Raw genomic sequence first — 103644 nt, forward strand, 5'->3', positions numbered from 1 at the left:
GCTGCCCACGCGCCCGGGTACCGGCTTGAATACCCCCATGGCCCCCATACGTGACCCGTTCCCGACCGCTCTCCCCGAACTCCACGGCCTCGGCCTGCGCCTGCGCCCCTGGGACGCTTCGTCCGGCGCCGACGTCGATACGTGGATGCGCGGCATGCGGGACCCGGAGTTCCGGCGCTGGAACACCCCGTTGCGGCCGGTCACGGACCGGGCGAGCGCCCGGCAGTCGCTGCTCGCGCGGGAGCAGAGCGCCGTGGAGGGCACGTCGGTGTCGTTCCGCGTCGCGGACGCCGGCAGCGACACGGTCCTCGGCCACATCGGCGTCAACGAGATCAAGTACCACCTGAAGGTCGCCCGCGTCGGCTACTGGGTGCTCCCTGAGGCCCGAGGCCAGGGCGTCGCCACCCGGGCCCTGCTGCTCGCCACCCGCTGGGCCCTCGCCGAACTCAAGCTGCACCGGATTGAGTTGGACCACGCGCTCGGTCATGACGTGTCGTGCCGGATAGCCGAGCGCTGCGGATTCGCGTACGAGGGAACCCTGCGCGGGGCGATCTTCGAGGAGGACCGGCACGACGCGTTCCGGGACGCCCACCTGCACGCGCGGCTGGCGACGGACGCGGAACCCGAAGCGGGCGGAGGGGCCTGGGCGTAATTCGGAGGTGCCGGCGCAGCCCGGTTGCCACCATGGGGCATGAGCACCGACGACTGGCACCTCACCCAGGACCTCGACGAATTCCTCGACCGTGCGGGCCCCTTCCTGCGCTCCCAACCTGCTCTGCACACCGTCCCGTTGACCGTCACGGAGTCGCTGCGCACACGCGGGCGGCACGTCTACGGCGACGGGGTGCCGGAGTTCGGCGTACTGGAGCGGGACGGGGCCGTCCGGGCGTCGTTCTTCCGCACCCCTCCCCACTGGCTGAACCTCACCGCCCTCACCCCCGAGGAGGCCGACACCCTCGCGGCGCGGCTGGCCGCTCTCGGGCAGCGTCTGCCCGGCGTGAACGCCGACCGCGACACCGCCGCCGCCTTCACCGAGGCCTGGCAGCGGCACACGGGCGCCACGGCCACGCTCCGTCAGCGCCAGCGGCTCTACCGCCTCGGCACCCTCACCGTGCCCGACCCCGCACCGCCCGGCGGGCCCCGGACCGCCGTCGAGACCGACCGCGCCCATCTCATCCGCTGGCACCAGGAGTTCACCGAGGCCATGGGCATGGGCACCGTCCGGGACGACGGCGAGTGGGCGGACGCCCGCATCGAACAGGGCGGCATCACCTTCTGGGAGACCCCCGACGGCACGCCCGTCGCCATGGCCGGCAGGACCCCCTTGACCGCCGGCCAGATCCGCGTCGCCCCGGTCTACACCCCACCCCACCTCCGCGGCCGCGGCTACGCGGGCGCCGCCACAGCCGAGATCAGCCGCACCGCCCTCGCCTCCGGCGCGCAGGAGGTGCTGCTCTTCACCGACCTGGCGAACCCGACCAGCAACGGGCTGTACCAGCGGATCGGGTACCGGGCGGTGGCGGACTTCGCGGTGTACGACTTCGGATAGCGCGAGGGTCTCACCAGAACGTGAGCGTCAGCTTGAACCAGGCGGCGCCGTCCCGGTCGGTGTTCTCGGCGTGCAGCGTCTCGGTCGCCAGTGCGGCGAAGGCCCGTTCCTGGACTCCGAGGTACGCCCGTACGATCGCGCACTCCGGGGCGTCGTCCCTGAGCACGCGATCGGCGGTGGCCTCGTCGAGGCTGCCCAGATTCCAGAGCAGCTCGACGATCGGGGCGGCCCGCTCGCCGCCGCGCTCGGTGACGAAGCCGCCCACGAAGCTCTTGGCGATGTCCTTCGCGAACGGATTGAGGTTCGCCATCCACTCCCTGCGCAGCCACAGTTCCGCACGGGTCACCCGCTCACGCGGGTCCAGGACGAGCGTGAGATCCACGTGTTCCTGAAAGCCGCCGGTCTTGAGGTGCACCTTCGTTCTGTCCGCCTCGGTCGTACGGCCGTCCGCCGTCTCCTCCACGTGGAAGAAGTCGAAGAAGTCGCCGCCTCGCAGGTCCGCGTACGGCACGAGGGTGGGCTCCCCGGAGAGGTCGCCCCACTCCGACGGCCACAGGAAGGCCGAGAAGAGGACCTTGGCGAGATCGGCCCTGGTGATGATCCAGCCGTTCGCGTGCTCCACCGCGTCCACGCCCGCCGCGTTGTGCTCGCGGCACAGCAGGGAGCGGCCCGGCCAGGGATCGTGGAAGAGGACGGAATCGTCGTCGGCGGCCACCAGGTAGACGCAGTGTCCGGAACGGCCGTCGTAGACCTGGACGGCCGTTCCCTTGACCTTCCGCGTGATGAGAGCCCTGGCCAGGAGGTCGACCAGTGCGGTCGGGGGAAAGACGATGACGCGCTCGATCGCGGCGGTCGGCACTTCGGGTCGCCCGGCCGCGAGAAGGCAGACCGGACCCATGCCGGACAGCAGACCGAAGGTGCGCCAGTTCTGTTCCAGGGTGGCGCCCCGGTGCGGGTCGCCGTAGAGCTCCCGCCCCTCCGGGGTGCTGCTCAGTTGCGCGAACGCCGCTTCCAGGATCTCGACACCCAGCGACCGGGGCACGGCTCGGGCCCGCGTCTCGTCCCGGGAGTCCGATGGCTCTGCCGGATCCGCGACCTGCTGGAACAAGTCCCGCTGGCCAGGCTCTTGTTGGGCCGGGCCACCGACGCCTGAGAAGAGAATTTCCTCCATCGACATACGTTACCCAGCAGATAACATGAAAATGTGGCAGATCCGTCGATTCCCATGGCCCGCATTCAGCAGTACATCGTGGAGCGGTGCCCCCACTGCGCCGAGCGGCACCGGTTCACGCTGGGCTTCGGCCGACGTGCCGTTCTCACCTTCGGAGGCGCCGCGGCCGACGCCGGCCTGATCTGCCCGGCGACGGGCGGGCCGATCGTCGTGGAGCTGGAACTCCGCGAGAACGAGACCTACTTGGGCCCCGTCGACCCTGCGGCGGGCGCCGCCGTGACCGTCGCGCTCCCCGAGCCCGCGGCCGCGGGGGCCGCGGTGACCCAGGACGGTGGCGGCGGCGAACGTGCCGAGTGGCAGAAGGGATCACGCACCACGGCACTCGACTTCTGCCGGACCATGCTGACCACCAGCAGCGGCGCCATCCCCGTCTATACGGCGGTGCTCAACTACGTCGGGATGAAGCAGATCTCGGGTTCCCTCAGCGGTCGGCTGAGCGTGCTGCCCATGATCCTCTTCCTGCTCGCCAGCGTGGCGTTCATCCTCGCGCTGGTGCCCACCCTCGCCACCGTGACCGACGAGAGGGGCTTCCGTGAGTTCCGCGACCGGCGGCTGCGTCTCCTCGACCGGTACATCTGGACGGGCGTCACGCTGTTCGTGACGGCCATGGCGTTCTCCGTCTACGTCCTGTTCTCCGCCCTGAGCACGGTCTGACGAAGGCCCCGGCCGCCCCTCACGGCCAGAGCAGCTCCCGCACCCATCCCTCGTCCTCCCCGCGCCGGTACCGCAGCCGTACGTGCCGCCGCTCCCCGTCGCCCTGGAAGAACTCGACCTCCTCCGGGCGCAGCCGGTACAGGGTCCAGGACGGTACGGGAGCCTCCGGCTCGGTCCGGGCCCGTTGCCAGGCCGTCTCGGAGGCCCGGGTCAGCTCCTCCACCGAGTCGAGGAGCTCGCTCTGGCGGCCGGTCAGCGCGGCTGCCAGGGCGCCCGTCGAGCGGGCGTGGAGGTCGCCCTGGGCGTCGGCGGACGGGGCGGCCGTCACCGGGCCGCGTACCCGGACCTGGCGGCCCAGCACCGGCCAGTAGAAGCTGAGCGCGGCATACGGGCGGGCGGCGAGGTGCCGGCCCTTGCGGCTGCCGGCGTGGGACGCGAAGGACCAGCCGGTCTCGTCCGCCCCGTGCAGCATGACGATCCGTACGTCGGGCAGGCCCGACTCGTCGGAGGTCGCCAGGGACATGGTGTGCGGCTCGCTCTGCCCGGCCGCGACCGCCGCCGCGAACCACTCGGTGAAGAGCGGCAGCGGCGTGGCGGGGGCGGCGGTCGGGTCGAAGGGGGGCAGGTGGGTGGACTGCGGGTCCCAGACCCGCAGCGACCTCAGCAGCTCGTGAAGATCGGGTGCCATGGGCCGATTGTCACCCGGGGGTGCCCGTGGGCGTCGTCATACCTGCCCCAGGTCCGACGACACCCACCGCTCCGGCCGCATCCGCAGCACCAGCTGCTCTCCGTGGTTCTTCCAGGCGAAGTCGACATAGCCGTCGACCTTGTCCGCCGGGAGGTAGCGGGCCGAGAGCTCCCGGAGCAGGTCCAGGGTCGCGGGGGCCGTGTCGACGACCGGGCCCTCGACCGACACGTACCGGATGGTGGGTTCGAGCCGGTCGATCATCAGCGAGAACCGGCCCGCCGTGCTGATCAGCTCGTTCTTGCGGGAGTCGAGGCCGGTCATGATCCAGATGTCGCCGCCGGGCTCGTACTGGTACCAGATCGGCACCGTGAGCGGGGCGCGGCCCGCCCCCGCGTCGACCGCGAGCGCGGCGACATGGGGCTCGGCCAGGAACTGTTCGCGCTCTTCGCGGGTCAGGGCCATTCCGGTCTCCTCCAGCGGCTCGCTCAGATCCTTCTCACGAACGCCAACACCAGCCCCGGCATCGGTGTTCCCCTCACCTCACCCCGCCCCGAGCACCACCGTCCCCGACGAGCAGAACCAGCCCCCCGTCCCCGACGCCACCGTCAGTCGCGGCAGGGAGCCGTCGCCCCGCCGCACCTGCCGGTCGCCGCACTCGCCCCGCAGCTGCCGTACCGCCTCCACCAGCAGGAACAGACCCCGCATCCCCGGGTGCTGGGCCGAAAGACCGCCCCCGTCGGTGTTCACCGGCAGCTCGCCGCCCTCGACCCGCAGCCGGCCCTTCTCCACGAACGCCCCGCCCTCGCCCTTCGCGCAGAAACCGAGGTCCTCCAGGGTCACCAGGGTCATGTAGGTGAACGCGTCGTAGATCTCGGCGAAGTCGATCTCCGAGGGCCGTACGCCCGCCCGCTCGAAGGCCAGCCGCCCGCTCACCGCCGCCGGCGACACCGTGAAGTCCGGCCACTCGGACATCGCCGAGTGCGACACGGACTCCCCGCTCCCCAGCACCCACACCGGCGGCTTACGGCAGTCCCGTACGTACTCCTCCGCCGCCAGCAGCACCGCCGCCCCGCCGTCGGAACGGACACAGCAGTGCAGCTTGGTGAAGGGGTCCGCGATCATCGGGCCGGAGGCGACCTCGTCCGGAGTGATGGGCGTGCGGAACATCGCCTCCGGGTTCAGGGCCGCGTTGGCCCGGGCCTGGACCGCCACCTCCGCGAGCTGCTCGATCGTCGTGCCGTACTCGATCATGTGGCGGCGGGCCGCCATGGCGTACTTCGCGATCAGGGTGTGGCCGTAGGGCGCCTCGAACTGCAGGGGTCCGCGGGTGCCGAAGGACAGCGTCCCGGTGCGGAGGCCCGCCCTCACGTCCGCGCGGGCCGTCGAGCCGTAGGCGAGCAGCACCACGCGCGCGTGCCCGGCCGCGATCGCGTCCGCCGCGTGAGCCGCCATGACCTCCCAGGTGGAGCCGCCGACGGAGGTGGAGTCGACCCAGGTGGGCCGCAGCCCCAGATACTCGGCGACCTCGACGGGGGCCAGCGTGCCCAGGCCCGCCGAGGCGAAGCCGTCGACCAGCGAGCGGTCCAGGCCCGCTTCGGCCAGGGCGCGACGGGCCGCCTGGGCGTGCAGGGCGTACGGGGTCGCGTCGTCCACGCGGCCGCAGTCCGAGAGGGCCACGCCGACGACGGCCACTTTCCTCCGGGCAACCATGAATCTGACGGTACATCAGATAACCCGTGCGGGGGAGCGCCGGAACCCTGGGCATCCCCGCCCCGGCGCCCTAATATGACGCACCGTCAGATGCGGAGGTGGTGCCCCCATGGACGCCCGCTTCACTCCCGAACAGGACGAGATCCGCCGCACCCTGCGCGAACTCCTCCACAAGCGGTGCGGACCCGTGGAACTGCGGGCCGCCCTCGACACCCCGGCCGGACACGACCCGGCCCTGTGGACCGCCCTCGCCGACCAGCTCGGCCTGCCCGGTCTTGCCCTCCCCGAGGCCCACGGCGGTGTCGGCTGCTCGGTCACCGAGCTGGCCCTCGCCTGCGAGGAGACGGGACGGGCGCTCGCCCCCTCGCCCCTGCTCGCCACGGCCGTCCTCGCGGCCCCGCTGCTCTTCGCCCTCGGCACCGACGCCCAGCGGGCCGACCTCCTCCCGCGGATCGCCTCCGGCGCCCTCACCGCCGCCCTCGCCGTACCGGGCCCCGCCCTCACCACCGCCCTCGCGCTCACCGGCCACGACCCGCACGGGACGTGGGCCGGCGGCGGACGGGCCGGGGGAGTGCAGGCCCGGCGGACGGACGGCGGCTGGCGGCTGTACGGGGAGGCCGGGCAGGTCCTCGACGGGCACAGCGCGGGGCTCCTCCTGGTCGCCGCGCACGCCGGGGGGTTCGCCCGTTCCCGCGTCCTGCTCTTCCTCGTGCGGGCGGACGCCGACGGTCTCACCCGCGTACGGCAGACCGCACTGGACGCGACCCGTCCGCAGGCGCGCGTTCAACTCCGGCAAGTGGAAGCCCAGTTGCTGGGGAGCGAGGACGGCGATGTCCTCGCCGCTCTCGCCCGGCTCGGTGACACCGCCGCCGTCTGTCTCGCCGCCGAGGCCGTGGGGGCGGCCGACCGGGTGCTGGAGCGGACCGTGGAGTACGTGGGGCGGCGCGAGCAGTTCGGGCGGCCGGTCGGCTCCTTCCAGGCGGTCAAGCACCGGCTGGCCGACGCCTACGTCCAGGTGCAGGCGGCCCGCTCGGCGGCGTACTACGCGGCCTGGGCCGGTGCCGCCGCCGACGGCGAGAAGGCGGGCGGGCTCGCCCTCGCCCAGGCGCTCCAGGCCCTGCGCGGGGCCGCCGCCGAGGGGATCCAGTCACATGGCGGCATCGGGTTCACCTGGGAGCACGACACACATCTGTACTTCAAGCGTGCCGCGGGCGACGAGCTGCTGTTCGGGCCGGTGCACCGGCTGCGGGCGCGGGCCGCCGACGCGGCGCATGTCTTCGAGGAGGCCGGCCGATGAGAGGCGTGCGGTTCGTGCAGAAGGTGTCCTCCACCCCGGGCTTCGCGCGGGTGGCACCGCATGTGTTCCCGGCCCTGGACCGGGCCGTGCACCGGCTCACCCGGGGAAAGGTGCTGCTCAGCGCGCAGCTGCTGCCGGGTGTGGTGCTGACCTCGACGGGAGCGAGGAGCGGGCTGCCGCGCCGGACGCCGCTGGCCTGCATGCCCGAGGAGGGCGGCCGGGGCTGGATCCTGGTCGGGTCCAACTTCGGGCGCTCGGGGCACCCCGCCTGGAGCCACAATCTGCTGGCCCATCCGAGCGCCGAGGTGAGCTGGAAGGGCCAGGACATCCCGGTCACGGCCCGGCTGCTGGAGGGCGAGGAGAGGGCGGCGGCGTGGAAGGCGGTGCTGGAGTTCTGGCCGCCGTACGCCGCGTACCAGGCACGGGTGGAGCGGGAGATACGGGTCTTCAGGATCGTACGGAGCTAGAAGTCGCGCGAAGACAGAACGCGAAGACAGAAGCGGAAAGCGCGACAGGCGGCGGCCACCGGGGGTGGACCGCCGCCTGCCAGACAGGACTCGGTAAGGGAAAAGGGCCGAAGGCGCACGGGCGCCGGGCGGCTACTTCGTCGGCTTTCTGCCGGTGACGCCCAGGTGCACCAACAGCGCCAGGTTCGGTTTCAGTTCCGCCTGCTTCACGCCCCAGGAGGTGAAACCCTTCTGGTGCGAGGCGACGGCCGCGAGCATCGCGACCAGCGAGCCGGCGACGGCCGCGGGGTTCACGTCCTTGTCGACGCGGCCCTTGGCCTGGAGCTCGGCGACGGCGTCCGAGAGGGAGTTGTTCACCGAGTTGAGGATCTTCATCCGGAGCTTGTAGAAGCGCTTGTCGCCCTCGGCGGCGCCGAGATCGACGACCCGGAGGATCGCGTCGTTCTTGCGCCAGAACTCCAGGAACCCGTCGACGAGTTCCTGCGCCGTCTGCCAGCCGGCCTTGCCGGCCCAGGAGCGGCCCTCCAGGAGTTCGGTCAACGCGGCGCCCTCGGTCGCCATTTGCTCGGCGATCTCCAGGACGGCGCCCTCGACGTCCGGGAAGTACTGGTAGAAGGTCGCGGGCGAAGTGCCCGCCTTCCGGGCGACATCGATGACTTTGACATCCCGGTACGGGGAGGAGCTGAGCATCTCGCTCAGGCAGTCGAGCAGCTTCTGCCGGGTCGCCTGCCCACGCCGGCCGGCCACGCGGCCGTCGACGGTACGCACTTGTCCTGTCATGACGTCAGCTTACCGAGGCGGGATCGAGGCGCGATTCGGCCGACTGCAAATGGGGTGCAAGGGAGTGCGGAGCCTGGTGTGCCTGGTCTGCGGGCTGCGGCCGTCGCGGTTACGTTGGCGGCATGGCCGAAAACAGGGCATCGGTGTACGCAGAGGGCGTCCCCTGCTGGGTGGACGCGCAGCTTCGCGACCTCGAGGCGGGCAAGCGGTTCTACGGTGAACTTTTCGGGTGGACCTTCGAGGACGAGTGGTACGGCTCCTTCGCCGAGGCGCTGAAGGACGGCGAACCCGTGGCCGCCCTGGTCCGCAAGGTGGACGGCCGGCTGCCCACCGTCTGGACGGTGTACTTCGCGACCCCGGACGCCCCGGCGCTGGCCCGGCGCATCCGCTCGGCCGGCGGACAGGTCGTCTCGGCGCCGGTGCCGGCCGGTGACCTGGGCGTCACCGCCCTGGTCACCGACCCGGAGGGGGCCGTCTTCGCCCTGTGGCAGCCGGACGAGCACGTCGGCTTCGGCAAGCGGCACGAGCCGGGCACCTTCGCCTGGGCCGAGCTGTACGCGCGGGACACCGAGGCGGCCAACGCCTTCTACGGCGATCTCTTCCAGGAGGCCCTGTTCGGGCCGGACGCCGAGCCGGACTTCGGCCGGGCCGCCGTCTCCGACCGTTTCGCGGCCGAGATGCCGCCCCACTTCCTCGTCCACTTCGCCGTCGAGGACGTACCGGCCGCGCTGGAGGACGTCACCCGGCTCGGCGGCCGGGTCCAGGTCCCGCTGTTCGAGACCTCGTACGGCACGGTCGCCGTCGTCACGGACGACCAGGGGGCGTCCTTCGCGCTGCTGCACCGCCCGCAAGGCGCCTGACCAGGCGCCATATGGTCATCTATTGCCCCTGTATGTACGGAGACACCCCAATCGTCGCCGGGTTCGCCACCACGGCTCCGGCCAGGAAGAATCGGGGTGCGTGCCGCCATGGCGGTGCGGTGGTGAGACGCTGCACGGGGTCGCGTGGAACATGTGGCTTGGCGCGGCTCGTACGGGGAGGTGGCAGGCAGAGTGGTGGATCAGCTGACGCAGCACGATCCGCGGCGGATCGGGCCGTTCGAGGTGCTGGGACGGCTGGGTGCCGGCGGCATGGGGCTGGTCTATCTCGCGCGCTCGGCGTCGGGCCGGCGTGTGGCGATCAAGACCGTCCGCACGGAGCTGGCCGAGGACCAGCTGTTCCGGGTCCGCTTCACGCGTGAGGTGGAGGCGGCCCGCGCGGTCTCCGGCTTCTACACGGCCGCGGTCGTGGACGCCGATCCGCGTGCCGCCGTGCCCTGGCTGGCCACCGCCTACGTCCCCGCGCCCTCCCTCGAGGAGATAGTGAACGACTGCGGGCCGCTCCCGGCCCAGGCGGTGCGCTGGCTCGCGGCGGGCGTGGCCGAGGCGCTCCAGTCCATCCACGGCGCCGGGCTCGGCCACCGTGACCTCAAGCCCTCCAACGTCCTCGTCGTCGAGGACGGCCCCCGGGTGATCGACTTCGGTATCGCCTCCGGCGTGTCGAACACACGTTTGACGATGACGAACGTCGCCGTCGGTACGCCCGCCTACATGTCCCCCGAGCAGGCCAAGGACTCCCGCAGCGTCACGGGCGCGTCCGACGTCTTCTCCCTCGGCTCCATGCTGGTCTTCGCCGCCACCGGACACCCGCCCTTCCACGGCGCCAACCCGGTCGAGACGGTCTTCATGCTGCTGCGCGAGGGCCCGGACCTGGAGGGACTCCCGGACGAACTGCGTCCGCTCATCGAGTCCTGCATGCAGATGGAGGCGACGGGCCGGCCCAACCCGGCCGACCTCCAGGCCCAGCTCGCTCCCCACCTCTTCGGCTCCGGCTCCGACGACAGCGGCACCGCCTCCGCGTGGCTGCCCGAGCGGGCCGTGGGCCTGATCGAGTCCCGCCGCAACGGCCGCCCGGCCGGCAAGCCCGCCCCCGCCGGCCGCAGCGGCGGCGGACGCCCCGCCCCGGTCCCGGCCCCCGGCCCCGCGCCCATCCCGCCCCCGCCCTCGCACGACCCCGTCGTCCCGGCGCCCGTCTCCGTGGCCGCGTCCGTGGTGGCCCCCGTGGGCGGCGGCCCCGACACCGGCCCCGTCCGGCTGGCCGGCGCCCAGGTGCCCATCGGCCCGGGCCCGCGCGTCGCCGACGTCCGTGCCGCCGCCGTCAAGGCACCCCCTCCGGAGGCCGCCCTCACCGCCTCCTGGTCCAAGCCCCGCCCCGGCGTCAACGGCACGGACCCCGCCGTGGGCCCCGCAGTCGCCGCGCCCCCGGCCCCGGTCGCGCCGCCCGAGGCGAGCGGCTGGCGGCCCTGGCGCTTCCGCATGTCCAACGACGTCTGGGGCACCCCCTCCGTCGCCGACGACCTCGTCTACGTCACCTCCTTCGAGGTGCACGCCCTGGACGTGGGCACCGGCCGCCGCCGCTTCAAGACCCGGGACGTCGCCTGGTCCATGGCCGTCGCGGAGGGCCGTATCCACGCCTCCGACGGCCCCACGCTGTTCGCTCTGGACGCCCGGGAGGGCGCCGACCTGTGGCGCCTGCAGACGGACGCCTGGGTCTACGCGCTCCAGGCCGGCCGCGGCACCGTCGTCACCGGCACCCGAGGCGGCGGCGTCCAGGGCTGGGAGGCCTCGACCGGCCAGAAGCTCTGGGAGATCACCGGCTGCCAGACCGACTTCGAGTCCCCCGAGGCCGGACCCGCCCTGCACGACGGCACGGTCTACGTGTGGCAGGACGCCCGGCTGCGCGCCCTGGACGCCCGCACCGGCGACGAGCGCTGGTCGTACCCGATCGGCGACGCGGCCTCCTGCGGCGGCGTCCCGGTCCGGGTCACCCCGGCGGCCGACGGATACGTGTACGTCTGCGCCGGCACCCGCGTCCTGGCCCTCGACGTGGCCGCCGGCCATGTGAAGTGGCACTTCGAGGCCCCGGCCGCCTTCCTCTCCCCGCCCACCTTCGTCCCCGGCCCGGCCGTCACCGGCGGCGGCATCTACCTCGCCGACTACCTCGGCACGGTGTACGCCCTCGACGCCACCGACGGCCGCGACCGCTGGCGCATCGCCACCGAGTCCCGCGCCTCCGTCGAGCCCGTCCTGGTCGCCGCAGGCCATGTCCACGTGGGCAGCGGCAAGGGCCTCTACACCCTCGACGCCGTCACCGGCACGCCCAAGTGGCGCTTCCAGGCGGGCGGCGACATCGTGGGCGCCCCCTCGGTGGCCGAGGGCCGCATCCACTTCGGCTCCACCGACCATCTGCTCTACACCCTCAAGGCCGACGACGGCCGGCTGCGCTGGAAGCTCGCCACCGGCGGCGAGATCACCGGCTCCCCGGTCGTCCAGGACGGGGTGGTGTACGCGTGCAGCAAGGACCGCTGTGTGTACGCGCTGGACGCGGAGAAGGGCACGGGCACGGCACGCACCGCGTGACGCGTCGGGGACGGCCGTCGTACCGGCGCACGGAAGGGTTCCAGACGGCGGCCGTCGCTCCGGGGAGCGATCCGATCACCGCTCTCACCCAAGACGCTACGCCGGGTACGCACCGGTCGCCACGCGGTGACATGACCGTGACAGGAGATCACTAGGCTCCCCGCCATGCGGATACGGGGGCGCAGGCTCAAGTTCACAGCGGTGCTGGTCCTGGTGGTACTGGCACTGACCGGCTTCTCGACCGGCCGGGGCCGCGGCGGCAGCCACGGTCACGGCAGCGGCGGGGGCGGGTGCAGCAGCTCCGGCCAGGACCACGACAGCTCGAGGTCGTCGACCTCGGGCGGCGGGTACGGCGGCGGGTCCTACGACTCGGACGACGACTCCTACGGGAGCAGCGGTAGCGGCGGCAGCGGTGGCGGCAGTTCCTACACCCGCAGGCCGGACTACGGCTCCACGCCGACGTCCTCCGCCGGATCCGGCAGCCGCACGGCGCTGCGGGACGGCACGGCGAAGCTGGTGAGCTGCGCGACCCCGGCCCGGCCGTACGCGACCGTCGAGGTCAGCAACCCCAACGGCCGCGAGGCCGACTTCTCCGTCTCGGTCACCTTCGAGGACGCTCAGGGCATCACCGTCATCGACCGGTACGGGGATGTCACCGTCCCCGCGAAGGGCAAGGCCACCGTCGACGTCCAGGTGGGCGGCGGCACGGGCCTGGTGGACTCGGTCGACCACTGCGAGGCCGACCGCCAGGCCCTCGTCGACGACTGACGGGAACGACTGACGGGACCGGGGCTCAGTCCCGCAGTTCCGTCAGGAAATCGATCAGTACCTTGTTCACCTCGGCGGGCCGCTCCTGCTGCGTCCAGTGGCCGCAGCCCGGCAGCACGACCGGCTCGCGCCGTAGGTTCGGCATCAACCGGGGCAGGGCCTCGATCAGTTCGGGCGTGCCCGGGAAGGCCGGGACCAGGTCGCGGTCGCCGTACACGTACAGCGCGGGCGGGGACACGACAGCGCCCTGCCACGGGGCGGTCAGCTCCCAGTTGCGGTCCAGGTTGCGGTACCAGTTCAGCGCGCCCGTGAAGCCCGGCTCGAAGCTCTCGGTGAGGGTGTCGAGGTCCGCCTCGGTGAGCCAGTCGGGCAGCACCTCGGGGTTCGGGGCGTCCGCGAGCCAGCCGCGCCCCAGATCCTGGACCAGGGCCTGCTCGGGGCGCCCGGCGTCCGGCGCGTCACCGGAGGCGGAGTACAGCAGCTTGCGCAGGGCCGTGCGGGTGTCGGCGGCGAACTCGGCGTCCGCGACGCCGGGCTCCTCGAAGTAGTTCCAGTAGAAATGCCCGCCGAACCGCTCCCGCATGGTCTTGAGGGGCGGCTGCGCACCCCGGAAGGGCGGCGGCACGCTCAGCCCCGCCACCCCGCGCACCACGTCGGGCCGCAGCAGCGCGGTGTGCCAGGCCACCGGCGCCCCCCAGTCGTGCCCGACGACGAACGCCCGCTCCTCGCCCAGCGCGTGGATCAGCCCGACCACATCGCCCACCAGATGGAAGATGCTGTACGCGGACACGTCCTCGGGGCGGTCACTGCCGCCGTATCCGCGCTGGTCGGGCGCGACCACCCGGAAACCGGCCTCGGCCAGCGGACCGAACTGGTGCCGCCAGGAGTGCCAGGACTCCGGGAAACCGTGCAGCAGCACCACGAGCGGGCCCTCGCCCTGCTCCGCGATGTGCAGTTGTATGCCGTTCACGTCGATCATCCGATGCTCAACCACGGGTCGAGCATACGCGTGTATGAGTAAACGACTTTTACTACCGCAACCGGTACGCACGCCCCCGCTCCGCGAACAGCCGGGCCTGCCGCTCACCCGCCGCGTTCCCGAGCGCGATGAGATGCGGCGCCTGGGCGAACCCCTGCTCCCGCCCCGCCGCGCTCGCCGCCCACAACGCCCGTACCGTGCCCTGCACGGCCTCCGTCGGATGCCCGGCGATCACGGCCGCACACGCGATCGCCGCCGCCGGTGCCCCGCCCTCCGGCGCGAGTTCCGACACCAGCCCGACCTCGTACGCCCGCCGCGCCGAGATCCGCTCCGCCGCCCCCGTCAACGCCATCCGCGCGACCTCCCCGTACGGCATGCGCTGCGCCATCAGGACGGACTCGTAGGCGCTGACCATGCCGTAGGTGGTGTGCGGGTCGAAGAAGGAGGCGGTGGTGTCGGCGACGATGAACTCCGCCTCGCCGAGCAGATAGAAGGCGCCCCCGCAGGCCATCCCGCGCACCGCGGCGACGACCGGCTTCCACAGGTCGTTCGCCTTCGGCCCGATCCCGAGCAGCGGATCGTCCTGCGCGAACGGCGAGTTCGGCTGCGGCACGACGGCGTCCCGGTCGATGCCGGTGCAGAACGCACGCTCCCCGGCCCCCGTGAGCACGACGGCCCGTACCGTGTCGTCGAACCGCAACTCCCGCCAGACATCGACGAGCCGGTCCGCCATCTCCAGATCGATCGCGTTGAGCCGGCCGGGCCGGTTCAGTGTGACGACCGCGACTCCGCTGTCCTTGTCCGCGCTCACGAGCACACTGCTCATGACCGCTCCAGGACCCACGCGGGCAGGCCGTCACCGAAAACGACCCGCACCCGGGCACCGATGCGCAGCCGCTCCGCGGGCACGGAGTCGATCGCCGCGCCCGGCTCCGCGACCAGATTGCCGACGAGCCGGATGCGCGGCGCCTCGTCCAGCTCGACGACGACCACGTTGTACGGCGCCAGCTCCGCGTAGTCCGGCAGCAGCGGCGGATGCGGAACGACGTACGACCAGACCCGGCCGCCCCCCGAGACCAGGCGCCACTCCGACGCGAAGGACTGGCAGTGCGGGCAGCACGGCCGGGGCGGGAAGCGGAGTTCGCCGCAGCCGGAGCAGCCCTGGACGCGCAGCTCGCCTCGGGCGGCGTACTCCCAGAAGGGGGCACCGTCGGGGTCGGTGACGGGACGCAGCATCTCAACTCCTCAGCAGAAGGGCGGAGGTCGGCACCCCTTCACCCGCCGTGACCAGACAGGTGGACGCCCCCGGCACCTGCGCGGTACTGGTCCCGCGCAGCTGCTTCACCCCTTCGTTGATGAGGTTGAAGCCGTGCACATACGCCTCGGACAGCCCGCCCCCACCGGTGTTCACGGGCAGCAGCCCGCCCGTCTCCAGCGCCCCGCCCTCGGTGAACGCCCCGCCCTCACCGCGCCCGCAGAAGCCGTAGCCCTCCAGGGAGAGCAGCACCAGGGGCGTGAAGGCGTCGTAGATCTGGGCGACGTCCACGTCCTCGGGGGCCAGGTCGGAGTGCTTCCACAGATGCCGGGCGGCGCTCCAGGCGGGGCCGGTGAGGGGGTCGTCGTTCCAGTAGTTGACCATGCCGTGGTGCTGCGCGGGGAGCGACTGGGCGGCGGAGTGGACGTAGACGGGCTTGCGCCGGCAGTCCCGGGCCCGCTCGGCGGAGACGACCACACAGGCCAACGCCCCGTCCGTCTCCAGGCAGTTGTCGAAGAGGCAGAGCGGCTCGCTGACCCAGCGGGACGTCATGTACATCTCGCGGGTGAGGGGGCGCTCGTACATGATCGCGTCGGGGTTCTGGTTGGCGCGGTTGCGGCAGGCCAGGGCGACGTTGAAGAGGTGGTCGCGGGTGGCGCCGTACTCGTGCAGGTAGCGCCGGGTGAGCATGGCGATCTCGTCGACGGGCCTGAGCAGCCCGTACGGCCGGGTCCACTGGGCCGGAGTCGGGAGCTGGACGGTGGTGTTGGTCCAGGGCCGGGGTCCGCTGCCCCGCTTGCGCGACCGCCACGCGACCCCCACGCTCGCCTGCCCGGCCGCGATCGCGGCGGCGAGATGGGCGACGGTGGCACACGAACCGCCGCCTCCGTACCCCACCTTGCTGAAGAAGGTGAGGTCCCCGAAGCCGCAGGCCTTGGCCAGCTCGACCTCGTCCGTCTCCTCCATGGTGTAGGAGGCGAGGGCGTCGACCTCGCCGGGCGCGATCCCGGCGTCGTCGAGCGCGGCCAGCACGGCCCGGCAGGCCAGGGTGCGTTCGTCCTCGGGGAGGTGCTTGGCAAAGGGGGTCTGTCCGATGCCGACGATCGCCGTGGCGTCCTTGAGTCCGGCCATGCGCACACCTCCACGCTGCTGAAGGGCTGCTGACAGGCCGTCAGGGTACAGCTAATCTGACGGGTAGTCAGCTACGGGGATTCGGGAGGCGTGCTGTGCGAGCGGATTCGGCATGGGAGAGCGTTCCGGACCTGGTCCGGTCGGCGGCCGAGCGGTACGCGGACGTCGAGGCGGTCGTCGAGGGCCGCACCCGGATCACCTACGCGGAACTGGGCGCACGGGTGGAGCGCGCGGCAGCGGCCTGCCTGGCTGATGGGGTCCGCCCGGGCGACCGGGTCGGCATCTGGGCGCCCAACACCCTCGACTGGATCGTGGCGGCCCTGGGCGCGGTGTCGGCGGGCGGGGTCCTCGTCCCGCTCAACACCCGCTTCAAGGGCGCCGAGGCGGCGGACGTCCTGCGGCGCAGTGGAGCGCGGCTGCTGTTCGTGACGGGCACGTTCCTCGGCACCTCGTACGTGGCGTCACTGCGGCGAGCGGCGGGGGAGGGCCCGGGCACCGGCCCACTCCCCGGCCTGCCGGACCTGGAGCGCGTGGTCGTGCTCTCCGACGACGCCCCCGCCGACTTCCTCACCTGGAAGGACTTCCTGGCGAGCGGGGAGGGGGTCGGGCAGGCGGACGTACGGGACCGGGCGGGGTCGGTACGGGCGTCCTGGCCCTCGGACATCATCTTCACCTCGGGCACGACGGGCCGCCCCAAGGGCGCGGTCATCACCCACGCCCAGACGCTGCGGGCCTACGAAATCTGGAGCGAGCTGGCGGGCCTGACCGAGGGCGACCGGTACCTCATCGTCAACCCGTTCTTCCACACCTTCGGCTACAAGGCCGGGGTCATCGCCTGCCTGATGCGGGGCGCGACGATGATCCCCCAGCCGGTGTTCGGCGTGAACACGGTCCTGGCCAACATCGCCGCGGAACGGGTCTCCGTACTCCCCGGCCCCCCGACCCTCCTCCAGTCCCTCCTGGACCACCCGTCCCGTGACGCGCACGACCTCTCCGCCCTGCGCCTGGTGGTGACCGGGGCGGCGGTGGTGCCGCTGCGGCTCGTCGAGCGGCTGCGCGCGGAACTCGGCATCGGCACGGTCCTGACCGCGTACGGCCTCTCCGAGGCGGGCGGCGTCGTCACGATGTGCCGGCGCGGCGACGACCCGACGGTGATCGCGTCGACGTCGGGCCGGGCCATCCCCGGCACGGAGGTACGGGTCGTGGACCCCGAGGGCGGGTCGCTGGGCCCCGATGTCCCGGGCGAGGTCCTGGTCCGCGGCTTCAACGTCATGACCGGCTACTACGAGGACGCCCCGGCCACCGCCGAGGTGCTCTCGGCGGACGGCTGGCTGCGCACGGGCGACGTCGGCGTCCTGGACATCGAGGGCAACCTGCGCATCACCGACCGCCTCAAGGACATGTTCATCGTCGGCGGCTTCAACGCCTACCCCGCCGAGATCGAGCAGCTCCTCGGCCTCCACCCGGACGTGGCGGACGTGGCCGTGATCGGCGTCCCGGACGCCCGGCTCGGGGAGGTCGGCAGGGCGTATGTCGTCCGCCGGCCGGGCGCGTTGGTCACGGGCGACGACCTGATCGCCTGGTCACGCCGGGAGATGGCGAACTACAAGGTGCCGCGGACGGTGGAGTTCGTGACGGAACTGCCGAGGAACGCGAGCGGGAAGGTCGTGAAGGGGGCGCTGCGGGTTCAGGGTCCGGTGGGCGGCAGGGGCGGGGTCCCGGTGACGGACATGACGAGGGAGTAGAGGGTGGTGTCGGCGGCGATGAACATCCGGTTCCGCCGGGCGCCGCCGAAGCGGATGTTGGCGACGGTGCCGGGCACCAGGACCCGGCCGAGAAGGGTGCCGTCGGGGTCGTAGCAGTGCACCCCGCCGCGCATGGCGCCGGCCCAGAGCCGCCCCTCGTCGTCGAACCGGATGTTGTCGAAGCTGCCGTTGGCGCACTCGGCGAAGACCTCGCCACCGCTCAGGCCGGTCCCGTCGTCCTGGACGTCGAAGACACGGATGTGGTTGGCGAGGCTGTCCGACACGTACAGCCGGTGCTCGCCGGGGCCGAACACGAGCCCGTTGGGCCCCTGGAACCCCTCGGCCACCAGCCGCACCTCCCCACTGCCCGGGTCGACGCGGTAGACGTTCCGCGCGCCGATCTCGCTCTCGCCCCGATGCCCCTCGTAGTCGCTCGAGATCCCGAACTCGGGGTCGGAGAACCACACCGACCCGTCGGACTTCACGACGGCGTCGTTCGGGCTGTTGAGCCGCTTCCCCCGGAACCGCTCGGCGATCACGGTCACCGACCCGTCGTGCTCGGTCCGGGTCACCCGCCGATTCCCCTGCTCACAGGTGATGAGCCGGCCTTGCCCGTCGAGGGTGTTGCCGTTCGGGTACCCGGCCGGTGAGCGGAAGACCCCGACGGCCCCGGTCGTCTCGTCCCACCGCAGCAGCCGGTCGTTGGGGATGTCGCTCCAGAGCAGATACCGCCCCGCGGGCACATACACGGGCCCCTCGGCCCACCGACACCCCTCGTACAACGCCTCCAGCCGCGAGTCCCCGGCCTGACACCGGCCGGTCCGGAAGCGCTCGTCGAGGGTCTCGTACAGGTGGGGTTGCTCGCCGGGCATGCGGCCGCCTTCAGGTTCGAACCGACTGTTGATCCGCCGAACCCACTATCGCGCGACGTACGGGGGCGCGTCGCGCCGACACCACCGACTGGAGCATCCGGGCGCCCCGTCTCTTCCTGACCTGGGCACCCCGCCCCACCTGCGCGCCCGAACGCTCCAACTTCCCCTGCGGAAGCGGCCGCTGGTCAACCATGTGCGGAGAGACTGTGCGGACTTTGTGGACCCCCGTGCGTCGCCCTGTGATCGGTGTCCCCCGAAGCTGACGTATCCGCCGTGTACAAGGCAGACTGGCGTCGTTGCTCAGGATGTCTAGGGGGATGGCATGGACGGTGTACCGGACGGTGTGCCGCGCGTACCGGAGCAGCGGCGTCCCGACTCGTCACAGAAGGTGGCGGAACCGGTGGCCTCGACGACGCTGCGCTTCAGCGTGCTCGGACCGGTGCGCGCCTCGCGCGGTGACGAGCCGATCACCACCGGCTCCCCCCAGCAACGCGCCCTGCTCGCCGCCCTGCTGCTGCGTGAGGGCCGTACGGCCACCGCGGCGGAGCTGATCGACGCCCTGTGGGGCGAGGAACCGCCCTCGCAGGCCCTGGCGGCGCTGCGGACGTACGCGTCCCGCCTGCGCAAGGTGCTGGACCCGGGCGTCCTGGTCAGCGAGTCCGGCGGCTACGCGGTACGCGGCCTCGCCGAGGACGCCCTCGACCTGGCCGTCGCCCAGGATCTCGCGACCGAGGCGGACAAGGCCCGGTCGGCGGGCGACCTCTGCCACGCCCGCGACACCCTGCGGCGCTCCCTCGCCCTGTGGGACGGGGAGACCCTCGCGGGCGTACCGGGTCCGTACGCCGAGTCGCAGCGCGTCCGCCTGGAGGAATGGCGGCTCCAGCTCATCGAGTCCCGTCTGGACATGGACCTGGAGCAGGGCTGCCACGCGGAGGCCGTCTCGGAGCTCACGGCCCTCACCGCCGACCATCCCCTGCGCGAGCGGCTCCGCGAGCTGCTGATGCTGGCGCTGTACCGCAGCGGCCGTCAGGCGGAGGCCCTCGCGGTGTACGCCGACACCCGGCGCCTGCTCGCCGACGAACTGGGCGTGGACCCGCGCCCCGGCCTGAGCGAGCTGCAGCAGCGCATCCTCCAGGCCGACCCGGGCCTCGCCGAGCCCTCCTCCCCGGCCGCCGAGCCCGCCCCCGTCCCGGTGCGCCCGGCCCAGTTGCCGGCGACGGTGCCGGACTTCACCGGCCGCTCCGGCTTCGTCCGCGAGCTCGGCGACATCCTGACCGCCGCCGAGGGCCGGGTCATGGCGGTCTCGGCCCTGGCCGGGATCGGCGGCGTGGGCAAGACGACCCTCGCCGTGCATGTGGCCCACCTGGCGCGCACGGCGTTCCCGGACGGGCAGCTGTACGTCGACCTCCAGGGCGCGGGCGCCCGGTCGGCGGACCCGGAGACGGTCCTCGGCTCCTTCCTGCGCGCCCTCGGCACGGCCGACTCGGCGATCCCCGACTCCCTGGAGGAGCGCGCGGCGCTCTACCGCTCGGTCCTGGCCGGCCGCCGCGTCCTGGTGCTGCTGGACAACGCCCGCGACGCCGCCCAGGTCCGCCCCCTGCTGCCCGGCACGGACGGCTGCGCCGCGCTGGTCACCTCCCGGGTGCGGATGGTGGACCTGGCGGGCGCCCACCTGATCGACCTGGACGTGATGTCCCCGGACGAGGCGCTGGCGCTGTTCACGAAGATCGTGGGCGAGGAGCGGGTGGCGTCCGAGCGGAAGGCCGCCCTGGACGTGGTGGCGGCCTGCGGATTCCTGCCGCTGGCGATCCGTATCGCGGCGTCCCGTCTCGCGGCCCGCCGCACCTGGACGGTGTCGGTCCTCGCCGCGAAGCTCGCCGACGAACGCCGCCGCCTCGACGAACTCCAGGCCGGCGACCTGGCCGTGAAGGCCACCTTCGAGCTGGGCTACGGCCAGCTGGAGCCCGCCCAGGCCCGCGCCTTCCGCCTGCTGGGCCTCGCCGACGGCCCGGACATGTCCCTCCCGGCCGCGGCCGCCGTCCTCGACCTGCCCGTCGAGGACACGGAGGACCTCCTGGAGTCCCTCGTCGACACGTCCCTGCTGGAATCGGCGGCCCCCGGCCGCTACCGCTTCCACGATCTGGTTCGGCTCTACGCGCGTGCGTGCGCGGAACGCGACGAGTGGCCGCCGGGCGAGCGGACGGCCGCGGTGTCGCGGCTGCTGGACTTCTACCTCTCCTCCGCGGCCGGGGTGTACGCGATCGAGCGGCCCGGTGACCGGCTGGTGGACCATCTGGAGCCGACCGCCTATCCGGGCCTGCGGTTCGACAACCGGCACGCCGCGCAGGACTGGCTGTACGCGGAGGCCATCTGCGTCCTCGCGTGCGTACGGCAGTCCGCGGGGCAGCCGGAGACGCTCCCCCGGGCGATCGATCTGCTGTGGGCCGCGCACGACCTCTCCGAGTCGGGCGCCAACTCCAGGGAGTACGAGGCGACGGCCACGTCCCTCCTGGACGCGGCCCGGCTGCACGGCCTCGGGCGGGCGGAGGCCCGGGCGCTGACGACGCTCGTCACTGTCCACCACGTGAGCGGCCGCTTCGAGCAGGCGGACCAGGAGGCGGAACGGGTCATCCTCCTCGCCCGCGAGGCCGACGACCTGCTGCCCGTCTGCTGGGCCCGCAACGCGCGCGGCATCATCGCGCTGTACCAGAACCGGCACCAGGACGGAGAGGAACACCTCTCCCGGGCCATCGAGCACTTCCGGGCCCTGGGCGACCGGCCCGGCGAGGCCGCCGCGCTGTGCAACCTGTCCCGGATCCATCTCGCGACCGGGCGGACCCAGAGCGCGGTCGCGCTGGCCCAGGAGGGCATCGCCATCTACGACGGCATGGGCAACTCCATGCGCGGGGCCAACGCCCGCTACGCCCTCGGCCTCGCCCTCACCCAGAGCGGTGAGCTGGGCAACGCGGCCGACCGGCTCCAGGAAGCGCTGGAGGTGTTCCGCGACAGCAGGCAGCGCCTCTGGGAGGGCATGAGCCTGTTCCGGCTGGCCGAGCTGGACCTCGCCGCCCGACGCCCCGCGCAGGCCGCCTCGAACGCCGAGATGGCCCTCACCGTGCTCCGCGGCATCGGCGGGGAGTGGCGGCGGGGCAACGTCCTCACCGTCCTCGGCCGCGCGCTCAGCGGCATCGGGCAGACGGGCAGGGCCCAGGTCTGCTGGCAGGAAGCGGCCGGGATCTACGAGGAGTTGGGCTCGCCCGAGGCCGCCGAGGTGCGCGCGCTGCTGTCCCCGGTACAGGCGGCCTGACGGCAGCTCCCGGGGCCGGCCGGCCGCGTTCATCGTTCGTTTATCGCCCCACGCCATGATGGACGCAGTCGATCCGTCGCGTCGGGGGGCAGACGGGTCACCGCACTGGGCCTCGCACCTCAACACTAGGGTGAACGGCCCAGGCGGGCCCGCCCGGTCACCCTCGGGGGAGTGACCGGGCGGGCCGCGGACCTCAGTACTCGACCCACGCCAAGGAGAGTTGACGATCATGGGCGACGAGCTCAAGCCGCAGGACCTGCACGCGACGGACGCGAAGGCCGGCGAGCTGTCGACGGAGGACCTGCACGCCACGGACGAGGGTGCCGTGAAGAAGCAGGACCTGCACGCCACCGACGAGCCGCTCGAGACGAAGGACCTGCACGCCACGTCGGAGCCCTTCAAGCCGACGAAGTAAGCCACACCGACACGGGGTTCGGCCGCGGCGGCGCGGAGGGGGAGCCGTCGCGGCCGATGCATGTCCGGAACCGACCGCCAGGTCGGAAGTTGTCCACAGGCCGCCAAGGCGCGCCGGAATCCTGCGATCTTGGCGTCATGGAGGAACGAAGGGCGCTGCGGGAGCTGGCGCAGGGCGGTGTGCTGCTCACCTGTCGTGCGCTTGAGTCCGGCTGGCCTCGGCGCAGTCTCACCCGTGCTCTCCGGGCGGAGGGCTGGGGGCGGCTTCAGGCGGGGGCCTGGGTGGAGCCGGGGCGAGCCGCGGATCTGCCCACCCGGCTCAGGGCCGTCCAACTCCTCAACCAGCGGCTCGTCGTGAGTCACTCCTCCGCTGCCGCGCTCTGGAGGATCGAGACGCTCGCCGCGGCCGCGAAAGCGCCCTTGGAGTTCATCGACCCCGCCCTCAGCTTCCGGGGCAAGGCCCAGAACGTGCGCGTACGCCGGTTGCTCCTCGACCCCGGGGACGTGGTGCTGCGGTACGGCCTGCGGGTCACAGGCCCCGTACGGACCCTCACCGATCTGCTTCGCTCACTGGCGAGGGACGAGGCGGTCGTCGCCCTGGAGTCGGCGGTGACCTACCGCCGGGTCGGCGGGGCGCGCAGGGCGCCGCTCGCCAAACTGGACGCGGTGGCGGCGGCACTGTCCGCCCCTTCGCAGGGGTCGGCGAAGGCCCGCCGTTGGCTCGGACTGTGCGATCCCCGGGCCGGGTCACCGGCCGAGACCATCGCCCGCCTGCGCATGGCCGACTCCGGCCTCCGGCCCGAGAGCCAGGTCGAGCTTTTCACCCCGGCCGGTCGCCGGGTCGTCCTCGACTTCCTCTTCCGGCGTGAGGGGCTGGCGGTCGAGATCGAGGGCTACGCCTATCACGGCACCCGCGAGGCGCACCGGAGGGACGTCTCCCGCTTCAATCAGGTCCTCCAGTGCCCCGAGGTGCGCAGTGCGCTGCGCTTTACCGCCCAGGACGTGTTCCGGGAGCCCGACCGGATGATCTCGGAGATTCGGGCGGCCCTCGTCGCCCTGGGGCGGTGAGGGGGGGAGTCGGAGCACATGGGCCAACAGGGCGCCGGAATGCCCAGGTGGCTGGGGAGCGGCCGCGCCCGAACGCTCCAGTCACCCTCTCCCACATAGCTGACGGCCCGTCAGATCAGCGCTACCGTGAGCGCCATGGACACCCACGACAGCGCGTTTCCGCTGATCATCTCCGTGGACGACCACACCGTGGAGCCCGCGACCGTCTGGCAGGACCGGCTTCCGGAGAAGTACCGGGACGTCGGACCCCGTATCGTCCGTGCGCCCGTGAAGGAGATGACGTTCCTCGGCGGGCGCTTCAAGCCCGTGATGGGGCAGCCCGGCGACGACGGTCCGGTCGGTGACTGGTGGGTCTATGAAGACCTCCGCCGGCCGCTGACCCGCCTCGACACCGCCGTGGGGTACGACAGGGACGAGATACGCCTCGAAGTCATCACGTACGAGCAGATGAGGCCCGGTTCCTACGACGTCCCGGCCCGGCTCGCCGACATGGACGTCAACCACGTCCAGTCCGCCCTGTGCTTCCCGACCTTCCCGCGTTTCTGCGGCCAGACGTTCACCGAGGCCAAGGACCGCGAACTGGGCCTGCTGTGCGTCCGCGCCTACAACGACTGGATGGTGGAGGAGTGGTGCGGCCCGGACGCGCACGGGCGGCTCATCCCCCTGCCCCTCATCCCCCTGTGGGACGCCGAGCTCGCGGCGGCCGAGGTGCGGCGCAACGCCGCCCGCGGGGCCCGTGCCGTCGCGTTCTCCGAGATACCGCCGCACCTCGGGCTGCCCTCCATCCACACCGACGCCTGGGACCCCTTCCTCGCCGCGTGCGCCGAGACCGGCACGGTCATCGCCATGCACATCGGCTCCTCCAGCCGTATGCCGTCCACCTCCGCCGACGCCCCGCCCGCCGTCGGCTCCACCATCACCTACGCCAACTGCTGCTTCTCGATGGTCGACTGGCTGATGAGCGGCAAGTTCGAGCGGTTCCCCGGCCTCAAGGTCATGTACGCCGAGGGGCAGATCGGCTGGATCCCCTACATCCTGGAGCGGGCGGATGTGGTGTGGGAGGAGAACCGCGCCTGGGGCGGCGTCGCCGACAAGGTGCACCGGCCGCCGTCGGAGCTGTTCGCCGAGCACGTCTACGGATGCTTCTTCGACGACGCCTTCGGGCTGCGCAACCTCGACTCCATCGGCGTCGGCAACGTGCTCTACGAGACCGACTACCCGCACTCCGACAGCACCTGGCCCAAGTCCCGCGAGGTCGGCGAGGCGCAGATGGGGCATCTGGAGCCGGAGGTCGTGGAGCGGATCGTGCGGGGGAACGCCATCGAGCTGCTCGGACTCACCGACGAGGGGCTGTGGCCGGGCCCGGGCGGTGGCGGCGGTGGTGCGCGGTGAGTCTGCGGTACGGGATGCAGCTTCCCGTCCAGTCGCAGAGCACCCTCTACGCCGAGCCGTGGGAGGCGGAGGCCGGTCCCGAGGACCTGCTGCACATCGCCCGCGCCGCCGACCGGTCCGGCTTCGCCTACCTCGCGAGCTGTGACCACGTCGGCATCCCGCGCCGGCTGGCCGCCGCGATGAGCACCATCTGGTACGACCCCGTCGCCACGCTCTCCTTCCTGGCCGCCGCCACCGAACGCGTCCGACTGCTCAGCCATGTCGCGATCGTCGGGCTGCGCCACCCCCTGCTCACCGCCAAGCAGTACGCCACCCTCGACCACCTCAGTGGCGGGCGCCTGGTCCTCGGGGTAGGTGCCGGGCACGTGCAGGAGGAGTTCGAGGCCCTGGGCGTGGACTTCCGGCAGCGCGGGGCCGTGCTCGACGAGAGCCTCGACGCCCTGCGCGCCGCCCTCGGACCCGAGGAGTTCCCCGAACACCACGGCAAGCTGTACGACTTCGAGGGACTCGGCCAGCGGCCCCGCCCGGCGCAGGACCGCGTTCCCCTGTGGGTCGGCGGCTCCTCGCCCGCCGCCGTACGACGGGCCGCGCTCAAGGGCGACGGCTGGCTGCCGCAGGGGGATCCGAGGGACCGGCTGCCCGCGCAGATCGCCAGGATCCGCGAACTGCGTAAACGGGCGGGTGTGCAGGGTCCCTTCACCGTGGGCGCCATCACCGAGCCGTTGTACGTCGGCGAGCCCGGCTGGGACGTGGGTCGCAGGACCCTCACCGGGGGTTCGGAAGAACTCGCCGAGTCGCTCCGCGCCTATCGGGCGATGGGCGTGCACCAGATCCAGGTGCGGTTCCGCAGCCGGAGCCGGACCGAACTCACCGACCAGATCGCGGCGTTCGGCGCCGAGGTCGCCCCCCACCTGTGAGGAGAGCCATGGGCAAGCTCGACGGACGGGTCGTCATCGTCACCGGCGCCGCGCGCGGCCAGGGCGAGCAGGAGGCCCGGCTGTTCACGGCCGAGGGGGCGCGGGTGGTCGTCGCCGATGTACTGGACGACCAGGGCGAGGCCCTCGCGAAGGAGATCGGTGCCCGGTACGTCCATCTCGACGTGGGCCGGGAGGACGACTGGCAGGCCGCCGTCGCCGCCGCCAAGGAGGCGTACGGCCATGTCGACGGGCTCGTGAACAACGCCGGCATCCTGCGCTTCAACTCCCTCCTCGACACACCCCTCGACGAGTTCATGCAGGTCGTCCAGGTCAACCAGGTGGGCTGCTTCCTCGGCATCAGGGCGGTCGCCCCGGAGATGGCCGACGGGGGCACGATCGTCAACACCGCCTCCTACACCGGCCTGACCGGGATGGCCGCCGTGGGCTCCTACGCGGCGACCAAACATGCCGTGGTCGGGCTGACCCGGGTCGCCGCGCTGGAGCTGGCCGGGCGGGGGATACGCGTCAACGCCGTCTGCCCGGGCGCCATCGACACGGCGATGTCCAACCCGGCCCGGCTGGACGCGGGCGCCGATCTGCAGGAGACGGCGAAGGGCCTCGACCGGCTCTACCGCAAGCTCGTGCCGCTGGGGAGGGTCGGGCAGCCGGAGGAGGTGGCCAGGCTCGCCCTGTTCCTGACCTCGGAGGACTCGTCGTACATCACGGGGCAGCCGTTCGTGATCGACGGTGGGTGGCTGGCCGGGGTGACCGTTGTCTGACGTCATCATCTGACGCCACGTCAGCTATTGACGCTCCCGGGGGCCGGTGGAACAGTCGGAGGCACGCATCTGACGGATCGTCAGAATTAGTCCTGGGGCGGTGAACTCCTTGGAATTCGGCATCTTCGTACAGGGATACGTCGGCAAGCGGGCCGAGACCGACCCGCTCGCCGAGCACAAGGCGCTGATGGAGGAGACCGAGTACGTCATCCAGGCGGACCAGTCCGGCTTCAAGTACGCCTGGGCCTCCGAGCACCACTTCCTGGAGGAGTACTCGCACCTCTCCGCCAACGACGTCTTCCTCGGGTACCTGGCACACGCCACCGAGCGGATCCATCTCGGCTCCGGGATCTTCAACCCGCTCGCGCCGGTCAACCACCCGGTGAAGGTCGCCGAGAAGGTCGCCATGCTCGACCATCTCAGCGAGGGGCGGTTCGAGTTCGGCAGCGGGCGCGGGGCCGGGTCGCACGAGATCCTCGGGTTCCTGCCGGGGATCACCGACATGAACCACACCAAGGAACTCTGGGAAGAGACCATCGCCGAGTTCCCCAAGATGTGGCTCCAGGACGAGTACCCCGGCTTCCAGGGCAAGCACTGGTCGCTGCCGCCGAGGAAGATCCTGCCGAAGCCGTACGGGAAGTCCCACCCGGCGATGTGGTACGCGGCCGGGTCGCCGCCGTCGTACGCCATGGCCGCGAAGAAGGGGCTCGGTGTGCTCGGCTTCAGCGTGCAGAAGGTCTCCGACATGGAGTGGGTGCTGGAGCAGTACAAGTCGGCGATCGTGGACGCGGAGCCGGTGGGTGACTTCGTCAACGACAACGTCATGGTGACGACCACGGCGATCTGTGCGCCGACCCATGCGGAGGCTGTGCGGATCGCGGCGAGCGGGGGGCTGCACTATCTGCCCTCGCTGGTGTTCCGGTACCACGACACGTTTCCCCGGCCCGAGGGGTTCCCGGTGTGGCCCGAGACGCTGCCGGAGTACACCGAGGAGTTCGTGGAGGTGCTCATCGAGGAGGAGCTGCTGATCTGCGGGGATCCCGATGAGGTGCTGCGGCAGTGTGAGCGGTGGGAGCGGGCCGGGGCGGATCAGTTGAGTTTCGGGTTACCGGTGGGGGTGCCGAAGGAGGAGACGTTGCAGACGATTCGGTTGGTCGGGGAGTACGTGATTCCGAAGATCGATACGGATCCTGTGCATCGGACTTCGCGGTTCCGTCAAGGGGCCTGAGCGTCGTTGGCGAGTGCGGGTTCGTGGGGGCCGGTCGCGCAGTTCCCCGCGCCCCCAAGAAAAGGCAACGGACTCAGAGGAGTTGAGTGGTCATGCTCGATCACGTCATCAAGGGCGCGACTGTCGTGGACGGGACCGGTGCGCCCGCCTTTACCGCCGACGTGGGCATCCAGGACGGGCGTATCGCCGTCGTCGGGGCGGTCGGCGAGGAAGCCCGGTCGGCCGAAGACGCCGCCGGTCTCGTCCTCGCGCCCGGATTCGTCGATCCCCACACCCACTACGACGCCCAGCTCTTCTGGGACCCGTACGCCACGCCCTCGCTCAACCACGGCGTCACCACCGTCGCGGGTGGGAACTGCGGGTTCACGCTCGCGCCGCTGAACCCGGACCGCCCCGAGGACGCCGACTACACGCGCCGCATGATGTCGAAGGTCGAGGGCATGGCGCTGGTGGCGTTGGAGGAGGGGGCGCCGTGGAACTGGCATTCCTTCGGGGAGTACCTGGACGCCCTGGAGGGGCGGATCGCGGTCAACGCCGGGTTCATGGTGGGGCACTGCGCGCTGCGGCGGTATGTGATGGGGCCGGAGGCGGTGGGCGGGCAGCCGAGTGCGGAGCAGCTCGCCGGCATGGTGCGGTTGCTGCGCGAGGCCATGGACGCCGGGGCCTGGGGGTTCTCCACCACCCAGTCGACCAGCCACTCCGACGGCGACGGGCAGCCGGTGGCCTCCCGGCATGCCGGGCCGGCCGAACTGCTCGCGCTGTCGCGGGCCGTCGGTGAGCACGAGGGGACACAGATCGAGGCGATCGTCGCGGGCTGTCTGGATCAGTTCAGCGACGCCGAGATCGATCTGTTCGTGGAGATGAGCGCGGTGGCGGGGCGGCCGCTGAACTGGAACGTGCTGACGGTCGACGCGTCCGTTCCCGAGCGCGTGCCCCGGCAGCTTCTCGCGAGTGAGCAGGCGCGGAAGGCGGGCGGCCGGGTCGTGGCGCTGACCATGCCGATCCTCACGCCGATGAACATGTCGCTGGGGACGTTCTGCGCGCTGAACCTGATCCCCGGGTGGGGGCCGGTGCTCGCGCTGCCCGTGCCCGAGCGGATCGAGAGGCTGCGCGATCCGGCCGTGCGGGCGGAGCTGCTGCGCCGGGCCACGTCCAAGGAGGCGGGCGTCTTCCGGCGGCTCTCCAACTTCGGGCGGTACGTCATCGGCGACACCTACAGCGACGCGAACGACGGGCTGACCGGGCGCGTGGTGAAGGACATCGCCGAGGAGCGCGGCCAGGAGTCCTTCGAGTGCCTGGTGGAGATCTGCGCCGCCGATGATCTGCGTACGGTGCTGTGGCCGATGCCGACCGACAACGACCCGGCGTCCTGGGCGCTGCGGGCAGAGACCTGGCAGCACGAGGACGTGCTGCTCGGCGGGTCCGACGCGGGCGCCCATCTGGACCGGATGTGCGGGGCGCCGTACACGACGCGGTTCCTCGGGGACTGTCTGCGGGGCCGGAAGCTGGTCGGTCTGGAGCAGGCGGTGCGGATGCTGACCGACGACCCGGCCCGGCTCTTCGGCCTGCGGGAGCGGGGGCGGGTGCGGGAGGGCTGGCATGCGGACCTGGTCCTGTTCGACCCGGACCGCATCGACGCGGGCCCGGCCACCCTGGTGCACGACCTGCCGGGCGACAGCCCCCGGCTGGACTCCAGTGCGCTCGGCATACGGGCCGTGTGGGTCAACGGCGTCGAGGCGATCCGGGACGACGTGGTGACGGGTGCGGTACCGGGGCGCGTACTGCGGTCCGGTCGGGACACGGAGACGGTGAGTACCAGGTGACGGCAGGTGTGACGGCAGGGGCGACGGCACGGCAGTCGTTGTTCGTCGGTGGCTCCTGGGCGGAGCCGGACGGCGGGCACTACGCGGTGATCGATCCGGCGACCGAGGAGACCGTCGGGTGGGCGCCGGAGGCCTCGCGGGATCAGGTGCTGGCGGCCTGTGCCGCGGCCCGCGAGGCCTTCGGGCCGTGGTCGCGGACCTCGCCGGAGGAACGGGCGGCGGTCCTCGGCAGGGCGGCGGGGATCATCGCCGGCCGTATCGGGGAGTACGCGGAGCTGGCCCGGGCCGAGACCGGCGCGACCACGGCCACCGCACGCGCCCTGCAGGTCGGGGTCGCCGCCGCCCGCTTCCGGCGCTACGCGCGCGTGGAGCCCGCCGAGTGGGCGATCACGCCCCAGATCAACGAGGCCGGACCCATGGGCAGGGCGGGGGTGATGGGCGCACTGGCGGTCCGCCAGCCCGTCGGGGTCGTCACCTGCGTCACCTCGTACAACAACCCCTGGGCCAACCCGGCCGGCAAGATCGCCCCGGCCCTCGCCATGGGCAACACGGTGGTGGTGAAACCGGCCCCGCAGGACCCGCTGTCGGTCTACCGGATGGCGGAGGCACTGGAGGCGGCGGGCGTGCCGCCGGGCGTGGTGAACGTGGTCAGCGGGTCGCGTACGGAGGTCGGTGAGGCGGCCGTGGAGTCGCCGGACGTCGACATGGTCAGTTTCACCGGCTCGACGGCGGTCGGGCAGCGCATCGCCGAGGTGTGCGGGCGCGGTATGAAACGGCAGTTGATGGAACTGGGCGGCAAGGGCGCGGCGGTCGTCTTCGACGACGCGGACCTCGGCTCGGCCGTGGCCGGGATCGGGACCACCTTCTCCTTCTACAGTGGCCAGATCTGCACGGCACCGACGCGGGTGCTGGCGCAGCGCGGGGTGTACGACCGTCTCGTCGAGCAACTGGCCGCCTACGCACGACGGTTGAAGGTCGGTGACCCGAGGGAGCCGGACACGGTGGTCGGGCCGGTGATCTCGGCGGCGCACCGGGACCGCGTGGAGGCGTACATCGAACTGGGCCGCAAGGAAGGCGCGGTGATCGTCGCGGGCGGTGAACGCCCCACCCTCCCCACGGGCTTCTACATCGCCCCGACCCTCCTCGCCGACTGCACCAACGACATGCGCGTGGCCCGCGAGGAGATCTTCGGCCCGGTGGTGGTCGTCATTCCCTTCGAGGACGAGGAGGAGGGTGTGGAACTGGCCAACGACACCGACTACGGCCTCATCGACTACGTCTGGTCGGGGGACGTGGCCCGAGCCTTCCGGGTGGCGCGGCGGCTGCGGGCCGGCGGGGTCGGGGTCAACACCGTCGGCCGCAACATGGAGGCCCCCTTCGGCGGCTTCAAGCAGAGTGGGGTCGGCAGGGACGTCGGCTCGTACGCCCTGCACGCGTACAGCGAGGTGCAGGCGATCGTCTGGCCGGGCTGACGCCTCTCAGCCGTCCAGATCCACCCGCACCGTCAGCAGATTCGTCCCGAACGCCCGCACCCCCAGGCCGTTGAAGCGGGGCAGCCGCCGCAGCCGCGCCACCGGATCGTCGTCCGGCACCAGATGGGCGGTCCCCGTGTGCCACCGCCCCCGGATCCGCACCCGCACCCGCGGATCGGCCTGGATGTTGCGGACGTACTGCGACCGCTCACCGAACTCCGACACCAGCCAGAAGGCGTCCCCGAGGCGCCGGCCCCCCACCGGCGTCTGCCGGGGCAGCCCGGAGACGCGGCCCTTGGTCTCGATGACCGTCTGGAGGGGGAGGCGGCGCAGGAGCGGGTTGATACGGCGCTGGAAGGCCGTGGCGCCACGGAACCTGATGTCGGCGAGGCGGGACATCGTCAGGGATCTCCTTCACGCGAAGGCGCGGGCAGGGCAGGGTGTCCATCTGATCACCGCTCCCGGCTGGCCACCAGCAGCGCACGGGTCCAGGCCGCCAGCCGGCCGACCATCGTGAGCGCGTGCGCCGTACGCGACCGGAGGAACGGCAGGAGGATCAAGGCGGGCACGAACGCCAGGGTCACGACGAGCACGGGTACGAGCGCGCCCAGGACGAGCAGGACGCGTTGCGCCCAGCGGGCGCCGACGAGGAGACCGGTCCAGCGGGTAGGCATGTGGGGGTTCCCTTCGAGTCGCGGCTTCGAGCCGGCGAGCGATCGATGCCGGAACCCTCCGTCCTGTCGGGTACGTTGCGAAAGGCGCACCATGATGCCAGGACCGAGTCAACACTTCGGGGGGACGCCTTGACCGTTGTGGCCCGCAATTCCGGGGATTCTTCGGAGATCGAACGCGGTGAGGTCCCCGAACTTGCCGAGCTCGGCACCATGTTGAGGGACCTGTTCAACACGCTGGGCATCAGCCAGCGGCAGTACGCGAAGCGGATCAACCTCGATCCGTCGGTGGTCTCGCGCGCATTCGGCGGCCGGCGGATGCCCACCAAGCACTTCATCGAGCAGCTGATCTCCGAGGTCGAGACCGAACGCGGTGGTTCCGTCACACCGGCGGCCAGGGACGCGATCCACGCCAAGTGGCTCACGGCGCTGAAGGAGACCGACCCCTCCGAGTTCCGACTGGAGAGTCTGCGCGGGGAGTTGGCGAGATCCCGGCGTGACACCGAGCGGGCGAACCGCAATGTCGAGGCCCTGCACCTGCTGCTGCGGCAGCGGGAGGCGCAGGCCCATGACGCCGCCAGGGATCTGGCCCAGCTCCAGCTGGACTGGAGTGCCGAGCGGGCCGATGCCGCCGGTGGGCGGGGCGAGCTGAGCAGGGAGCAGGCATCCCTGTCGGCTTCGCGTGAGGTGCTGTTACGCGAGATCGCGCAGCTGAAGAGGGACCTTCAGGAGGCCGAGCGCCTCCGTTCCGAGGCGGAGGAGCACAGCCGCGAGCTGCGGGAGCGGGTGCTGCGCCTGGAGGAGGAACTGGCGGAGCGCGGGCCGGCGGGTGCGATCCCGCTGGAGGTGTTCAAGGGCCAGTTGCTGCGGATGTGGGAAGAGGAGAACTTTCCCGAGGCGTCGCGGGATCTGACGGAGGCGGCGTGGTCGCGGCCGATGGACGAGGTGCTGGACCTCATGGCGTGGCTGGCGCAGCGGAAGGACCGGGAGCATGTGAGCGCGCTGGTCTCCGACGTCGGCCGCCTGCGCCCCGCCCGGGACGTCGTGCGGATCGCCGCGGAGCTGCTGGCCAAAGCCTCGGGCCCGCCGGGAGCGGTGCTGGGCGAGACGACGGTCCAGGACGCGTGGGTGACGGCGGTGGCGTCCCGCATCACGGAGAGCAATGTCGCCGGCTACTACCAGGAGGTGTCGAACCTCGAGGGGCCCAGCGGCTCGTTGAGTGACCGGATGCTGGCCGCGGCGGTGCGGCGCGCGACCACACCGGCCGAAGCCCTGGGCCTGATCACCGCGGCCCTGACGGGCGGGGAGCCGTCCGGCGCCGGGCTCCACCTCACCATCGGAGCGGTGGCCGCGCCCTATCGCGTCGCCGTCGACCCGGGCTTCCCGTTCCATGTGACGGCGGGGCTGATCGGAGCCGGTCTGAGCGGCATGGCCGGGACCGTCATGGTGCGGGTCAGCCGCCAGGACAGCCCGAAGCTCAGGCCCGCCGCCCCCGTGGCCCAGCGGTTCCACCGGGGCCTGCGAGAACTGGACGAACGGGCGCTCCGCGACCTGTTCGGGTTCCTCGTCGAGGAGGCCGACGACAGGTTGGTGGGAGCGGTCGCCGTGATGATGTACTTCGGGGCCGACGGCGACCTCTCCCTGTTCGACCGGCTGCTGAAGGAACTGGGAGCCAGAGTCGAGGACCTGCTCGAGGCGATGATGAGCCGCTGGAGCCCCGACCTGTTCGAGTACGTGGTGCGGCGTGGCTAGCGCCCCAGGAACACCGGATTGGTGAACGCCGCCAGCGGCCCGGGGATCGGCCCCGCCGCCGCCTCGTGCCGCACCTCGGCCCGTACGTAGGCCGCGTACGACGGCGTCGTACGCCACTCCACGACCCCCGCCCCGGCCACCGGAAGCGGCGCGCTCGTGTGCAGGACGCCCTGGTCGGTGACGAAGCGGACCGTGCAGCGTGGGGCGCCGGTGACCTCCAGGCGGACGGTGACCGGGGTGTCGCGGCCGACGGCGAGGCGTTCGCCGATGCCCGCGTGTTCGCCGCGTCCGCCGGACGCCCGGAACGACAGCGAGAGCTTGGCTGACTCGGCGACGTACGACCGTCCGGCCCGGATGCCCTCCTGGATCGCCCGGCGGGTCAGGTCGTCGGCCAGGACGACCGTCTGGGGGCTGCCGACGGGGTCCGGGTCGCGGTGGGCGTCGCTGCTGCCCATCGCGGGGATCCAGTCACGCCCGTCCCGTACGGACGCCACGAGCATGCTGTCCCAGTCGGCCAGCGTCACCTCGTCGTCGGGCGTGTAGGGGCCGTTCCACACCTCCACCGCGTCCGCCTCGCCGAAGCCGAACTTCCAGTTGCAGCCGACGCAGGTGGCGTGCGGATGGGCCGGGACGACCAGGCCCCCGGCGCGCCGGATCTGGCGGGCGAACCGGCCGAAGCGGTTGTCGCGGGCACGGTAGCGCCAGTCGACGAAGGTGCCCGGGTCGGTGCCGAGCGCCACCACGTGCCCGTTCCGCGTGGTGATCTCCTCGCCCAGCATGACCAGCAGGTCGTCCCCGGCCACATCCGCCCAGTGGGCGTGCGCCGAGTGCGTGTTGTGCTCGGAGGAGTTGATGAAGTCCAGCCCCGCCGCCCGCGCCAGGGCCCCGATCTCGGCGGGGGTGCGACGGCCGTCGGAGAACCAGGAGTGGAGGTGGCAGTCGCCCCGGTACCAGGCACGCCCCCGCCCCTTGGCCCGCTCCGGCGGATAGACCGGCTCGATGGCCTCGCCCGGCTCGCCGTAGGTCAGCGTGATCGTGATCTCGTACGACAGGCCCTGCGGGGCGACCGTGTACGGGCCGAGCGCGATGTGCCAGGTGCCCTCGCGCACCGGGCCCGGGAGATAGCCGGGCGTCGCGTCGTCGGCGCGGAGGAAGAACTCGGTGCGCGCCCCGCCGGACCAGCCCCGGAAGCCCCGGCCGCCGAGTTCGGTGCCGCGGTCGTCGAAGACGCCGATGTCGAGGGCGTTGCCGGTCGTGCCCGCCGGGACGGACGGCCGGTCATAGGTGTAGGCGACCTTGATCTCCCGGACGCCGGCTGGGACCTCGACGGGCACGTACACGAAGTCGGGGGAGCCGGGCGGCAGGGTGCCCCGCACGGTTCTGCTCTCCTGACCGCCCTCGGCGGCTGCGGCGAAGCTCACGCTTCCCAACGTAAGCGCGGCGGCGGCTCCCGTCACGAACAGAGCGCGTCGGGCGAGCCCGCCGTGGTTGTCGTCGCACATGCTGCTGCTCCCAGGGTGTCGTCGGTGACAAGGCATGGGTGGTGCAGGGGTGGTGCGTGCAACGGTCGTATTCAGCCGTGAACCGGCGTGCAAGGGAAGAGGGCCCGGCGGCGGGCAGCAGCGGAACAGGCCACGCGGGCCGGGGACTTCAGGCGGTGAGGCCGGCGTCGCGGGCCAGCAGGGCCGCCTGGACCCGGTTGGTGACCTCCAGCGCGGTGAGGATGCGGCTGACGTGGGCCTTGACGGTGCTCTCGCGCATGCCGAGCCGGGCGGCGACGTCGGCGTTGGTCTCGCCCTGGGCGAGCAGGGCCAGCACGTCGCGTTCCCGGGGTGTGAGCCGGTCGAGCCCGGCCCGGGCGGCGGTCGCCCGCGGCCCGCCCGACCGGTGGTAGCGGTCGATGAGGCGGCGGGCGGCGCTGGGGTGGAGCATCGCCGAGCCGGCGGCGACGAGGTGGACGGCGCGCAGGATCTCGGCCGGGTCGGTGTCCTTCAGGAGGAAGCCGTCGGCCCCGGCCGCGAGGGCGTCGTAGACGTACTCGTCGAGATCGAAGGTCGTCAGCGTGATCACCCTCGGCGGGTGGGGCAGGGCGCGCAGACGGGCGGTGGCCGTGATGCCGTCCATGCGGGGCATGCGGACGTCGACCAGGGCGACGTCGGCGCGGTGCGCGGTGGCCTGCTCGACGGCGTGCAGTCCGTCGGACGCCTGGGCGACCACCTCGATGCCCGCGTCCCCGTCGAGGAGGTCGGCCAGGCCCAGGCGGACCAGGGCGTCGTCGTCGGCGATCAGGACGCGGATCATGCGGGGGTGCCGTTCTGCTCGGGGGACTTGGTGGACTCGGCGGGTGCGGCGGGGTGGGGGATGCGGGCGGAGAGTCGCCAGCTGCCGGCCCCGTTCGGCCCGGCATACAGGTCGCCGCCGAGGGCGGTGACCCGCTCGCGCAGCCCGACCAGTCCGAAACCGGAGGCCACGGCGTGGGCGGCCGGGTTGCCGGGGGCGTTGGTGACCTCGACGGTGGTGGCGGGCGGCCGGTAGGCGATGCGGACGCGCACCGGGGCGCCTCCGGCGTGCTTGCGGGCGTTGGTCAGCGCTTCCTGCACGAGACGGTAGACCGCCAGCCGGTGCGCCGCGGGAGCGTCCTCGGGCGGCCCGTCCCTCTCCAACTCGGCCTGCTGCCCCGCTGCCCGCGCCTGCTCGACCAGCTCGTCCACATCGCGCAGGACGGGGACGGGAGCGGTTTCGACGGGCTCGGACCCGGGATCGCGCAGGGCTCCGAGGACGTCGCGGAGATCGGCCAGGGCCTCGGTGGAGGCGGTACGCAGCAGGGTCAGGCGTTCCACGACCGGCTCGGGCAGCGGCTCGCTCCTGGTCGTCAGGACACCCGTGTGCAGGGCGATCAGGCTCAGGCGGTGTGCCAGTACGTCGTGCATCTCCGCGGCGATCCGGGACCGCTCGGCGGCCCGGGCGGCCTCCTCGCGCAACGCCCGCTCGATCCGCAGATGCTCGACCTGGTCGCCCAGCGCCCGCAGCAGCCGGCGCCGGTTGCCCACCCACAGCCCGCCCACCAGGGCCAGCAGCACGAACAGCGTGGAGCCGTACCGCTGCGGGGTCCACAGTGAGACCGCCGGAGGGATGAGCAGGTTGGCGACCAGCGCGGTCGCGGCACAGCCCAGCGCCGCCCGGGCACGCCGCTGCGACGCCAGGTCGAACAGTGCGACGAGCAGCAGCACCAGCAGAGGCCATCCCCACAGCCCGGTCGCCACGGTGGTGAGCCCGGCCGCGGCGTACCAGGGCAGCCGCCGCACCAGCAGGGCCGCCCCGCACAGCACCGCCGCGACGGTGGCCGGGATCAGATACCGGCCACCGGCGGTGGTGGCACTGTTCAGCACGGCGAGGGCGGTCAGCAGCAGGACCAGGCACCAGCGCCCGAAGACGCCCCACCGGAACCCTTCTCTCCGTTTCACTCTTCGGATCCTAGGCGGCCACGGTCCGCCCGCCGTCCGACCTCAGTCCCCCCTTTACCCCCTACTTTCGTAGGAGAAGACGGCCGCACAACGCATGATCTCCGGGCCCGGCCGGATTCCTAGCGTCACAACCATGGCTCTCCGACCCATGGACTGGACGTTCCTCACCGAAGCCGCCCGTGATCCGCGCACCACCGGCGCCGTCGCCCCCAGCGGCAAGGCCCTCGCCCGTGCGCTGACCGACCCGGTGCGCACCCTGGCCCCAGGGCCGCTGACCGTACTGGAGGCGGGCGCCGGGACCGGCGCGGTCACCCGCGCCCTGATACCCCAACTGCACCCGGGCAGCCGCCTGGACGTCGTCGAGGCCAACCCGCGCTTCGCCGACCGGCTGCGCCGGCTCGTCGACACCCACCCGCACCTGGCCGGCGAGCCCGAGCGGGTCCGCGTCCACCGCTCCTACGTCGAGGACCTCCCCGGCGAACAGCGCTACGACGTGATCGTCTCCGGTCTGCCCCTGACCAACTTCACCCCTGACGGCGTCGAAGCGATCATGGCCCGCTACCTGGAGCTGCTGCACCCCGGCGGCACCCTGACCTACTTCGCCTACCTGGGCACCCGGCACGCCCGCACCCTGCTGTCCACCCGCGCGGAAACCCGGAGGCACCGTGCCGTCGAGGAGGTCATGGCCGCCTACCAGCGCCGGTACGCCACCGGCCGCTGGTCGGTGTGGGCGAACCTTCCGCCGGCCCGGGTCTGGCAGTTGCGGCGCCCGGAGCCGTCGGACCAGGGCCCGCGTCCGCGCCGGCCCGAGCGTGCCGCGACCGGAACCGGCCGGTGACCGTCCCGTCGGACCTCCTCGGCCGGCTCCCCGCCACCGCCGCCTATGCGGTGCTGGCAGCCGCGGTCCTGGCCGAGTCCGTCCTGCTGCTCGGCGCCTTCGTCCCCAGCCTCGGCCTGTTGCTGGCGGCGGGGGCGCTGGCCCGTACCGGACAGGTGAGCCTGACCCTCGTCATCGGGTCCGCCACGGCCGCGGCGGTGACCGGTGACTTCCTGGCCCACCGCACCGGAACCCTGCTCGGCGACCGTCTGCGCACGGGCAGGTTCGGCAGCCGGGTCCCGGCCGCGACCTGGCGGCGGGCCGACACCCTGATGGACCGCCGCGGCGGCAGAGCCGTCTTCGTGGCCCGTTTCATCCCGGTGCTCCGCACCCTCACCCCGCACCTCGCCGGCGCCACCCGCCTCCCCTACCACCGCATCGCGCCCTACAGCACGGTCGCCGCCGCCCTGTGGGCCACCGCCGAGACGGGAATCGGCTATGCGGCGCTCGCGACAGTCGGATGAATGCGGACGAATGCCGACCGGTCGGTATGGACACCTGTCCGTCCCTCGGGTAGAGATACGTCATGCGCATCGCCGTAACGATCTTCCTCACCGACGAGACGATCACCCCCACCCGGATCGCCCGGGAGCTGGAGGGCCGCGGTTTCGCCGGGCTGTATCTGCCCGAGCACACGCACATCCCCGTCGAGCGGACCACCCCGTACCCCGCGGGCGGCGAGCTGCCGCGCGAGTACGGCCGTACCCTCGACGCGTTCGTGGCGCTCGGCCAGGCCGCCGCGGTCACCGAGCGGCTCGGTCTCGGCACGGGCATCACGCTCGTCGCCCAGCACGATCCGATCGACCTGGCCAAGCAGGTCGCGACCCTGGACCATCTGTCCGGCGGCCGGTTCACCCTCGGGCTCGGCTTCGGCTGGAACGTCGAGGAGGCCGCCGACCACGGCGTACGGTGGCAGACCCGGCGTGAGCTGGGCCGGGACCGGATGGCGCTGATGCGGGCGCTGTGGTCGGAGGAACCGGTCGCGTACGAGGGGGAGTTCGGCGGTGTCCGGGCCAGTCACGCGCACCCCAAGCCCGTGCAGAAGCCGCGCGGCCCGGTCGTGGGCCCGCGCACGCTCCTCGGCGGGGCCGCCGGGCCCAAGCTGTTCGCCCACATCTGCGAGTACGCCGACGGCTGGCTGCCCATCGGCGGCCGCGGCCTGTCCGAATCCCTCCCCCGGCTGCGCACGGCCTGGACCGAGGAGGGCCGCGACCCCGAGGCCCTCCAGGTCGTCCCGTACGCGGTCCACCCGACCCCGGGGAAGCTCGCGCACTATGCCGATCTCGGGATCGAGGAGGTCGTGGTGCAGTTGCCTCCGGCGGGGGAGGCGGAGGTGCTGAAGGCGCTGGACGCGTACCAGGAGTACCTCTGACAACTCCCCTTTCAGGGAGGCGGGTTCGCCGCTTGTGGAACAGATGTACAGGTGTGGTCACTCCGGCCTCGCCGAGGCCGCGTGCCTGGACTTCCGGGCCGACTACGGCCCGTACGTCTTCAACTGCAACGGCACCGACTACCAGAAGTGGCACTGGAACGACGAGATCCGGCTCACCGCGCTCCGGCAGGTGGCCACCAGGCTGTGTCTCACGCTGCGCAACGGCGAGCTGACCATGAAGCCCTGTGCCGCCGCCGACGAGGCGGCGCTGTGGTCCGTCGACACGTCGTCACCCGGGGGTGCGCTGATCCAGAACAACGTCAACCACAAGTGCCTCGCGCGCGGGGCGAACGACCGCGTCTCCACGGCGCTGTGCACCGGCGGTCCTTCCCAGCGCTGGCTTGTCTGGGCCGCCTGACGACAGGCCCCGGCCGCGCGCCCGGAACGATCAGTAAGCTGCGGGCGAAAGAACCGGGTGGGCGAGCACCGGTGCGCGACTGACCATCGCGGCCGACAGGTGTGACCCACCCGGGTTCCAGCTGCCATGGGGGAAGCGTCATGAGGATTGCCTGGCTGGCCTGGCTTGTCCGGCACTTCAATGAATACGGCTACAGCCAAGGTCTGCTGCCCTCCGCGATCGGCACGCTGGCCGTGCTCGTGACCGCCGCGCTGGTCTGGTTCGCGCTGCACCGCAACAGGCCGCTCGCCGTGACCGCCGCGGGTCTCACGTCCGCCCTGGGTATCGGGTGGCTGGCCTTCCACTGACGCGGCTCACCCGGGTTGATCAGCGCACTCGTATGCTCGAAGGATGACGACTTCCGCGACCTCCGGAACGGGACCCACCGAGAACTCCATGCGTCGCGCCCTGAAACGGGCCAGGGACGGCGTCTCCCTCGATGTCGCCGAGGCGGCGGTGCTGCTCCAGGCCCGGGGCGGGCAGCTGGAGGACCTGTCGGCCTCGGCCGCCCGGGTCCGGGACGCCGGTCTGGAGGCGGCCGGCCGGCCCGGTGTCATCACGTACTCGAAGAGCGTCTTCATCCCCCTGACCCGGCTGTGCCGGGACAAGTGCCACTACTGCACCTTCGTCACCGTCCCCGGCAAGCTGCGCCGCGAGGGACACGGGATGTTCATGTCCCCGGACGAGGTCCTGGACATCGCCCGCAAGGGCGCGGCCCTCGGCTGCAAGGAAGCCCTCATCACCCTCGGCGACAAGCCCGAGGACCGCTGGCCCGAGGCGCGCGAGTGGCTCGACGCGCACGGCTACGACGACACGCTCGCCTACGTACGGGCCATCTCCATCCGGATCCTGGAGGAGACGGGCCTGCTGCCCCACCTCAACCCGGGCGTCATGAGCTGGACCGACTTCCAGCGCCTGAAGCCGGTGGCGCCCAGCATGGGCATGATGCTGGAGACGACCGCGACCCGCCTCTGGTCCGAGCCGGGCGGTCCCCACTACGGCTCTCCCGACAAGGAGCCCGCGGTGCGGCTGCGGGTGCTGGAGGACGCCGGGCGTTCCTCCGTCCCGTTCACCTCCGGGGTCCTCATAGGCATCGGGGAGAACTACGAGGAGCGCGCCGAGTCGCTGTTCGCGCTGCGCAAGGTGACCCGGGCCTACCACGGCGTCCAGGAACTCATCATCCAGAACTTCCGCGCCAAGCCGGACACGGCCATGCGCGGCATGCCGGACGCGGAACTGGACGAACTCGTCGCCACGGTCGCCGTCGCCCGGCTGCTCATGGGCCCGTCGGGCTGCATCCAGGCCCCGCCCAACCTCGTCGACGACGAGTACGAGCGGCTGATCGGGGCCGGCATCGACGACTGGGGCGGGGTGTCCCCGCTGACCATCGACCACGTCAACCCCGAGCGCCCCTGGCCGCAGATCGAGCAGCTCGCCGAGAAGTCCCGGGCGGCCGGGTTCGAGCTGCGGGAACGGCTGTGCGTGTACCCGGAGTTCGTGCGGCGCGGCGAGCCCTGGCTGGACCCGCGGCTGCGTCCGCACGTGGCGGCGCTGGCCGACCCGGAGACCGGGCTGGCCCGCCCCGACGCCCTTCCGCGGGGCCTGCCGTGGCAGGAGCCGGAGGAGGTCTTCACGGCCTCCGGGCGCACCGACCTGCACACCACGATCGACAGCGAGGGCCGTACCTCCGACCGGCGGGACGACTTCGACGAGGTGTACGGCGACTGGGGCGCCCTGCGCGAGGCCGCCGCCCCGGGCATGGTGCCGCAGCGCATCGACACCGACGTACGCGAGGCCCTGCGCACGGCCGCCGACGACCCCACGAAGCTCACCGACGACGAGGCGCTGGCCCTGCTGCACGCGGACGGCCCGGCGCTGGACGCCCTCGCCCGGGTCGCCGACGACGTACGCAAGTCGGCCGTCGGTGACGACGTCACCTACATCGTCACGCGGAACATCAACTTCACCAACGTCTGTTACACGGGCTGCCGCTTCTGCGCGTTCGCCCAGCGCCGCACGGACGCCGACGCCTACACCCTCTCCCTGGACCAGGTCGCCGACCGGGCGCAGCAGGCGTGGGACGTCGGCGCGGTGGAGGTCTGCATGCAGGGCGGCATCCACCCGGACCTGCCCGGCACGGCGTACTTCGACATCGCGCGGGCCGTGAAGGAACGCGTCCCGGGCATGCATGTGCACGCCTTCTCGCCGATGGAGGTCGTCAACGGCGCGACCCGCACCGGCATGTCCATCCGCGAGTGGCTGACCGCCGCCAAGGAAGCGGGCCTGGACACCATCCCGGGCACGGCCGCCGAGATCCTCGACGACGAGGTCCGCTGGATCCTCACCAAGGGCAAGCTGCCCGCGGCGGACTGGATCGAGGTCGTGTCGACGGCCCACGAGCTGGGCATCCGGTCGTCCTCGACGATGATGTACGGCCATGTCGACCAGCCCCGGCACTGGCTCGGGCACCTGCGCACCCTCGCGGGCATCCAGCAGCGCACGGGCGGCTTCACCGAGTTCGTGACGCTGCCGTTCGTCCACACCAACGCGCCGGTGTACCTGGCCGGCATCGCCCGCCCCGGCCCGACCATGCGGGACAACCGCGCGGTCACGGCCATGGCCCGGCTGCTGCTGCACCCGCACATCCCCAACATCCAGACCAGCTGGGTGAAGCTCGGCACCGAGGGCGCCGCCGAAATGCTCCGCTCCGGCGCGAACGACCTCGGCGGCACACTCATGGAGGAGACGATCTCCCGCATGGCGGGCTCCTCGTACGGCTCCTACAAGTCGGTCAAGGACCTCATCGCGGTGGCCGACGCCGCAGGCCGCCCGTCGAAGCCGCGGAACACCCTCTACGGCGACATCCCCGAGGAGCGCCAGCAGGCGGCCCGGGCATCGGACGGCCATCTGCCGGAGTTGTTGCCGGTACTGGACTGAGGGGTTGCCGGACCGGCGGTCTACTGCCCCCCGGCATCCGCCGGCTGATGCGCCCTCAAGGCGCGGTTGGCCGGGGTGCCGGGGGTCGGCGGTGGTGGGGTGGTCGTGCCTCGGCCCAGCCACAGCAGGAGCAGGCCGAGGGAGCAGGCGATTGCCGGCCAGTAGAGGTAGCGGAAGTCCGTCGCGGGCATGATCGGCAGATAGCCGAGGATGTAGGCCGCCGAGCTGATGCCCAGTGCCCGGACCGGCATGGAGAACAGGCCCCTGCCCGGGCGGACGGTCAGGACCAGGGCGACGGCGAGCCAGAACCAGCCGCGGAACAGCCACGGCAGGTCACTCGCGATGCCGCGCACGTACGTGCCGAGCATGTCCTCCAGCCGGGGATGCGCCACCTCGACGCCGAGGTCGTTGCGGGTGATCCCCGCCTTGTAGACGTAGCCGGTGTCGAACAGCAGACTGGCGAAGAGCCGCAGCCGGTACTGGAGGTACCGCGGGACATGCCCGCTCATCTCGTCCAGCCACAGGGACGTGATCTCGCCCGAGTCCGAGCGTAGACCGTCCGACGGGCGCGCGTAGCAGGCCCAGTAGGCGTCCGACAGGGCGCCGACCCGCCGGCACTCCTCGGCGGAGGCGACGAGCCGGTTCCTCAGGTCGGGTGACACGTCCGCCGACCGGAGTTCGTCCACCCGCAGGACGTGGACGAGGTCGTCGAGCATGATCTGCGCGCCCTGCTTCGTCTCCAAGGGCCGGGCGAACAGGGAGATGGCGGCGGCCGGTACGACCAGGGCGGCCACGAGCGCCGCCGTGCAGGTCACCCACGTACGGCGTCCGGGGGCGCGCCACAGCGCGAGGACCAGCAGGACGAACACGGGGATCGCGGCGAAGAAGGCGTTCTTGCGCACCAGCATGGCGTACGCGAGGAACAGCACGCCCAGCCCGAGCAGCCCCCACCGCAGGGCCGGACGGCGAAGGTCCCGGTCCCGCAGCCGCAGCCCGGTGAAGGCGACCGCGCACGCGGCGAGCAGCGCGAACGCCGCGTGGACGTCCTTCCACACCACCCCGACGAACGTCAGCACGAAAGGGGTCAGCCCGAGCCCGAGCACGGCGAACGGACCGGCACGGCTCCCGGTCAGCGCCCCGACGCACCAGGCCAGTACCCAGAGCGCGCCCCAGAAGACAACGGACTGGAGGACCAGCATGGAGGCGATCGACCCGGTCACGGCGATCAGCGCACGCCACACCAGGCTCAGCACGGGCGGGTGCCAGTCCGTCAGGGGCAGCTTCCCCTCGGCCTGGCGGAGCTGGTCGAGGCTGTCGGGACTCAGATACCCGGGGGCGAAGACGAGGATCGTGGCCAGACAGCAGACCACGGCGACGGCGCCCAGCGCCCAGAGCCGACGCTGCTCACGCCCCCACACCCGTCCCGTTTGTCCCATAAGTCGGACTCTAACGGTTCACCGGACGGCGGCACCTCAGGAGGCACCTCAGGAGGCACCTCAGGAGGCACCTCAGAAGGCGCCTCAAGCGGCACCTCAGGGAGCGACGAAGACGTAGCGCCGGTACGCGTAGAAGCGGAACAGCGTCGCCAGCACCCAGCCGAACACGCGAGCCGTGTTGTCGCTGAGCGCCGAGTCGAGCCCGAGCAGCTGCCGGGAGGCGAAGACCGTGCCCGCGGTGATGGCGAGCCCCACGCCGTTGGCGACCAGGAACAGGGCGAGTTCGCGGGTCACCTGCTCGCGGTGCTGGTGGCGGTAGGTCCAGTAGCGGTTCCCGGCCCAGCTGAAGAGCGCGGCCGCCGCGGTCGCGATGACGGACGCCTGCACCGGGGAGGCCCGCATCGGCCCGCCCTCCGTACCGCCGGGCAGACCGAAGACCAGCAGGTTGTAGCCGCCGTTGTCGACGACGAACGCCAGGGCCCCGACGGCCCCGAACTTGGCGGCCTCCTGCCAGATGCCCTTGACGGCGTCACGCGCACGCAGCGCCACGGATGCGAGGAGCGGCACACGGCGAGAGTAACGACCCGGCGCGCCCTCACCACACAGCCACGCTCATATCGCACTATTTCCTACTGTGTGAGAAATAAGCCCTGAGGGGGGCCGGGCCCGAGTGAGGAGCGGCCGTGGAACCGACGATCGCGTGTGTCGTGCCGTGTCACAACGAGGAGGCGGCCATCGGCAAGGTGGTCCGCGACCTGCGGGCGGCCCTCCCCGAGGCCGTCGTCTACGTGTACGACAACGCCTCCACCGACCGCACGGTGGAGATCGCCCGGGGTGCGGGCGCGATCGTCCGGGAGGAGCCCCGCAAGGGCAAGGGCAATGTCATCCGGCGCGCCTTCGCCGACGTCGACGCCGACGCCCTGCTCCTCATCGACGGCGACGACACCTACGACGCCGCCCGCGCCCGGGACCTGGTGGACCTGCTGTTCGAAGGGCCCTACGACCAGGTCGTGGGAGCCCGCCGGGTGACGGTCGACGGGGCCTACCGGGCGGGCCACGCGGTCGGCAACAAGCTGCTCACCGGGTCCGTACGGTCCCTGTTCGGCAACGACGTGACCGACATGCTCAGCGGCTACCGGGTCTTCTCGCGGCGCTTCGTGAAGTCCTTCCCGGCGCTGGCCCGCGAGTTCGAGACCGAGACCGAGATGACGATCCACGCGCTGCACCTGAGGCTCCCCACCGCCGAGGTCGTCGTGGACTACCGGGTCCGGCCCGCCGGCGGCGAGAGCAAACTGCGCACCTACCGGGACGGCTGGCGCATCCTGCGGGTCATCCTCGATCTGGCGCGGCGCGAGCGCCCCTCGCTCGTCCACACCGTGATCGCGGGCGTGCTGGCCCTGGTCTCGGTCATCCTCGGCATCCCCGTCATCGCCGACTTCATCGAGACGGGCACCGTGCCCCGCGTCCCCACGGCGATCCTGGCCGCCGCCATCATGACCATCGCCGCCCTCGTCCTGCTCGTGGGCTACATCCTCGAGTCCCTCATGCACATGCGGCAGGAGCAGTCCCGCCTCGTGCACCTCTCCTACCCGGCCCCCGCCCGCGCGCCGCTCCACACCGCCCATGGCGCCGGCACCGGCCCGGTACCGGTCCGCAAGACCCCCTGAGGCCGCCTGGGGAGGGGCATGCGCGCAGTACGATGATCGGAACCCCGATGTCCGTGCGGGGTCCCGTGACTGAGGAGATGCGTGCCCGTGCCTGCCCGACTTCCTTCGTGGGCCTGGACGACCGGGCTGACCGTGGGAGCGATAGCCGCGGTGACGGTCCTGGCCGTGCAGGCGGACCGGGGCCCGCAGCCCACCGCCACGTCGGCCAAGCCGAGCAGCGCGGCCTCGGCGGGCGTGCGGCCCACCCCCACCGCGTCCGCGCCGACCCGGGTGCCCGACGGCTCCGGCACCGGCCGCCGTGTCGTCTACTCCCTCGGCGAGAAGCGGGTGTGGCTGGTCGACGCGAGCGAGGGCAGCCGCCGTACGTTCACCGTGTGGCCGGGCTCGGTCAGCCCCGACCCCGGCTCGTACACGGTCTCGTCGCGCAATGAGGGCACGACCGGCTCGGACGGCGTCCAGATCGAGCACATCATGTACTTCGCCGCGAAGTCCGGTGTGTCCGTCGCCTTCTCCAACGCGGTCGACGGCGCCTCACCGCCGCCCGCCGCCTCCGGCACCAAGACGGGCGGAGTCCGGATGCGGAAGGCGGACGGCACGGCGCTGTGGGCGTTCGGCACGGTCGGTACGACGGTGACGGTGGTCAGGTAGCGGACGTCTCCGTCCGCGGGGCCGGCAGCTGGTTGACGATCAGCACGACACCGCTGAACAGGAAGACACGGGTCGCCGCGTCCAGCCCGTTCCAGTTCTCGGACTGCCACATCGAGAACCACTCGCCGCCGATCCCGATGAACCCGGCCCCGAACAGCAGCATCACCATCAGCAGCCCGTACGTCGACAGCTGCCGGCCCCGCCGCTGATCACCTCTGCCCCACAGCCAGCTCCCGGCTATGAGGACGAACGCGGCGACCGTCTCCCACGCGATGATCGCGATGTAGGCCGCGTCCTGAAGGGTCTGGCTCGTGATGGCCCGCCACATCAGGTCCTCGTCCTTGAACGTGGTGTCCATGGCCAGCACATGCCGGACGAACTGCTGGTTGGTGCCGAAGTCGGTGATGTTCCCGAAGGCGACGAGCGCCATGTAGAGGGCGATGGTGGCGGTGAGCAGCATGGCGGCAAGAGGCAGCACGCCGCGTGAAGTTGGGGAGGTGGCCATGCCGATCATTCTCCCCGAGCGACGGTTGCCGACGCGACAGAATGACAGTGGAAGGCGACCGCGCGAGACGTGAGACGAGGGGGACGTACGGATGGCGCAGCCGGGACCGTCGATGCAGGACCTGATCCGGCAACGCACCCGGGCCGGTTTCGTCGGCCGGGCCGCTGAACGCTCCGCGTTCCGGGCGAACTTCGCCGTCCCACCGCACGACGAACGCCACCGCTTCCGTTTTCATGTGCACGGCAACGCGGGCGTCGGAAAGACCTTCCTGGTCCGGGAGCTGGAGCAGATCGCCCGCGAACAGGGCGCGCTGACCGCGTACGTGGACGACAGCGCCGGCAGCGTGCCGGAGGTGATGGCGGAGATCAGCCGCCAGTTCGCCGCCCAGGGACGGCGGCTGAAGGAACTGGACCGCCTGCTCGCCGCCCACCGTGAGCGCCGGCACGAAGCGGAGCTGGCCGCGCTCGCCGCACTGGACGCGCAGGAGGAGGAGACCGGCCCGTCGGCGGGCGGGAGGGTGGCGGCCCGGGCCGGCGTCGTCGCGGCCGGAATGATCCCGGTGGTGGGCCCCCTGGCGGGGCTCCTCGACGCGGACCAGGTCGCCGAGGTCGCCGACAGGCTGCGGGCGAGTCTCCTCGCCCGCTTCCGCGACCACGAGGATCTGCAACTGGTCCTGGCCCCGGAGCAGGCGCTGACCCCGGTGTTCCTGCGCGAACTCGCCCAGGCCGCCGCCTCGGTGCCTTGGGTCACCCTCTTCCTCGACACGTACGAGCGGACGGCCCCGTACCTGGACCGGTGGCTGCACGAGACGATGACGACCGACCGCCACGGCGCCGTGCCCGCCACGGTCGTCGTGGTCACGGCGGGCCAACGCCCCCTGGGCGCGACTCGTTGGGGCGGTGTGCGGGACTTCGTGGCGGAGGTCCCCCTGGCCCCCTTCACCGAGGCCGAGGCCCGCGGCCTGCTGGCCGGCAAGGGCGTGACCGCCGAACCGGTCGTCGAGGAGGTCCTGCGCCTCACCGGCGGCCTCCCCGTCCTGGTCTCCACCCTCGCCGAGTCCCGCCCCGCCGACCCGGACGACGTCGGCGACCCCAGCGCCACGGCGGTCGACCGCTTCCTGAAGTGGGAGCAGGACCCGGCACGCCGGGCGGCCGCGCTGTCCTGCGCCCTGCCGAGGTGGCTGGACGGCGATGTGTTCCGGACGGTGGCCGACTGCCCGGAGGCGGAACTGCCGGACCTCTACGCGTGGTTGCGGGGCATGCCGTTCGTCGTCGAGCGGGGCGGGGGACGCCTGCGATACCACGATGTCGTACGGGCGCCGATGCTGCGAGCCGAGCGGCGACGGTCGCCACGGGGTTGGGCCGAGCGGCAGCGGCGGCTGGCGCGGACGTTCCGGGACTGGCGGGAGGAGACCGAGGCCGAGTGGGAGGACGAGGCTTGGCGGGACCTGCGCCAGGCCGAGACGTACCACCTCCTCTGCGCCGGTGAGCGGGACGCACTGCCGCAGGCGCTGCGGGACTTCGTCCACGCCTGTGGCGCCGGTGAGGTCATGGCCGTGCGGTGGGCACGTGTCCTGGTGGACGCCGGACAGGACGCCGAGGCGGACGCGGTGGCCGAGTGGGGGACGAGGCTGACGGCGGCACTCGACGCGGAGGGGATCGCCGTGGCACTCGGCCTGCTCCTGAGCGATGCGGCACTCGACGCGCCGTCCCAGGCCCGGGCCCGGGTGCTCCGGGGCGACGAACTGCGCGGCGCGGGCGCGTACGCGGAGGCCCTCGCCGAGTACGACCGGGCCGTCGCCCTCGATCCCGAACTGGCCGTCGCCTACCGCTGCCGGGCCGGAATCCGCGGGGACCTGGGCGACCACGACGCGGCGATCGCCGACCTGGACCGGGCCGTGGCGCTGGAACCGGGCCACGCCTGGTACGTCGCCCTGCGCGGCGAGCACCACCGCATCGCCCGGCACGACACCGAGGCCATCCGGGACCTCAGCGAGGCGATCCGCCTCGACCCGGCCAACGAGTTCGCCTGGGCGTCCCGGGGCGCCACGCACGAACGCCGCGGAGACCTGGACTCCGCTCTCGCCGACCTGGGCCGGTCCCTCGACCTCAAGCCGGACTACGCCTGGGCGCTGGCCCGCCGCGCCCGGGTATGGCGGGCCCTGGGCGACTCCGGCCGCCAACTGTCCGACCTCGACCAGGCCCTCACCCTGACCCCCGACTGGCCGTGGGCCCGCTGCGAACGAGGCGACGCGCTGCGTACGGCCGGCCGCGACGAGGAGGCCGTCGCCGACCTCACCCACGCGCTCGCCCTGGACCCCGCCTACACCTCGGCGTACGCCAGCCGGGGCGCGTCCCTGACCCACCTCGGCCGCCACGCCGAAGCCCTCGCGGACCTGAACCGGGCGGTGGAACTCCGCCCGGGCTACATCTGGGCCCTGTGCCGCCGGGCGGCGCTCCACGCGACCATGTCCCGGCCCGAGGAGGCCCGGGCGGACGTGGAACACGTACGCGACCTGGATCCCGATGCCTTGGAACGCCTCCCGGATCAGGACCGTGCGGTACTGGGCCCGTTCCTCGCGGGGTGAACATCACCCCCGTCGCAGGGGTGTACCTGACTCCACCCCCGGGACGGAGGACAGCCGGAGCGAGAATCGACACCCCTCCCCGTAGCGTCCTGAGCCATGAAGATCCCTGTCTTACTCCTGGCGCTTCTCACGGGGATGGCCCTCGCCGCCCCCCACCCCACCTCCCACGCGACCACGTGGAACTGCGAGGCGCCTCTCGGACTGCGACACGCCCTGGACGAGCTCACCGGGAGACACCAACTCGCCGGAGCGGCGGTCGAGGTGGCCGACCCGGCCTGCGGCCGCTGGACCTCCGCCGCCGGCCGGGCCGACCTCCGCACCGGACGGCCGATGAACGCCGAGGACCGTCTCCGCATCGGCAGCGTCACCAAGACCTTCACCGCAGCCACGGTCCTGCAACTCGCGGACGAGAAGCGCCTCTCCCTCGACGCGACCGTGGAGCACTACCTCCCCGGCCTCGTCCAGGGCAACGGCTACGACGGCCGCGACATCACCGTGCGGCAGCTTCTCCAGCACACCAGCGGCCTGCCCGACCACAGCGACTCGCTCGCCGACGCCGACCTCGACTGGCTGCGCCACCACCGGTTCACACCCCGAGAACTGATCTCCCGGGCCCTGCAACTGCCGCCCCCCAAGGCCACATGGCACTACTCGACCACGAACTACATCCTGGCTGGCCTGGTCATCGAAAAGGTCACGGGCCGCCCGGCGGAGAAGGAGATCTCCCACCGGATCATCAAGCCCCTGAAACTGCGCGACACGTACTGGCCCGGCAAGTCCGAGCACATCCGCGGCCGCCACTCTCGCAGTTACTTCAGCACCGAGCGCGTGGACGGCACCGAGTGGAACACCTCGGCGGGCGGCGTGGGCGGCGCACTGATCTCCACGCCCCGGGACGTGAACACCTTCTTCGCGGCCCTGCTGAACGGCCGTCTCCTCTCCCGCTCCGTGCTGGCCGAGATGCGCGACACGGTCCCGGGCGACCCCGACCGACTGGGCCCGGACGGCCGCTACGGCCTCGGCCTGATCACCTCGCCCCTGTCCTGCGGAGACCACTGGACCGGCCACACCGGCTCCGTACGAGGCGGCCACAACACGATCTCCGCCGTCGCCCCCGACGGCCGTCAGGTCACCCTCGTCATCAACGAGTCCCCACGCACGGACGCGACCACGACGGCCCTCATCGCCGCGGTCGACACGGCACTCTGCGCGGACTGAGGATTCAGCTCCCCGCCGCGAACTCCAGAAACTCGGACCAGGCACCGCCGGTGACGGCCAGCTGGTTGCCGTCCTTGTTCTTGGAGTCGCGGATGTGGATGGTGGGGTGGGATATGGCGACCTCGACGCAAGCAGGGCCGTCGTTGCTGCTGTAGCTGCTCTTGAACCATACGAGTTGGGTGTCCACGCCGCTGCTCTCAGTGCTCCGCCGCGAGCACCAGGAACTCGGCCCAGCTGCTGTCGGTGAAGACCAGCTGGTTGCCGTCCTTGTTCTTGGAGTCGCGGATGTGGATGGTGGGGTGGGATATGGCGACCTCGACGCAATCAGCGTCGTCGTTGCCGCTGTAGCTGCTCTTGAACCACCTCGGCGGGGTGGGGGTCATGTCTCTTCTCCCAGTACTTTCTCGATGAAGGATCGTGACTCCCGGGGCGAGAGAGCCTGCGCTCGGATCATTCCATAGCGCATGTCCAGGATCTGGACGTCCCGTGGGTCGCTGATGACTCTGTCGTGCAACTGGCCCGCCGAGTGCCCCAGAGTCTTGCCATCGCGAAGCTTCAGCACCCTGAACGGGCCCATCAAGCCCGCATGGTCCTCCCGGTCTGTCGGCATGACCTGGATGGACACGTGCCTCAACTCGGCGATGCGCAACAGGTGTTCGAGCTGGTGTCGCAGAACCATTCTGCCCCCGATGGGCCGCCGAAGCGTCGCCTCTTCCTGGACAAACGTGAGGAGCGGCCGGGGCACCCTCTCGAAAACAGCCTTCCGGGCCATGCGGGCGGCAACGAGCCGCTCGATCTCTTCCTCGGTGTACGCAGGCCGCCGCATGGCGTACAAGGCATGCGCGTACTCAGACGTTTGCAGCAAGCCGTGGATGTGCAGACTGGCGTAGGCGCCGAGCTCGACTGCGTCGTCCTCCAGTCTGGCGAGGTCCCTCACCTTCTTGGGATACCTGGCCTTCTCCACGTCCTCCTTCATCGCGGCGAGTTTCCCGCCCGCCCCCAACACCTCATCCGCCTTGTCAAGGAAGTCCGGCTTGGGAACACGCCGCGCGCGCTCCACCGACGAGACCATCTCCTCCCCGTACCCGATGGCGGAGCCCAACTCCGCCTGCCTCATCCCCGCTGCCTCGCGCCACATCTTGATCTGCCGCCCGACCGTCCTGAGCACGGCCGCCGCTTCCTCGTCCTCCACGCTTCCCCTCCACTGACGTACGAGCCGTACGACCCCGTCAGACGCCCGGACAGTCACGCTCCGTACCGAGGTCGTTGCTGTTCAGAGTAGGAACGACCGACCACGCTGGGTGACATGAGTCAGAAATCCCTCGCGGAAATCACCACCCCCGTACGCCACTTCACGATCCAGTTGTCCGCCACTCGAAGAGGCGCTCGACTGGCACGGCTGCTCACCGAACGCCAACTCGACGAGTGGGGCGAGCCGTACGACGCCGCCGCGCAGGTGGTGGCGGAACTGGCGTCCAACGCCGTGCTGCACGGACACGTCCGGGGCAGGGACTTCCGGCTCGGCCTGAAGCTGCGCCCCGACCGCATGCTCCGCATCGAGGTCACGGACGCCCGGGGCGACCGGATCCCGCGCGTCCCGGACCCGGTGGAGAAGGACGCCGAGGGCGGCAGGGGCCTGCGCATCGTCGAGGCGTACACGGACCGCTGGGGCGTGACGGAGGCGCCGGCGAACGCCAAAACGGTCTGGGCTGAACTGACCCTGCGCAACGGTGACTTGCCACCCCCGTCGATCTAGGGTGATCGGATGGACGTGGGGTCGGTCTTGATAGCCGTAGCCGGTGTGGCGGGAACTCTCGGGGGCGCGCTGCTCACCCAACAGGGCGCCGAGAAGGCCAAGCGCCGCGAGCTGGAGATGACGCAGACCATCCAGGAGGCCCGCGAGAACCGCGACCTGCGGCGCCGCTGCTACACGGAACTCCACCGCGACGCCCGCCAGTTCTGCACCGCGCTCAGCCGGCAGCTGTACGTCCTACGGGACCGCACCCCCGGCGACGAGGACATCCAGTCCCTGGAAGCGGCCAAGGACACCTACCGCGACCGCTGGTCCGAGGCGCTCATGATCGCCCCTGACCCGGTGATCGCCCCGGCCCGAGAGGTGAACGGCGCCCTCAACAGGGTCTACGGCCGGATCAAACGCCTGGAACAGGCGAACCCACGCCCCGGCGAGACCCTGCGCTCCGCCGCCGAGGCCCAGCACGCCGTCTGGACACTGATAGCCGCCACGAGAGAAGCGATGCGCCGCGACCTCGGGATCACGGCCGAATCGGAGGACCGCCCCCACTCCTCCAACGACGCCGACACGTTCTTCCGGGACTTCGACGACCCGAGCGAGGGCACCGGCGCCCTGCCCCCGTCCTAGGCAGCCTGCCCGAGTTTCTTCTCCAGCAGCGTGAAGGACTTGGGCGTGCCGCCCGGCTGTGGCTTGCCCTCCTTGTGGCCCACGATTCGGTAGCCCGCGTCGCGGTAGTACGCGGTGAGCTGGGTGTTGCCGGCCAGGCAGTCCAGGCGTACGTGGGTGCGGCCCGCGGCGGAGACGCGGTGTTCCGCGGCTTCCAGGAGCAGCCGACCCGTGCCGGGCGTGGATGCGGACCGGTTCACCATGAGGCGGTGGACATAGCCGGCGACGGGTGGCTGAGGGCCCCACGCGGACTCGTCCTCCCACCACAGTTCCCAGGCGCCGGCGACCTGCCCGTCGGTCTCCGCGAGCCAGACCTCGCCGTGGGTCATGACCCGGCGGAAGTGGGACTCGTCGAGCTCGCCCGGCTGCCACTGGCCGGTGATGCCGCGGGTCAGCATCCAGCGGGCCGCGTCGTCGCGGAGGTGGACGAGGGTGGACAGGTCGGACTCGGTGGCCGGGCGGGTGTGGAGATCGTTCATCCGCGGATCCTCGCACACCTGTCCGAGGCGTCGAGTGCTCAGAGCGACAGTCCGTGAGCTGGCCGTGAAGGCGGGATTCCGCCCGCTGAACCCACCGTCCCCGTTCGATTACAGTGCCTAGCTGTCGTACGTGTGGACGGTCCCTGGGAGGTCAAGGTGGGTGCGACTGCCGGCGCCGTCTGGGGCCGTACGGAGCAGCAGGACTACCGCAGCCGGGTGCGCGGGACGCTGCTCGGCGTGGCCGTGGGGGACGCGCTGGGCACGCCCGTGGACGGGCTGGGGATCGACGGGATCAGGGAGGCGCACGGGGCTGAGGGGCTGGTCGATCTGGCCCCCGCCTACGGCAGACGCGGCGCTGTCACGCACATCACGCAGCTCACCCTGTTCTCCGTGGACGGACTGATCCGGGCCCAGGTGCGCCGCGACACCGGAGCCTGGCATCCGCCGACCGATGTGCACCGGGCGTATCTGCGCTGGGCCGCCACCCAGCGGGACTGGGGGCCCGACGAGCGCCGCAAGGACGACGGCTGGCTCGCGCGGGAGGAGTGGCTGTACGTGCGGCGGGATCCCCACCGCTCCCTGCTGCTGGGGCTCGGCGACGAGATCATGGGCACCCCGGACACCCCCAAGAACCCCGGTGAGGCCGGGCCCGAGGCCGCCACCCGGTCCGCCCCGTTCGGACTGCTCGTGGGCTGGGAGCCGCAGCTGGTCGCGCAGCTCGCCGTCGAGTGCGCGGCGCAGACCCACGGTCACCCCACGGCCTCCCTCGCGGCGGGCGCGTACGCCGTGATCGTGCACGCCCTCGCCCTCGGCGAGAGCCTCGACGCCGCCGTGCAGCGCGCCTTCGCGATGCTGGCCGCCCGCCCCGGGCACCAGCCCGTGTCGGACGCCCTGCAACACGCGCTGGGCGCCGTACGGCAGGGCATGCCCGGCCCGGAGCGCGTGACCGAGCTGTGCGGGGCCGGTACGGCGGAGAGCCTCGTCGGCGCCGCCGTCTACTGCGCCCTGGTCGCCGCCGACGTCCGGCACGGGCTGTGTCTCGCCGTCAACCACGACGGCCCGTCCGCCGCCACCGGCGCGCTGACCGGCGGCCTGCTCGGCGCCCTGCACGGGGAAACGGCCCTCCCCCCGGCCTGGCTGGCCGAGCTGGAGGGCCGCCCCACCGTCCTGGAGCTGGCCGACGACTTCGCCATGGAGATGACCCAGGGTCCCGCCCTGCACGGGCCCGGAGGATCGTCACCGGGGTGGCTCGCCCGCTACCCGAGGGCCTGAGTCCGCGCCGCCGGTGAGCCGTCGACGGCTGAGCGCGCGTGATCAGTCGCGGCGGATCAGTTCCGGGTCGATACGCCGTCCTACGAGCGGAAGTGTGCCGACGGCGGACACGGCCGCCACGCCCACCGCCGCGAGCGCGAGTACCGGGAGACCGGCGGAGTCCCAATAGACCTCACTGCCCCCGGTGATCAGATAGCAGGACTCGGCGAGCTTGCCCGTCACAAGCGCCAGTACGAGCCCGACACTCAGAGGGAGCACGACCTGCACGCACTGCACGGCTCGCATCGTCCGCGCCGGTGCTCCGATCAGCGTGACGGCGGTGACCTGCGGGCGCCGCTCCACCGCTCGGTCGGTCGCCGAAACGACGAAGGCCGCGGTCCCGATGACCAGACCCATGATCATGCCGACGGCGAGCAGGGTCTCTAGGACGGCGATCTGCTGGAGGCCCTCGATGTTCACGCCGATGGGTTCGACCGCGACGGTCGGGGCGACGGCTGCGATACCGTCGAGGACCTTGCGGACCTCGTCGTGGTCGGAGCTGCTGGTGAGGACGTACTGCGCCCCCTGCGGGCGGGCCGCGGCGGGCAGGGCCGACGGCGGGATGAGCAGGTCAGCTCCGTGGGCCGCCGACGGGTCGTAGGCGCTGTACGTGATCTCGTCCTGTGGAAGTGTGACGGTCAGGGTCGTGCCATGACCGCCCTTCGACATGCGGAAGGGGAGCGCGTCACCAGGGCGCGCGCCCTGGCCGGTGCCCGCGTTCGGGTCGCTGAGCCGCATCACCTTGCCGTCCACGCAGCCCTCGGAGTGCCGTACCAGCTTGGTCAGCTGGTCGCAGGTGGCGACGACGGCGCTGGCCCAGGGCTGGTCGGAGGACCCGTCGGGGTCGGTCCAGGACATCATCGTCACCGCGTGCGCGCGCACCCCTGGTACGTCGGCGACTTCGTGCTGCTGTCGCGTGGTCAGCGAAGCCAGGGGGACGGAGTAGTCCTGCACGGGAGCGGACGGCCGGGTGACCTGCTCCAGCTGGATGAGGACGCCCTGGGCGAGGGAGGCGGAGAAGACGAGCAGCACGAGGCCGGTGACGACGCGCATGGTGCTGCCCGGCTCGACCTCGTTGCGGCGCATCGCCAGGTTCAGGGTGAGGGACTGGGTGGTGCGCGCGAGCCTGCGGGCGATGCTGTAGGAGATCAGGGGCAGCGTCAGCACCAGCCCCAGGCCCGTCAGCAGAATGCCCGCCGGCATCACGATGGCGTTCGGGCCGAGGCTGTTGGCGGGGTGGTCGGTGAAGCCGGTGGCGCAGTAGCCGGCGACGATACCGACGCCGGTCACCAGGAGCAGGCCGCCCCACTTGGTGGGGCTCTTGGGGGCGGCGGTGCGGCGTACCGCCAGGGGATTGGCGGCGGCTTCGCGTGCGCTGGCACGGCCGACGAACCAGGCGAGGAGCGGGCACCCGATCAGACAGACGGCGATGGTCGTCGCGGACAGTGCGCCGTCGGCCGGATACCACCTCAGACTGGGCAGCCCGGTCCGGGTCATGACCTGGTTGAGGACCCAGTACTCGCCGAGGCCGAGAAGCGCGCCGAGGAGGGCCGCGACGACGGTTTCGGCGGCGTTGACCCGCTGGGTGCCCTTGGTGCTCAGGCCCAGCAGGCGCAGCGAGGCGAGGCGGCGGTTTCGGCTGGCGGCGGAGAGCCGGGCACAGACGGAGAGGAAGATGCCGAGGGGGAGCAGGACCAGTGATCCGAGGGCGAAGCGGATGTAGGTCAGGGTCGAGGGTTCGACGGCGGGGAAGGGGGCGTAGTCGTATCCCCAGCCCTTCAGTGCGCGGCCATCGTCGGCGATCTTGCCACGTGTCGTGCCGATGTAGGCGAACAGCTCGTCGGGATGGGCGAGCCCTCTCGCGCCGACCAGACCTTCCTCGTGACCTGGCAGGAGTCCCTTGATGCCGGGCTCTTCACGCAGCAGGTCGTGTGCGCGGGGAGAGAGGACCACCTCGCCAGGGTCGGGGAGTTCCTTCAGCCCTGGCGGGACGTCGCCGGCGTTCTCGGTCCCCTTGGCGATGAACACCCGGGTGAACGCATGGGAGCCGTAGGGGTCGGTGCGCTGAAGGAGCAGGGTGGAACCCGCGGACTGGGTGGAAGTGGTCCGCGGTTGGCGCGCGGCAGCCCGACCGTCGTGCGCGTCGAGGATCTGCGGGATGGTGAGGACTAGGGCGAGGCAGCAGACCCCGAGGGAGCCGCCGGCCGCCATGAGGAAGAAGCGTATGCGGTTGCCCCGGCCTGCGCCGAACAGCAGGCGCAGACCGAGCAGGAACTCCCTCACACCGCCCCCTGGGGGGTGAGGATTCCGTCCGACATCGTGTAGTGGCTGTCGGCCTGTGCGGCGACGGTGGGGTCATGGGTGACCAGGATGACGGCCGTGCCCTGTGAGCGTGCCAGACCGAGGAACTCCTTCAGTACGGCGGATGCGTTGGCGCTGTCCAGCGACCCGGTCGGCTCGTCGGCGAACACGACGGCCGGGCGGTGGACCAAGGCCCGTGCGACGGCGACGCGTTGGTTCTGGCCACCTGACACCTGCGACGGACGGCGCTCGCGCAGCTCGCCGAGTCCCAGCCGGGTGAGGACCTCGCCGGCGGCCGCGAGCGCGGGCCGCTTGCGTTGCCCGGCCAGGCGCAGTGGCAGGGCGGTGTTCTCCTCGATGGTCAGCTCCGGGAGCAGTTCGCCGTACTGGAAGACGAAGCCGAAGCGTTCACGGCGGAGTTCACTGATCTCGTCGTCGGTGAGATCGCCGAGCGACTGCCCTTCGAACCACACCTGTCCGCGCGCCGGAGGCAGCACTCCCGCGAGGCAGTACAGCAGCGAGGACTTTCCCGATCCGCTCTGTCCTGTGATGGCCACGACCTCCCCACGGGAGATCGAGAGATGGGCGTCACTGACAGCCAGTTGCTCGCCATAGGAGAGGTCAATGCCCGTGGCGGACAGCACTTCTGACGTACTGATGGCTTCCCCCAAAGAAGCGACCGGGCCCAGGAGGTCAGCCTGGGCCCGGTATGTGGAGCTGTGGTTTCGCTTACCTCTGGTAGTGCTTGGTGGTCGAGCAGTTGTCCGGGTTGAACGAACCCTTGTCACGGCAGACGCGGATGTACGCGTCGTCGGTGTAGCGCTGCGGGGGCGCCCAGTTGGAGGCGCCCACGGGAACGGTCTTCTTCTGCTTGCCGTTGTAGCGGTTCCAGTCGTAGCCCTCGACCTTCACCTGGACGTACACGTTGTGGTCGTCACCGTGATCGGCGTCCTGGAGCTGGCCCTTCCACTCGAAGGCGCCGTGGTTCACGCCTGCGGGGTGCCACTTGTACTGGCCGTGGTGGAACTTCGCGCCGCCGGTCGAGAGCGTCGGAATGTCGTGCCACGAGGCCGCGAATGCCGTGCCCGCCCCCATGGCGAAGAGGCCAGCCGCGAGGGTGCCTACTGCCAACTTACGCACATTTTCTCCCGTTTATGTTCTTTTATGTGGCTCTGGTGGTCAAGTCAGAGCAGCGGTGAAAATTAGCATCCGTCAGGGAGTGGGTGGCGGGAGATGTGTTCGATCTTGTCCCGTCTGTCCGGGCTCTAGATGGGTATCCTTTGCCTTGGCTTTGCCTTTTCCTTGCGTGGGCTTGACTGCATGCCCGCACTGTCGAGGCCGAGTGGCCCCGACCGGATGGAGCGGCCGGCTCTGAGGGGAGCGGTCACTCCCGGGCCGTCGTCCGCACCACCCCGTCCGCAGGCCCGGCCGGCGTCGGGATCGCGGCCGCCGCCGCCCCGTCCCCGTCCGTGTTGATCTTCTCGATCAGCGCCAGCCGCTCCGGGGTGTCCTCCGGCTTGATGTAGCCGACGAGGATGTAGAGGACCAGGGAGACCGCCAGCGGGATCGAGACCTGGTACTGGAGCGGGACGCCGCCCTCGACGTTCCAGTGGATCGGGTAGTTCACCAGCCAGAAGGCGAGCAGGCCCATCGACCAGCTGGTGAGGGCCGCGGTCGGCCCGGAGCGGCGGAACGCGCGCAGCAGGCCCAGCATCATCGGGATGGCCATCGGGCCCATCAGACCGGCCACCCACTTGATGACGACGGTGATGATGTCCTTGAACGCGGGGGAGTTGACCTGCGTCGCCGCCGCCATGGACAGACCGAGGAAGACGACCGTCGCGATCCGGGCGACCCGCAGTCCCTGGCCCTGGTTCCACGTCCGCGCCCTGGCCCAGATCACCGGCGCGCAGTCCCGGGTGAACACCGCGGCGATGGCGTTGGCGTCCGAGGAGCACATGGCCATCGTGTGCGAGAAGAAGCCGACGATGACCAGGCCCAGCAGGCCGTGGGGGAGGAGCTGTTCGGTCATCAGGGCGTAGGAGTCGGAGCCGTCCTGCTTCTGCGACTCGACCAGCAGCGGCGACATCCACATCGGGAAGAACAGCACCAGCGGCCAGACCAGCCACAGGATCGCCGAGAGCCGCGCCGAGCGCTCGGCCTCCTTCGCGTTCGGCGTGGCCATGTAGCGCTGGGCCTGGTTGAGCATGCCGCCGTTGTACTCGAAGAGCTTGATGAAGAGGAACGCGAGCAGGAAGACCGTGCCGTACGGGCCGACCAGCGGCTTCTCGTGGCCCTGGAGTTCGGGGGAGTCCCAGACCCCGAAGAAGCCGCCGTGGTCGTCGAGTCGTACGAAGACGGCCACGAACATCGCGATGCCGGCCAGCAACTGGATGATGAACTGGCCGAGTTCGGTCAGCGCGTCCGCCCACAGGCCGCCGATCGTGCAGTAGATCGCCGTGATGGCACCGGTGATGAGGATGCCCTGGTTCAGGGAGATGCCGGTGAAGACGGACAGCAGCGTCGCGATCGCCGCCCACTTCGCGCCCACGTCGACGATCTTCAGCAGCATGCCGGACCAGGCCAGCGCCTGCTGCGTCTTCAGGTCGTACCGGTTCTTCAGGTACTCAAGCGGGGACGCCACATGGAGGCGCGAGCGTAACCGGTTGATGCGCGGCGCGAAGAGTTTGGACCCGATGGCGATGCCGAGGGCGATCGGGAAGGACCAGGTGACGAAGGAGGTGACGCCGTAGGTGTAGGCGATGCCCGCGTACCCGGTGAACATCACCGCGCTGTAGCCCGACATGTGGTGGGAGATGCCGGAGAGCCACCACGGCATCTTCCCGCCGGCCGTGAAGAAGTCGCTGACGTTGTCCACGCGTTTGTGCGACCAGACGCCGATCGCGACCATCACGGCGAAATAGCCGATGAGCACGGCCCAGTCGAGACCGTTCATGTGCGCCCTCCCAGGGGTCAGCCCGGCGCTCATCGTGGGCGCTACTGCGTGAACACGACAAGTGACGGTCAGGTCAAGGAGGGGTAAAAATGTTCGGCGTGGTGGCCTTGGTTCATCTACATGAACTCATCGCATCAACTCCCCTGCGTTGACCAGCAACGACTGCCCGGTGATCGCCCGGGCCCGGTCCGACGCCAGGAACAGCGCCGCGTCGGCCACATCCGAGTCCGTCGCCAGCTCGGGCAGCGCCATCCGCCCGGCCAGCCGCTCCAGGACCGTCGCCTCGGGCACGCCTTCCGTCTGCGCCGTGAACCGTACGTACGCCTGCACCGGCGGTCCCCACATCCAGCCCGGCAGCACGGTGTTGACCCGGATCCGGTACGGCCCCAGCTCCCGCGCCAGCGAGTACATCGCGCTCGTCAGCGCACCCTTCGAGGCCGCGTACGCCGCCTGCCGCACCTGCGACGGAGCCGCCACCGCCGACTGCGTCCCGATGAACACGACCGACCCGCCGCCGCCCTCCTTCAGTGCCGGCAGACAGGCCCGGGTCATCCGCAGCGTGCCCAGCAGGTTCACGTCGAGCACCGCACGCCAGCTCTCGAAGTCCGCGTCCTCGACACCGCCGAAGTAGCTGTCCAGCGCGGCCACATGCACCACCGCGTCGATCCGCCCGAACCGCTCCGCCGCCAGCCCCGCCAGCGCCTCGCACTGTGCCTCGTCGGTGATGTCGACGGCCCGGTGGGCGGTGTGCGTCCCGTCGGGGTCGATCTCGGCGGCGGTCTTCGCCAGGTTCGCCTCCGTACGGGCGCCGAGCACGGCCCGCCCGCCGTCCCGCACCACGGCCGCCGCGACCTGCCGCCCCAGCCCGGCCCCGACCCCCGACACCACGACCGTCTTCCCCGCGAGCAATGACATGGCAGGACCTCCCCGGAGCCGGAACCCTGGCGCTTTATCTGACGGAGCGTCAGAGTATGGGCCTGTCACCGACGAAGGGGAAGGGTCATGAGCGACGACACCCGCAGCGAGCTGTACGCCGAACTGGCCGCCGTCGGCCCCTACGGCACCCACCCCGGCCACGCCCTGATCACCATGGTCGAACCGCACCCGGGCCACGAGTACGCCTACAACCGCTGGTACGAGGACGACCACTACTACGCCGGCGCGATGGCCATGCCCTGGATGTACGCGGGCCGCCGCTGGGTCGCCACCCGGGACCTGCAACTCCTGCGCTACCCCGAGAAGTCGGCGATCGCCCAGCCCGTCACCACGGGCTGCTACCTCTCCACGTACTGGATCACCGACGGCCGCTACGACGACCACATGCGCTGGACGGTCGCCATCAACAGGCGCCTCAACCGCGACGGCCGCGTCTACCAGGACCGCACCCACGTCCTCACCGCGTTCCAGGACCACGAGGCGACCGTGTACCGGGACGGCGCGGCGGGCCCGAGGGACCGGCACGCCCTGGACCACCCCTACACCGGCCTGGTCCTCCAGGTCGTCGAGGCCGACACCCCCGAGCAGCGCGCCGAGCTGCTGGAGTGGCTGCGCTCCCGCCACCTGCCGAAGCGTCTCGCGGGCTCCCCGGCGGCGCTGGTGACGGTCTTCCGCCCCACCCCGCTCCCCGGCGACCGCATGACCTACGTCAAACAGGTCGAGGGCGTCGACACCCGCCTGACCCTGCTGTGGTTCCTCCAGGCCGACCCCAGGGAGTGCTGGGAGAACCACTTCACAGGCCTCGACACGGCGGTGGCGGACTCGGGGCTCGGCAGGGTGGAACTGGTGGCACCGTTCGTACCGACCCTGCCGGGCACCGACACCTACGTGGACCGGCTCCGCTGAGAACTGAGCCGGTCAGCGCAGCTCCGGCGGGCAGGGCAGCCCCCGGGGGAACTGGTACGGCGCCGCCAGCCGGTACGTCCCGGCCTTCGGGGCGAGCAGTTCCGTCCAGCGGACGCCCTGCTCGTCCTCCTCGGTGTCCATCAGGCAGCCGTTGACGTTGACGTACGTCTTCGGCTCGCCCTCGGGCCGGTTCCTGGACTCCTCCGTCTCCTGCGGCGGCTTGAGGCTCTTGCCCTCGGCGTCGACGACGCTCAGCCACGGGGTGTACGGGATGCGGACCAGGATCCGGCCCGGCTTCCTCACCTTGAGCACCATCTCGCCCTGCTCGGCCCGCTCGACGACCGTGTCGGGCTCGGCCAGCGGGGTGGGGGCGGTGACCTTGAAGAGCTGCCAGTTGGCGTCGCCCCAGACCTGGGTCAGATACGGCAGCCCGCGCTGCACCAGCGCCCGCTCCCGCACCCCGCCGTCGCCGTCCGGCTCGCCCTTGGGCAGCACGACGTAGTGCACGCCCCAGCGCTGCAGCCACTCGCGGTAGTTCGCCGAGTTGAGCGTGTCGTCGTAGAAGAGGGGGTTGCGCTCCATGTCGGCCTGGCGCATCCAGCCGCGGGCCAGGTTGACGTACGGGGCGAGCGCGGCGGCCTCCCGGTGGGAGCGGGCGGGGACGACCTCCACCCGGCCCTTCTCGGCGCCGACCTCCTGCAACTCGTTGAGCAGCGGCGCCAGCTCGCGCGACCAGGACGCCGCCGGGGCGGTGTGCACGATGTCGTCGACGGTCTTGAAGCCGATCCACACGGTGAAGGCGACCAGTGCGACCACGGCCGCGTACCACCTGCGACCGCGCGGCACCGTGTACGGCAGCGCGGCCACCAGCGCCACCCCGGCGAACAGCATCGCGAGCCGCGTGATGTTGGACCCGATCTGGGAGCTGATCAGCCACACCAGCACCACGCCCAGCCCGTACACCGCCGCCGTCAGCCGGACCGTCTTCCAGTCCTTCGGCACCAGGGCGTAGGCGAGGGCCGAGAACGCGACCGGCAGGATCACCGAGCCGAATATCATCGGCTGCGTCCCCGAGAACGGGAACAGCAGCGCCGACACGCCCACCACCGCGCTCGGCGCCAGCCCCAGCGCCCACGCGCCCGGCCGCCGCTTCTGCAGGAACAGCGCGACCGCCACCAGGCCCACGAACAGACCCGCGACCGGCGACGCCATGGTGGCCAGCGCGGCCAGCGGCGCCGCGCACAGGGCCTTCGCCCAGCGCTTGTAACGCCACCTGTACGGCCAGCAGAACACGACGGAGACCGCGCCGAGCGCGAACATCATGCCGAGGCCGAACGTCACCCGCCCGGACACCGCGTTGCAGAACAGCCCGAACACGCCCGCCATCGACGCCCACAGGGGGTTGCGGACGGACCGGCTGCGGATCAGGAGCAGGGTCAGCAGCCCGGCCGACACCGTCCCCGCGATCATCATCGTCGTGCGCACGCCGAGCACCGACATCAGATACGGCGACACGACGCTGTAGGACACCGGGTGCATCCCGCCGTACCAGGCGAGGTTGTACGCCGAGTCCGGGTGTCGGCCGACGAACTCGGCCCACGCGTCCTGCGCGGCGAGGTCGCCGCCACTGTTCGCGAACGTGAAGAACCAGACGACGTGGAGCACTCCGGCGAGGCCGGTGACGGACAGGACCGGGTGGCGCAGCATGCGCTCACGCAGCGTCAGTACGGCGGTCCGCAGCCGGGTGTCGCGCTCACGGCCGGTCGTGCCGTCGGCGCCCTGTGCGTCAGCGTCCTGTGCGTCAGCGTCCCGTACGTCGGTGTCCCGTACGTCAGCGTCCGGTGCGTCGGCTTCCCGCGTCTCGGGCATGCCTATTCGCGGGCCGGATCCCGGGCCCGGATCGGCGTTCTCGGTGCGTGTCGGCTCCGCAGTGGCCACTGAAAGGCACTCCCCGTGTCCCGTCTTCTGTTCTCAGCTTCTGCTTCCCGGCCGCGTACCGTTCACCCTCGGTTCGCGACCGCGCCGCCGCGGACGGCGACCTGCCCCGATTCGGGACGCTAGCACGCACCCCGCCGGACGGAGCCCGGACGGGCCGCGACCTGCGGGGTGCGGTGGTGCCGGTGGGTGCCCCGGCTCAGCCGATGCGGGTGAGCTTGTCCGCGAAGCCCGGCTCCACGAGGTCCTCCTGGAGGGCGACCGGAACCTTGACCGCGCTGCTGCTGCCGTCACCGACGGTGAGCGTGCCCACCTTCTTGCCGGCCTTGGCCGTGTGCGGCAGCTCGTCCGGGGCGAACGTCAGCTTGACGGACAGGCCCGCCCAGCCGACGGCCGTGACGTCCTCGGTGACGGCGACCGGCGTACGGCCGCCGAGACCGTCGTCCGCGTACCCGACGATGTCGCCCTTCTTCAGGATCGTCGCCGACTCCAGCGCGCCCTGCGCGGCCCGGATCAGCTTGTCGCCCTCGTGCAGCGCGGCACCCAGGATCGTGTTGTCCGGACCGCCGGCGGGCTGGCGCACCACGGCGCCGATGACCCGGTGGGTCTCGCCGTCGACGTCCTTCTTCGCCGCGAAGACGAGGTTGCCGAGCGCCGAGGTGGTGGTGCCGGTCTTGATGCCGGTGACGTCGTTGTAGCCGACCAGGCGGTTCCAGTTGTCGTGCTTGGTGCCCTTGTAGTCGACGTACGACATCATCGCCGCGACCTCGCGGAAGGCGGGCTGCTCCATGGCGGCCCGGGCGAGCTTCACCTGGTCCACGGCCGTGGACACGGTGGTGTTGTTCAGGCCCGAGGGGTCGGTGTACGTCGAGTTCTTCATGCCGAGGTCCTTGGCGGCGTCGTTCATCTTCTGCACGAACGCCTTCTCCGACCCCGCGTCCCAGCGGGCCAGCAGTCGCGCCACGTTGTTCGCGGACGCGATCAGGATGCTCTCCAGAGCCTCCCGCTGGGTGAGCTTGTCGCCCTTCGTCACATCGACGGTGGACTCCTGGCCGGCGTCGGACTGGTCCTCGGCCGCCTGGTCGATCCCGATCTTCGGCCCGTCCTCGCCGCTCTTGAGCGGGTGCTCGCGCAGGATCACATAGGCGGTCATGACCTTGGCGACACTCGCGATCGGCACGGGCTTCTGCTCGCCGGACGAGCCGAACGTACCGATGCCCTGCACGTCCAGCGCGGCCTGGCCGTCGGCCGGCCAGGGGATGTCGACCTTGCCGCCCTCGAAGGTGTAGGTGTCCTTCGCGGTGAGCTGGAGCGTGGGCGTCGGCAGCGGGCGCACGTTCTGCACGACCGCGAAGACGATCACGAGCAGCAGCGCCAGCGGCGTCCAGATCTTCACCCGCCGTACGGCCGTCCGCAGCGGGGTGTCCGGGGGCGGCGGGGTGTTCGTCAGCTCCGCCAGCATGTCCAGCGGCGGCCGCGGCGGCAACGGCTGCTGCGTGGTCCGCTCGGGGCTGACGGTGGGGACGGGGGCGGTGGCTTCGGCAGGGGCGGGCGCGGGGGCGGGTGCGGGTGCGGGTGCGGCCGGCGTGGCCGGCTTCCGCGTCGCCGGGTCGTCCAGCGGCTTCAGCGCGACGAACTTACTGGTCCGCTCGGCTTCCTTCTCGGGAGCGTCCTTGCCCTTGGCCGCACCCCCGATCTTCAACATCGTCGTCGGCTGATCGACGGCCGGCCGCGGCGCCTTGAACACAGCGGTGGGCTGATCGACCCGAGCTCCGGCGGAGCCGTCACCGTCGTCGCCCGACTTCTGCGCCTCGCCGCCGCCTTCGCCTTCGGCACCGGGGTCCTCGTCGGAGTCGTCGGAGTCGTTGGCGCGGGGGTCCTTGGGCTTGGCGGCCTTGGCATCGGCGTCCGCCGTGCTGTCGGTCGTCGGCTCGGTCTCGGAGTCGTCGGAGGCGCGGGGGTTCTTGGGCTCGGCGGCCTTCGGCTCGGCCTCGGAGACGCGGGGGTCCTTGGGCTCGGCGGTCTTGCCGTCGGCGTCCGCCGTGCTCCCGGTCTTCGACGCGGCCTTGCCGTCGGTCTTCGCGGTGCTGCCCGCTTCACTCGCCGTGCTGTCGTCCTCGGCGGGCTTCGTGCCGGCTTCGGACGTGGCGGTGCCCGGCTCGCTGTCGGCGTCGGCCTCGGGGGCGTCCGCGTCCGTGGTCTCGGCGGTGGCGGAACGGTCCGCCTCGGGCTCGTCGTCCTCGTCCTGGCTCGCCTCGGCGCCCTCGGAAGCCTCCTCTGCGGCTTCCTGGGCCCCAGGGGCGTCCTTGGGCTCGTCCGGGCTCTCGCCCGCGCTCTCGGCGGCCTCCTGGCCGTCCCGGGCGTCCGCGTCGGCCTCCGCGGACTCGTCCGCGCTCTCGGCCTCCTGGTCGCCCTTCTCGCCCTTCGCGGGCTCGTCCGTGCCCTCGGCGGCCTCGCGGCCGTCCGTGGCGTCCTTCTCGGCGCCCTCTGCGGGCTCCTTGCCCTCGTCCGCGTCCGCCGACGCGACCCACGCGGCCACCGCGTCCCGCAGCCGGCCGTTGCTGCCCGCGGTGTCGTCACCCTGACCGGAGCCGGAAGCCTCGGCGGCACCCTTCGCAGGCTCCCGGGCCTCATCAGCCGCCGCGCCCGCGCCGCCCTCGGCGTCACTCGCGGCGTCGCTGTCGCCCGCCGTGCCCACGGCATCCGGGTGGCTGTCGCCCGACACGGCGCCAACCGCCGCGTCGTCTTCGCCCGCGTCGCTGTCGCCCGGCTCGGCGTCGCCCGCCGCGCCCTCGGCGTCCGCGTGGCTGTCGCCCGGCTCGGCGTCACCCGCCGTGCCCACGGCATCCGCGTGGCTGTCGCCCGACACGGCGCCAACCGCCGCGTCGTCTTCGCCCGCGTCGCTGGCGCCCGGCTCGGCGTCACCCGCCGCGCCCTCGGCGTCCGCGTGGCTGTCGCCGGGCTCGGCGCCAACCGCCGCGTCGTCTTCGTCCGCGTGGCTGTCGCCCGGCTCGGCGTCGCCCGCCGCGCCCTCGGTGCCGGCGTCTCCGTCACCCCGCCCGGCATCCCCCGCCACGCCCTCGGCGTCCGCGTCGCCGTCGCCCTCCTCGGCGTCAGGCGTCGCGTCGGCGGGCCCCTTGGGGGCGGGGGCGTCGGACGGGGAGTCCGTCGGGTCGTCCGTGGTGCGGACGGAGAACACGCGGGTCGCCGTGTCGACGCCGCCGCGTGCGGAGGACTTCTCCGTGTCCCGGGACACCGGGACGCGCGGGTCGCGGGGGGACTCCGCGGACGCCTCGCTCCTGGCTTCCGGAACCGGACTCGCGCTCCCCGACGTCTTTTGTGCCGACGACTCGCGCTTCTTCGACCTGTCGGGGGACTCGCCCGCCACCGATGCCTCCTCCTCGCGCCGCACTCCCCGCGTACGCGTAACGAACCGTGAACCGCCGCCGTGACACCGCTCCCCGGCGCTGTCCGAACCATGTACCAGTGTCCTGTGTACGGGTCGAACCCATCCGGTAGACGAGAACGACATACCTACTGGTTCCACTACGAACCGGTCACGCACCCTCGACAGACCAATGTGAGAGGGGTCACCCTGTCTGTCATCCACGCGGGGAGGCATGGATGGGCAGGAGCCGCAGAACACTTCCGGAGGAGCTTCTGCTGCTGGCATTGGACCCGACCACGGGTACCACTGCACAGCCGCAGTCGCTCGACCTCGGTCTGGCCGGAGCACAGCTAGTAGAGCTGGCGCTGGCCGGACGGATAGCCCCAGACGGGGATCGTATCGCCGTGGTGGCACCACGGCCGACTGGAGATCCAACACTGGACTGCGCATTGGAGTTGCTGCGAAGGCGTGGCGCTCCCGTGCGGGCCGTCCACTGGATTGGCGGGCCGCGACTGGGGCTCCGCCAGACCTACCTCTCGCATCTGGAGCGGTGCGGCATGGTGCATGCCGTGGCGGGCCAGATGTGCGGAGTGCTGCCGACGACTCGTTACCAGGCGACGGACACCGAAATCAGCCGGGAGATCAGGGCCAGGCTGGATTCCGCGATCCGCACCGGCGTACCGCCGGACCCGCGGACCGCCGCGCTCGCCGCCCTGGCACACGCGGTCGGCCTCGGCAAGCACCTGTATCCGGGGAACGAGGGACGCTCGTCCCGGTCCCGGCTGCGGGACCTGATCAGGCACGACCCCATGGGCGGTCTCGTCGCGCACGCCGTGATGGACGTCCAGAACGGCGTGGCCGCGCAGCCGCGCCGCAACCCGGCACCGCCCGGCCGCCAGGCCGCCGGCGGAGCCAGGCCCGCAGTGGAACCCGCCCGCGGTGTTCCGATGCAGCCGCACCGCGGAAGCATGGCCCGCGTCCCGGCCCACTGAGCCGCGCCGCACCACCGGCACGACGCCGCACCCACGACCCGGTCACGGGAGCCGCTGTCCGAGCGGGGCGGGGAGAGCACACACTCTCCCCGCCCCGCTCGGCGTGCCTGTCCGAACTGGCGTGTACCCGTCGCATATCCACCGTTTCCCAGCGGTAGGAAGCACCTTGGTGGCAGTCTGCTCAACAGCAGATACGCAAAGTAGAGGCACGCAGCCGGAGGTGCACGTTCCCGTGGCGTCCAATGTCAATCCCACCGTCAGGCGGCGCCGGCTGGGCCAGGAGCTCCGCAGGCTCCGCGAGCTCAAGGGCATGACGGCCGAAGAGGTCGCCGAGCGGCTGCTGGTGTCGCAGTCGAAGATCAGCAGGCTGGAGAACGGCCGGCGCAGCATCAGCCAGCGTGACGTGCGCGATCTGTGCGGCGTGTACGAGGTGGAGGACCAGCGCATCGTCGAATCGCTGATGCAGATGGCCAAGGACTCCCGGCAGCAGGGCTGGTGGCACGCCTTCGGGGACATCCCGTACAGCGTCTACATCGGCCTGGAGACGGACGCCGAGTCGCTCAGGGTCTACGAACCGCAGATCGTCACCGGCCTGTTGCAGACCCGCGCGTACGCCGAGGCCATCATCAGGGGCGGCTCGCCCGAGGCGTCGGAGGCGGACAACGACAAGCGCGTCGAGGTCCGGCTGCGCCGGCAGGGCCGTATCACCGCCGAGACGGACCCGCTGCGGCTGTGGGTGGTCCTGGACGAGGCGTCCCTGCACCGGATCGTCGGGAGCCGCCCGGTGATGCGCGAGCAGCTGGAGCACCTCGTCGAGATGTCCCAGCTGCCCCACATCACCGTGCAGGTCCTGCCGTTCGAGGTCGGCGCGCACGCCGGCATCAACGGCCAGTACTCGATCCTGGAGTTCGCCGACGCGGCCGACTCGAGCGTGGTGTACATCGAGGGCGTCACCAGCGACCTGTATCTGGAGAAGCCGCTCGACGTGCAGAAGTACACGGTGATGTACGAGCATCTGCGCGCCCAGTCGCTGAACGTGGACCAGTCGCGGCAGCTCATCGAGCGGATGGCGAAGGAGTACGCGCGGGGCTGGACCGGGGAGAAGTGACCTTTCGTCGGGCAAAGCGCGGGATGTTACACCCCTGACACGCCTGACTGGAAGTCTCCTCTGGAATATGCCATCCAGTCGAGTGAATGACTGCTCCGTACGAGGATGTTGGCGAGTAGCGTCGATCACGCCACCCACCAGCACGGGTTGGCGTAAACGCAACTGGCTACGGAGCGAACATGGCAATTCGTCTGGGCACCACGGAAACGTGGACGACGTCCTCCTACACCAACAACAACGGCGCGTGCGTGATGGTCAGGTCGACCGTCGACGAGGCCCTGGAGCTCGGGGACACCAAGATCCCCGAGGGCCCCAAGCTGGCGTTTCCCGCCGACGCGTGGAACGCCTTCGTGACGTCGGTCAAGGCCTGACCTCGCGCTCGACAACCGCACAAGCACCACCGACAGAGCCCTCTCGACCAGCATCGCCGTCCTTGCCGAGAGGGCTCCGCTCGTGCCCGGGGCTCCCTTGAGGGCTCAGCTCACCGGGAACGCCACGTCACACACCGGATCCTCCGCCCCCGTCGCCTCCCAGTCGGCGAAGTACACCTCCCGGCACGGGCCCGCCTGTTCCAGGCCCTCCCGGGCGATCCACTCCTCCACCGCCTCGAAGGCCGCCATGATCTGCGGATGGGCCACCTGCGCCTTGGTGATCCGGGTGTAGGCCAGCCGCTGGGCGGGGTGCACCGCCACCTTCGTCCCCCAGGTCCGGCCGTGCCTCTCGACCCACGCCCGGGCCGCCGCCTCGTCGGCCACGGGCACGCAGGACTCGGCGGGGCCGTCGCTCTCCATCGACACCTCGGCGTGGTAGACGACGAACGGCGCCGCCGTGACACCGCCGCACTCCCGCGCCGCCGACTCCAGCCGGCCCAGCGACGCCCCGATCCACGCGGGCAGCTCGCCCGCCAGCACATGCCGGGTCTCGGTGATCACCACCTGCGCGGGCACGTCCACCGTCTCGACCGCGAACTTCTCGTACATCTCGGAGCTCCTCCCCGACAGTCGTCCACGGAGGTACTCGGCGAGCGTCCGCTGCCCCGCGACCCGTGCCTCGACGTCCGCCCAGTACGTGCCGAGCAGAGCGGCCGCCGTGGGCCCGTCGCCCGCAGCGACCACCTCGGCGATCCGGGCGAGCGGCATGTCGAGCTGCCGCAGCATGGCCACGAGCCGGGCTTGCTCGACCTGGCCGGCGCGGTAGTAGCGGTAGCCGGTGGCCTCGTCGACCTGCGCCGGGGCCAGCAGCCCCAGCCGGTCGTACAGCCGCAGGGCCTTGGCCGAGAGCCGGGCGCGCGCGGCGAACGCCCCGATGGTGAGCAGGTCCCGGTCCGGTACGTCCACCACGGCATCCTCCGTCACCGGGCGGCTCTTCCGCCCGGCGAGGAGGACACTCGGGCCTGCCCCAGGGGCAAGGTCAACCCGGTCGGGTGCGAGGCCTCAGGCCAGCTGGGCCTCCACCGCCCGCACGACCTCGTCCGACTCCGGCTCGGTCTGCGGCGAGAAGCGGGCGACGACCTGGCCGTCCCGGCCGATGAGGAACTTCTCGAAGTTCCAGCGGATGTCGCCGCTGTGCCCCTCGGCGTCGGCGAAGCCGGTCAGGCGGTCGTACAGCGGGTGCCGGTCGTCACCGTTGACCTCGACCTTCTCGGTCAGCGGGAAGGTCACGCCGTACGTCGCCGAGCAGAACTCCGCGATCTCCTCGGCGCTGCCGGGCTCCTGCCCGAGGAACTGGTTGCAGGGCACACCGAGGACGGTGAAGCCGCGCTCCGCGTACTGCTCCTGGAGCTTCTCGAGCCCCGTGTACTGCGGGGTCAGGCCGCACTTGGAGGCGACGTTCACCACGAGCACGGCCTTGCCCGCGTACTGGGACAGGTCGGCGGAACCGCCCTGCAGTGCACCGATCTGGACGTCGAGGGGAGAGGAACCGTTGGAAGTCGTCATGCCCGGAGCCTAGCTCCGGCGGGTGCCGGACCGGTTCCCGGCCTCCACGGCCTCGACCAGGACTTGACCGGCCGCCGTCCGTGAGTACAGCACCGACCTGCCCGCCCGCCGCCGCTCCACCAGTCCGGCGTCCAGCAGCACCCGCAGATGCCGCCCCACCGAGCCGAGCCCCTGCCCGGTCACGGCGACCAGCTGGCTGGTGCTCAGGGGGGAGCCGAGCCGGACCAGCACACCGGCGCGGCCGGTGCCGAGCAGCGCGCCGAGGCTCGCGGGCACGGGTGCGTTGTCCGCGTCGGCGAGGGCGCCGGCGCACGGGTAGATCAGCGCGTACCGGTCCGTCCCCTCCCACGCGACCCAGCCGATGCGCTGCGTGGTGACGGGCACGAACACGAGCTCGGCGCCGGACGCCTCGCGCGGCGGGTACTCGTGCGCGTTGACCTGTAGCCGGTTCTCCCCGAGCCACCGCGTCCCCGGCCGCAGCGCGTCCAGCGCGGACGCCCAGCCGCCCCGGCTGACCTGCGCGGTCCGTGCGACCACATCCGCTTCGAGGATGCGCCGGCGGTGCGGCCAGTAGGGGCGTACGGCCGTGGTCCAGACGTACGTCAGAAGATCCGCGGCGCGCTCCGGGAGGTCGTCCCGCTCCAGCCGTTCCGGGACCGGGCCGCGCAGGGAGACGGTGAGGTCGGCGCGGGCCGCCCCCGGGCACGCCGCCCGCACGCGCGCCACCCCCTGCTCGAAGGGCTCCCCGTCGCGTGGGGCGGGGGAGAGGAAGTCGGCCGTCCACTCCCGCCCGATCCCGGCCCGGACGAGCAGCGCGGTCACCGGGTCCCGGGCCAGCCGCCGCCGGTAGTCCGGCAGATGGGCGTCGAGCCACCGGCGCTCACCGGGATGCGCGGCCTCGGCCGTGTGCAGCAGCCGCAGACTCGCGAAGGCCTCGGCGAACGGCGAGATCACGAACCGGCTCCCGGCCAGGGTGTCGGCGTTGACCTGCCACCAGCCCATCGCGCACCCCCCTGCTCCCCGATGTTTCGCCCCTGCGCGAAACAATAACCGTGCCGTTCGGGCCGTCGGAGACTCCGCGCATGCGCAGCTACCGCGAACTGTTCCGCACCCCCGAGTTCACCCCGTTCTTCCTGGCCGCGTCGGCCCAGACGGTCGCCCAGACCATGGGAGGCCTGGCCCTGGGCACCCTGGTGTACCGGGCGACCGAGTCGCCGCTGCTGTCCGCGGTGAGCATGTTCGGCTCGTCGCTGGTGCAGGTGCTGGGCGCGACGTTCCTGCTCTCGGCGGCCGACCGCCTGCCCCCGCGCGCGGCCCTGACCGCCCTGCCCCTGCTCTTCGCTGCGGCCACGGCCGCCCTGGCGCTGCCCGGCCTGCCGGTCTGGGCGCTCCTCGTGATCGTCCTGGCCAAGGGGCTGGCGGAGTCGGTGGGAGGGGGAGTGCGCTGGGGCCTGCTGAACGAGATCCTCTCCAAGGACGGCTATCTGCTCGGCCGCTCGGTCTTCAACATGATGAGCGGCCTCATGCAGATCGCCGGCTACGCGACCGGCGGCGCCCTGGTGGCGCTGCTGTCCCCCCGGGTGTCCCTGCTGACGGCCGCCGCCCTGTACGCCATGGCCGCCGTAGTCGTCCGCCTTGGCCTGACCCGCCGCCCGCCCCGGACGACGGGCCGCCCCTCGGTCGCGGCGACCTGGCGCGCCAACGCGCTGCTGTGGTCGTCCGCGCCCCGCCGCCAGGTCTGTCTGGCCCTCTGGATCCCCAACGGCCTGATCGTCGGCTGCGAATCCCTCTATGTCTCCTACGCCCCCGAGTCCGCGGGCACCCTGTTCGCCTGCGCCGCGCTGGGCATGCTGGCCGGGGACGTCCTGGTGGGCCGCCTGCTCCCGCCGCGCCTGCGCCCCCGCCTCGGCTTCCCGCTCCTGCTGCTCCTGGCCGTCCCGTACGTGCCTTTCCTCCTGCACCCGGACGTCCCCCTGGCGGCCGCCGCGGTCACCCTGGCCTCCGTCGGCTTCGGCGCGAGCCTCGTGCAGCAGGAGCGCCTGGTGGCCCTGACCCCCGACGCCCTGACGGGCCATGCCCTGGGCCTGCACTCGGCGGGCATGCTCACGATGCAGGGCGTGGCCGCGGCGCTCGCGGGCTCCGTGGCCCAACTGACCTCCCCGGCGGTGGCGATGACGGCGATGGCGACGATGTCGACGGGAGTGACGCTGTCCCTGATGGTGGCGGGAAGGCGTGCGGAGGGGGCGGTCGCACCCCTGGCACGGAAGGCATGACCCCGGGGGGATTTCGGCTACTCGACGCCAGAGCCCCTTTGATGCTCCCTCTCCGCCTCGGCGAACACCTCGGGAACCTCGTTGTCGACCACGACCCGTGACAGCAGCACGGCCAGCCGTTCCCGTTCGACGCCGTTGAGTCCGGCCGGCAGGGCCTCCATCCGGCGTACGGTCTCGGCGTAGAACTTCCCGGCGAGCGAGGCCCCTTCCTCCGTCAGCCCCACCCGCACGGCCCGGCCGTCCCTCGGGTCGGCCTCCCGCCGTACCAGCCCCCGGCGCACCGTCCGGTCCACCAGCCCGGTCAGGCTCGACTTCGCCAGCCCGAGCGTCTCCCCGAGCTCCCCCATCCCGTACGGCTGCGGCATCAGCACGCACAGCAGCTGTCCCTGCTGGGGCGTCAGTCCGTACGCCCGGCTGGCCTCCGCGTAGACACCGTCCACCAGGAACGCCGCCCGCACCAGCGCGGCGACGACACCCACCTGCCCGCCTGCCCCGTTCCCCATCGGGTCAGGGTACCGAGCGGTAGGACCGGCCTCGGCCGGTTCGGCGGCGTACCGGTCACTCCTCGTCCGGGGCCTCGCCCTCGATGAGCCGTTCCGCGATGTCGTCGGCCCACTCCTGCGCCCAGCGGCGCAGTCCGGCGACGGCGGAGACCTCGAGACCATGGACGGTGAACGCCCGGTCGTCGATCCAGTCCGTGCCGGTCAGCCGGGCCTGGAGGTCGGTGAGGTCGAAGGTGTCGGGGGCGTGGCGGCGGCCGAGTTCCTCGAGTTCGGGGTGGCTCCAGCGGGCCGAGGCGGCGTGTACGTCGACCAGGTCGCGGGCGAGTCCCCGGTCGGCCAGGTCCCGCACGCGGGTGCCGACGAGGTCGTCGAGGGAGAGCGCGGGCCCGAGCTCCGTCAGCACGGGCGGGCGCCACAGCACCTCCTTGTGGACGCCGACGTCGTACTCCTGCTCGGTCGCCGCGTCGGTGACGAGGAACTGGGCGGACAGCGGCTCGGTCTCCCGCGTCTGCACGAGCCAGCCACGCGCCACCAGCCCGGCCCGGACGGCATCGGCGACGACCTCCATCCCGGCGGGGTCCTCGGTCGCCACGTCCACATCCGGCCCGGCCCGCTCCACGAGCCCGTGCGCCAGCACCGCGTACCCGCCCGAGAGGACGAGCGAGTACTCCTCACCGACCGCGAGAAGATCCCCGACGAGACGGTTGCGCGGCTCGGGGGCGGGGGGTGGGGTGATCATTCCCTGATTATCGTCCCGGGGCTGTGGATCTTTAGGGGCGCGGGGAACTGCGCGACCAGCTCACACGGCGCGTCACCGAACCACGAACCGCTACAGCTTGCGCCCCACACCGCAATACGCATCCACAGCGGAATCAAGGTCCGACACCTCAGCCCGCCACTCCGAAACCCGCACCACGCCCGGCCTGACCAACTCCAGCCCGTCGAAGAACCCGGCGATCTCGGCCACGGTCCGCACGTAATACGGCACCGCACCACTCGCGTTGTACGCCTCCGACGCCGCGATCATGCCCTCACTCGTGGCCGTGCTGTCGCTGATCACCAGGTGGCTGCCGGCCGGCAACCCGGCCATCAGCCGCCGCACCAGCTCACGCGCCCGCTCGTAGTCGGCGACATGCCCCAGCGTGTTGAGGATCATCAGCCCGACCGGCCGGGACAGATCGAGCGTGCCCGCGGCGGCCTCCAGGACGGCCTCGGGGTCGTACAGGTCGGCGTCCAGATACGCGGTGACGCCCTCGGGCGTGCTGGTGAGCAGCGCGTTGGCGTGGGCCAGCACGATGGGGTCGTTGTCGACGTACACGATCCGGGCGTCCGGTGCGACGCGCTGGGCGACCTCGTGCGTGTTGTCGGCGGTCGGCAACCCGGTCCCTATGTCCAGGAACTGCCGGACGCCCTGCTCCTCGGCCAGCTGCCGGACGGCCCGTCCCAGGAAGCGGCGGCTCGTGACCGCCACGTCGACCAGGCCCGGAAAGATCGACTTGATCTGGTCGCCGATCTCGCGGTCGATCTCGTAGTTGTCCTTGCCGCCGACGAAGTAGTTCCAGAAGCGGGCCGAGTGCGGCTTGGAGGTGTCGATACGGGCACGCAGGCTGTCGTCGAGCACGGCAGGGCCTCCTGGGGGGTGGGAAAGGGGCACCGTTCCACCAACCTAGGCGAACCCCTCGGCCGGTCACCGAAGTTGCCCACTCCCCGTCACTCACCACCATGGCGTTTCGGCCACCCCGGGCCGACCCGTCCGGGTCAGACGCCGCGCGGCGAAACCCCACCGAGACGCCCGGCCCCGCCACTGCCGCCCCCGTGCCCCCGCGTCGCGAGCCACACGCCCCGTCCCACGGCCCACAGCAGCAGCCCGGCGGCGACCGGCGTACCGAAGATGATCAGCATCCCGGCCCCGATGTTGGCCCCGACCACCCCCGCGGTCAGAACCCTCCACCCCACACCGACCATGAGCCCCACGACCACGAGCGGCCCGAGCACCCCCCACCACCGCCGGTCCAGCGCCCCACTCCGCGCCGCCCGCACCAGCACCGCGGCCCCGGCCCCCGCCAGCACCAGCGCGAGCCCGCCGACCACCGCCGCGACACCGTCCCCGATGCCCCACGGCTGGTAGGCATAGTCCAGCTCACTCGCCGGCAGCCCGTCGTAGTTCTGCTGCCCCATCAGCCCCCAAGCCGCGACCGGCACCCCAAGCGCGAGCGCGACCCCTGCGGAAAGCTTTCCCCGATTCGTCATACACCCATGGTCACGGGCCCGGGGCGGGTCCGTCATGAGCCCGCGTACTCAAGTACGTGGGCCTATCGCCCGGGTGGCGCGATGGCCCGGGCTGCATCGCGCCGATTCCGAGCGTCCCTCAGCCGGGTGCCACGGCACGCCCCGTCTGTGGGGAGATCATGCCCGCGCACAGGCCCCGGGCCGTCAGGTTCTGGGCGATGCGGGGGACGGCTGCGAGGGTGTTGGCGGGTCAGTCGTGCAGGAGGATGATCTGGCCGTTGGTGAGGCGGGCGGTGGCCTGGACGATCGCGTCGGTGCTCGCGCCGTTCCAGTCCTGGGAGTCGACGTGCCAGATGATCTCGGTCAGGCCGTGCCGGGCCGCGATGGACTTCACGGTCGCGTTGGTCTCGCCGTAGGGCGGGCGGAAGAGTTTCGGGGTGCCGCCGCCCGCGCTCGCGACGGCCTGCTGGGTGCGGGAGATCTCCGAGTCGATCTGTGCCTGGCCGAGCTGGGTCAGGTGGGGGTGGGTGTAGCTGTGGTTGCCGATCCACATGCCGGCGGACACCTGGGCCCGGACCAGGGACGGGTTGGCGGCGGCGTACTGGCCCTGGTTGAACATCGTGGCCCGCAGCCCGTTCTGCCGGAGCGCGTCGAGGAGCCTCGTGGTGTTGCCGGAGGGGCCGTCGTCGAAGGTGAGTCCTACGTAGCCGTTGCAGGCGGCGGCCTGTGCGGGGGCGGTGGTGACCGTGAACGCGGCCGCTGCGGTCAGGAGGGCGGTGAGCAGCGCGACGCGCGCTGTGGCGGCCATCGTCAGCGCACCGTGATGCTGGAGCTGCCGCTGCTCTGGTAGCCCTCGGTCGCCATGATCATGTAGTACTTGAAGCTGCCCAGGGGCATCCCGGCCCGGGCCCAGGCGTCGAAGTGGTTGCCCGCGGTGATGGTGCCGCCCGTGCGCTTGGACTGCCGCACGCTCCAGTACTGGTCGAAGGTCTTCGTGCCCTCGACGGACGGGGCGTTGTAGCGCGTGGTCTTGTAGATGTCGTACGTGCCGCCGTCGCTGGTGACGGTGCCCTTGTACGTTCCGGTCGGCCGGTACGTGCCCCAGTTGTCGACGATGTAGTACTCGATGAGCGGGTTCGCGGTCCAGCCGTAGAGGGTCAGGTACGAGTTGCCGGACGGGTTGAAGGTGCCGGAGTAGGTCACGCTGCGGCGGGCGCCGGTGGCCCAGCCCTTGCCGGCGACGAAGTTCCCGGTGTTCCGCCATGACGTGCTGTAGCTGCCGCCGGCGGACAGGTTCATGGAGACCGTGCCCTGGCTGTCGGTCCAGAACGAGTAGTAGTAGCCCTCGTGGGTGCCGGTCTGGTTCCTCGTGACGACCGTGTCGGCGTGGGCGGTGCCCGGCAGGGCCAGGACGGCCAGCGCGACCAGCAGCATCGTGCAGACACCGCTGATGAGCAGCCGTAAGCGGCTGAGTGCGTTGCTCATGGGCGTGCTTCCTCCATCGTCCTCGTGGGGTGGACGGGGGTGCTCTGTCACCCGGGAGTGTTGGCTTGGCCCTGTCAACTGTCAATGGTTTCGGTGATTGTTGCGAAAGATTCGTCAGCCCGTTCACCGGGGCCGGAGTGTATTTCCGCTGTTCGGCGACTGGTTGGGGCTGGGATGCGTCGGATGTGATGAGGGCGGAGGGGGCATCCCAGCCGGACCAGCGAATTCCGCTACTCGAATCTTTCGAACCGTTTCCGGATCAAGTGGCCCTCACACCCCGCGTGTCCGCATGATCCGCCCCATCCGCGCCTCCAGCTCCGCCCGTTCCTCCGCCGCCCGCTCGGCCTGGGCCCGCTGGTGCTCCTGCTCCAGGCGGCGCATGCGGTCGGCCGTGTCCCACTCCACCCGGTGCCGCTGCACGTCGTGCTCCATGCGGGCGCAGGTGTGCTGCACCTGGAGTTCCTCGGCGTACAGCTTGCGGCTCGCCCGGTGGCGGGCGCCGAGCAGGGTGTCGTAGGTCGTGGCGCCGCTGAGGACCTTGGCCAGGACGGGCATGGCGTCCAGGCAGAGCAGGAGCAGGTGCAGCACGATCGTCAGGAACAGGGCGAAGCCGTCCGACTCGGCGACCTGCTTGAGGCCGGCCGCCCGGGTGAGGATGCCGTCGGTGTCCAGATCGGCGGCACGCTGCCGGGTCTTGTCGTCGACGGCCTTCTGCAGCAGCGGCTGGTAGTCGTCGGCGGCCCCGTCCTTACGCGCGGCCAGCTTCTGGCCCTGGGCGACCAGACCCTCCAGCTTCTTCTCGTACGTCTCGACCTTGCTGTTGTCTTTGTAGTCCGAGGCCGCCTTGCGGGCCCGCTCGCAGGTGATGGTGACGTCCCGCACCCCGTTGCGCACGATCCAGTACTTCGGCCCGCACAGGCGCTGTTCGGTGGACTGCTTGGCGCTGAGGGTCTTGTTGATGCCGGCGACCTGGGTGCTGAGGGACTTGACGCGGTCGTCGTTGCTCTTGATCTGGCGGGCCAGTTCGGCGGGGGAGCCCGCCACCTTCAGCTGGTAGCGGGCGCACTCGCGGCGGCCGGTGGTGGAGGCGCCGTCCGTGGGATTGCAGGAGACGAGCATGCCCCGGTAGTCGGCGACCTTCTGCTCGTTGCCGACGGCTATCGACTGGCGGATCTCCTTGTCGAAGATCTGGAAGAGGATCGGCTCGGCGATGAACAGACCGAGCAGCACCGAGAGGAGGAAGCGCACCAGCAGCGTCCACTTGCGGACCGTCGTGCCGTGGGTGCTGGAGACCAGCCAGCTGTCCAGGGCCAGGATCACCCAGAACCAGACGACGGCGACGCCGATGGCCGCCGCCAGGGGCAGGTCGGAACGGAAGCTGGAGAGGGCCAGGACCATGGAGATCGCGCCCAGCAGGGCCGTGTTGACGACGAGCGCGCCGTACCAGGTGTAGCGGGCGCGCTCCTCCGGCACCCAGTCCAGCAGGGGTTCGTCGATGCCGATCAGCCGGCGCAGCCGGAGTGTCCATCCGGCGGCGGGCGGCGCCGGGCGCGACTGGCTCCGGTGCTCGTCGTAGGCCGTGCTGTCGGCCGGGCGGAGCGGCGTGTCAGTTGCCAAGGCTCCCCTCCTGGTTCGCCGGGTCGAAGTCGTCGGCGTCGTCACCGTCGACCGGAGCGGGCGCGGCCTCGGAGGTGCGCCCGGGCGCCCGGCGCAGCTCGCGCTTCACCCCGCCCTTCAGCTCCCCATTCGGCGTGCTCTGGGCGGGCGGGACGTCGCCGACGCTGTTGATGAAGGCACCCGCGTCGTACATGGTGCTGTCGAACAGGCCCCGGTCGATGGCCTGTTTGCCCAGCGTGGCCCGGACACTGAGCTGCTGCTTCGCCAACTCGTGCTGGTCCCGCTGGAGTTCCTTGGCGTCCTCGCGCTTCTCGTGGCGCTGCCGCAGCCGGTCGTCGTGCTCCAGGTCCCAGCGCCGGGCGGCCTCCTGGCGCTGGGCCTTGGTCTGCTCCCGCTCCTCGCCGCGGGCCAGCTCCTGGCGCCGGTCCTCGCGTTCGACCTGCCAGCGCAGATCGTCCCGGTCCAGGCCGCGGCGCGTCATCTCGTGGTCGCGGTCGAGCCGGAGGCGGTCGTCCTTGCGCGAGTCCCAGCGCTCCTCGGCCGCGTGCAGCCGCTTGGACAGCTCGTCGGCGCTGATGTCGCCGTTGCGCCAGGCGAGATAGTCGGCGGCGACCGGGTCCGCGCCGATCAGCTTGATGTCGTCCTCGATCTCGGCCCGGGTGAAACGGTTGCGCCGGCGCTCGATCTCCAGTTCGTAGTCCTGCCGCTCGGCACCGGCGCCGTGCTCGTAGCCCGTGCGCAGTGTCTCCTCCTCCTGCCGGTTGCGCTCCTTGCGCATCGCCTGGAGGTTGCGGATCTCCTCGTGCTTCAGCTCCAGTTCGGCCTCGCGCAGGGCCCGGTCCAGGGCCGCCTGCTGCTCCATCTCCTCCTGGTGGCGCAGGCGCGTGCGGTCCCGGCGGGCCCGCTCCATCTCCTCGACGTGCGCCGACATCTCCTCGGGCGTCAGGACCTCGATCGACCCGTGCCGGGCCCGGATCCCGGACACCAACGACGGCCGCATCTCGTGGTACGCGGTCAGCCGGGCGTCGATCCGGGCGCGTACGGCGGCCGTGTCGACGACGGGCAGGTCGCTGCCGTCCTCGGTGAGCCCCGGCACCTCGCGCAGATGGGCGAGCAGCAGCGCCTCCACGTCGGTGACGCCGTCGCGCACGACCGCGCTCGGGTCGGTGACCGTGCAGTAGAAGCAGGCCCGTACGGTGAAGTCGCCCGCCTCGGACGACGGGATCCGTGTCTCCACGACGACGGGCACCTCGATCCGCCGGTCCACGACCGTGACCGAGCTGGCCCCGGTCACCACCGGGTCGTCGGCGCGCAGCTGCCCGTGGTCCTCGACGTACTCCTCGCCGACCCGGAACACCCGCACATGGTGGGCGGCGACCCTGGGCAGCTCGTCGTCGGCGCGCGTCACCCGCTTGCGCCAGATGCCGCCGCGCCGGTCCGGCCGCCCGTACTCCCGCTGCTCGACGAGCGGGTATTTCTCAGCCATGCCTGTCAGCCCTCCGTGCTCAGTACGGCGGTAAGGAAGATCTCGACGAGGGCACCGGCCGCCTCGTCGGCGCGGGCGGCGACCTGCCGCAGGGCCGCGGCCAGCGGCGGACCGTCGTCCGGGGGCAGGGCCGCGCCCAGGGCCCCGCCGAAGCGTTCGGCCACCCGCTCGGGCCGCTCCGACACCGCAGGCAGCTCGCGCAGGGTGGTGTTCAGGGCGGCCAGGGCCCGGCCCCGGCGCGGCAGGTTGTCCAGGACGCCCGCCCACAGCTCGCCGATGGTGGCGGTCTGCCGGTCGTCCCGCTCCATCAGCGACGCGCACACCAGCCGCCCGGTCCGCGCGTCCCGGGCCCGCAGGACGATCAGCACGGCACCCAGGATGTTCTCCTTGGACTGCCCGGTCAGCGTCTCGCGCTGGGCCCGCAGTCGGTACGCGAGCGGCCGGAACACCGCGCCCGTGTTCTGCCCGCACTCCGCGAGGACCGCGACCAGACCGGCCAGCGCGAACGCCGCGTCCACGGACCGGACGCCCCCGCGGACCATCCGGAGCAGATTGGTGACCGCGTCCGTGGGGAAGCGCACGCCGAGCGCCCCGCTGAACGCCGCCGCCGCCGTCGACCGCAGCACCGGGTCGTAGGAGCGGGCCCAGCCCCGGGCCACGCCCAGCGCGGTCGAGGCGAGGCTCTCGTCCAGGCACATGCACTGCAGCACCAGCACGGCCGTCGACTGCCCGGCGGGACCGGCCGCGCCGCCCGCCCACGGGTGCAGATAGTTGTCGGCGACCTCGTCGAAGGCGGGCCGGGTGAGCAGCGCGAGCCCCTGCGCGACGGACAGCTGGAGCCCGAGCCCCGGCTGGGCGGCGACGAGTTCGGTGAGCCAGTCCCGTACGCCGTTCCAGTACGGCGTGGAGCGCTTGGTCCACAGCTCCTCCAGCGCCCACTGCCGGTACTGGGGGTGGGGGAAGACCAGCGCGGTACGGGTGAGCGCGCCGTTCTTCCGCTGCTCCACGGCGACCAGGTCGTTGCGGGACAGCGACAGCCGGCGGTCGACGGCGCGCCGGGCCGCCGCGGCCTGCTCCTCCTCGGTGACGGGTTCCGGGAACGCCGGCGCCACCCAGCCCTCCAGCCGCTCCTGGCAGGTCTCGAAGTCGCGGTAGCCGGCGCCGTTGACGAAGGCCAGCGTGGTGATCTCGGCCCACTCCTGCGGCGTACGGTCCCGGTCGAACCAGTCGCGCACGGGCTGGGCCGCGCTGCTGCCGTAGTCCTGCCAGACCTCGTCCGGCGCGGTGCCGGACGCGATCCGCTCGGCGGCCACGGCGACCTCCGCGATCCGGCACCCGCCGGGCATCAGCGACACGGCCCGCTCCACGGTGTCCTGCGCACACCCGGCCCGCACCAGCCGCACCCGCAGTACGGAGGTGAGGTCCGGGAGCCGCCAGGGCACGTGCCGTACGGACTCGACGACACCGCTCTCGACCGGGCGCACGGTGGTGACGACCAGGTGGGCGTCGTGCTCGCGGACGGTGTCGCGCACCCGCCGCCAGTCGAAGTCCGCCGTCTGGGAACTGTCCTCGCTCATCCGGTCGAGCAGGACGTAGCCGACGCCCTTCTCGAAGGCGACCTTCCCGCTCGCGAGGTCGTCCAGGCTGCGGCCGGGGGAGAGCACGACGTACTCCGACCCCTCCGCGAGGGCGTCGACGAGCGCCACGGCCCCGGACCGCTTGCCCGTGCCCGGCGGCGCGACCAGGACCACGACCCCGTCCTGTTCGAGGGCGAGCACGGCCTGCTCGAAGCAGGCGGGCTTGACGTAGGGCGCGAGGATCGCGTCCGCCTCGCCCGCGTCGAGCCGGCCCACGGCACGGCGCCGCGCGTTGTCGGAGCCGGCGGTGCCGATGCCGAACTGGGCGCCGGAGGCGTCGAGTTCTCCGTAGAAGTACTGGTTGACGTTGTTGTGGTGGACCTGCTCGGGCTGGTTCTGGTTCTGGTTCTGATTCTGGGTCTGGGTCTGGGGCTGCGGTTCGTCCGCGTGGTGCGCCTCTGGTGTGTCCTGGGCGCGCTGCTCGCTGTGTTCCTCGTGTTCCTCGTTCATCCTCGGCCGTCACTCAGGTCACTTGGAGATCCCGAAGACGGCACCCTGGGCATGGACGGTTCCGGTTATGACCTGAACTACCGTGTCACCAGGAGCAGTTGGGGCGCTCGGGGGGCGCGCGCCGACTGTGGTCGCGCCCCTCGTGTCCCCTGTGCTGCCCCCCGCGCCGGGTTGTTCGGTCCCCCCGAGGTCCAGGGCCGTCACGTCGTACCCCGGCACCCGGATCCACGCCCGCCCCGCGTACTCCTTCTCCGCGACGCGCACCTCGCGGAACTCCTGCGGCTGGATCGTCGTGTACGCCTCGCCGATCACGTCGTTGAAGACGGTCGCGGAAACCGCCAGCGCCAGCTGCGCGGCCGGCGCCGCGGCGAGCGCCGCCTTCAGCACGCGGCTGTCCAGCATCCGGCCGATCTCGACCGGGGCGCGGCCCTCGAAGCCGTTGGCCGCGGGCGAGGCGGTGCCGAAATGCACGGCGGCCCGCAGCCGCAGCCGGGCCTCGTCGCGCCGGTTGCGGTTGAAGGTGCGCAGACCGGCCTCCAGATGGCGCATGAACGGGTCCACGAGGTCCGGCTCCGACGCCCCCTTCGGCAGGACCGCGAACACCGAGTCCCCGCCGACCTGCGTCGCCCACTGCTCCCAGTCGAGCCCGGCCGCGCCGGCCGCCGCCTCGAGCCGCCGCCGGATCGCCTCCTGCCACTCGCGCTGCGTCACCACGTCGACGCCGCCGTATCCCTTCGCGTCGACCGCCAGCAGCAGTCTGCGACCGAACGTTCCCATGCCTGAACTCCCCGCTCACTGAAGTGGAGCCGCACCCGTGATCGGATCCGGGGGCGCACTCCGGCGGACACCGGCGTCCGCTCCCCTCGCGCGGACGCCGGTAGGCCAGTCCTACACGCGCCGTCCGCCGCGAACCCCGTCGAAATACGGGATGCGGAAAGGTGCGGAAACATACAGCGGTGGCCGCACGTTACGGGCGGGTTCGGGAAGTCGGTGCGGCCGGTGGCCGATCGACGTCCGCAATCCCGCAGAAATCCCAGGTTCCGTGACCGGTTCCGGGGCGTACTGGAGGCATGGAACAGCCCACCGGCCCCAGAAGGAGCAGCATGCCGTCGCCCACCGGTACCCGCCCCGACAGCCGTCCCGCGCAGTTCATGTTCACCGCCCTGCAGACCACCCACCAGCACGCCGACACCAAGGCCGGGATCCTCGCCGCCGCCCAGGCCGCCCTCGTCGGCACGGCCGGCTACTGGTCCCCTCCGGCCCTGCGCTCCGCGTCCGCGGGCGGCCCGGCGGGCATACTCGCCGCCGCCCTGCTCGCCCTGTTCCTCTGCGCGATGTTCGGCGGCGCGGGCTTCCTGGCCGCCACCCTGCGCCCCCGGGTGCTGCGCCCCACCGGCGCCAACCGCTACAGCTTCGTCCACCTCGCCTCGGGCCCCGACATCCTGCCCACCCCCGACGGCGGCGACGGCGACCCGGACCAGGAGCGCAAGGAGCTGTCCCAGACGATCCGGTTCCTGTCCCAGGTGGCGGTGCGCAAGTACCGGTGCGTGACGGCGGCGGTGGGGTGTACGGCGGTGATGGGGGTGAGCGCGGGGCTGCTGGTCGTGCTGCGGCCGGTGCTGAACTGACGTGACCGGCACGGCTGTTGGCATGCGAGGTCCGGTCAGTCCTCGGGGGTGAGGTCCCCGATCTCCCTGAGCCGCTCCAGGTCGCGGATGACGGTGGATCCGTACCCCGTCTCCAGCAGCCCGTCCCGGCGCAGCTCGCGCAGCCCCTTGTGGACGGTGGTCTCGGCGGCGCCGGTGAGCGCGGCCAGCTCGGGCTGGGTCAGCCGGCAGCCGAGCACCATGCCGCCCTGGCCGGGCCGGCCGTAGGAGGTGGCGAGTTCCACCAGGAGCCGGGCCAGCCGTACCTTCGCCGGGTAGCCCTTGAAGTCGAGACGCCTGCGGTTGGCCCAGCGCAGCCGTTGGGCGATGATCCCGGTCAGCGCCAGATGCACCTCCGGACGCCGGAGCAACAGGGCGTGCAGCGGCGCCGGTTGCACCAGCCGGGCGGTGAGCGGGCCGCACGCCGTCACGGTGGCCGAGCGCGGCGCGCCGTCGAACGCGGCCATCTCACCGACACTGTCCCCGCCGACCCGAACCGCGAGCAGGGACTCCTCGCCGTTCTCCACCCGTGCCGTCACCTTGGCGAAGCCGGACAGCAGCACCAGCACATGACGGTCCCGGGCGCCCTCGCTCAGCAGCACCTTCCCGGCCTCGAACCGCGCCGGCACGCCCAGTTCGAGCAACTCACCGCGCGCTTCCGGCGGCACCGCCCCCAGCAGACTGCGCGCGGGCCACTCCGCGGAGCTGTACGGCATGGCAGGCTCCCCCGGCCGGTCGGTCTCTCGACTTGAATCCTGCCCGGTGTCGATGCCGGCCGGTGGCGTACTCGCGGGTATTCCCGCCGGGGTCCGGGGCCGGGGTCCGGAATGGTGCCGACCGGGCCCGAGGCCGGGCAACGGAATTCCCCGGCGCGACTCCTGGCGCACCGAGCCCGAAGGGCGGGGACGGGGGTGTTCCACGGGGGTGTTCCCCACCCACAAGCGGTGGCCCGCCGGATGGGCGACGGCCCGTGCTCGCGGTGATCGTGTACGGACACGTCTCCCGCTCGCCGGGTGACCACGTGACGATCACACAGGGGGAACGGGAACAGTGAAGCGTCCTGAGAAGAACGTACTCGCGCGTCGTACGCTGCTCGCCGGCATGGCGACGGCAGTCGGCGCGGGAGCGGTGTGGGGTACCGCGGGGACGGCCGCCGCCGGCGGGCGGAGGGGACCGCTGGGGCAAGGGCCGGTGGACGCCGAGGTGGCGCGCCTGGAGGGCGGGTTGATCCGGCTCAGGCGGGACATCCACCGGCATCCCGAGCTGCCGGGGGAGGAGCGTCGTACCGCCGGTGTGGTCGCCCGGGAGCTGCGAGCGGCCGGGCTGGCCGTCACCACCGGAGTGGGCGGGCACGGCGTGGTCGGTGTCCTGCGCGGCGCGCGACCCGGCCGGACGGTCGCGTACCGGGCGGACATGGACGCGGTGCCGCCCGGCGACATCGTCGGGGGCGGCCGGGACGCGGCCCACCTCTGCGGGCACGACCTCCACACGACCGTGGCCCTCGGTGTCGCGAAGGTCCTGGCACGGCTGCGGCAGCATCTGAGCGGCACGGTGGTGTTCCTCTTCCAGCCCGCCGAGGAGAGCCTCTCCGGAGCCCGGGCCATGATCGAGGCGGGCGTGCTGGAACGCCACCGCGTCGAGGAGATCCACGCACTGCACTGCGGGCCCTTCCCCGTCGGCCGGTTCGCCGTGACCCCGGGCTACGGGATGCCGGGCCAGGACAAGGCGGAGGTGACTCTCCAGGGCCCGGACGCACCCGACGCCGCGCGGCGACTGGCCGCCGAGATCGGCGCGCTCGCCACGGTGACGCCCCCGCGGACACCGTCGGACATCGAACGGATGATCACCGACGCCCAGACCCCCGACGGCCCGCTGGCCCGCTTCGTGGCCCTCCGGGCCGTGGCACAGGAGACCAAAGTGACCGTCTCCTACCGCTGTTGGCCGCAGGAGCGGTACACGGAGGTACGCGAGAGCATCCGCCGACTGGCCGAGCAATACCCCGGCACCGAAGTCCGTTTCCCCACCGAGCCGTTCCCCGCCCTGCTCTGCCCGGAACCGGACGCCCGCGCCCTGGCCCACCACCTGCGCCGCCGACCGGGCCCCGACTCCGTCACCACACTCCACGCCGCGTTCCCGCCCTTCAGCGGCGAGGACTACGCCCTCTACCTGAACCGCGTCCCCGGCACCTACACCTTCCTCGGCGTCCGCACCCCGGGCACCCCCGTCACCGCCGGCTACCCACACTTCCCCGACTTCGCCCCGGACGAGCGGGCCATCGCCATCGGGGTACGGGCGATGGCGGGCTGGCTGGCGGAACGGGCCTGTTGACACGCCCGACCCTCAGGGCCGCGTCCCCGCGACCTGCACGCCGCCGCGAGCAGCTGTGCGAACATGCCCCCATCCTCGCTCCCGTATACGAATGACCTGTCCGGGTGTCCAGGCGTCACACAGCCCGGGACCCGTCGGGAAGCAACAGCACGGAGCCCTCGTGCAGCGTGACGCGTATCGCCGTGAGGTCGACGGCCTCCACCGTCGGCTTGCCGGTCCCCGGATTACGGGCGTACCGCGGATGCGCACCCCCACTGACCTGCCAGCGAATCCGGTGCCCGGCCGGGAAACGGTAGGCCGTGGAACTCATCGGCACGCTGACCTCCGAGGGCCCCTGCCCCACCGTCTCCACCTGGGCCAGCCCGTCACAGACGTTGGTGGAGCGGCCCTGCGCGTCCACGTCGCACAGGCGGCTGAAGACATCGGCGTACCCGGTGTCCGTGGAGACGCTCAGCCGCGCGGAGACGGGACCGAGGACGTCCACGGCCTCGGCCAGCGGCGCACTGGTGAACGTCAGGACGTCCTCCCGCTCCTCCAGAGCACCGTTGTCGCGGGCACCGGCCGTCCGGGACAGCAGGGGACCGCCGATGGACGGCGTCGGGTCGGCCGGGTCGTGGCGAAGGGACGCCAGGGGCGCGGACTCCGCACCGTCGGCGGGAGCCGTAGGAGCAGCTCGCCGTTCGAGGTGCCCGTCCGCGGCGGCCACCCATGAGTCGGTGACGGGGGAGGAGGCGGTGACGGGAGAGGACGGGGACGGCCAGTCGTCGAGGTCCCGCCATACGTCCTCGCCGCCGACATGCACACGCACCCGCGTGGGACGCAGCCCGGAAGGATCGCCGCACAGATGCGCCCGCAGCCACGCGAGGCTCTCGGCGAAGACCTCCGGCCAGCCCTGCTGCATGGCGGAGGTATGCGTCCAGGGACCGACCAGCAGCGCGGTGTCGCACCCGGCCTCACGCAGCCGCGCGTACTGCTCGAACGTCTGGTCGGCCAGGGCGTCGTGCCACCCGGAGACCAGACTCGTGGGGACGCTCAGCCCCTCGGCCGCCCGCGCCAGGGACGCGCCGTCCCAGTACGGGTCCCCGGCGTCCGGGTGCGTCATCACGTCGTCCAGCCACGGCACGTCCCCGAGGGCGGAGGCATACGCCCCGCGCAGCGGCCGCGCCGTGACGATGGCGCGCATACGGCGCTGCAGCCGCAGCGTCGCCTTGGCGACCGGCATGATCCCCTGGTGCTGGTACGTCATCCCCAGCCCCACGAGCAGGGCGTTCTCCAGCCGTAGGGCACCGTCCGCGTAGAACAGGGCGTACGGGTCGTGCAGACCGACCTGCACCACCATCGCCTTCAGCTCCGGCGGCGGGTCCAGGGCGAGCGCCCACTGCACGTACCCGAGATAGCTGGGGCCGATGGTCCCCAGGGTCCCGTCGAACCAGGGCTGTTCGCGCAGCCACGCCACCGTGGCCCGGCCGTCGGCGGCCTCGTGGTGCCACAGGTCGAACGCACCGCCCGAGCCGCCGGTGCCGCGGCAGCTCTGCAGGATCACATGGAAGCCCTGCTCGGCGAAGAGCATGCCGTACTGCGGGGACCAGGGCAGACCCCTGCCGTACGGGGAGCGCACCAGAAGGGTGGGGAAACCGCCCTCCGTGTCCGTACGGGGGAAGTAGTGGTCCGTGACCAACGGACTGCCGTCGGCGGCCGGCACCTCCAGCCCCGGCTCCCACCCGACGTCGTACCGCTTCTCGGGAAGCCCGCGCCAGATCGCCCGCATCATCCGAGAGGACAGCGGCGGCTTCCGGGCGGACGGCGTCCAGGCCGGTTTCGCCGCGGGATCGTGGGTGCGTGAAGCCATGGTCGGTCCCCTCCTCGATTTTCCGTACGTTGTACGAGAATAGAGGATGCTTGGATGACGACGACAGCGGCCCTCAGTGACAGGAGTACGAAGACCGTGACGCGTGAGGACGGGTCCGGCACCCCGGGACACGACCCGCACCAGCTGTGGCTGAACCACCGGCAGCCCCAATCCCAGGCCGGGGCCCGCAGGGGGCGCAGGCCTGCCTTCACCCGGGAGGCGATCACGACGGCCGCGGTGGCCCTGGCGGACGCGGAGGGCCTCGAAGCGGTCACCATGCGGCGCGTCGCCGCACAGGTCGGCGCCGGAGTCATGTCGCTCTACAGCTACGCCCCCGACAAGGACACCCTGCTGGAGCTCATGGTCGACCACGTCAGCGGCGAACTGACGCCCGCGGCCGCCCTCACCGGCGACTGGCGCACCGACCTGAAGACCGTCGCCCACCTCCAGCGCGCCAACATGCTGCGCCACCCCTGGCTGCCCACCGCCCTGTCCACCCGCCGCAGCCTCGGCCCCAACACCCTGGCCTTCCTGGAACACGCCCTCACCGCCCTGCGCCCCACGGGCCTGGACGGCGCCGCGAAACTGGAGGTCTTCGCCCAGCTCACGGCCTTCGTCGCCGGCCACGTCACCCACGAACTCACCCAGGCGGCAGCCGCCGGCTCCCCCGACCGCGCCGCGGCCGAGGCCCGCTACCTCGCGGCCGTAGCCGCGGACGGCGATCACCCGGAACTCGCCGAAGCCCTCTCGGCCCCCGCCCGCCCCGTGACCCCCGAAGCCACCTTCACCCGCTTCCTCAACCGCCTGATCGACGGCCTCGGCACGGACTGAACCCGAAGGGGGCAGGCCTCCGGGCAGGCCCGACACTCCGCCGCTGCCACCCTCCGGGCGCATGCCCCATCCCCCGCACGGCGGAGCCAAGTCGACCCCACGGACCGATCCTCGGCGGCCCCGGAACTGCGACTCTCATGACGAACCCGGCCGGCCACCTGCCCACCCCAACCGAGGACCGCGCATGCAGCCGCTCCCGCACGCCGAGAACCCCACAGTGCCCCGCCCCCGGCGACTCCGCACGGCATGGCAGGCGGCCCACCAGCCCACGGCCGGAGTCTCTCGCCCGATACAACTACTCGCCTACGCCGTACCGTTGGTGGTCCTGCCCTCCGGCATCTGGCGCCTGCCCGCCGTACTCGACGACGGAACGGGCCCTGGCGAGGGGGCATACATCGTCTTCCTGTCGATCCTCTCCGAAGCCCTCGCGTTCACGGCGATCGGCCTGATCGCCCGCTGGGGCGAGGTGTTCCCACGCTGGATACCGCTCCTCGGTGGCCGCCGGGTGCCGCTGGGGCCAACGGTCATCGCGTCGGCCACCGCCGCCACGCTCCTCACCCTCGGAACCACCCTGACCCTCGTCACCCAGATCCTGGGCACGACGATCCGCGGCGACGCCCTGCCCGCCAACTTCCCCAGCGAGGCGGGCGGCTGGGAGACGGCCTGGTTCTACGCCTGCTACGCGCCCCTGATCCTCTGGGGCCCGCTGCTGGCCGTACTGACCATCGCGTACGGGAAGCGCCGCCGAGCGGGCTCACCCCGATCAGCAGGCGCATGATGAAGCAGCACAACGATCGTCACGCCGACCGAGCCACCGAGTGACTGTCCAGGATGTCCGATCCCGCACATGGCACCAAAATGGGCGTTGTCAGGCTACGCATGCCGGATCGGAGACACGCATGACGGATCTCAAGTTTGAGCAGAAGCGCTCGCTGTCACGCCTGGAGGCGGCCGACCAGCTCACGGCACTCGCAGCCGCCCTGAGAGAAGGCGGCGACGCCGAACTGGAACTCGGCTCCGGAACGCTCAGCCTGCGCATCCCCGACGACCTCCGCAGCGAGGTGGAGGTCGAGATCGACAACGGGGAGATCGAGCTGGAAATCGAACTCACATGGCCGACCACCACCCCGAAGCGGAAGAAGCCGCCCACCAAGGCCGCTCGGACCACCACGGGCACGAGCACGACCAAGAACACGAGGCGGTCGGCTACGAAGAAGCCCTGAGCACGCCGGAAGACCCGGGCCTGACCACGACGCGCATTCGCCAAGGAATCCACTCCGGCCCTGTTGTGGGAGTCCGTGCTGTGAGGGGTACCGACAGGGACCCCCACTGATCGCTTCGTCTTCCTACGCTGGGATCCATGGACCATCGGGCCGAAGTCAGCGCATTCCTGAAGTCCCGCCGCGCCAAGATCACACCGGAACAGGCGGGCATGCCGGTGTACGGGCAGCGGCGGGTGCCCGGGCTGCGCCGGGGGGAGGTCGCGATGCTGGCCGGGATGAGTGTCGAGTACTACACGCGCCTGGAGCGCGGCAATCTCGGCGGTGTCTCCGACAGCGTCCTGGACGCCCTCGCTCAGGCCCTGCGGCTGGACGACACCGAGCGGGATCACCTCTACGCTCTGGCCCGGGCGGCCAACACCAGTCCTGCCCGGGTCCGGCGACGCCCGAAGAAGGCGACCGTGCGGCCCAGTGTGCTGCGCATCGTCGAAGGCCTGCACGACCAGCCGGCGTACGTGCGCAACAACCGCATGGACGTCCTGGCGGCCAATCCGCTCGCCCGCGCATTGCTCAGTGAGGTGTTCGAGCAGGAGCCGGCCAACACCTGCCGGTTCGTCTTCCTCGACCCCCGCGCCACCCGGCTCTACCCCGACTGGGAACGCGTGGCCCGCGACGGAGTCGGGGTGCTGCGGGTCGAGGTCGCCAAGAACCCCTACGACCGGGAGCTGTCGAACCTGATCGGTGAGCTGTCCACCCGCAGCGACGCCTTCCGCACCCTGTGGGGCGCACACGACGTGCACGTCTTCACCGAGGGAACCAAGCGGTTCCACCACCCGGCGGTAGGCGAGATGGAGCTGGTTCACGAAAGTCTGGACCTGCCCGGCGAACAGGGGCTGTCCGTCACCGTCTACAGCGCCGATCCCGGCACCCCGGGCGCGGACGCCCTGAAGCTCCTCGCCAGCTGGGCAGCGAGCCAGAACCGGGACGCGGCCGCCTCTCAGGCCGACACCGAGCGCTGACCCCAGCCGGCCCTCCCGGACTCCCCGCCCCGGCACCGCCCTCATGCCGTGCGGCCCGCCCCACCTCACGCCCGCCGCACCCGGCGTCACATCGGCTCCGGCCATCAACATCGCCCGCATCCCGTGCCGCGGCCGTTTACCCCGATTCGCCGTGTCCGCACTCACGCTCTCGGCATGAGGGGGTCCCTGCCGTTACCCCTCACAAGCGTGACTGTCTGCCGCGCCCGGCTGCTGGTTTCGTGGATTGCGGCGGGCCTGAAGTGCCCCGCCCGCAACCTTGAAAGGATCGTCAGTGAGTTCCCCCTCGTCCACGAAGCCGGACCCCTCGGCCGCCGCACCGCGCACGGGTGACGGCGGCACGGCAGTGCCTGTGCCTGCCGGGAAGGTCAAGCTGCCGCCGGTGGTGTGGTTGCTGGGCGCCGTGGCCTTCCTCATGGGCACCAGCGAGTTCGTCATCTCGGGCCTGCTGCCGCAGATTTCCGGCGCGCTCGATGTCAGCGTCTCCAGCGCCGGGACGCTGATCACCGCCTTCGCCGTCGGCATGATGATCGGCGCGCCCGTGATGTCCATGGCGACCCAGCGCCTGCCACGTCGCTCGGCCCTGATCGCCGCGCTTCTGGTCTTCGCCGCGGGTCACGTTGTCGGCGCGCTCAGCTCCGGCCTGGGGCTCGCCCTCGTCGGCCGGTTCGCCGCCGCGCTGGGCAACGGCACCTTCTGGGCCGTGGGCGCGGTGGTGGCGACCGCCGCCGCGGGACCGGCCGCCAGCACCCGCGCCATGGGTGTGATGGTCGGCGGCATCACCCTCGCCAACATCGTCGGCGTCCCGCTCGGTACGGCAGCCGGCCAGCTGGGCGGCTGGCAGGCCCCCTTCTGGATGCTCGCCGCTCTCGCCGTGACCGCCGCCGTCGTGGTGGCCCGCCAGCTGCCCGCCGACACGACACGTGCCGACACCTCCCTGCGCGCCGAGACGGCCGCGCTCAAGCATCCGCGCCTGTGGCTGGTCTACCTGGCCATCGCGCTCATCCAGGCCGGCATCATGGCCGCCTACAGTTACGTCGCCCCGCTGCTGACCGACCGGGCCCACCTCGCGACCGCCGTCGTGCCGCTGGCGATGCTCGGCTTCGGCGTCGGCGCCCTGGCCGGCACCACGGTCGGCGGACGCCTCGGTGACCGCCGTCCCTACGCCACGCTCATCCCGGCCACCGCCCTCACCTCCGCGCTTCTGGCCGCCATCACCCTGTGGGCGACCAACAGCGTCGTGGCCGTGGTCCTGGTCGTGCTGCTCGGCGGAGCCGGCTTCGCCAACAACCCCATCGTGGTCGGCGAGGTCGTTCGCATCGCCGGAGCCGACCGGTCCCTGCCCATGGCCCTGGCCACGTCCGCGTTCCAGGTCGGCATCGCCGCGGGCTCCTGGCTCGGCGGCATCGCCCTGACCTCCGGCTTGGGCCTGCGGGGCCCGTCGCTGGCCGGCTTCGCCTTCGCCCTCGCGGCCCTGCTGCCCCTCGGCCTGCTGGCCGCCTCGCGCCGCAAGGCGGGATCAGTGACGCAGAGCTGACCCGGGTCGGGGAACAGATTCGACTGTCCCCGCCCGGCCCCGATCCGGAAAACCCGCGCACACCCCTTGGAGACCCTCATGGAACACCGCCTGCTCGGCCGGACCGGCCTGTCCGTCAGCAAGATGTGCCTGGGCGCGATGATGTTCGGCCCGTGGGGCAACCCCGACCACGACGAGGCCACCCGGACCATCCACCGCGCCCTGGACGCCGGCATCAACTTCATCGACACCGCCGACGTCTACTCCCACGGCGAGTCCGAGGAGATCGTCGGACGGGCGATCAAGGGCCGCCGTGATGACATCGTCCTGGCCACCAAGTTCCACAACCCGATGGGAGACGACCCCAACCAGCGTGGCAACTCCCGACGCTGGATCATGCGGGCCGTCGAGGACTCGCTGCGCCGGCTGGGAACCGACTACATAGACCTCTACCAGGCGCACCGGCCCTCACCCGACACGGACATCGAAGAGACCCTGGGCGCCCTGACGGACCTGGTACGCCAGGGCAAGGTCCGCTACCTCGGCTCCTCCACCTTCCCCGGCAGCCAGATCGTCGAAGCCCAGTGGGCGGCCCGGGACCGGCGCCTGGAGCGATTCGTGTGCGAGCAGGCCCCGTACTCCATGCTGGTGCGAGGCATCGAGGCCGACGTCCTGCCGGCTGCGGCCCGCCACGGCATGGGTGTGATCACCTACAGCCCGCTCGCCGGCGGCTGGCTCTCGGGCCGCTGGCGCCAGGACGCCGACCTGCCCACCCCGTCCCCGGCCCGGCAGCGGCTGGTCGACCGCTTCGACATGTCTTTGCCGGTCAACCAGCGCAAGCTCGAGGCGGCCGAGGCCCTCGCCCAAGTGGCGGAGGACGCCGGCATGACGCTGATCGAGATGGCCATCGCGTTCGCGCTCAACCACCCCGCGGTCACCTCGGCCCTCATCGGCCCACGCACGCTGCAGCACCTCGAGACGCAGCTGCCCGCGGCCGACGTGACGCTCGACCCCGCGGTCCTGGACCGCATCGACGCCATCGTCACCCCCGGCACGGTCATCAACCCGGCCGACAGCAGCTTCGCCAACCCCGCCCTGGAACCGACGGCCCGCCGACGCTGACCAGGGGACTCGCACCGAACACCGAACCAGCAAGGAGCATCCATGCGGTACCGCACACTCGGCAGCTCGGACCTTCAGGTCTCGGAGATCTCCCTCGGCTCGTGGCTGACCTACGCCGGCGGCATCGAGGCCGACGCGACCCGCGCCTGCACCGAAGCGGCCTTCGAGGCCGGCATCAACTTCTTCGACACCGCCAACGTCTACGGGCGGGGAGCCGCCGAGACGGCCTGGGGTGAGATCCTCTCGGCGCACCCCCGCGACTCCTACATCCTGGCCACCAAGGTCTGGGGCCCGATGTCGGACGACCCGGCCGACAGGGGCCTGTCTCCCGCCCAGATCGCCAAGCAGATCGATGCCTCCCTCACGCGCCTGAAGACCGACTACGTCGACCTGTACCAGGCGCACCGCTTCGACCCGTCCGTGCCGATCGAGGACACCATCGAGGCGTTCCAGAAGGTCGTCGAGCAGGGCAAGGCCCGCTACCTCGGCTTCAGCGAGTGGACCCCCGAGCAGATCCAGGCCGCGATCGACATCGCCGGCCCCGACTTGTTCGTCTCCTCCCAGCCGCAGTACTCCATGCTCTGGCAGGCCCCCGAGGCCGAGGTCTTCGGCCTCTGCGCCGCGAACGGCATCTCCCACATCGTCTGGTCCCCCCTCGCCCAGGGCGTCCTGACCGGCAAGTACCAGCCCGGACAGCCCGTCCCCGAAGGGAGCCGGTTCGCCAGCGCCGAGATGGCGGTCTCCCAGGACCTCGTCTACAGCGACGCCACCTTGGAAGCCGTGCAGCGCTTGGTCCCCGTCGCCGAGGAGGCCGGGATGAGCATGCCCACCCTGGCGCTGGCCTGGGTCCTGCGCCGCAGCGAAGTCGCCTCCGCCATCACCGGCGCCTCCCGCCCCGAACAGGTCCACGCCAACGCCGCCGCCTCCGGCGTGAAGCTGTCGGACGACCTGCTGGCGGCAGTCGACCAGACCCTCGGCGACGTCCCGGTCACCGAACCCACCCTCGCCCCTTCCGCTCAGGCCGGCGTCAAGCACCGCTGACCAGGCGGCTGTTGCCCAGCCGGCGCCCCAGCAGGCGGTAGAGGCCGCGCTCGAAGCCGGCTACCGCCTGCTCGACACCGCCGCCGCGTGGCTCGGCGGAGTGCGGTTCGACACCTGATGCCGCGCCGCGCCTCACTCCCGTAGCACCCACCCGCAGTCCCTTCCCCGGCCACCAGGTGGCCGGGGAAGGGGGCGCCGTCCGGCCCGGGAACGTGCGGCACCGCTCCGTAGCCCTCCAGCCGCTTTCACAGGAAGCAACACCATGCGCCTTCGCTTCACTCACGCCGCAGCAATCCCCGCTCTCGCGGCTGTTCTCGTCTCGACCCCGGCGGCGTCCGCCGCCACCGGAGGAGACCGTACGCAGCCGGTCATCACCCAGGTGAAGACCGCGGCCGCGTTCGACTTCGCCTCCGGCGACGCACCCGAGAACATCACCGTCAACCCGGACGGCTCCCTGACCGCGTCCATGCTGGGCCTCCCCGCGAACAAGCCGCCGAAGCTCGTGCGCATCACCTCGTCCGGGCAGCGCACCACCCTCGTCGACGGGCACCAGGGCGACCAGATCACCGGCAACACCCGCGGCAGCGACGGCACCGTCTACTACAACGTGGACTCCGACGACGCCTCCCGGGCCGGTCCCTGGAAGCTGCCCCCGCACGGCCGCCCCCAGCGCCTGGCGGCCCTGCCCGCCGACGGTCTGCCCAACGGCCTGGCCATCGATCCGGCCGGCCGCACCCTCTACGCCGCCGACAGCCGCAATGGCAAGGTGTGGGCCGTGCCCGCATCCGGCGGCCCGGCGAGGCTCTGGCTGACCGGCCCGGCCCTCGCAGCCGACCCCGACGGCTCCCTGCCGCTGGGTGTGAACGGCGTCCGCTTCCACAAGGGCGCCGTATGGGTGAGCAACTACAGCCAGGGCACGCTGCTGAGGATCCCGGTCACCGCCCACGGAACCCCCGGCCCCATCCACACGGTCGCCGGCCATCTCCCCGACTTCGACGACTTCTCCTTCCTCGACAACCACTCCGACACCGTCTTCGCCGCGCAGAACGACCCGACTGACCGGGTCAGCGTCGTGCACCCGAACGGGACCCACGAGACCGCCCTGACCGTCGACGACGGACTCGCCTCACCCACCACCACCGCCGTACGCGGCAATCAGCTGTTCATCGCCAATGCCGGATTCAACGCACCCCACGACGCGAAACTGCAGCGCGGAACCATCAACCTCGACGCCCTCACCGCGCACCCCCGGCGCCACTGAGAGCGAAACTCGTCCACGGAGACGAGCTGCGCGGCAGGCTCCACAGTGCCGTTGGCTCGGGGAACCTGTGGGCACAGCTCCACGCGATCTACGTTCTCTGGCTCCTGGACCATTCAGAGGTGCCGAACACCCTCTCGCCACAGGGACGAGTCTCCGTAACGGGTGGCAACCGCGGCGGCCCGGTCGCGCAGGGAAGTGCGCAACCCCTGCGGGGCCAGCGCTTCCGCGTCCGTGCTGAGCTGCCACAGCGCCCACTCGGCATGCCGTGAATCCTGGAAGGTCACCTCCAGCCGCAGCCAGCCGTCCGCGTCGGGATCTTCCGCCCGGAGGGCCAGCGCGGTGTCCACCAGCTCCTCCCGCCGCGCCGGGTTCACCCGGACCAGCACGGTGATGTGGTCACCGCCGGAGAGAAACCGCGCGGAGCGCTCCCGCCAGATCCGGTCCAGATCGACCCGGTTCGGCCGCTGCGCCGTTTCGGGCAGCTGCTCGGCGGCCAGCACCCGCGACAGCCGGTAGGTACGGTCCGTGCCGGCCCTCGTGGCCAGCAGGTAACCCCGGTCGCGCACGGTGACCAGGCCGATCGGGTCCACCGTGCGCCACCGCGGCGTCTGGCCCGTGGCCGCGTAGTGGATGCGCAGCTTGTGCCCGGCGAGCACGGCGCGCCGGACCTCGGCCATCGCGGCGCCGGGCACCTCATCGGCGACCAGCCGACGCGACAGCAGATCGGTCTCCGGATCGACGAGAAACCGCTGGGCCGCGTCGCTCGCGGTGACCCGGTGGTTCTCGGGCAGCGCGTCGACCACCTTCCGCATGGCCGAAGCGAGCGCCGAGCCCAGGCCGAACGCCTGCTCGCCGCGCGCGGATCCGGCGGCCAGCAGGGCGAGGGCCTCGTCGTGGTTCAGCCCGGTCAGCTCGGTCCGGAACCCGGGCAACAACACGAATCCGCCGTGCCGGCCACGCTCGGCATAGACCGGGACGCCGGCCGCGGACAGCGCCTCGATGTCGCGCAGCACGGTGCGCGTGGACACCTCCAGCTCGCGGGCCAGCGTGTCCGCGGTCAGCCGACCACGCTGACGCAGCAGGAGCACCAGTGAGACCAACCGGTCGGCACGCATACAAGCACGCTAACTGAATACATGACCAAGGGTGTCATGATTTGTTGGCAGGCTCCTTCTCACGACATCAAGCCGGTGGCCACCGCACCGATGCACGTACGTACTCCCATGAATCGCATCGCATCGAATTGGAGCTGACGTGGCAATGGAACGTACGGCGGTCAACCCGGTGACATGGTCCGCAGAACTGGGCTTCAACCAGGGCGAGCTCGTCTCCGGGCACACCCGCACCCTGTACATCTCAGGACAGACCGCGATGAGCACCGAAGGCAACCCCGGCACGACGGCGACATGGCAGCGCAGTTGGCCCTGAGCCTCGACAACCTGAAGGCCGTACTCGACGAGGCCGGCATGTCCCTCACGAACCTCGTCCGCCTCAACCTCTACACGACCGACGTCGACCTCCTCCTCCAGCACTACGGCGTCCTGGCGGCCCAGTTGGGCGCCGCCGCGGCAGCCCCGACCACCACGATGCTCGGCGTGACCCGCCTGGCCATCCCCGGCCAACTGATCGAACTCGAGGGAACCGCCGTGGCGTGAGCCGGACACACCACGGGCTCCAGGGCTGGGAGCCGCCGCTCCCGGCAGAACCGTGACGGTGGAGGAGGCAACTCGGCACTCGGCCCTCCTTGAAGCAGGCATGGGGGGGGAACCCCACTTCGAGGGTGCATGAGTAACCGCGAACTCTGGGCAAGTCTGGCCATGCTGGCGGCTGTCGTGACCTTCGTGGTGTCGCTCTTCGCCGGGAGTCCCACGTGATTCACGCTGATCTTGCTCGTCGTGCTGGCTGTGAGTACGCCTGTCATACGGATCGAGCAGAAGAAGCGCGGCCACCGCTGACGAGGATGACACTGGGCTGATGCCGGGGCAGCGCAAGAGAAGACGTCAAAGACAGGACGAGGCACAACGGACTGCTGCTCGCTTCGCACCCGGCGCGGGCCACTGGGAGGTGCTCTTCGAAACCCAGGACGAGTCACAATGGCACGCTCATCTACGCGGTCTCCAAGCGTCGGACACGCAGATCGACTGGACAGCGGTACGGCTGGACAGAATCTGCGGGCGCCTCACCCAACCGACCACATTCCGGCTGAGCCTCTTCGTCCCGACAACCACGCGTGCTCGGAACCAGGGCCCCTCGACGTAGTGGCACGCCTATGACACGCCCTTGATGCCAACGAAGGGCCAGCCGGGGAGGAACCCCTCCTGAGCTGGCCCTTCTAGCTGTGCGCCCGGCAGGACTCGAACCTGCGACACCCGCTTTAGGAGTTTTCCTTGGGCGGGGCTGTGACCTGCAGAAACGTCTGCTGATAGCTGTCTGGCCTGGGCAAACTCTCCTCGGCAGTTCTCACGTCCTTGCGAGGCTTCGCGTCCTCTATGTGTGCCGAATCCGTTCTGGGGCGGCCGGACAGCGACCTTGTCGGGCGGGGTGAGGTGGCAGCGCGGTATGGGGCAGTGCAGCTTCCGAGGTACGTGGCGGCTTGCGCTATGCATTTGGAGGTATATACCGTTGATTGCATGACGGGGCGGTGGGAGATCGAGATCGAACCCGAGGTACGGGGTTGGCTGGAGCTGCTTCCGTTCCGCCTCTACCGGCGGGTCGAGGACAAGACGGACCGACTGCTGGACGAGCCGACGACCCTCGGCGAGCCGTACTCGCGGCACCTGGGTGGCAAGCTACGTGAGCTCCGCTTTGAGTTGGACGGCGAAGCCGTACGCATCCCGTACTGGCTTGCGCCAGGACAACGGATCGTGCTGCTGACGGTCTTCCGTAAGACGAGGATGCGTGAAGCGGCGGAAGTCGAGCGCGCGCATCAGGCCCAAAAGGTCTGCGAGGCCGAGCATGGCCATGCCCAGCACACGTACGAGCGGCGCAAGGAGAGCTGATGAATCACAGCACGTGGAGGACGCGCCGGGCCCGGCAGCTTGCGGGTGAGGCGGTGGAGTACGACCAGGAGTACGTCGACGCGAGGCTGGCCGGCGATCTCGGGCAGGCGGTCCACAACCGTCGGACCGAGCTCGGTCTGTCCCAGGCGGAACTGGCAGAGCGGGCTGGGATGACGCAGCCTCAGGTGTCCCGGATGGAGGGCGGCGACACCGTGCCTACTCTGCCGTTGCTGTGGCGCTTGGCTAAGGCCCTGGAGGGCACGCTGAACCTGATCATCGACGAAGACGAATCGCATGTCACCTTCACCCCGCACGCTGCCTGAGCCGCTGCCAGGCGGGCCGTCGGCCATGAGATCCCGAAGGGCACCTACGAGAGTCCGATAGGTGCCCTTCTGACTGTGCCCCCGGCAGGATTCGAACCTGCGACACCCGCTTTAGGAGTTCGATCCAATCCCGCTCTAGCTGTGGCCGTCGACTGGTCCGACGGCCGGACAGAGACGCTGGTGTACGCCACCGTCCGGCGTCGTTGATGTCAGCCGTGGATGTCAGAAGCCTTCTGATCCGTAGCTCTATGTGAGTGGGCCAGCAACGGCCGTAGCGGTCACGCAGGGGCCCGGGACGTGCGCCGTCGGCCGTGAGGGAACGCTGGGGTTGCTGTACTTCGCTGTTGTTGTACAGCGAGGGCCCGGGCTCAGCTCGGCGCTGGGAGGTGGGCGCGGAGGCCAATCAGTTTTCATCCCCTGGCGCAGAACCACCAGAACCGAGATTCAAGTCGCCATTTTGGATCAAGCGGTACAAATGCTTCGTCGACATGCGCCGCTGAAATTGCGCATGCGTGAAGACGTCATGGCGGGAGACCTGAAGGGCTGAGCCAGGGTCGAGCAACCACCTCGCAAGGTCGCGGTCGTCACGCCGGACGGCGTCCTCAACCTGTTGCTGCAACCGCCTCATCAGGTCGCCAAAGGACCCATAGAAGAAGTCATCGTTATTTGTAGGCGGGATCTTTGCCATGGCCTGGTAGGCGGATTCCCGCAGCTCATCTGCTCGGGCAGTGAACTCTGGCTCGTCAACGCGCTGGCCGTCAGCTAGCCGTACACACGTGCGCAGGAGGTACTCGATCCACGCCTGCCCCGTCGCCCGAATCTCGCCAACCAATTGGGCGTCCCGCGCCTTACGAGCCTTGCTGGCCTCAGTCGCGTTCTTCCTCACCTTCCACACCTGAACGGCCGAGGCCGCTCCCCCCACGGCGAGACCAGCCGCTCCACTGACGATCGCAGTCACGAGTTCACTCACGAGGGGAGTCTGGCACGTGACGACTGATGGCTGTAGGCAGCAGAAAGGGCCCGGGCTTTGAACCTGGGCGTTCGTAGTGGAGCGGGAGACGCACATTGGACTCGAGCTCTCAGCTTGGGAAGCTTGGGTTTCTTGGCGAAGCTTGCTGCACTGACCTGGGGCGGGTGGCGTTGGAGCCTTGGATCCTCCCGGGGCAGTCCCCACTGTTCCCCGTGGTTGCCCGTACGATCTGGCACGCGAATGGCATGGCGTCTTCCCCTTGAACGTTCATGGGTGGAGTTGGGACCCGGAGTGTCTGAGCCTCAGCCGACGACAGTCAGCCGCGATGGCGGGTGCGCCGACCGACCACGCACGCGTGTGCCTCGCTGCACCCCCAACGGCCTCAGCCACGCTGCCATGTCGTCGGGCAGAGCAAGCCCCGCCGGCCGGGCCGAAGGACGCCTCCCGGCCCACTTCCTCACCCGCGCCCATTACCACAAACAGCAGGTGATGCGTTAGAAAACGTACAAGCTTCCCCGGAAAAAGTGCGAGCGCTGGCTGTGGCGGATACTTGCACGATAAGAAGTGTTACAACACTGAATGGTTGCTCAGGAAGGTTTTCTCGTGGACACTCAAGGCAAGATCAATGAGTTGCGTCTACAGAAGCTTAAGTTGCTGGATGATCACTATAAGGAAGTGCAGAGCCTTCGAGTCGCACTCGATCTTAAAGTGCGAGAAGTGAACCGCAAGATCGCCGAGTTGGGGAATAGCGATGTGAACCTTCCTTGCCTTGTTCGGATGACACCGGGCCCGGATCTGACGGTGTATCACTCGCTTGACAAGCCGTGTGGACGAGTTCGAGAACGGCGAAATTTTGCTGAGATGCCGGAGAACAGAGCCAAGGATGCTTCACCGTATGTTTGGCTGGAGCGGTGTACGGCTTGCGATTGGCGTCGAGCTGCACGGCTTCATGGTGATCGTCTTGTAGGTAGCTGAACTTCTAGTCCGCAAAGCGGACAGATCTCAGTCGCTCGCTGGCATTAGACGACTAACTATTGCGAGTTCGGCACGGTCTCGGCATGGGAGGCCGTGCCTTCATTCGTGGCGTGCTTCAAAGAGGTGTCAATAAGTGAACAGATCCGGTAGGTAATTTATGAACACAGGCGAAGCGAGAGAGGTCTTCAAGAGCTACGCCGCAGCGCTAGCTTATGTTGAGGTCGAGTCCCCGACTGGCGACCTGAGCATAGGAACGGCTTTCCATGTCGGCGAGGGAGTTTTCGTTACCGCTCGACATGTTGTAGAAGGTAAAAAGGTAGTCGAAGTTGGCTCAACAGAGTCAGTTCATATTCCGCTCACCGGAGCAGAGGCGGTGAACGCTACCACCTTTCTCTACGTAAACGATGAGAGAATGGCTGTGCATTGGGTGCGTAATGGAGTGATGCGCATTGAATCCGGACCCTATCTGCACAGTGACGAACGAGTCGATGTGGCAGTATTCAAAGTTCATGCAATCGACCCGCGTACGCCGGTGATCCCGCTAGGGAGTCACCTGGATGATTGGCTCGGGGGGAGTGACTTCGTCCTCACAGAGGCGGTAATTTTGGGGTACCCGCCGATTCCCATGACGACGACACCTGCACTAGTTGGCGCCCGTGCTGAAATCAGTGCACAGGTAGACCTTTACGAAACTCCTTACGTTCACTTCGTTCTGTCTGCAACAGCGCGAGGTGGGTTCAGTGGAGGTGTTGCTTTTTCGGAGTACGGATTTGCCCTTGGCATGGTGACGCGATCCTTGCTTGCGGGAGAAGGTTCCGTAGAGTCGGGATACATGGCGGTTCTTGCAGTGGAACCGATCTATGAATGTCTGGCTTGGCATCGAATGTTGCCAGATTGTCAGGCAGAGATGTGGGACGGTCTCTGGAATACCAGCGAATTCAGCTTTTCCAGCGATGAGCCTGTCTCTGGTGAACCTTCACGTGTGACCGCACAAATCGCCATCTTCGATGACGGGAAAACTTGCGGCATGACGATCACATGCGGCGATGGTTGTAGTGATAGAGACAACATTTTTCCTGAAATGCTAAGGGTGGCGCGAAGCCGCCTTTCGAATATCTATTTCTCCTTCTCGCTAATGCGGCTTGGGTATTGCAAGATTGACTTCAAGGGGAATTACTCAGAGGTCGCCCCCAGGGTGTATGCTGCAGCGCAGTCTGTAGGTGCACTGCTTGTTAGGCGCGGGTATTTTCCGCTCGGATTCGCAGATGAAAGCGACATCCGCCCCGAGTCGGGGTTGGACTTCGCTTAGTGCGGATTCCCGGCAGACTCTGTGCTGGTTCCAGAATTCCCTCGGTCGGGCAGGTATGCCGGACCATGGTTTTTGGGAGCCGCTAAGGTGCCTCTTCATGCATTTTACTCTTCGCCTTAGTGGTATCTGGGCTTCTGGCTGGCTGCGGCGCTGGCCGGATCGCGGGCCGGAGCGGGACGGAGGCAGGAGCGGCGGCGCGCGGGCCGACCGGCGCCGCGCGCCGCGCGCCCGCGGCGCCGTGTAAACCCCGAGAGAAAAGTGTTAATAACTCGGGCGGCCCGGGGGCGTCCCGGC

Annotated in this window: 97 protein-coding genes and 2 pseudogenes; 52 read left to right on the forward strand and 47 right to left on the reverse strand. The window is 71.2% G+C overall.

All coding sequences use genetic code 11. The features are described 5' to 3' along the window. Nucleotides 1–37 precede the first annotated feature (37 nt). Nucleotides 38–652, forward strand: coding sequence for a GNAT family N-acetyltransferase (locus ACFT4A_RS12875; protein WP_382828819.1), 615 nt, complete (start codon nt 38–40; stop codon nt 650–652). Nucleotides 653–691: 39 nt separating this feature from the next. Then, nucleotides 692–1549, forward strand: coding sequence for a GNAT family N-acetyltransferase (locus tag ACFT4A_RS12880; protein WP_382828822.1), 858 nt, complete (start codon nt 692–694; stop codon nt 1547–1549). A 10-nt stretch (nt 1550–1559) separates the two neighbouring features. Here the strand turns inward: ACFT4A_RS12880 and ACFT4A_RS12885 are convergent, their stop codons facing one another. Beyond that, on the reverse strand, nt 1560–2720 hold the full coding sequence (locus tag ACFT4A_RS12885; RefSeq protein WP_382828824.1) for a hypothetical protein: 1161 nt from the start codon (nt 2718–2720) through the stop codon (nt 1560–1562). 33 nt (nt 2721–2753) lie between these two features. Between ACFT4A_RS12885 and ACFT4A_RS12890 the strand changes: the two genes are divergently transcribed. Further along, nucleotides 2754–3434, forward strand: coding sequence for a hypothetical protein (locus ACFT4A_RS12890; RefSeq protein ID WP_382828827.1), 681 nt, complete (start codon nt 2754–2756; stop codon nt 3432–3434). Nucleotides 3435–3453: 19 nt separating this feature from the next. Here the strand turns inward: ACFT4A_RS12890 and ACFT4A_RS12895 are convergent, their stop codons facing one another. The 3 genes from ACFT4A_RS12895 to ACFT4A_RS12905 all read right to left on the reverse strand — a co-directional run bounded on the left by ACFT4A_RS12895 (nt 3454) and on the right by ACFT4A_RS12905 (nt 5832). Beyond that, nucleotides 3454–4122 (reverse strand): pyridoxal 5'-phosphate synthase, encoded by a 669-nt coding sequence (locus tag ACFT4A_RS12895; RefSeq protein ID WP_382828829.1) that lies wholly within the window; start codon nt 4120–4122, stop codon nt 3454–3456. A gap of 36 nt (nt 4123–4158) precedes the next feature. Then, the gene (locus ACFT4A_RS12900) at nt 4159–4584 is read right to left on the reverse strand and encodes a pyridoxamine 5'-phosphate oxidase family protein (protein ID WP_215124390.1); all 426 of its coding nucleotides are present in this window, start codon (nt 4582–4584) and stop codon (nt 4159–4161) included. 78 nt (nt 4585–4662) lie between these two features. Continuing rightward, on the reverse strand, nt 4663–5832 hold the full coding sequence (locus ACFT4A_RS12905; RefSeq protein ID WP_382828832.1) for an acetyl-CoA acetyltransferase: 1170 nt from the start codon (nt 5830–5832) through the stop codon (nt 4663–4665). Between the two features lie 109 nt (nt 5833–5941). Here ACFT4A_RS12905 and ACFT4A_RS12910 point away from each other — a divergent pair, with 109 nt between their 5' ends. Continuing rightward, complete coding sequence (locus ACFT4A_RS12910; protein ID WP_382828835.1) at nt 5942–7129, forward strand: acyl-CoA dehydrogenase family protein; 1188 nt, start codon at nt 5942–5944, stop codon at nt 7127–7129. Then, entirely contained in the window at nt 7126–7596 is a 471-nt protein-coding gene (locus tag ACFT4A_RS12915; RefSeq protein WP_382828836.1) for a nitroreductase family deazaflavin-dependent oxidoreductase, read from the forward strand. The genes ACFT4A_RS12910 and ACFT4A_RS12915 overlap by 4 nt, the downstream gene beginning before the upstream one ends. A gap of 132 nt (nt 7597–7728) precedes the next feature. On the opposite strand, the gene ACFT4A_RS12920 is transcribed toward ACFT4A_RS12915, so the two are convergent. Then, the gene (locus ACFT4A_RS12920; RefSeq protein WP_382829113.1) at nt 7729–8364 is read right to left on the reverse strand and encodes a TetR family transcriptional regulator; all 636 of its coding nucleotides are present in this window, start codon (nt 8362–8364) and stop codon (nt 7729–7731) included. 134 nt (nt 8365–8498) lie between these two features. Between ACFT4A_RS12920 and ACFT4A_RS12925 the strand changes: the two genes are divergently transcribed. The 3 genes from ACFT4A_RS12925 to ACFT4A_RS12935 all read left to right on the forward strand — a co-directional run bounded on the left by ACFT4A_RS12925 (nt 8499) and on the right by ACFT4A_RS12935 (nt 12602). Continuing rightward, nucleotides 8499–9236, forward strand: a complete 738-nt coding sequence (locus tag ACFT4A_RS12925; RefSeq protein ID WP_382828838.1) for a VOC family protein — start codon at nt 8499–8501, stop codon at nt 9234–9236. Between the two features lie 192 nt (nt 9237–9428). Then, a complete protein-coding gene (locus tag ACFT4A_RS12930; RefSeq protein WP_382828841.1) occupies nt 9429–11834 on the forward strand; it encodes a PQQ-binding-like beta-propeller repeat protein in 2406 nt (801 codons plus the stop codon). Between the two features lie 165 nt (nt 11835–11999). Beyond that, on the forward strand, nt 12000–12602 hold the full coding sequence (locus ACFT4A_RS12935) for a hypothetical protein (RefSeq protein ID WP_382828844.1): 603 nt from the start codon (nt 12000–12002) through the stop codon (nt 12600–12602). Nucleotides 12603–12627: 25 nt separating this feature from the next. Here ACFT4A_RS12935 and ACFT4A_RS12940 read toward each other — a convergent pair whose 3' ends face one another. From ACFT4A_RS12940 to ACFT4A_RS12955, 4 genes are read right to left on the reverse strand one after another with little or no spacing between them, the layout of a single operon-like run. Beyond that, nucleotides 12628–13581 carry an alpha/beta fold hydrolase gene (locus ACFT4A_RS12940; RefSeq protein WP_382829115.1) on the reverse strand — a complete coding sequence of 318 codons (954 nt, stop codon included), beginning with the start codon at nt 13579–13581 and terminating at the stop codon, nt 12628–12630. A gap of 52 nt (nt 13582–13633) precedes the next feature. Then, nucleotides 13634–14407: an enoyl-CoA hydratase/isomerase family protein gene (locus ACFT4A_RS12945; protein ID WP_382828847.1), complete on the reverse strand. Its 774-nt coding sequence runs from the start codon at nt 14405–14407 to the stop codon at nt 13634–13636. Continuing rightward, the gene (locus tag ACFT4A_RS12950) at nt 14404–14817 is read right to left on the reverse strand and encodes a Zn-ribbon domain-containing OB-fold protein (RefSeq protein ID WP_382828849.1); all 414 of its coding nucleotides are present in this window, start codon (nt 14815–14817) and stop codon (nt 14404–14406) included. Before ACFT4A_RS12950 ends, ACFT4A_RS12945 begins: the two co-directional genes overlap by 4 nt. A gap of 1 nt (nt 14818) precedes the next feature. Continuing rightward, the gene (locus ACFT4A_RS12955; RefSeq protein ID WP_382828852.1) at nt 14819–15967 is read right to left on the reverse strand and encodes a lipid-transfer protein; all 1149 of its coding nucleotides are present in this window, start codon (nt 15965–15967) and stop codon (nt 14819–14821) included. Between the two features lie 95 nt (nt 15968–16062). On the opposite strand from ACFT4A_RS12955, the gene ACFT4A_RS12960 reads away from it, so the two are divergent. Beyond that, on the forward strand, nt 16063–17712 hold the full coding sequence (locus ACFT4A_RS12960; protein ID WP_382828855.1) for a FadD3 family acyl-CoA ligase: 1650 nt from the start codon (nt 16063–16065) through the stop codon (nt 17710–17712). Here ACFT4A_RS12960 and ACFT4A_RS12965 read toward each other — a convergent pair. Beyond that, nucleotides 17655–18584: an SMP-30/gluconolactonase/LRE family protein gene (locus ACFT4A_RS12965; RefSeq protein ID WP_382828858.1), complete on the reverse strand. Its 930-nt coding sequence runs from the start codon at nt 18582–18584 to the stop codon at nt 17655–17657. The genes ACFT4A_RS12960 and ACFT4A_RS12965 overlap by 58 nt on opposite strands. A 322-nt stretch (nt 18585–18906) precedes the next feature. Between ACFT4A_RS12965 and ACFT4A_RS12970 the strand changes: the two genes are divergently transcribed. The 9 genes from ACFT4A_RS12970 (at nt 18907) to ACFT4A_RS13010 (ending at nt 30984) form a co-directional block, all read left to right on the forward strand. Continuing rightward, nucleotides 18907–21891 (forward strand): BTAD domain-containing putative transcriptional regulator, encoded by a 2985-nt coding sequence (locus ACFT4A_RS12970; protein WP_382828860.1) that lies wholly within the window; start codon nt 18907–18909, stop codon nt 21889–21891. A 229-nt stretch (nt 21892–22120) separates the two neighbouring features. Continuing rightward, the gene (locus ACFT4A_RS12975) at nt 22121–22306 is read left to right on the forward strand and encodes a hypothetical protein (protein ID WP_382580118.1); all 186 of its coding nucleotides are present in this window, start codon (nt 22121–22123) and stop codon (nt 22304–22306) included. A gap of 137 nt (nt 22307–22443) precedes the next feature. Beyond that, nucleotides 22444–23373 carry a hypothetical protein gene (locus ACFT4A_RS12980; protein WP_382828862.1) on the forward strand — a complete coding sequence of 310 codons (930 nt, stop codon included), beginning with the start codon at nt 22444–22446 and terminating at the stop codon, nt 23371–23373. Nucleotides 23374–23508: 135 nt separating this feature from the next. Further along, on the forward strand, nt 23509–24765 hold the full coding sequence (locus ACFT4A_RS12985) for an amidohydrolase family protein (protein ID WP_382828865.1): 1257 nt from the start codon (nt 23509–23511) through the stop codon (nt 24763–24765). 14 nt (nt 24766–24779) lie between these two features. Continuing rightward, the gene (locus ACFT4A_RS12990) at nt 24780–25682 is read left to right on the forward strand and encodes an LLM class F420-dependent oxidoreductase (RefSeq protein WP_382828868.1); all 903 of its coding nucleotides are present in this window, start codon (nt 24780–24782) and stop codon (nt 25680–25682) included. 8 nt (nt 25683–25690) lie between these two features. Further along, a complete protein-coding gene (locus ACFT4A_RS12995) occupies nt 25691–26461 on the forward strand; it encodes an SDR family NAD(P)-dependent oxidoreductase (RefSeq protein WP_382828871.1) in 771 nt (256 codons plus the stop codon). Nucleotides 26462–26570: 109 nt separating this feature from the next. Further along, complete coding sequence (locus ACFT4A_RS13000; RefSeq protein WP_382829118.1) at nt 26571–27689, forward strand: LLM class flavin-dependent oxidoreductase; 1119 nt, start codon at nt 26571–26573, stop codon at nt 27687–27689. A 92-nt stretch (nt 27690–27781) separates the two neighbouring features. Then, complete coding sequence (locus ACFT4A_RS13005) at nt 27782–29512, forward strand: amidohydrolase family protein (RefSeq protein WP_382828874.1); 1731 nt, start codon at nt 27782–27784, stop codon at nt 29510–29512. Further along, nucleotides 29509–30984 carry an aldehyde dehydrogenase family protein gene (locus ACFT4A_RS13010; RefSeq protein WP_382828877.1) on the forward strand — a complete coding sequence of 492 codons (1476 nt, stop codon included), beginning with the start codon at nt 29509–29511 and terminating at the stop codon, nt 30982–30984. The genes ACFT4A_RS13005 and ACFT4A_RS13010 overlap by 4 nt, the downstream gene beginning before the upstream one ends. A gap of 6 nt (nt 30985–30990) precedes the next feature. Here ACFT4A_RS13010 and ACFT4A_RS13015 read toward each other — a convergent pair whose 3' ends face one another. Beyond that, complete coding sequence (locus ACFT4A_RS13015; protein WP_382828880.1) at nt 30991–31383, reverse strand: nitroreductase/quinone reductase family protein; 393 nt, start codon at nt 31381–31383, stop codon at nt 30991–30993. 53 nt (nt 31384–31436) lie between these two features. Further along, nucleotides 31437–31658 (reverse strand): hypothetical protein, encoded by a 222-nt coding sequence (locus tag ACFT4A_RS13020; protein WP_382828882.1) that lies wholly within the window; start codon nt 31656–31658, stop codon nt 31437–31439. Nucleotides 31659–31787: 129 nt separating this feature from the next. Here ACFT4A_RS13020 and ACFT4A_RS13025 point away from each other — a divergent pair, with 129 nt between their 5' ends. Further along, nucleotides 31788–33407 carry a hypothetical protein gene (locus tag ACFT4A_RS13025; protein WP_382828884.1) on the forward strand — a complete coding sequence of 540 codons (1620 nt, stop codon included), beginning with the start codon at nt 31788–31790 and terminating at the stop codon, nt 33405–33407. Here the strand turns inward: ACFT4A_RS13025 and ACFT4A_RS13030 are convergent. The 3 genes from ACFT4A_RS13030 to ACFT4A_RS13040 form a co-directional block, all read right to left on the reverse strand. Beyond that, the gene (locus tag ACFT4A_RS13030; protein WP_382828887.1) at nt 33404–34909 is read right to left on the reverse strand and encodes a CehA/McbA family metallohydrolase; all 1506 of its coding nucleotides are present in this window, start codon (nt 34907–34909) and stop codon (nt 33404–33406) included. The two genes, ACFT4A_RS13025 and ACFT4A_RS13030, sit on opposite strands and share 4 nt — an antisense overlap. A gap of 148 nt (nt 34910–35057) precedes the next feature. Then, entirely contained in the window at nt 35058–35708 is a 651-nt protein-coding gene (locus tag ACFT4A_RS13035; RefSeq protein WP_382828890.1) for a response regulator, read from the reverse strand. Continuing rightward, complete coding sequence (locus tag ACFT4A_RS13040) at nt 35705–36871, reverse strand: sensor histidine kinase (protein WP_382828893.1); 1167 nt, start codon at nt 36869–36871, stop codon at nt 35705–35707. Before ACFT4A_RS13040 ends, ACFT4A_RS13035 begins: the two co-directional genes overlap by 4 nt. Nucleotides 36872–37004: 133 nt before the next feature. Between ACFT4A_RS13040 and ACFT4A_RS13045 the strand changes: the two genes are divergently transcribed. The 6 genes from ACFT4A_RS13045 (at nt 37005) to ACFT4A_RS13070 (ending at nt 42514) form a co-directional block, all read left to right on the forward strand. Then, on the forward strand, nt 37005–37709 hold the full coding sequence (locus ACFT4A_RS13045; RefSeq protein ID WP_382828896.1) for a class I SAM-dependent methyltransferase: 705 nt from the start codon (nt 37005–37007) through the stop codon (nt 37707–37709). Continuing rightward, nucleotides 37706–38212: a DedA family protein gene (locus ACFT4A_RS13050; protein ID WP_382828898.1), complete on the forward strand. Its 507-nt coding sequence runs from the start codon at nt 37706–37708 to the stop codon at nt 38210–38212. Before ACFT4A_RS13045 ends, ACFT4A_RS13050 begins: the two co-directional genes overlap by 4 nt. Nucleotides 38213–38274: 62 nt before the next feature. Then, on the forward strand, nt 38275–39120 hold the full coding sequence (locus ACFT4A_RS13055; RefSeq protein WP_382828900.1) for an LLM class F420-dependent oxidoreductase: 846 nt from the start codon (nt 38275–38277) through the stop codon (nt 39118–39120). Between the two features lie 43 nt (nt 39121–39163). After that, on the forward strand, nt 39164–39538 hold the full coding sequence (locus ACFT4A_RS13060) for a ricin-type beta-trefoil lectin domain protein (protein ID WP_382828903.1): 375 nt from the start codon (nt 39164–39166) through the stop codon (nt 39536–39538). A gap of 140 nt (nt 39539–39678) precedes the next feature. Continuing rightward, on the forward strand, nt 39679–39885 hold the full coding sequence (locus ACFT4A_RS13065; RefSeq protein WP_382828906.1) for a hypothetical protein: 207 nt from the start codon (nt 39679–39681) through the stop codon (nt 39883–39885). Between the two features lie 43 nt (nt 39886–39928). Continuing rightward, a complete protein-coding gene (locus ACFT4A_RS13070) occupies nt 39929–42514 on the forward strand; it encodes a bifunctional FO biosynthesis protein CofGH (RefSeq protein ID WP_382828908.1) in 2586 nt (861 codons plus the stop codon). Between the two features lie 20 nt (nt 42515–42534). Here ACFT4A_RS13070 and ACFT4A_RS13075 read toward each other — a convergent pair whose 3' ends face one another. Further along, complete coding sequence (locus ACFT4A_RS13075) at nt 42535–43950, reverse strand: hypothetical protein (RefSeq protein WP_382828911.1); 1416 nt, start codon at nt 43948–43950, stop codon at nt 42535–42537. Nucleotides 43951–44046: 96 nt separating this feature from the next. Next, entirely contained in the window at nt 44047–44517 is a 471-nt protein-coding gene (locus ACFT4A_RS13080) for a GtrA family protein (RefSeq protein ID WP_382828914.1), read from the reverse strand. A 116-nt stretch (nt 44518–44633) separates the two neighbouring features. Between ACFT4A_RS13080 and ACFT4A_RS13085 the strand changes: the two genes are divergently transcribed. Both ACFT4A_RS13085 and ACFT4A_RS13090 read left to right on the forward strand, forming a co-directional pair. Continuing rightward, nucleotides 44634–45617 (forward strand): glycosyltransferase family 2 protein, encoded by a 984-nt coding sequence (locus ACFT4A_RS13085; protein WP_382828917.1) that lies wholly within the window; start codon nt 44634–44636, stop codon nt 45615–45617. A gap of 87 nt (nt 45618–45704) precedes the next feature. Beyond that, nucleotides 45705–46265 carry a hypothetical protein gene (locus ACFT4A_RS13090; RefSeq protein ID WP_382828920.1) on the forward strand — a complete coding sequence of 187 codons (561 nt, stop codon included), beginning with the start codon at nt 45705–45707 and terminating at the stop codon, nt 46263–46265. On the opposite strand, the gene ACFT4A_RS13095 is transcribed toward ACFT4A_RS13090, so the two are convergent. Continuing rightward, entirely contained in the window at nt 46258–46770 is a 513-nt protein-coding gene (locus tag ACFT4A_RS13095; RefSeq protein WP_382828922.1) for a DUF2165 domain-containing protein, read from the reverse strand. The genes ACFT4A_RS13090 and ACFT4A_RS13095 overlap by 8 nt on opposite strands. Nucleotides 46771–46861: 91 nt before the next feature. Between ACFT4A_RS13095 and ACFT4A_RS13100 the strand changes: the two genes are divergently transcribed. After that, nucleotides 46862–49357 carry a tetratricopeptide repeat protein gene (locus ACFT4A_RS13100; protein ID WP_382828923.1) on the forward strand — a complete coding sequence of 832 codons (2496 nt, stop codon included), beginning with the start codon at nt 46862–46864 and terminating at the stop codon, nt 49355–49357. A gap of 96 nt (nt 49358–49453) precedes the next feature. Continuing rightward, nucleotides 49454–50575, forward strand: coding sequence for a serine hydrolase domain-containing protein (locus ACFT4A_RS13105; protein ID WP_382828925.1), 1122 nt, complete (start codon nt 49454–49456; stop codon nt 50573–50575). A 4-nt stretch (nt 50576–50579) separates the two neighbouring features. Here the strand turns inward: ACFT4A_RS13105 and ACFT4A_RS13110 are convergent, their stop codons facing one another. Genes ACFT4A_RS13110 through ACFT4A_RS13120 form a run of 3 tightly spaced genes read right to left on the reverse strand, consistent with a single transcriptional unit; the run spans nt 50580 to nt 51767 of the window. Further along, nucleotides 50580–50762, reverse strand: a complete 183-nt coding sequence (locus ACFT4A_RS13110) for a DUF397 domain-containing protein (protein ID WP_382828926.1) — start codon at nt 50760–50762, stop codon at nt 50580–50582. Between the two features lie 10 nt (nt 50763–50772). Further along, nucleotides 50773–50958, reverse strand: coding sequence for a DUF397 domain-containing protein (locus ACFT4A_RS13115; protein ID WP_382828928.1), 186 nt, complete (start codon nt 50956–50958; stop codon nt 50773–50775). Continuing rightward, nucleotides 50955–51767, reverse strand: coding sequence for a helix-turn-helix transcriptional regulator (locus ACFT4A_RS13120; RefSeq protein WP_382828930.1), 813 nt, complete (start codon nt 51765–51767; stop codon nt 50955–50957). The genes ACFT4A_RS13115 and ACFT4A_RS13120 overlap by 4 nt, the downstream gene beginning before the upstream one ends. 114 nt (nt 51768–51881) lie before the next feature. Here ACFT4A_RS13120 and ACFT4A_RS13125 point away from each other — a divergent pair, with 114 nt between their 5' ends. Both ACFT4A_RS13125 and ACFT4A_RS13130 read left to right on the forward strand, forming a co-directional pair. Then, a complete protein-coding gene (locus ACFT4A_RS13125; RefSeq protein WP_382828933.1) occupies nt 51882–52331 on the forward strand; it encodes an ATP-binding protein in 450 nt (149 codons plus the stop codon). A gap of 9 nt (nt 52332–52340) precedes the next feature. Then, the gene (locus tag ACFT4A_RS13130; protein WP_382828936.1) at nt 52341–52955 is read left to right on the forward strand and encodes a hypothetical protein; all 615 of its coding nucleotides are present in this window, start codon (nt 52341–52343) and stop codon (nt 52953–52955) included. On the opposite strand, the gene ACFT4A_RS13135 is transcribed toward ACFT4A_RS13130, so the two are convergent. After that, nucleotides 52952–53473: a GNAT family N-acetyltransferase gene (locus ACFT4A_RS13135; protein ID WP_382828938.1), complete on the reverse strand. Its 522-nt coding sequence runs from the start codon at nt 53471–53473 to the stop codon at nt 52952–52954. The genes ACFT4A_RS13130 and ACFT4A_RS13135 overlap by 4 nt on opposite strands. A gap of 156 nt (nt 53474–53629) precedes the next feature. On the opposite strand from ACFT4A_RS13135, the gene ACFT4A_RS13140 reads away from it, so the two are divergent. Next, nucleotides 53630–54745, forward strand: coding sequence for an ADP-ribosylglycohydrolase family protein (locus ACFT4A_RS13140; protein WP_382828941.1), 1116 nt, complete (start codon nt 53630–53632; stop codon nt 54743–54745). A gap of 42 nt (nt 54746–54787) precedes the next feature. Here the strand turns inward: ACFT4A_RS13140 and ACFT4A_RS13145 are convergent, their stop codons facing one another. The 5 genes from ACFT4A_RS13145 to ACFT4A_RS13165 form a co-directional block, all read right to left on the reverse strand. Beyond that, the gene (locus ACFT4A_RS13145) at nt 54788–57067 is read right to left on the reverse strand and encodes an FtsX-like permease family protein (protein WP_382828942.1); all 2280 of its coding nucleotides are present in this window, start codon (nt 57065–57067) and stop codon (nt 54788–54790) included. Then, complete coding sequence (locus tag ACFT4A_RS13150) at nt 57064–57711, reverse strand: ABC transporter ATP-binding protein (RefSeq protein ID WP_382829121.1); 648 nt, start codon at nt 57709–57711, stop codon at nt 57064–57066. Before ACFT4A_RS13150 ends, ACFT4A_RS13145 begins: the two co-directional genes overlap by 4 nt. Nucleotides 57712–57814: 103 nt before the next feature. Continuing rightward, nucleotides 57815–58225: a hypothetical protein gene (locus ACFT4A_RS13155; protein ID WP_382828945.1), complete on the reverse strand. Its 411-nt coding sequence runs from the start codon at nt 58223–58225 to the stop codon at nt 57815–57817. A gap of 244 nt (nt 58226–58469) precedes the next feature. Next, nucleotides 58470–60041 (reverse strand): sodium:solute symporter family protein, encoded by a 1572-nt coding sequence (locus ACFT4A_RS13160; protein ID WP_382828948.1) that lies wholly within the window; start codon nt 60039–60041, stop codon nt 58470–58472. A gap of 126 nt (nt 60042–60167) precedes the next feature. Beyond that, nucleotides 60168–60956, reverse strand: a complete 789-nt coding sequence (locus tag ACFT4A_RS13165) for an SDR family oxidoreductase (protein ID WP_382828951.1) — start codon at nt 60954–60956, stop codon at nt 60168–60170. An 87-nt stretch (nt 60957–61043) separates the two neighbouring features. Here ACFT4A_RS13165 and ACFT4A_RS13170 point away from each other — a divergent pair, with 87 nt between their 5' ends. Further along, nucleotides 61044–61883 (forward strand): hypothetical protein, encoded by an 840-nt coding sequence (locus ACFT4A_RS13170; RefSeq protein WP_382828953.1) that lies wholly within the window; start codon nt 61044–61046, stop codon nt 61881–61883. Between the two features lie 12 nt (nt 61884–61895). Here ACFT4A_RS13170 and ACFT4A_RS13175 read toward each other — a convergent pair whose 3' ends face one another. Both ACFT4A_RS13175 and ACFT4A_RS13180 read right to left on the reverse strand, forming a co-directional pair. Continuing rightward, nucleotides 61896–63821 carry an MFS transporter gene (locus tag ACFT4A_RS13175; protein WP_382828956.1) on the reverse strand — a complete coding sequence of 642 codons (1926 nt, stop codon included), beginning with the start codon at nt 63819–63821 and terminating at the stop codon, nt 61896–61898. A 196-nt stretch (nt 63822–64017) separates the two neighbouring features. Then, nucleotides 64018–66660: a D-alanyl-D-alanine carboxypeptidase gene (locus tag ACFT4A_RS13180; RefSeq protein WP_382829123.1), complete on the reverse strand. Its 2643-nt coding sequence runs from the start codon at nt 66658–66660 to the stop codon at nt 64018–64020. Between the two features lie 782 nt (nt 66661–67442). Here ACFT4A_RS13180 and ACFT4A_RS13185 point away from each other — a divergent pair. The 3 genes from ACFT4A_RS13185 (at nt 67443) to ACFT4A_RS13195 (ending at nt 69677) form a co-directional block, all read left to right on the forward strand. Beyond that, nucleotides 67443–68198, forward strand: a complete 756-nt coding sequence (locus ACFT4A_RS13185) for a GPP34 family phosphoprotein (protein ID WP_382828958.1) — start codon at nt 67443–67445, stop codon at nt 68196–68198. Between the two features lie 232 nt (nt 68199–68430). After that, nucleotides 68431–69306, forward strand: a complete 876-nt coding sequence (locus ACFT4A_RS13190) for a helix-turn-helix domain-containing protein (protein ID WP_382828961.1) — start codon at nt 68431–68433, stop codon at nt 69304–69306. Between the two features lie 179 nt (nt 69307–69485). Then, on the forward strand, nt 69486–69677 hold the full coding sequence (locus tag ACFT4A_RS13195; RefSeq protein WP_189726921.1) for a DUF397 domain-containing protein: 192 nt from the start codon (nt 69486–69488) through the stop codon (nt 69675–69677). Nucleotides 69678–69782: 105 nt separating this feature from the next. Here the strand turns inward: ACFT4A_RS13195 and ACFT4A_RS13200 are convergent, their stop codons facing one another. From ACFT4A_RS13200 to ACFT4A_RS13210, 3 genes are all read right to left on the reverse strand, one after another. Further along, nucleotides 69783–70661: a MerR family transcriptional regulator gene (locus tag ACFT4A_RS13200; protein WP_382828964.1), complete on the reverse strand. Its 879-nt coding sequence runs from the start codon at nt 70659–70661 to the stop codon at nt 69783–69785. A gap of 78 nt (nt 70662–70739) precedes the next feature. Continuing rightward, complete coding sequence (locus ACFT4A_RS13205; protein WP_382828967.1) at nt 70740–71243, reverse strand: glutathione peroxidase; 504 nt, start codon at nt 71241–71243, stop codon at nt 70740–70742. A 9-nt stretch (nt 71244–71252) separates the two neighbouring features. Next, a complete protein-coding gene (locus ACFT4A_RS13210) occupies nt 71253–72245 on the reverse strand; it encodes an ArsR/SmtB family transcription factor (protein ID WP_382828969.1) in 993 nt (330 codons plus the stop codon). Nucleotides 72246–72325: 80 nt separating this feature from the next. On the opposite strand from ACFT4A_RS13210, the gene ACFT4A_RS13215 reads away from it, so the two are divergent. After that, the gene (locus ACFT4A_RS13215) at nt 72326–73516 is read left to right on the forward strand and encodes an MFS transporter (protein WP_382828972.1); all 1191 of its coding nucleotides are present in this window, start codon (nt 72326–72328) and stop codon (nt 73514–73516) included. A gap of 17 nt (nt 73517–73533) precedes the next feature. On the opposite strand, the gene ACFT4A_RS13220 is transcribed toward ACFT4A_RS13215, so the two are convergent. The 10 genes and pseudogenes from ACFT4A_RS13220 to ACFT4A_RS13265 form a co-directional block, all read right to left on the reverse strand. Next, complete coding sequence (locus tag ACFT4A_RS13220) at nt 73534–74019, reverse strand: MarR family winged helix-turn-helix transcriptional regulator (protein ID WP_382828975.1); 486 nt, start codon at nt 74017–74019, stop codon at nt 73534–73536. A 55-nt stretch (nt 74020–74074) separates the two neighbouring features. Beyond that, nucleotides 74075–74758, reverse strand: a complete 684-nt coding sequence (locus tag ACFT4A_RS13225; RefSeq protein WP_382828977.1) for a hypothetical protein — start codon at nt 74756–74758, stop codon at nt 74075–74077. 90 nt (nt 74759–74848) lie between these two features. Further along, complete coding sequence (locus ACFT4A_RS13230; protein WP_382828980.1) at nt 74849–75640, reverse strand: SAM-dependent methyltransferase; 792 nt, start codon at nt 75638–75640, stop codon at nt 74849–74851. Nucleotides 75641–75777: 137 nt separating this feature from the next. Further along, nucleotides 75778–76269 (reverse strand): hypothetical protein, encoded by a 492-nt coding sequence (locus tag ACFT4A_RS13235; protein WP_382828983.1) that lies wholly within the window; start codon nt 76267–76269, stop codon nt 75778–75780. A gap of 124 nt (nt 76270–76393) precedes the next feature. Continuing rightward, nucleotides 76394–77056: pseudogene (locus tag ACFT4A_RS13240) on the reverse strand (polysaccharide deacetylase family protein); the annotation flags it as partial. A 2-nt stretch (nt 77057–77058) separates the two neighbouring features. Next, on the reverse strand, nt 77059–77733 hold the full coding sequence (locus ACFT4A_RS13245) for a glycoside hydrolase family 11 protein (protein ID WP_382828986.1): 675 nt from the start codon (nt 77731–77733) through the stop codon (nt 77059–77061). 270 nt (nt 77734–78003) lie between these two features. Continuing rightward, entirely contained in the window at nt 78004–79350 is a 1347-nt protein-coding gene (locus ACFT4A_RS13250) for a DUF4407 domain-containing protein (protein WP_382828989.1), read from the reverse strand. Further along, nucleotides 79340–80836, reverse strand: a complete 1497-nt coding sequence (locus tag ACFT4A_RS13255) for a hypothetical protein (protein WP_382828992.1) — start codon at nt 80834–80836, stop codon at nt 79340–79342. The genes ACFT4A_RS13250 and ACFT4A_RS13255 overlap by 11 nt, the downstream gene beginning before the upstream one ends. Nucleotides 80837–80841: 5 nt before the next feature. Beyond that, nucleotides 80842–82923: a hypothetical protein gene (locus ACFT4A_RS13260; RefSeq protein WP_382828994.1), complete on the reverse strand. Its 2082-nt coding sequence runs from the start codon at nt 82921–82923 to the stop codon at nt 80842–80844. Nucleotides 82924–82941: 18 nt separating this feature from the next. After that, nucleotides 82942–83700, reverse strand: coding sequence for a hypothetical protein (locus tag ACFT4A_RS13265; protein ID WP_382828997.1), 759 nt, complete (start codon nt 83698–83700; stop codon nt 82942–82944). Between the two features lie 326 nt (nt 83701–84026). Between ACFT4A_RS13265 and ACFT4A_RS13270 the strand changes: the two genes are divergently transcribed. Then, nucleotides 84027–84551 (forward strand): Pycsar system effector family protein, encoded by a 525-nt coding sequence (locus ACFT4A_RS13270; RefSeq protein ID WP_382829000.1) that lies wholly within the window; start codon nt 84027–84029, stop codon nt 84549–84551. A gap of 35 nt (nt 84552–84586) precedes the next feature. Here the strand turns inward: ACFT4A_RS13270 and ACFT4A_RS13275 are convergent, their stop codons facing one another. Next, entirely contained in the window at nt 84587–85285 is a 699-nt protein-coding gene (locus ACFT4A_RS13275) for a Crp/Fnr family transcriptional regulator (RefSeq protein ID WP_382829002.1), read from the reverse strand. 385 nt (nt 85286–85670) lie between these two features. On the opposite strand from ACFT4A_RS13275, the gene ACFT4A_RS13280 reads away from it, so the two are divergent. After that, nucleotides 85671–86897, forward strand: coding sequence for a M20 family metallopeptidase (locus ACFT4A_RS13280; RefSeq protein ID WP_382829004.1), 1227 nt, complete (start codon nt 85671–85673; stop codon nt 86895–86897). 115 nt (nt 86898–87012) lie between these two features. On the opposite strand, the gene ACFT4A_RS13285 is transcribed toward ACFT4A_RS13280, so the two are convergent. Beyond that, nucleotides 87013–88746: a CocE/NonD family hydrolase gene (locus ACFT4A_RS13285; protein ID WP_382829006.1), complete on the reverse strand. Its 1734-nt coding sequence runs from the start codon at nt 88744–88746 to the stop codon at nt 87013–87015. 54 nt (nt 88747–88800) lie between these two features. Here ACFT4A_RS13285 and ACFT4A_RS13290 point away from each other — a divergent pair, with 54 nt between their 5' ends. From ACFT4A_RS13290 to ACFT4A_RS13320, 7 genes are all read left to right on the forward strand, one after another. Further along, nucleotides 88801–89577, forward strand: a complete 777-nt coding sequence (locus ACFT4A_RS13290; protein WP_382829009.1) for a TetR/AcrR family transcriptional regulator — start codon at nt 88801–88803, stop codon at nt 89575–89577. A 184-nt stretch (nt 89578–89761) separates the two neighbouring features. After that, the gene (locus ACFT4A_RS13295; protein WP_382829011.1) at nt 89762–90355 is read left to right on the forward strand and encodes a hypothetical protein; all 594 of its coding nucleotides are present in this window, start codon (nt 89762–89764) and stop codon (nt 90353–90355) included. 121 nt (nt 90356–90476) lie between these two features. Further along, nucleotides 90477–90800, forward strand: coding sequence for an amphi-Trp domain-containing protein (locus tag ACFT4A_RS13300; protein WP_382829013.1), 324 nt, complete (start codon nt 90477–90479; stop codon nt 90798–90800). Between the two features lie 137 nt (nt 90801–90937). Next, entirely contained in the window at nt 90938–91816 is an 879-nt protein-coding gene (locus ACFT4A_RS13305) for a helix-turn-helix transcriptional regulator (protein WP_382829015.1), read from the forward strand. Between the two features lie 292 nt (nt 91817–92108). Next, nucleotides 92109–93371, forward strand: coding sequence for an MFS transporter (locus ACFT4A_RS13310; RefSeq protein WP_382829017.1), 1263 nt, complete (start codon nt 92109–92111; stop codon nt 93369–93371). 78 nt (nt 93372–93449) lie between these two features. After that, nucleotides 93450–94472 carry an aldo/keto reductase gene (locus ACFT4A_RS13315; RefSeq protein WP_382829020.1) on the forward strand — a complete coding sequence of 341 codons (1023 nt, stop codon included), beginning with the start codon at nt 93450–93452 and terminating at the stop codon, nt 94470–94472. Nucleotides 94473–94514: 42 nt separating this feature from the next. Further along, a complete protein-coding gene (locus ACFT4A_RS13320) occupies nt 94515–95513 on the forward strand; it encodes an aldo/keto reductase family protein (protein ID WP_382829023.1) in 999 nt (332 codons plus the stop codon). On the opposite strand, the gene ACFT4A_RS13325 is transcribed toward ACFT4A_RS13320, so the two are convergent. After that, complete coding sequence (locus tag ACFT4A_RS13325; protein WP_382829026.1) at nt 95500–95664, reverse strand: hypothetical protein; 165 nt, start codon at nt 95662–95664, stop codon at nt 95500–95502. The genes ACFT4A_RS13320 and ACFT4A_RS13325 overlap by 14 nt on opposite strands. A 111-nt stretch (nt 95665–95775) precedes the next feature. On the opposite strand from ACFT4A_RS13325, the gene ACFT4A_RS13330 reads away from it, so the two are divergent. Then, the gene (locus ACFT4A_RS13330) at nt 95776–96774 is read left to right on the forward strand and encodes an SMP-30/gluconolactonase/LRE family protein (RefSeq protein WP_382829028.1); all 999 of its coding nucleotides are present in this window, start codon (nt 95776–95778) and stop codon (nt 96772–96774) included. A 113-nt stretch (nt 96775–96887) separates the two neighbouring features. Here ACFT4A_RS13330 and ACFT4A_RS13335 read toward each other — a convergent pair whose 3' ends face one another. Further along, nucleotides 96888–97889, reverse strand: coding sequence for a helix-turn-helix transcriptional regulator (locus ACFT4A_RS13335; RefSeq protein ID WP_382829031.1), 1002 nt, complete (start codon nt 97887–97889; stop codon nt 96888–96890). A 145-nt stretch (nt 97890–98034) separates the two neighbouring features. On the opposite strand from ACFT4A_RS13335, the pseudogene ACFT4A_RS13340 reads away from it, so the two are divergent. From ACFT4A_RS13340 to ACFT4A_RS13350, 3 genes and pseudogenes are all read left to right on the forward strand, one after another. Continuing rightward, nucleotides 98035–98429, forward strand: a pseudogene (locus ACFT4A_RS13340) (RidA family protein). Between the two features lie 975 nt (nt 98430–99404). Then, complete coding sequence (locus tag ACFT4A_RS13345) at nt 99405–99773, forward strand: type II toxin-antitoxin system RelE/ParE family toxin (protein ID WP_382829034.1); 369 nt, start codon at nt 99405–99407, stop codon at nt 99771–99773. Continuing rightward, nucleotides 99773–100096 (forward strand): helix-turn-helix domain-containing protein, encoded by a 324-nt coding sequence (locus tag ACFT4A_RS13350; protein ID WP_382829036.1) that lies wholly within the window; start codon nt 99773–99775, stop codon nt 100094–100096. Before ACFT4A_RS13345 ends, ACFT4A_RS13350 begins: the two co-directional genes overlap by 1 nt. Before the next feature lie 403 nt (nt 100097–100499). Here the strand turns inward: ACFT4A_RS13350 and ACFT4A_RS13355 are convergent, their stop codons facing one another. Continuing rightward, nucleotides 100500–101066, reverse strand: coding sequence for a hypothetical protein (locus ACFT4A_RS13355; RefSeq protein ID WP_382829039.1), 567 nt, complete (start codon nt 101064–101066; stop codon nt 100500–100502). Between the two features lie 603 nt (nt 101067–101669). On the opposite strand from ACFT4A_RS13355, the gene ACFT4A_RS13360 reads away from it, so the two are divergent. Together ACFT4A_RS13360 and ACFT4A_RS13365 are read left to right on the forward strand one after the other, a co-directional pair. After that, nucleotides 101670–102041, forward strand: a complete 372-nt coding sequence (locus tag ACFT4A_RS13360; RefSeq protein WP_382829042.1) for a hypothetical protein — start codon at nt 101670–101672, stop codon at nt 102039–102041. A 157-nt stretch (nt 102042–102198) separates the two neighbouring features. Then, nucleotides 102199–103350 (forward strand): trypsin-like peptidase domain-containing protein, encoded by a 1152-nt coding sequence (locus tag ACFT4A_RS13365; RefSeq protein WP_382829044.1) that lies wholly within the window; start codon nt 102199–102201, stop codon nt 103348–103350. Nucleotides 103351–103644: the final 294 nt, after the last annotated feature.

Source organism: Streptomyces sp. NPDC057099 (genome assembly GCF_042671245.1).
In the GTDB taxonomy this organism is placed as follows: domain Bacteria; phylum Actinomycetota; class Actinomycetes; order Streptomycetales; family Streptomycetaceae; genus Streptomyces; species Streptomyces purpurascens.

Coding starts and splice junctions, on each gene's coding strand:
- ACFT4A_RS12875 (WP_382828819.1), top strand. CDS start 38: ATGGCCCCCATACGTGACCCGTTCCCGACCGCTCTCCCCGAACTCCAC.
- ACFT4A_RS12880 (WP_382828822.1), top strand. CDS start 692: ATGAGCACCGACGACTGGCACCTCACCCAGGACCTCGACGAATTCCTC.
- ACFT4A_RS12885 (WP_382828824.1), bottom strand. CDS start 2,720: ATGGAGGAAATTCTCTTCTCAGGCGTCGGTGGCCCGGCCCAACAAGAG.
- ACFT4A_RS12895 (WP_382828829.1), bottom strand. CDS start 4,122: ATGGCACCCGATCTTCACGAGCTGCTGAGGTCGCTGCGGGTCTGGGAC.
- ACFT4A_RS12900 (WP_215124390.1), bottom strand. CDS start 4,584: ATGGCCCTGACCCGCGAAGAGCGCGAACAGTTCCTGGCCGAGCCCCAT.
- ACFT4A_RS12905 (WP_382828832.1), bottom strand. CDS start 5,832: ATGGTTGCCCGGAGGAAAGTGGCCGTCGTCGGCGTGGCCCTCTCGGAC.
- ACFT4A_RS12910 (WP_382828835.1), top strand. CDS start 5,942: ATGGACGCCCGCTTCACTCCCGAACAGGACGAGATCCGCCGCACCCTG.
- ACFT4A_RS12915 (WP_382828836.1), top strand. CDS start 7,126: ATGAGAGGCGTGCGGTTCGTGCAGAAGGTGTCCTCCACCCCGGGCTTC.
- ACFT4A_RS12925 (WP_382828838.1), top strand. CDS start 8,499: ATGGCCGAAAACAGGGCATCGGTGTACGCAGAGGGCGTCCCCTGCTGG.
- ACFT4A_RS12935 (WP_382828844.1), top strand. CDS start 12,000: ATGCGGATACGGGGGCGCAGGCTCAAGTTCACAGCGGTGCTGGTCCTG.
- ACFT4A_RS12940 (WP_382829115.1), bottom strand. CDS start 13,581: ATGATCGACGTGAACGGCATACAACTGCACATCGCGGAGCAGGGCGAG.
- ACFT4A_RS12945 (WP_382828847.1), bottom strand. CDS start 14,407: ATGAGCAGTGTGCTCGTGAGCGCGGACAAGGACAGCGGAGTCGCGGTC.
- ACFT4A_RS12950 (WP_382828849.1), bottom strand. CDS start 14,817: ATGCTGCGTCCCGTCACCGACCCCGACGGTGCCCCCTTCTGGGAGTAC.
- ACFT4A_RS12955 (WP_382828852.1), bottom strand. CDS start 15,967: ATGGCCGGACTCAAGGACGCCACGGCGATCGTCGGCATCGGACAGACC.
- ACFT4A_RS12965 (WP_382828858.1), bottom strand. CDS start 18,584: ATGCCCGGCGAGCAACCCCACCTGTACGAGACCCTCGACGAGCGCTTC.
- ACFT4A_RS12970 (WP_382828860.1), top strand. CDS start 18,907: ATGGACGGTGTACCGGACGGTGTGCCGCGCGTACCGGAGCAGCGGCGT.
- ACFT4A_RS12975 (WP_382580118.1), top strand. CDS start 22,121: ATGGGCGACGAGCTCAAGCCGCAGGACCTGCACGCGACGGACGCGAAG.
- ACFT4A_RS12980 (WP_382828862.1), top strand. CDS start 22,444: ATGGAGGAACGAAGGGCGCTGCGGGAGCTGGCGCAGGGCGGTGTGCTG.
- ACFT4A_RS12985 (WP_382828865.1), top strand. CDS start 23,509: ATGGACACCCACGACAGCGCGTTTCCGCTGATCATCTCCGTGGACGAC.
- ACFT4A_RS12990 (WP_382828868.1), top strand. CDS start 24,780: ATGCAGCTTCCCGTCCAGTCGCAGAGCACCCTCTACGCCGAGCCGTGG.
- ACFT4A_RS12995 (WP_382828871.1), top strand. CDS start 25,691: ATGGGCAAGCTCGACGGACGGGTCGTCATCGTCACCGGCGCCGCGCGC.
- ACFT4A_RS13005 (WP_382828874.1), top strand. CDS start 27,782: ATGCTCGATCACGTCATCAAGGGCGCGACTGTCGTGGACGGGACCGGT.
- ACFT4A_RS13015 (WP_382828880.1), bottom strand. CDS start 31,383: ATGTCCCGCCTCGCCGACATCAGGTTCCGTGGCGCCACGGCCTTCCAG.
- ACFT4A_RS13020 (WP_382828882.1), bottom strand. CDS start 31,658: ATGCCTACCCGCTGGACCGGTCTCCTCGTCGGCGCCCGCTGGGCGCAA.
- ACFT4A_RS13030 (WP_382828887.1), bottom strand. CDS start 34,909: ATGTGCGACGACAACCACGGCGGGCTCGCCCGACGCGCTCTGTTCGTG.
- ACFT4A_RS13035 (WP_382828890.1), bottom strand. CDS start 35,708: ATGATCCGCGTCCTGATCGCCGACGACGACGCCCTGGTCCGCCTGGGC.
- ACFT4A_RS13045 (WP_382828896.1), top strand. CDS start 37,005: ATGGCTCTCCGACCCATGGACTGGACGTTCCTCACCGAAGCCGCCCGT.
- ACFT4A_RS13055 (WP_382828900.1), top strand. CDS start 38,275: ATGCGCATCGCCGTAACGATCTTCCTCACCGACGAGACGATCACCCCC.
- ACFT4A_RS13060 (WP_382828903.1), top strand. CDS start 39,164: ATGTACAGGTGTGGTCACTCCGGCCTCGCCGAGGCCGCGTGCCTGGAC.
- ACFT4A_RS13065 (WP_382828906.1), top strand. CDS start 39,679: ATGAGGATTGCCTGGCTGGCCTGGCTTGTCCGGCACTTCAATGAATAC.
- ACFT4A_RS13070 (WP_382828908.1), top strand. CDS start 39,929: ATGACGACTTCCGCGACCTCCGGAACGGGACCCACCGAGAACTCCATG.
- ACFT4A_RS13075 (WP_382828911.1), bottom strand. CDS start 43,950: ATGGGACAAACGGGACGGGTGTGGGGGCGTGAGCAGCGTCGGCTCTGG.
- ACFT4A_RS13095 (WP_382828922.1), bottom strand. CDS start 46,770: ATGGCCACCTCCCCAACTTCACGCGGCGTGCTGCCTCTTGCCGCCATG.
- ACFT4A_RS13100 (WP_382828923.1), top strand. CDS start 46,862: ATGGCGCAGCCGGGACCGTCGATGCAGGACCTGATCCGGCAACGCACC.
- ACFT4A_RS13105 (WP_382828925.1), top strand. CDS start 49,454: ATGAAGATCCCTGTCTTACTCCTGGCGCTTCTCACGGGGATGGCCCTC.
- ACFT4A_RS13115 (WP_382828928.1), bottom strand. CDS start 50,958: ATGACCCCCACCCCGCCGAGGTGGTTCAAGAGCAGCTACAGCGGCAAC.
- ACFT4A_RS13125 (WP_382828933.1), top strand. CDS start 51,882: ATGAGTCAGAAATCCCTCGCGGAAATCACCACCCCCGTACGCCACTTC.
- ACFT4A_RS13130 (WP_382828936.1), top strand. CDS start 52,341: ATGGACGTGGGGTCGGTCTTGATAGCCGTAGCCGGTGTGGCGGGAACT.
- ACFT4A_RS13135 (WP_382828938.1), bottom strand. CDS start 53,473: ATGAACGATCTCCACACCCGCCCGGCCACCGAGTCCGACCTGTCCACC.
- ACFT4A_RS13160 (WP_382828948.1), bottom strand. CDS start 60,041: ATGAACGGTCTCGACTGGGCCGTGCTCATCGGCTATTTCGCCGTGATG.
- ACFT4A_RS13165 (WP_382828951.1), bottom strand. CDS start 60,956: ATGTCATTGCTCGCGGGGAAGACGGTCGTGGTGTCGGGGGTCGGGGCC.
- ACFT4A_RS13170 (WP_382828953.1), top strand. CDS start 61,044: ATGAGCGACGACACCCGCAGCGAGCTGTACGCCGAACTGGCCGCCGTC.
- ACFT4A_RS13185 (WP_382828958.1), top strand. CDS start 67,443: ATGGGCAGGAGCCGCAGAACACTTCCGGAGGAGCTTCTGCTGCTGGCA.
- ACFT4A_RS13195 (WP_189726921.1), top strand. CDS start 69,486: ATGGCAATTCGTCTGGGCACCACGGAAACGTGGACGACGTCCTCCTAC.
- ACFT4A_RS13205 (WP_382828967.1), bottom strand. CDS start 71,243: ATGACGACTTCCAACGGTTCCTCTCCCCTCGACGTCCAGATCGGTGCA.
- ACFT4A_RS13210 (WP_382828969.1), bottom strand. CDS start 72,245: ATGGGCTGGTGGCAGGTCAACGCCGACACCCTGGCCGGGAGCCGGTTC.
- ACFT4A_RS13215 (WP_382828972.1), top strand. CDS start 72,326: ATGCGCAGCTACCGCGAACTGTTCCGCACCCCCGAGTTCACCCCGTTC.
- ACFT4A_RS13220 (WP_382828975.1), bottom strand. CDS start 74,019: ATGGGGAACGGGGCAGGCGGGCAGGTGGGTGTCGTCGCCGCGCTGGTG.
- ACFT4A_RS13225 (WP_382828977.1), bottom strand. CDS start 74,758: ATGATCACCCCACCCCCCGCCCCCGAGCCGCGCAACCGTCTCGTCGGG.
- ACFT4A_RS13235 (WP_382828983.1), bottom strand. CDS start 76,269: ATGACGAATCGGGGAAAGCTTTCCGCAGGGGTCGCGCTCGCGCTTGGG.
- ACFT4A_RS13245 (WP_382828986.1), bottom strand. CDS start 77,733: ATGAGCAACGCACTCAGCCGCTTACGGCTGCTCATCAGCGGTGTCTGC.
- ACFT4A_RS13255 (WP_382828992.1), bottom strand. CDS start 80,836: ATGGCTGAGAAATACCCGCTCGTCGAGCAGCGGGAGTACGGGCGGCCG.
- ACFT4A_RS13260 (WP_382828994.1), bottom strand. CDS start 82,923: ATGAACGAGGAACACGAGGAACACAGCGAGCAGCGCGCCCAGGACACA.
- ACFT4A_RS13265 (WP_382828997.1), bottom strand. CDS start 83,700: ATGGGAACGTTCGGTCGCAGACTGCTGCTGGCGGTCGACGCGAAGGGA.
- ACFT4A_RS13270 (WP_382829000.1), top strand. CDS start 84,027: ATGCCGTCGCCCACCGGTACCCGCCCCGACAGCCGTCCCGCGCAGTTC.
- ACFT4A_RS13275 (WP_382829002.1), bottom strand. CDS start 85,285: ATGCCGTACAGCTCCGCGGAGTGGCCCGCGCGCAGTCTGCTGGGGGCG.
- ACFT4A_RS13280 (WP_382829004.1), top strand. CDS start 85,671: ATGGCGACGGCAGTCGGCGCGGGAGCGGTGTGGGGTACCGCGGGGACG.
- ACFT4A_RS13285 (WP_382829006.1), bottom strand. CDS start 88,746: ATGGCTTCACGCACCCACGATCCCGCGGCGAAACCGGCCTGGACGCCG.
- ACFT4A_RS13290 (WP_382829009.1), top strand. CDS start 88,801: ATGACGACGACAGCGGCCCTCAGTGACAGGAGTACGAAGACCGTGACG.
- ACFT4A_RS13295 (WP_382829011.1), top strand. CDS start 89,762: ATGCAGCCGCTCCCGCACGCCGAGAACCCCACAGTGCCCCGCCCCCGG.
- ACFT4A_RS13300 (WP_382829013.1), top strand. CDS start 90,477: ATGACGGATCTCAAGTTTGAGCAGAAGCGCTCGCTGTCACGCCTGGAG.
- ACFT4A_RS13305 (WP_382829015.1), top strand. CDS start 90,938: ATGGACCATCGGGCCGAAGTCAGCGCATTCCTGAAGTCCCGCCGCGCC.
- ACFT4A_RS13315 (WP_382829020.1), top strand. CDS start 93,450: ATGGAACACCGCCTGCTCGGCCGGACCGGCCTGTCCGTCAGCAAGATG.
- ACFT4A_RS13320 (WP_382829023.1), top strand. CDS start 94,515: ATGCGGTACCGCACACTCGGCAGCTCGGACCTTCAGGTCTCGGAGATC.
- ACFT4A_RS13330 (WP_382829028.1), top strand. CDS start 95,776: ATGCGCCTTCGCTTCACTCACGCCGCAGCAATCCCCGCTCTCGCGGCT.
- ACFT4A_RS13335 (WP_382829031.1), bottom strand. CDS start 97,889: ATGCGTGCCGACCGGTTGGTCTCACTGGTGCTCCTGCTGCGTCAGCGT.
- ACFT4A_RS13345 (WP_382829034.1), top strand. CDS start 99,405: ATGACGGGGCGGTGGGAGATCGAGATCGAACCCGAGGTACGGGGTTGG.
- ACFT4A_RS13350 (WP_382829036.1), top strand. CDS start 99,773: ATGAATCACAGCACGTGGAGGACGCGCCGGGCCCGGCAGCTTGCGGGT.
- ACFT4A_RS13365 (WP_382829044.1), top strand. CDS start 102,199: ATGAACACAGGCGAAGCGAGAGAGGTCTTCAAGAGCTACGCCGCAGCG.